71 protein-coding genes and 1 pseudogene are annotated in these 81566 nt (G+C 60.2%); 34 read left to right on the top strand and 38 right to left on the bottom strand.

The window, feature by feature from the left end:
• Window positions 1–201 precede the first annotated feature (201 nt).
• Together N8H71_RS25480 and gspG are read right to left on the bottom strand one after the other, a co-directional pair.
• Entirely contained in the window at window positions 202–1389 is a 1188-nt protein-coding gene (locus tag N8H71_RS25480; RefSeq protein WP_262196124.1) for a type II secretion system F family protein, read from the bottom strand.
• A 14-nt stretch (window positions 1390–1403) separates the two neighbouring features.
• Window positions 1404–1832 carry a type II secretion system major pseudopilin GspG gene (gspG, locus tag N8H71_RS25475; RefSeq protein ID WP_085689084.1) on the bottom strand — a complete coding sequence of 143 codons (429 nt, stop codon included), beginning with the start codon at window positions 1830–1832 and terminating at the stop codon, window positions 1404–1406.
• 203 nt (window positions 1833–2035) lie between these two features.
• Between gspG and N8H71_RS25470 the strand changes: the two genes are divergently transcribed.
• The 22 genes from N8H71_RS25470 to relB (N8H71_RS25365) all read left to right on the top strand — a co-directional run bounded on the left by N8H71_RS25470 (window position 2036) and on the right by relB (N8H71_RS25365) (window position 26051).
• Complete coding sequence (locus N8H71_RS25470; protein ID WP_279309714.1) at window positions 2036–2647, top strand: lytic transglycosylase domain-containing protein; 612 nt, start codon at window positions 2036–2038, stop codon at window positions 2645–2647.
• A 201-nt stretch (window positions 2648–2848) separates the two neighbouring features.
• The gene (gene mnxG, locus N8H71_RS25465) at window positions 2849–8695 is read left to right on the top strand and encodes a manganese-oxidizing multicopper oxidase MnxG (RefSeq protein WP_262196123.1); all 5847 of its coding nucleotides are present in this window, start codon (window positions 2849–2851) and stop codon (window positions 8693–8695) included.
• Window positions 8696–8869: 174 nt separating this feature from the next.
• The gene (locus N8H71_RS25460) at window positions 8870–10792 is read left to right on the top strand and encodes a YncE family protein (RefSeq protein WP_262196122.1); all 1923 of its coding nucleotides are present in this window, start codon (window positions 8870–8872) and stop codon (window positions 10790–10792) included.
• A 13-nt stretch (window positions 10793–10805) separates the two neighbouring features.
• Window positions 10806–11456, top strand: coding sequence for an SCO family protein (locus N8H71_RS25455; protein ID WP_262196121.1), 651 nt, complete (start codon window positions 10806–10808; stop codon window positions 11454–11456).
• Complete coding sequence (locus N8H71_RS25450) at window positions 11453–12079, top strand: SCO family protein (RefSeq protein ID WP_262196120.1); 627 nt, start codon at window positions 11453–11455, stop codon at window positions 12077–12079. Before N8H71_RS25455 ends, N8H71_RS25450 begins: the two co-directional genes overlap by 4 nt.
• A gap of 9 nt (window positions 12080–12088) precedes the next feature.
• Window positions 12089–13639, top strand: a complete 1551-nt coding sequence (locus N8H71_RS25445) for a cytochrome c/ABC transporter substrate-binding protein (protein ID WP_262196119.1) — start codon at window positions 12089–12091, stop codon at window positions 13637–13639.
• A 15-nt stretch (window positions 13640–13654) separates the two neighbouring features.
• Window positions 13655–14608, top strand: coding sequence for a peptidylprolyl isomerase (locus tag N8H71_RS25440; protein ID WP_262196118.1), 954 nt, complete (start codon window positions 13655–13657; stop codon window positions 14606–14608).
• Between the two features lie 236 nt (window positions 14609–14844).
• The gene (locus N8H71_RS25435; RefSeq protein WP_262196117.1) at window positions 14845–15378 is read left to right on the top strand and encodes a response regulator; all 534 of its coding nucleotides are present in this window, start codon (window positions 14845–14847) and stop codon (window positions 15376–15378) included.
• Between the two features lie 83 nt (window positions 15379–15461).
• Window positions 15462–17183: a GspE/PulE family protein gene (locus tag N8H71_RS25430; RefSeq protein WP_262196116.1), complete on the top strand. Its 1722-nt coding sequence runs from the start codon at window positions 15462–15464 to the stop codon at window positions 17181–17183.
• A complete protein-coding gene (locus N8H71_RS25425; protein WP_262196115.1) occupies window positions 17164–17967 on the top strand; it encodes a hypothetical protein in 804 nt (267 codons plus the stop codon). Before N8H71_RS25430 ends, N8H71_RS25425 begins: the two co-directional genes overlap by 20 nt.
• Window position 17968: 1 nt before the next feature.
• Window positions 17969–18514 carry a PilN domain-containing protein gene (locus N8H71_RS25420; RefSeq protein WP_262196114.1) on the top strand — a complete coding sequence of 182 codons (546 nt, stop codon included), beginning with the start codon at window positions 17969–17971 and terminating at the stop codon, window positions 18512–18514.
• Entirely contained in the window at window positions 18501–19049 is a 549-nt protein-coding gene (locus N8H71_RS25415; RefSeq protein ID WP_262196113.1) for a type II secretion system protein M, read from the top strand. The genes N8H71_RS25420 and N8H71_RS25415 overlap by 14 nt, the downstream gene beginning before the upstream one ends.
• A complete protein-coding gene (locus N8H71_RS25410; protein ID WP_262196112.1) occupies window positions 19049–19567 on the top strand; it encodes a hypothetical protein in 519 nt (172 codons plus the stop codon). Before N8H71_RS25415 ends, N8H71_RS25410 begins: the two co-directional genes overlap by 1 nt.
• Window positions 19564–21414, top strand: coding sequence for a secretin N-terminal domain-containing protein (locus N8H71_RS25405; protein WP_262196111.1), 1851 nt, complete (start codon window positions 19564–19566; stop codon window positions 21412–21414). The genes N8H71_RS25410 and N8H71_RS25405 overlap by 4 nt, the downstream gene beginning before the upstream one ends.
• A 2-nt stretch (window positions 21415–21416) precedes the next feature.
• A complete protein-coding gene (locus tag N8H71_RS25400; protein WP_262196110.1) occupies window positions 21417–21890 on the top strand; it encodes a type II secretion system protein in 474 nt (157 codons plus the stop codon).
• Window positions 21891–21895: 5 nt separating this feature from the next.
• Window positions 21896–22270, top strand: a complete 375-nt coding sequence (locus N8H71_RS25395) for a type II secretion system protein (protein WP_085689036.1) — start codon at window positions 21896–21898, stop codon at window positions 22268–22270.
• Window positions 22245–22784, top strand: a complete 540-nt coding sequence (locus N8H71_RS25390) for a type II secretion system protein (protein ID WP_262196109.1) — start codon at window positions 22245–22247, stop codon at window positions 22782–22784. Before N8H71_RS25395 ends, N8H71_RS25390 begins: the two co-directional genes overlap by 26 nt.
• Window positions 22781–23173, top strand: a complete 393-nt coding sequence (gene csgE / locus N8H71_RS25385; RefSeq protein WP_262196108.1) for a curli production assembly/transport protein CsgE — start codon at window positions 22781–22783, stop codon at window positions 23171–23173. The genes N8H71_RS25390 and csgE overlap by 4 nt, the downstream gene beginning before the upstream one ends.
• The gene (locus N8H71_RS25380) at window positions 23170–23601 is read left to right on the top strand and encodes a curli assembly protein CsgF (RefSeq protein WP_262196107.1); all 432 of its coding nucleotides are present in this window, start codon (window positions 23170–23172) and stop codon (window positions 23599–23601) included. Before csgE ends, N8H71_RS25380 begins: the two co-directional genes overlap by 4 nt.
• Window positions 23602–23630: 29 nt before the next feature.
• On the top strand, window positions 23631–24494 hold the full coding sequence (locus N8H71_RS25375; RefSeq protein WP_262196106.1) for a CsgG/HfaB family protein: 864 nt from the start codon (window positions 23631–23633) through the stop codon (window positions 24492–24494).
• Between the two features lie 882 nt (window positions 24495–25376).
• Entirely contained in the window at window positions 25377–25751 is a 375-nt protein-coding gene (locus N8H71_RS25370; protein ID WP_262196105.1) for a DUF6124 family protein, read from the top strand.
• Between the two features lie 72 nt (window positions 25752–25823).
• Complete coding sequence (relB, locus tag N8H71_RS25365) at window positions 25824–26051, top strand: type II toxin-antitoxin system RelB family antitoxin (RefSeq protein ID WP_262196104.1); 228 nt, start codon at window positions 25824–25826, stop codon at window positions 26049–26051.
• A 208-nt stretch (window positions 26052–26259) separates the two neighbouring features.
• Here relB (N8H71_RS25365) and N8H71_RS25360 read toward each other — a convergent pair whose 3' ends face one another.
• The 6 genes from N8H71_RS25360 to N8H71_RS25335 form a co-directional block, all read right to left on the bottom strand.
• Window positions 26260–26529 carry a type II toxin-antitoxin system RelE/ParE family toxin gene (locus N8H71_RS25360; protein ID WP_179695643.1) on the bottom strand — a complete coding sequence of 90 codons (270 nt, stop codon included), beginning with the start codon at window positions 26527–26529 and terminating at the stop codon, window positions 26260–26262.
• Window positions 26519–26725, bottom strand: a complete 207-nt coding sequence (gene relB, locus N8H71_RS25355; RefSeq protein ID WP_119429836.1) for a type II toxin-antitoxin system RelB family antitoxin — start codon at window positions 26723–26725, stop codon at window positions 26519–26521. The genes N8H71_RS25360 and relB (N8H71_RS25355) overlap by 11 nt, the downstream gene beginning before the upstream one ends.
• 271 nt (window positions 26726–26996) lie before the next feature.
• Window positions 26997–28448: a curlin gene (locus tag N8H71_RS25350; protein WP_262196103.1), complete on the bottom strand. Its 1452-nt coding sequence runs from the start codon at window positions 28446–28448 to the stop codon at window positions 26997–26999.
• A 26-nt stretch (window positions 28449–28474) separates the two neighbouring features.
• Window positions 28475–28936, bottom strand: coding sequence for a curlin (locus N8H71_RS25345; RefSeq protein ID WP_262196102.1), 462 nt, complete (start codon window positions 28934–28936; stop codon window positions 28475–28477).
• 93 nt (window positions 28937–29029) lie between these two features.
• The gene (locus N8H71_RS25340; RefSeq protein WP_262196101.1) at window positions 29030–31264 is read right to left on the bottom strand and encodes an Ig-like domain-containing protein; all 2235 of its coding nucleotides are present in this window, start codon (window positions 31262–31264) and stop codon (window positions 29030–29032) included.
• Window positions 31265–31299: 35 nt separating this feature from the next.
• Window positions 31300–32646, bottom strand: coding sequence for a hypothetical protein (locus N8H71_RS25335; RefSeq protein ID WP_262196100.1), 1347 nt, complete (start codon window positions 32644–32646; stop codon window positions 31300–31302).
• A gap of 403 nt (window positions 32647–33049) precedes the next feature.
• Here N8H71_RS25335 and N8H71_RS25330 point away from each other — a divergent pair, with 403 nt between their 5' ends.
• From N8H71_RS25330 to N8H71_RS25310, 5 genes are all read left to right on the top strand, one after another.
• Window positions 33050–34498, top strand: a complete 1449-nt coding sequence (locus N8H71_RS25330) for a sensor histidine kinase (protein WP_262196099.1) — start codon at window positions 33050–33052, stop codon at window positions 34496–34498.
• Window positions 34499–34657: 159 nt separating this feature from the next.
• Complete coding sequence (locus N8H71_RS25325; protein ID WP_262196098.1) at window positions 34658–37465, top strand: multicopper oxidase domain-containing protein; 2808 nt, start codon at window positions 34658–34660, stop codon at window positions 37463–37465.
• Window positions 37466–37482: 17 nt separating this feature from the next.
• Window positions 37483–38553 (top strand): SCO family protein, encoded by a 1071-nt coding sequence (locus N8H71_RS25320; RefSeq protein WP_262196097.1) that lies wholly within the window; start codon window positions 37483–37485, stop codon window positions 38551–38553.
• A 105-nt stretch (window positions 38554–38658) separates the two neighbouring features.
• The gene (locus tag N8H71_RS25315; protein ID WP_262196096.1) at window positions 38659–40152 is read left to right on the top strand and encodes a sensor histidine kinase; all 1494 of its coding nucleotides are present in this window, start codon (window positions 38659–38661) and stop codon (window positions 40150–40152) included.
• Window positions 40121–41551 carry a sigma-54-dependent transcriptional regulator gene (locus tag N8H71_RS25310; RefSeq protein WP_262196095.1) on the top strand — a complete coding sequence of 477 codons (1431 nt, stop codon included), beginning with the start codon at window positions 40121–40123 and terminating at the stop codon, window positions 41549–41551. The genes N8H71_RS25315 and N8H71_RS25310 overlap by 32 nt, the downstream gene beginning before the upstream one ends.
• Here the strand turns inward: N8H71_RS25310 and N8H71_RS25305 are convergent.
• Window positions 41542–41910 carry a hypothetical protein gene (locus N8H71_RS25305; protein ID WP_262196094.1) on the bottom strand — a complete coding sequence of 123 codons (369 nt, stop codon included), beginning with the start codon at window positions 41908–41910 and terminating at the stop codon, window positions 41542–41544. The genes N8H71_RS25310 and N8H71_RS25305 overlap by 10 nt on opposite strands.
• Window positions 41911–42084: 174 nt before the next feature.
• Here N8H71_RS25305 and N8H71_RS25300 point away from each other — a divergent pair, with 174 nt between their 5' ends.
• Window positions 42085–42891: a class I SAM-dependent methyltransferase gene (locus N8H71_RS25300; RefSeq protein WP_262196093.1), complete on the top strand. Its 807-nt coding sequence runs from the start codon at window positions 42085–42087 to the stop codon at window positions 42889–42891.
• Window positions 42892–43036: 145 nt separating this feature from the next.
• On the opposite strand, the gene N8H71_RS25295 is transcribed toward N8H71_RS25300, so the two are convergent.
• The 17 genes from N8H71_RS25295 to N8H71_RS25215 form a co-directional block, all read right to left on the bottom strand.
• On the bottom strand, window positions 43037–43729 hold the full coding sequence (locus N8H71_RS25295) for an N-acetyltransferase (RefSeq protein ID WP_179695632.1): 693 nt from the start codon (window positions 43727–43729) through the stop codon (window positions 43037–43039).
• Between the two features lie 117 nt (window positions 43730–43846).
• Window positions 43847–44635: a ChbG/HpnK family deacetylase gene (locus N8H71_RS25290; RefSeq protein ID WP_262196092.1), complete on the bottom strand. Its 789-nt coding sequence runs from the start codon at window positions 44633–44635 to the stop codon at window positions 43847–43849.
• Window positions 44607–45794, bottom strand: a complete 1188-nt coding sequence (locus N8H71_RS25285; protein WP_262196091.1) for a GNAT family N-acetyltransferase — start codon at window positions 45792–45794, stop codon at window positions 44607–44609. Before N8H71_RS25285 ends, N8H71_RS25290 begins: the two co-directional genes overlap by 29 nt.
• Window positions 45795–45798: 4 nt before the next feature.
• Window positions 45799–46488: a GNAT family N-acetyltransferase gene (locus N8H71_RS25280; RefSeq protein ID WP_262196090.1), complete on the bottom strand. Its 690-nt coding sequence runs from the start codon at window positions 46486–46488 to the stop codon at window positions 45799–45801.
• Window positions 46489–46556: 68 nt separating this feature from the next.
• Window positions 46557–48476 (bottom strand): hypothetical protein, encoded by a 1920-nt coding sequence (locus tag N8H71_RS25275; protein ID WP_262196089.1) that lies wholly within the window; start codon window positions 48474–48476, stop codon window positions 46557–46559.
• Window positions 48473–49792, bottom strand: coding sequence for a lipopolysaccharide biosynthesis protein (locus tag N8H71_RS25270; RefSeq protein WP_262196088.1), 1320 nt, complete (start codon window positions 49790–49792; stop codon window positions 48473–48475). The genes N8H71_RS25275 and N8H71_RS25270 overlap by 4 nt, the downstream gene beginning before the upstream one ends.
• The gene (locus N8H71_RS25265; RefSeq protein WP_262196087.1) at window positions 49789–50790 is read right to left on the bottom strand and encodes a polysaccharide deacetylase family protein; all 1002 of its coding nucleotides are present in this window, start codon (window positions 50788–50790) and stop codon (window positions 49789–49791) included. The genes N8H71_RS25270 and N8H71_RS25265 overlap by 4 nt, the downstream gene beginning before the upstream one ends.
• Window positions 50791–50803: 13 nt before the next feature.
• Window positions 50804–51940 carry a glycosyltransferase gene (locus N8H71_RS25260; protein ID WP_262196086.1) on the bottom strand — a complete coding sequence of 379 codons (1137 nt, stop codon included), beginning with the start codon at window positions 51938–51940 and terminating at the stop codon, window positions 50804–50806.
• On the bottom strand, window positions 51933–52901 hold the full coding sequence (locus N8H71_RS25255) for a glycosyltransferase (RefSeq protein ID WP_262196085.1): 969 nt from the start codon (window positions 52899–52901) through the stop codon (window positions 51933–51935). Before N8H71_RS25255 ends, N8H71_RS25260 begins: the two co-directional genes overlap by 8 nt.
• Window positions 52898–54268, bottom strand: a complete 1371-nt coding sequence (locus tag N8H71_RS25250) for an O-antigen ligase family protein (RefSeq protein WP_262196084.1) — start codon at window positions 54266–54268, stop codon at window positions 52898–52900. Before N8H71_RS25250 ends, N8H71_RS25255 begins: the two co-directional genes overlap by 4 nt.
• Window positions 54265–55317: a glycosyltransferase family 4 protein gene (locus N8H71_RS25245; RefSeq protein WP_431768323.1), complete on the bottom strand. Its 1053-nt coding sequence runs from the start codon at window positions 55315–55317 to the stop codon at window positions 54265–54267. Before N8H71_RS25245 ends, N8H71_RS25250 begins: the two co-directional genes overlap by 4 nt.
• A 35-nt stretch (window positions 55318–55352) precedes the next feature.
• Window positions 55353–56945, bottom strand: a complete 1593-nt coding sequence (locus N8H71_RS25240; protein WP_262196082.1) for a GumC family protein — start codon at window positions 56943–56945, stop codon at window positions 55353–55355.
• A gap of 17 nt (window positions 56946–56962) precedes the next feature.
• Window positions 56963–57988, bottom strand: a complete 1026-nt coding sequence (locus N8H71_RS25235; protein WP_085686217.1) for a polysaccharide biosynthesis/export family protein — start codon at window positions 57986–57988, stop codon at window positions 56963–56965.
• A 21-nt stretch (window positions 57989–58009) separates the two neighbouring features.
• The gene (locus tag N8H71_RS25230) at window positions 58010–58657 is read right to left on the bottom strand and encodes a CpsD/CapB family tyrosine-protein kinase (RefSeq protein WP_262196081.1); all 648 of its coding nucleotides are present in this window, start codon (window positions 58655–58657) and stop codon (window positions 58010–58012) included.
• On the bottom strand, window positions 58657–59403 hold the full coding sequence (locus tag N8H71_RS25225; protein ID WP_262196080.1) for a sugar transferase: 747 nt from the start codon (window positions 59401–59403) through the stop codon (window positions 58657–58659). Before N8H71_RS25225 ends, N8H71_RS25230 begins: the two co-directional genes overlap by 1 nt.
• Window positions 59404–59421: 18 nt before the next feature.
• Entirely contained in the window at window positions 59422–60459 is a 1038-nt protein-coding gene (locus tag N8H71_RS25220) for an NAD-dependent epimerase (protein ID WP_262196079.1), read from the bottom strand.
• Window positions 60456–61808: a UDP-glucose dehydrogenase family protein gene (locus N8H71_RS25215; protein ID WP_262196078.1), complete on the bottom strand. Its 1353-nt coding sequence runs from the start codon at window positions 61806–61808 to the stop codon at window positions 60456–60458. The genes N8H71_RS25220 and N8H71_RS25215 overlap by 4 nt, the downstream gene beginning before the upstream one ends.
• Window positions 61809–62201: 393 nt before the next feature.
• Here N8H71_RS25215 and N8H71_RS25210 point away from each other — a divergent pair, with 393 nt between their 5' ends.
• The 5 genes from N8H71_RS25210 (at window position 62202) to N8H71_RS25190 (ending at window position 68994) form a co-directional block, all read left to right on the top strand.
• Window positions 62202–63899, top strand: a complete 1698-nt coding sequence (locus N8H71_RS25210) for a sulfatase-like hydrolase/transferase (RefSeq protein ID WP_262196077.1) — start codon at window positions 62202–62204, stop codon at window positions 63897–63899.
• Window positions 63900–64072: 173 nt separating this feature from the next.
• Window positions 64073–64726 (top strand): ABC transporter ATP-binding protein, encoded by a 654-nt coding sequence (locus tag N8H71_RS25205; protein ID WP_262196076.1) that lies wholly within the window; start codon window positions 64073–64075, stop codon window positions 64724–64726.
• Window positions 64723–67194 carry an ABC transporter permease gene (locus tag N8H71_RS25200; RefSeq protein WP_262196075.1) on the top strand — a complete coding sequence of 824 codons (2472 nt, stop codon included), beginning with the start codon at window positions 64723–64725 and terminating at the stop codon, window positions 67192–67194. The genes N8H71_RS25205 and N8H71_RS25200 overlap by 4 nt, the downstream gene beginning before the upstream one ends.
• Window positions 67184–68251 (top strand): lipocalin-like domain-containing protein, encoded by a 1068-nt coding sequence (locus N8H71_RS25195; protein ID WP_262196074.1) that lies wholly within the window; start codon window positions 67184–67186, stop codon window positions 68249–68251. The genes N8H71_RS25200 and N8H71_RS25195 overlap by 11 nt, the downstream gene beginning before the upstream one ends.
• Window positions 68252–68418: 167 nt before the next feature.
• A complete protein-coding gene (locus N8H71_RS25190; protein ID WP_262196073.1) occupies window positions 68419–68994 on the top strand; it encodes a hypothetical protein in 576 nt (191 codons plus the stop codon).
• Between the two features lie 314 nt (window positions 68995–69308).
• Here N8H71_RS25190 and N8H71_RS25185 read toward each other — a convergent pair whose 3' ends face one another.
• The gene (locus tag N8H71_RS25185; RefSeq protein WP_262196072.1) at window positions 69309–70130 is read right to left on the bottom strand and encodes a glycosyltransferase family 2 protein; all 822 of its coding nucleotides are present in this window, start codon (window positions 70128–70130) and stop codon (window positions 69309–69311) included.
• A 244-nt stretch (window positions 70131–70374) separates the two neighbouring features.
• Between N8H71_RS25185 and N8H71_RS25180 the strand changes: the two genes are divergently transcribed.
• Window positions 70375–71193, top strand: coding sequence for a VanW family protein (locus N8H71_RS25180; protein WP_262196125.1), 819 nt, complete (start codon window positions 70375–70377; stop codon window positions 71191–71193).
• A 57-nt stretch (window positions 71194–71250) separates the two neighbouring features.
• Here the strand turns inward: N8H71_RS25180 and N8H71_RS25175 are convergent, their stop codons facing one another.
• From N8H71_RS25175 to N8H71_RS25125, 11 genes and pseudogenes are all read right to left on the bottom strand, one after another.
• Complete coding sequence (locus N8H71_RS25175; RefSeq protein ID WP_262196071.1) at window positions 71251–71556, bottom strand: hypothetical protein; 306 nt, start codon at window positions 71554–71556, stop codon at window positions 71251–71253.
• Between the two features lie 146 nt (window positions 71557–71702).
• Window positions 71703–72200 (bottom strand): hypothetical protein, encoded by a 498-nt coding sequence (locus tag N8H71_RS25170; protein WP_262196070.1) that lies wholly within the window; start codon window positions 72198–72200, stop codon window positions 71703–71705.
• 121 nt (window positions 72201–72321) lie between these two features.
• Window positions 72322–72792 (bottom strand): hypothetical protein, encoded by a 471-nt coding sequence (locus tag N8H71_RS25165; RefSeq protein ID WP_262196069.1) that lies wholly within the window; start codon window positions 72790–72792, stop codon window positions 72322–72324.
• An 88-nt stretch (window positions 72793–72880) separates the two neighbouring features.
• Window positions 72881–73318, bottom strand: a complete 438-nt coding sequence (locus N8H71_RS25160; protein ID WP_256579663.1) for an immunity 22 family protein — start codon at window positions 73316–73318, stop codon at window positions 72881–72883.
• Window positions 73319–73777: 459 nt separating this feature from the next.
• Window positions 73778–74398: a hypothetical protein gene (locus N8H71_RS25155; protein WP_262196068.1), complete on the bottom strand. Its 621-nt coding sequence runs from the start codon at window positions 74396–74398 to the stop codon at window positions 73778–73780.
• A complete protein-coding gene (locus N8H71_RS25150; protein WP_262196067.1) occupies window positions 74395–74598 on the bottom strand; it encodes a hypothetical protein in 204 nt (67 codons plus the stop codon). The genes N8H71_RS25155 and N8H71_RS25150 overlap by 4 nt, the downstream gene beginning before the upstream one ends.
• 174 nt (window positions 74599–74772) lie before the next feature.
• Window positions 74773–75093: a HEAT repeat domain-containing protein gene (locus tag N8H71_RS25145; protein ID WP_262196066.1), complete on the bottom strand. Its 321-nt coding sequence runs from the start codon at window positions 75091–75093 to the stop codon at window positions 74773–74775.
• Window positions 75094–75378: 285 nt separating this feature from the next.
• Window positions 75379–75765, bottom strand: a complete 387-nt coding sequence (locus N8H71_RS25140; RefSeq protein WP_262196065.1) for a hypothetical protein — start codon at window positions 75763–75765, stop codon at window positions 75379–75381.
• Window positions 75762–80573: an RHS repeat-associated core domain-containing protein gene (locus tag N8H71_RS25135; RefSeq protein ID WP_262196064.1), complete on the bottom strand. Its 4812-nt coding sequence runs from the start codon at window positions 80571–80573 to the stop codon at window positions 75762–75764. The genes N8H71_RS25140 and N8H71_RS25135 overlap by 4 nt, the downstream gene beginning before the upstream one ends.
• The gene (locus N8H71_RS25130) at window positions 80570–81313 is read right to left on the bottom strand and encodes a DUF4123 domain-containing protein (RefSeq protein ID WP_262196063.1); all 744 of its coding nucleotides are present in this window, start codon (window positions 81311–81313) and stop codon (window positions 80570–80572) included. The genes N8H71_RS25135 and N8H71_RS25130 overlap by 4 nt, the downstream gene beginning before the upstream one ends.
• Window positions 81303–81566: pseudogene (locus tag N8H71_RS25125) on the bottom strand (DUF2345 domain-containing protein); the annotation flags it as partial. The gene N8H71_RS25130 and the pseudogene N8H71_RS25125, both read right to left, overlap by 11 nt.

Raw genomic sequence — 81566 nt, 5'->3', positions numbered from 1 at the left:
AGATGTGTATAAGAGACAGGGCCTGTACGCTGGACACGCCTGACAGGTTGTCCGGGATCAGTACGGTAGACGCCGACAGGACTGCGCCGATGGCCATTGCGAGCATGAGCTTTTGAATGTGCATATCGTTCTCCGTCTTTGTTGTCTTGGTGGGGAACATGAATCTGCATTGCTGCGGTTGATCCGACCCGTTCCCCGAGGTCAGTGGATACTCGAAGCCAGTTCGAAGATCGGGATGTACATCAGGATCACGATTACCCCGATCAACAGGCCGATGAAGGTCATGAGCAGTGGTTCGAACAGACGCACGAACCACTCGATCCAGCGGCTGATTTCCTCGTCATAGAAATCGGCGCTGCGTTCCATCATTTGTCCCAGGTTGCCGGACTGTTCGCCAGCGCGCAGCAGGCGCAGGGACACCGGTGTCACCAGGCGGTTGAGCTCAAGCGCCGTGGACAGCGATTGTCCCTCGCGTACCCGCTCGCAGGCCTGGTCCAGCCGCGCCCGTGACGCCACGGTGAGCAGGCCGCGGACCATGCCCATCGCGGTCACCAGCGGAATCCCGCCTTGCAGCAGAATCCCCAGTGACCGGTAAAAGCGCGCCAGCTCGTACATGAAAATCCGCTGGTGCACGGCGGGCAGTTTTTCGACAAGCCGATCCAGTCCTCGGCGAAACGCCGGTTGTTTCTGCAGCACGGCGAGGGCGATGACGATCACCGCCAGTGCGCCGAAAAACTCACCCTGATGGGCATGCAGGAACATGCCGCTGCTCATCAATATCTGTGACAGCCACGGCAGGTTAGAGCCCAGTCCTTCGAACACCAGACTGAAGCGCGGCACCACGTAACCCATCAAAAACAGCACTACACCACCGCCGACCACCAGCAGCAGCAGCGGGTAGATCGAGGCGCTGACGATCTTCTGCCGCACCTCGTCCATGCGCTGGCGATAGCTCACGTAACGGCCCAGCGCATCGCCGACTGCGCCGGTTTTCTCGCTGGACTGTACCAGCGCCACGTACAAGGGCGGGAAAACCGCCGACAACTGGCCCAATGCCTGGGAGAACGACTTGCCTTCGTACAGAAGGCGAACCAGCTCACTCAAGGTCTTGCGGGCAGCGGGTGCGGTTTCCTTTTCTGCCAGACTTTCCAGCGCATCAATCAAGGGTAGACCGGCATTGAGCAACGTGGTCAGTTCCTGGCTGAACAGCACCAGATTGAAAGTCTCGCGCTTGCTCATGCGCAGCGAACGCCAATGCCGCTCGGCGTGCAGGCTGACCACGCGCAAGCCCTGGTCTTCAGCAATGCGTCGCGCCTCGCTTTGGCCCGGCGCCTCTACACTTAGCGACACCACGCCGGCCTTGCCGACGGCCTTCAGATGAAAACGCATGCGCTGTGCTCCGCTTATTGCCAGTTGGTGACTTCGGCGTTTTCACCTTCGCCGCCGGGCTGGCCGTCCTTGCCCATCGACAGCAGGTCGTATTCGCTGTTTTCGCCGGGATAGCGGTAGGTGTAGTTACGACCCCACGGATCTTGCGGCAGCTTTTTCTGCAAGTACGGGCCCGTCCATTTGGCTTCGTCACTGGGTGCTGTCACCAGTGCCTGCAAGCCTTGTTCGGTGGACGGGTAGTGGCCGACTTCCAGCCGGTACAGATCCAGCGCCTTGCTCAGCCCTTCGATCTGCGCCTTGGCGACTTTCACTTCGGATCGCCCCAACTGGGCGAAGTATTTGGGGGCGACGATCCCGGCCAGCAGACCGAGCACCACCAGCACCACCAGCAGTTCCAGCAGAGTGAAACCGCGCTGGGTACGCGGACGAAAATGCAGCTTCATGATGACCTCCCGTGAGTGGCAGCCGTGTCGCTACAAGGGCTTATGCAATTGCCATGCTCAGCCACCCGATAAATCCAGTGTATGGGCTGAAGCCCTTGTAATACGGGCTTTTCGGGAGTCGGCACAGTGCTTGCGTACGGCTGATTCACGACGGGTCAGTGGGGCATTTCCCCCAATTTTTCGGGCCTGTCAGGGGAGGCCCAATGATCCAATCATTCACTGCAGGACTGCTCGGTTGCCTGATGTCGGTCGGTGCCGCGCAAGCCGATGTCTTCGTCTCCGTGGACGCCAAGGGCAGCTACGTGCTGTCCAACGTCCACCGTCCCGGACGCACCTACGAACGGGTGATCCGCGAAGCCGATGCGCCGCTGGTCAGCCTTGACCGGCAACCGCAATTGATCGCCAACCAGCCCTACGCCGAGCTGGTGTCAGCCGCCGCCAACGCCAATCAGCTACCCGAAGCCTTGCTGCATGCGGTGATCAAGTCCGAATCCAATTACAACCCTGGCGCCACCTCGCCCAAAGGGGCCGGCGGACTGATGCAACTGATGCCCGACACCGCGCGTGAGTTGGGGGTGAAAGACGTTTACGACCCCAAGGCCAACATCCAGGGCGGCGCCAAGTACCTCAAACGCCTGATGACTCTGTTCGACAACGACATCGCCTTGGCGGTGGCGGCCTACAACGCCGGGCCCGATGCGGTGCTCAGTCGTGGCCGGGTGATCCCGCCGTTCGCCGAAACCCAGCGTTATGTGCCCAGCGTGCTGCGTCAGTACCGGCGTTTGCAGGGCCTGGCGGCGGACGCGCCGTTGTAACTCTAAGCCCGGTTTTCCCCACTATCGGGGCAAGACCGTCGGCCCGGAAAAGTGGGGAAACGGGTGGGGAATATCCCCCGGATTCTCAAGTGACTTGTGTAACTGGCTGAACTGGAAAGAATTTTTTTGTGGCACGCGGATTGCTCCAAGGGGTTTGTCGAGAATCATTCCCTGTGAGCACCCACTACGAGGTTTCCGATCATGGTTGGCATTCACCACGTACCGTCCCTGTTGAACTGGCTGCTGTTGCTGGCCTCTCTGCTCAGCGTCGAGCTCGCCAACGCGGCCGTGCGCTGCGAACGCAATCTGGTGGCCAACGTGGTCGCTTTCGATCAACCGCTGATGTTCAACCGCCTCGGCGCGCAGAATGCCAACGGCATGATGTACGCCCTGCGTCGCGATGTGGTTGATGACCATGATGTCTCGCTGGCCTATGGTGGCAGCGCGGTGCCGGGCAAAGTGTCGCTGCGTGCGGACAAACGTCCACGGCCGCTGGTGCTGCGGGTGGCCGCTGGTGACTGCCTGACGATCAACCTGCAGAACCTGCTCGATTATCAGGCCAACCCCAACAAGCATTTCGAAGGGCCGGAGGGCGAAGAGGAAGGCGAGGAGGGCATCGAGAACGCCGGCGGCGCTGAAGCCTTCAAGGTTGACGAGCAGGTCGCTGACCGCCATGTCGGTTTCCAGGTCAACGGCCTGCAAGCGGTGAACAGCATCGACGACATTTCCTCCTACACCGGGCGCAACGCCAACACCCTGGTGCCGCCGGGCGCGAGCCGTTCGTACGTCCTGTACGCCGAGCGCGAAGGGGCGTTTGCCGTCAGCAGCCGTGGCGCGACATTCGGCGGGGAGGGCGCGGCCGGCAACGTCGCCAATGGCCTGTTCGGCCAGGTCGTGGTGGTGCCGAAGTCGGGACGCACCTATCGCAACACCCTCACCGAAGAAGAAATGCGTCTGGCGACCACCGGCCGCACACCGGCCGGTCACCCCATCGTCGATTACCAGGCCCGTTATCCGCAGCGCGAACCGTGGGTGCGTGAAGGCAAGGCCGGCACGCCGATCATCAGCATGGTCGACGGCAACGAAATCATCTCCAGCGAAAGCGATGCGATTGTCATGGGCAGCAACGCCGATGGTAGTTTCCCATCCAGCACCTATCCGTTGGAATCGGTGGGCAAACGCAACCCGGCGATCCCCAACCGCCTCGAGCCGTTTCGCGATTTTGCCTCGCAGTTCCAGGACGAAACCGCCGCTACCCAGGCATTCCCCGCCTACTGGGCCGACCCGGTCATGGCCCATGTGCTGGAGCCGACCCGCGACTCGTTCATGATCAACTACGGTTCCGGCGGCATGGGCGCGGAAGTGGTCGCCAACCGCTTGGGCGTGGGGCCGATGCACGACTGTCTGTCGTGCGCCTACGAAGAATTCTTCCTCAGCTCGCACACCGTCGGTGACGTGGCGATGCTGGTGGACGTGCCGGCCAATACCGGGCTTGAGAACATCGCCCCCGGCCAGACACCGAGCGCCGATCAGGTCGGCGTCAAAGCCACCATGGCCCTCTATCCCTCGGAGCCTTCGAACGTCAACCACAGCTACATCGGTGACTTCGTCAAATTCCGCAACACCCACAACGGCCACGAGCAGCACATCTTCCACCTGCACGGCCATCAGTGGTTGTTCAACCCCAATGACGACAACTCCGATTACGTCGATGCCCAAGGCATTGGCCCCGGCGCCGGCTATACCTACGAAATCGCCAACGGCGGCTCCGGCAACCGCAACCGGGTGGCCGGCGATGCGATCTATCACTGTCACTTCTATCCGCACTTCGCCCAGGGCATGTGGGCCATGTGGCGGGTACACGATGTGTTCGAAGAAGGCACCCGGCTGGAGGTCTCACAACAAGGCGCTGATGGTTATCACAGCGAACCCTACGCACTGCGCAGCGGTAAACCGGCCGCGGGTGCCCGCGCCTTGCCGGATGGCGAGATCATTGCCGGCACGCCGATTCCGGCCGTCGTGCCGCTGCCCGGCAAAGCCATGGCCCCGATGCCGGGCAAAGTGGTGGTGGTGCCGAAAATCGGTGAAACCCTGGTCGCCGGTAACGATGACGACGATGAGGAAGAAGAGGGCGATGACGACGGCGAACATCACGGCGGCAACGGTGGATCGCAAGCCATCGGTTCCCTGGCACTGGTCGATCGCAGCGAAGCCAACCGCAACGCCGACGGCAGCCTGAAAAACCCTGGCTATCCATTCTGGATCGGCGGCATGGAAAGTTCGGTGGGACAGCGTCCGCCAACCCCACCGCTGGACATGCTCGACGCCGCCACCGCGCAATCCTTGAAAGCCAGCGGCAAAGCGCTGTGGGCCAACCTCGACCCGAATCAGTCCGGTGGCTGGGACGGCGGATTGCAGCGGCACGCCCTCGATGGGGTGTCGGCCGGAGGCGAGGCGCACACCGTGACCACGTCGCTGGACTTCTCCAAGGAAGTCACCCGCGCCAAACCGATTTACCTGCCCGAAGAGGGCACAGAAGTGGAACAGGCCGCGATGGCGTTCCACGCGAAAAAGGATCACCCAAGCTTTGCCTTGCTGCCTGGCAACCAGATCGTGGCCAAGGCCTTCCGCACCAATGGCGCCTTGCCGATCGCCGGCGCGCCGTACTACGAACCGTGCATGGACGACCGGCAAAAGCGCCTGACCAGCAGCGCCGGCACCGGTGAATTCGCCAGCGGCGATCGGCTGGACGGCATGTCCTTCGTCGGCGCCTCGACCTTCACCGCCGACCGCCCGCGCATCTACAAGGCTGCCAACATTCAGTTCGACGCGGTCTACAACAAGGTCGGTTATCACTTCCCGCAAGCCCGGATTCTGGCGCTGTGGGAAGACGCCTGGCCGGTGATCACCAAGCAGCGTCCGCCAGAGCCTCTGGTGATGCGCATGAACACCTTCGACTGCGTGCAATACCAGCAAACCAACCTGGTGCCGGCCACCTACGAGATGGATGACTATCAGGTGCGCACGCCGACCGACGTGATCGGCCAGCATATTCACCTGCCGAAGTGGGACCTGACGTCTGCCGACGGTTCCTCCAACGGCTGGAACTACGAGGACGGCGTGCTCTCCCCAGGCGCTGTTCAGGAACGCATTCACGCAATCCGTGAATTCAACCAGTGCGAAGGCACCGACCCGCGCGACGGCACCCAGGCGTGTCCGAAAGCCAAGGCGCATCCGTTCTTCGGCCAGTTCGGGCGCAGTGACTGGATGGGCGCGCGCACGGCCATGCAACGCTGGTTCGTCGACCCGGTGGTCAACGCCAAGGGCGTGGATCGGGGGCTGGGCACCATCTTCACCCACGACCACCTCGGCCCATCGACTCACCAGCAGATCGGGCTGTATGCCACGGTGCTGGCGGAACCGGCCGGTTCCACCTGGTTCCACGCCGAAACCGGCGAGCCTCTGTACAGCGGCGCGCGGCAGGACGGCGGGCCGACCTCGTGGCAGGCGGTGATCAACACCGGCGACCTCGACGGCGATGGCAAGAACGACAGCTTCCGTGAGTTCTTCCTCGAATACAGCGACTTCCAGCACGCCTATGAAGCCGGTGTGTACGTGGGCGCCGGTCCCAACGGCGTGCCTAACCCGCAAGCGTTCCCGGCCACGGCCGACAGCTTCCGCTACGCGATCAACCCGCCGGTGCGCAACAACGCCAGCAGCCTGCTCGAAGGCGTGCTGGAAGTGCAGGGCGGCCAAGTGCCGGGCTGCCCGAACCGACCTTGCCCGCAGGCGATTTCCGTGGATGATCCGGGCATGTTCGTCGTCAACTATCGCAACGAGCCGCTGGCCCTGCGGGTCTACGACCCGAACAAGGTCGGCCCGGACGGCAAGCGCGGCATGCAGGCCGACGGCCTCGGCGGTGATCTGGCGTACGCCATGCAAAGCCGTACCGACCGCGCGATCCCGGCGATGAACCTGGCGCCGAACCTGGTCACGGCAGCCACCGGCCCGACCGGCGGCACCACCCTGTTCCCGCCGCACATCAACAAGGGCGGCAGCGAGCCGGGCGATCCGTTCACCCCGATGCTGCGCACCTACACTGGCGACAACGTGCGTCTGCGGGTGCATGCCGGCGGCCACGAGGAAGAGCACAACGTCACCCTGCACGGCGTGAAATGGCTGCAGAGCGGTTCCGGTTTCGGCAACAGCTCCAACTCTGGCTGGCGCGCCTCGCAGATGATCGGCATCTCCGAACAGATGGGCTTCATCGCACCTGTATCGATGCTGTCCAGTTCTGCCGCGACCACCGGTGACTATCTGTACTCGATGGACGCTTCGATCGAAGGCTACTGGAGCGGGATCTGGGGCGTGATGCGCAACTACACGGCCAAACGCAATGACCTGTTCGCCATCCCCAACAACCCGAGTCCGGCCGGCATGCGCAACACCGTGGCATTCGACGGCAGTTGCCCACGGATCAGCGCCAACCCCAACGGCATCGGCACCCGGCCGACGGTGCAGCGCAACTATGAAGTGGTGGCGGCGCTGGCCAACGACATCCTCGGCAATTCGCTGGGCCTGAGCATCGGCGATTCGGCCGGCCTCGGTCAGCATGTCGGCGGGCCGCTGAATCCGGCGGGCGGCACCCTGGTGCTGAACTCGCGCACGGTAAGCATCCCGCAAGTCACGGTGACTGATCCTGAGGACGGCGAGACCATTACCATCGGTGGCCAGAGCGGGCCGCTGCATGATCCGACGGCGATCCTGTACGTGCGCAAATCCGACCTCGATCCGGTCAGCGGCAAGCTCAAACCCGGTATTCCGGTCGAACCGCTGGTGCTGCGCGCAGCCGCCGGGGACTGCATCAATATCACCCTGGAAAACCGTCTGCCGAGCGTGATGCCCGACCTGACGCAAACCGCCGTGATGCAAGGCATCGTCAAGCGCGACCGCAACAGCGGCCTGGGCTCGACCACCTTCAGCAACAACCTGATGCGGCCATCCAGCCACGTGGGGCTGCACGCCCAACTGCTGGCCTACGACATCACCAAATCCGACGGCACCAACGTCGGCGCCAACCCGACCCAGACCGTGCCACCACGGGTTGGCAGCAGCGGCGCCTACCCGACCCGTACCTATCAGTACTACGCCGGGCACCTGGAGCGTGAAGGCAAACCGGTCACGCAACTGGGCCGCAGTGTCGACAACATCAACGCCACGGCCGTGGAGTTCGGTGGCCTGAACTTCACCCCGGCGGATGTGATCAAGCAACCGCAAAAAGGCCTGGGTGGTGCGATGAGCATCCTGCCGATCGGCGCGACCTGGGTCGACGATGCGCGCAAGGTCAACGCCACGGTCACCGCACCGGGGCAGACGACTTACCGCGACTTCGCGATGGTCTGGCACAAGGCGTTGAACACTCGCTGGGCCAATGGCCGGCCGGTCGAAGGCATCGCTGCCGAGGGCTTCGGTGTGCCGACCGATCCGCAGGACAACTCGAGCATGGCGATCAACTACAAGACCGAACCGCTGTGGTACCGCTTCGGCCTCGCCCCGGATGCGCCGTTCGGCCATGCCGATGGCGCGGGTTACGGCGACATGACCAATGCGCACATGGCCTACAGCAATGCGCTGGTGGGGGGCGATCCGCAGACGCCGGTCTTGTATGCCAAACCGGGTCAGCCGTTCCGTACGCACATCCTGATGCCGAGTGGTGGCAGTCGCGGCACGACGTTCCAGCTCGACGGACACGTCTGGTCGCTCAACCCGTTCCAGGCCGAGAAGAGCGACACCGGCGGCTACCCGATGGGCACGCCGGGCGTGGGTTCGGTGCGCTTCGGCTACAACCCGATGTCGATGTACATCGGCGCTCACGAGAGCGTCCTGCCGGCGGCGCACTTCAGCTTCATGATCCCGAGCGCCGGGGGCAGCAACGCGATACCGGGGGACTACCTGTTCCGCGATTACGCCGCCTATGGCAACACCTCCGGGCTGTGGGGATTGCTGCGGGTGACCAATGAGCCGGAGCCGGCGCCGCCTGCTCAGTAGCTGGAATGCGATGGATCGGTGGATGCAAAAACTGTGGGAGCGAGCTTGCTCGCGAATGAAAGCAACTCGGTTTCGAGGGGTGAGGCGTCTGACGCCTTCGTCGGAACGCCGCCCGGACCAAGCTCGCTCCCACAGGGCGGTGGTGTTTCGGACAATGTGTCAGGGGAGAGCGACATGAACAGGATCATCAACATCATCGGCGTCTGCCTGCTGGCGATGGCCGGCGCGCTGCTCACGCTGAGCGAGATTGCCCTGGCGCAAACCGGCGCCGGGCAGGTGCTGACCCGCGACGGCGTGTCGATCGCCTTCGATCTGAAGCCGCTGGCCAGCGACGGCCAGTTGCGGGAGGGCGAGTTCGCCGACGTGCAGTTCCGCGTCACCGACGGCGCCTCCGGCCAGCCGTTGTCCGGCGTGGCGCCGGGGGCCTGGATCGATCCGGAGACCGTCGCTGCCGATCAGGCCCAGGGCCGCGATCAGAGCTGCAAGTCGCGGGTCGGCACGTTCCTCAAATCCAACATCGGCGCGCGGCCGCTGCTCGACCTCAACAGCTATTTCCTGTTGGTGATGAACCGCGATGCCAGCGTTTCGGTGGTTGATCCGTCAGTGTCGGTCGGCGGCATCACCAGCACGCTGGCGCGGATCGAACTCAAGCAATCGCCGATGGACTGGGTCACGCCCAAGGACAACAAAAAGGTCTTCGTGTCGATGCCGACGGCGGGGGAAGTGGCGGTGATCGACAGCGAGCAATTCAAGGTCATCGACTCGGTGGCCGCCGGCAGCCAACCGGTGCGTGTGGCGCTGCAACCGGATGAGCGCCTGCTGTGGGTCGGCAACAACGCGAGCAAGACTGAAGAATCCGGCGTCACGGTGATCGACACCCAGAGCCTCAAACCGCTGAAACACCTGGCGACCGGTCGCGGCCACCACGAAATCACCTTCAGCAAAGACAGCCGTTTCGCCTTCGTCAGCAACCGCGACGACGGCACCCTCAGCGTCATCGACATCGCCAGCCTGAGCCTGCTGCAACAGGTCAAGACCGGTTCCAGCCCGTTGTCGGTGGCGTACTCGCCGCTGTCCGGCGCGGTGTACGTGGCCGATGGCAAGGACGGCACCGTCACGGTGATCGACAGCAACAGCCGCGCCGTCCGCCGGGTGATCAAGCTGCAACAAGGCCTCGGCCCGATGGACTTCAGCGCCGACGGCCGTTTTGGCGTGGTGCTGAACACGCTGGAAAACCGCGCCACGGTCATCGACGCGGCCAACGATTCGGCGATCCATGATCTGGAAGTTTCAGCCGAACCCTATCAAGTGGTGTTCACCCAGGCCTACGCCTACGTGCGCGGACTGGCCTCGCCGAAAGTCACCATGATCAACCTGTCTTCGCTGGGCGAAGGGCGTCAGCCGATTACTCAAGGTTTTGAAGCCGGGCCGCAGCCGCCACGGCTGGCCGGGGATCTGCCGCTGGCGTCGAGCCTCGCCGTATCGCGCGATGACAACGCGGTGTTCGTGGTCAACCCGGTGGACAACACCACCTACTTCTACGCCGAAGGCATGAACGCGCCCATGTCCGGTTACCCCAACCGGGGGCAAATTGCCCGCGCCGCGCTGGTCATCGACCGCAGTCTGCGCGAAGTGTCGCCGGGGCTCTACAGCGCCCGTGTGAAGCTGCCGGCGGCGGGGCGCTTCGACGTGGCGTTCCTGCTCAACCAGCCGAACATCATTCATTGTTTCACCGCCCAGGTGGCGTCCGATGGCGCGCCTGAAAAACACGTGGGTGCGCCCAAAGTCGAGTTCCTGCTGGACAAGACCGCCGTGGCCCTCAACGACCCTTACGTGGTGCGCTTTCGCATCGTCCAGGGCAAGCAGAAGATCCAGCGCAGCGGCGTGACCGACGTGCAGTTGCGCTACTTCCTCGCGCCAACCTCCCGCCCCCGTGAGGTGGCGGCGCTGGAAGTTGCCGACGGCGTGTACGAAGCCCCGGTGACCCTCGACCGTAGCGGCGCCTGGTATCTGCATGTGCGCGCGGCCTCGCTGGGCGCCGGTTTCGACGACAAGACATTTGCCAGTGTCCGGGTGCTGCCCGGCCAGACTCAGTGACGAGGAAAAGAACATGAACCGATTTGCATCCCGTGGCGTGTTGACCCTGTGCCTGTTGGCCGTCGGCATCCATCAAGCCCAGGCCCATTCGGCGGACGAGCATGCCGGGCACAAGGCGCCCGCCGCCAGCACTCAAGAGCACGCCCAGGTCAAATTCGCCGACGTGCCGCTGCTCGACCAGAACGGCAAGACCGTGCGCCTGGAACAGGATCTGGTGCACAACAAAATCGTCGTCATGAGTTTCATCTACACCAGTTGCACCACAGTCTGCCCGGTGGTCTCGTCGATCATGGGCAAAGTGCAAAAACAGCTCGGCTCCCGCGTGGGCGGCGAAGTGCAACTGGTATCGATCAGCATCGACCCGCAGCGCGACGACCCGAAACGCCTGCAGGATTACGCCCGCACCTTCCAGAAAGGCCCGGGCTGGAGCTGGCTCACCGGTTCGCCGCAGTCGATCACGGCCACCCTCAAGGGCCTCGGCAGTTTCAGCGGCGACTTCAAGAGTCACCAGCCGCTGATCCTCGTCGGTGACGGCAACAGTCGCCACTGGACGCGCTATTACGGCTTCACCGACCCGGCATTGCTGGCCAAGGAAGTCGAGAAACTCAGCGGCCTGCGCACCCACGCCAAACACACCGCGATTGCCATGGAGCAACAACCATGAGAACCCTGGACTGGATCACCCTGACGGTTTGTTTCTGGATTTTCAGCGCCATGGCCTTTGCCCACGAAGGTCACGAACAGCCCGCACCGGCAACCGCCAGCGCGGCGACCGTACCGGCCAAAGGCACTCACGACGCGAAAACCTGGTTCACCGACACGCCGCTGCTGGATCAGAACGGCGATATCCAGCGTTTCTACAGTGATGCACTGCACAACCGCGTGGTGCTGCTCAACGTGATCTTCACCAGTTGCAACGACGCCTGTCCGCTGATCACCCGCAAACTCAAGGAAGTCCGCGAGCTGCTGGGCGACAAGGCTGACGGCATCACCTTCATTTCCCTTACCAGTGATCCGCTGCGCGACACGCCGGCGGTGCTCAAGGCTTACACCTTGAAGCAGGGCGCCGATGACCCTCACTGGCTTTTTCTCACCGGCGACAAGGCGCAGATGGACCTGGTGCTGGGCCGCATCGGGCAGATCGTGCCGACGCCCGAGCAGCACTCGACCCAGTTGATCGTCGGCGATGTGGCCAACAAACGCTGGAGCAAAATCCGTCCCGATGCCCCGGCCGCCGCCATTGCCCAGCGCTTGCAGTTGCTGACAATGCCTGTGGCCGGCCGCTGAGTCCGCGCCATGAACCTGCGTCGCGTCCTCGCCCTGATCCTGCTCACTGGCGTCAGCCTCGGCGCGGCCGCGTTGCCGCTGACCGATGAAGAAAGCGCCGGCAAGCGCCTGTACCGCGAAGGCCTGTCCGCCAGCGGCGAGCCGATCATGGCGCGGGTCGGCGCGGCGGATGTGTTGCTGCCGGCCACCAGCCTGCCGTGCGCCAACTGCCACGGCGCCGACGGCCTCGGCCGGCCCGAAGGCGGGGTGCGTCCGCCGGAACTGAACTGGTCGCGGCTGACCAGCCTCCACGGTCAGCAGCAGGTCAATGGTCGTAATTACCCGGCGTACACCGACAGCACGTTGGCGCGGGTGATCCAGCAGGGCCGCGACCCCGGCAACAATCGCCTCGACCCGAGCATGCCGCGCTTCCTGCTGTCGATGAAGGATCAGCGCAATCTCACGGCGTACCTCAAACGCCTGGCCGAAGATCGCGATCCTGGGCTCGATGACCAGACCTTGCATTTGGGCACCTTGCTGCCCAGCCAGGGGCCGCTGGCCGAGGAGGGCGCCACCATCGCGGCGGTACTCAACGGCAGTGTTGCGCGGATCAATCAGGCCGGTGGCATTCACGGTCGGCAGTTACGCCTGACCGTGGCCGATCCCGGCCCGGATCGCGCGAGTGCCGAGCAGGCTTTGCAACGGCTGATCGAGGAAGAGAAGGTCTTCGCCCTGATCGCACCGCTGGCCCCGGCGCTGGACAGCGAACTGGCGCCGCGTCTGGAACAGTCCGGCGTGCCGCTGATCGGGGCCATGTCGCTGCTCGGCCCGGTGCAGGCCAGCCCGCAGATTTTCGAACCGCTGCCGGGTCTGCGCGAACAGTTGATCGCGCTGGCGGACTACGCCGCCGCCAGTCTGCGGGTGCTGCAAGGACCGACGCTGATTGCTTATCCCGACGACCCCGCGCAGGTGCAGGCGGCGCAGGCGCTGGGCGGTTATCTAAAGGATCACGGCTGGCAAAAAATCCATCTGCAAACTTACGACTCTGCAACGGACAGCTTGCCGCTGGGCTCGCGATCGGTGTTCTACCTGGGTAGCGGCGGTGGTTTCAGTCGTCTGGCGACCGGTTTGCAGAACGCCGGTCAGGTGCCTTACCTGTTCGCTGCATCCAGCCAGGTGGCAGGGGACCTGCTGCAAGTGCCGGAAGGTTTTTCCCGACGAGTGTTTCTGGCTTATCCATTCGTGCCCAGCGACTGGACCCAGGCCGGGCGGATGGCGTTGACATTGTTGCGCGAACATCAGGGCCTCGGCGCCCAGCATGCGGTACTGCAAGTCGGCGCATACGCCTCGATGCTGTTGTTCAGCGAAGGCATGAAGCAGGCCGGTCGCGATGCCAGCCGGGAAAAACTGGTGGCGGCGCTCGAGGGTCTGCACGACTTCGACACCGGCCTGACCCCACGGCTCAGCTTCGGCCCCGGACGACGATTGGGTCTGAGCGGGGCGCATGTGGTCACCGTCGACTTGCCCGACCAGCACTTTTATCTGGTCGCGCCCTACAAACCTGTTGTCCCGAGTCCCTGACCGGAGGCCTTGATCATGAAGCTCAAAACCCTGTGCTGGCTGGTGGCTTGCTGGTTGCCGGTGACAATGGCGAACAATGAGCCGGTGGCGGCCCGCGTCAATGGCGAGGCAATTTCCGGGTTTCGCCTTGAACGCTATTTTGCCGAATACCTGGAGGACCAGGGCCGCGCCGTGGCGAGCATTCGCAACCCCAAGGCCTACAAGCAATTGCGTCAGGCTGCACTGGATGCGTTGATCGACAAGGAGTTGCTCTGGCAGGAATCGCTCAAGCGTGGCGTGAAGATCGATGAACAAGCGGTTCGCCAGCAAGTCGAGCAGACCCGCAGCGCCATTGGCGGCACCGACAAATTCCTGCAACGTTTGCAGGATGCCGGTTTCGACGAGGCCTCGTTCACCGAATACACCCGCCGCGAACTGGCGGCGCAGCAGATGTTCGCTGAACTGACCAAAACCGATGGGCCGAACGAGCAGCAAGTGCGCGCATTCTATGAAGAGCATCGGGCTGAGATGGGCACGCCAGAGCAGGTGCAGGCCCGGCACATCCTGATCAAGGTCGCGGCGGATGCCGACGCCGCCACGGTTGAGGCGGCGCGGCTACGCTTGATGGAGTTGCGTGCCGCTATCGCTGAGGGGCAAACCTTTGCTAGCGTCGCGAAATCGGGTTCGCAAGATGTCACCGCCAGCCAAGGCGGCGACCTGGGGTATTTCGCCCGTGGGCAAATGGTGCCGGCCTTCGAAACGGCGGCGTTTGCCCTGAAACCTGGCCAGGTCAGCGAGGCGGTACGATCACCGTTCGGCTGGCATTTGATTTTTGTCGAGAACCACAAGGAGGCGGCCGATGTCCCAGAGGAGCAAGGGCTGGAATCAGTCAGGGCGTACCTCGCCCGACAGCAACAGTCCGAGGCTCGTCGTCAGGTGCTCGCGCAATTGCGGGCGCAGAACAGGATCGAACGAATTGACGACGAATGAAGGTTCCCCCCCAAAAGTGGGGAATGGCTTCGATGCCCATTCAGGTGCTTCCCCGTTTCTGGGGAACGGGGGACCAGGACGAGCGGGCATTTCCAATCAATTCAAGGACATGAAGACGAAAATTTTCCGGCACTCAGCCTGGCATGAAGTGTGCGTTACCTCCTGCAAGGGGCACTTCAGCGGGTTCGGGTCATTGAATTTCAATTGCCGGCACTTGCGGTTTCAGGGAGTACACCTTGGTTAACAAAGTACTGGTTGTCGAAGACGAACTGCTGCTTGCACAGAACCTTCAGGATTATCTGTCGGCGCAAGGGCTGGACGTCCGGATTGCACATGACGGCGCAGAGGGAATCGGCCTGGCCGAGACTTTCGCCCCCGACGTGCTGGTGTTCGATTACCGCTTGCCCGATATGGAAGGGTTCGAGGTGCTCGACGCGGTCCGCCAGAACAGGACGTGTCATTTCGTGCTGATAACGGGTCACCCGACCGCTGAAGTGTGTGAGCGGGCGCGGCAACTGGGAGTCAGTCACATCCTGTTCAAACCGTTTCCACTGGCGGAACTGGCCCGAGCTGTCTGCGACCTTCTGGGGGTTCAGCGCGAAGCGAAACCCGGTGCGAGCCCTTCAGAGGGGTTTGTCGAACGACGCCAGAGCAGGACCGAGAGCTTCCCGTTGCAGTTGTACGATGGCAGTTGGGTGCTGGCGGATCGCCGACGTAACAGGTCGGAGGTCATGGCACCGGACGACGATCAAATGCTCACCGGGGAGTAATGGCGCGATAGACGTTCCGGCACTCGCCGAATTCGCCTCCCGCGCCGTCAGGGCCTCAAGCCCCGGGTGTTGGAGAGCAAGCCATGGATCGTCTGTCCGTTGTCGTCGAACCGCTGTCGGTCAGTTCCCTGTCGCAAGAGCAGGCCCCGCTGCGTTTTTCCAGTGAGCAACTGGCCCAGGCCCGGGCACGGGCCGGCACTTCCGGGGAACGGGTGCTGGATGCGCTGGCCGTGCTGTGTGAACTGGCGCCAATGCCGTTCATTGCCAGTCTCGGCGCCACCCTGCATTACCCGGTGCTCGACACCGACACGCTGTTTCAAGCGATCCCGGTGTTCGACCGGGTCACCCTCGCGCAATGCCTCAAACGTGAATTCATCCTGCTGCGGCACAACGATCAGGTCATCGGTGTGTTCGCCGACCCGTTCGACACGGCACGCCTGGCCTGGATCGACGAATGCCTGCACGGCGCGCCGCTGTATCTGGTGCATGCCGACGACCTCAAGGCCTATCTGGCCCGTCATGAAGAAAGCTTTCACGCCGTCGAATCGCTCAATGCCCAAGCTGATGCCGGCAGTGAGACCGACACCCTGCAAAGCCTGTCGCTGACCAGCATCAGTGAAGACTCGAGCGTGGTGGTGAAACTGGTCAACTCGACCCTGTACGACGCGCTGAAAATGCACGCCAGCGACATCCACCTCGGCACCACGGGCCAGGGCCTGGTAATCAAATACCGGATCGACGGCGTGCTGAACAACATCGGCAAGATCCAGGGCACCGAGTTCGCCGAACAAGTGATTTCCCGGGTCAAGGTCATGGCCGAACTGGACATCGGCGAAAAACGCGTGCCCCAGGACGGTCGCTTCAAGATCGGCATCAGTGGCCGGCAAATCGACTTTCGGGTGTCGATCATGCCGAGCATCTTCGGCGAAGACGCGGTGCTGCGGGTGCTGGACAAACAGGACCTGGCCGACAAGGTTTGCGGCGTGCAGCTGCAAGCGCTGGGCTTCGAAGACGAAACCCTGCGCCAGTTGCGGCGCCTGGCGGCCGAACCCTACGGCATGGTGCTGGTGACCGGCCCCACCGGTAGCGGCAAGACCACCACGCTGTACGCGATGATCACCGAGATCAACCATGGCGTGGACAAGATCATCACCATCGAAGACCCGGTGGAATATCAACTGCCCGGCGTGCTGCAAATCCCGGTCAACGAGAAAAAAGGCCTGACGTTTGCCCGTGGCCTGCGCTCGATCCTGCGCCACGACCCGGACAAGATCATGGTCGGCGAAATCCGCGACCCGGACACCGCGCAGATCGCCGTGCAATCGGCGCTCACCGGTCACCTGGTGTTCACCACCATCCACGCCAACAACGTGTTCGACGTGATCGGCCGCTTCACCCAGATGGAAATCGACCCCTACAGCCTGGTCTCGGCGCTCAACGCGATTCTCGCCCAGCGCCTGATCCGGCTGGTGTGCAGCAGTTGCAGCACGCCGGTCAACCCGAGCGATGAAGAGCTGCGCGCCTCGGGTCTCGATCCACAGAAAGTCGAGCACTACCACTTCGTCCACGGCAAGGGCTGCGGCCACTGCCGGGGCAGCGGCTATCGCGGGCGCACGGCGATTGCCGAGTTGCTGCACCTGGACGACGAACTGCGGCAGATGATCGTCGAGCGCCAACCCATTACCCAAATCAAAGCCCTGGCCTGCGCCCGTGGTTTGCGCCTGTTGCGCGAATCGGCGCTGGAGCTGGTGGAGCACGGTCGGACCACGCTGGAGGAGATCAATCGTGTCACTTTTATCGCGTGATCATTTTATTGCCGTGCTCGGCGCCAGCGGTGTCGGCCTCGGCCAGCGCCGGGGCAGCGACACCCTGTGGCTGGGCAGCGTCGGCTACATCGACGAAGGCTTCCAGAGCTACGCGGTGGCGCTGGACACCCTCGACCGCCTGCTCGGCGAACACACTCGTGCCGGCGCAGAGCTGAGCGTGGTGATTTCCGGGCACTTCAGCCGCTTCTGCCTGGTGCCGTGGAGCGAGCAGATCAGCAGCCCTGAAGAACTGCGCGGCTTCGCCCAACTGTGCTTCGAAGACCTGTTTGGCGCACCGACCCAACCATGGAGTCTGGTGTTGTCCGCCGAGCCGGCCGGTTACGACCGTGTCGCCAGTGCGCTGCCGCAGGACTTGCTCGAGCGCCTGCGCACATTGGCCAGCGGTCGCGGACTGCGCCTGCGTTCGGTGCAGCCGTACCTGATGACGGCGTTCAACCGCTTCGACAAAAGCCTGGACGCCGGAGACTTCCTGTTCGTGGTCGCCGAACCGCAACGCAGCGTCTTGCTGCTGGCGCGGGAAGGGCGCTGGGCGTCGGTGCGCTCGGTGGGCGGCAGTGACAGTGATGCGGCGTTGAGCGCGCTGATCGGTCGCGAACGGCAACTGCAAGCCTCCACCAGCGACCGCGCCTTCAACGTTTACTTGCACGCCCCGGCGCGCCTCGATGCACATCCGGACATTCCCGAAGTGCATCTGCGCACCCTCGAAGACGACTCGATGACCGTGCGTGACGGCTTGTACGTCATGTCCCGGGCGGTGGCCTGACATGCGCGCCTTGAACCTCGACTTCCAGCCTCGTCCACGTTCCGGCCCGCTGGGCTGGAGCCTGCTCGGCGGCGGTGTGTTGCTCGCGCTGGTGTGCTTCGGCGTTCAGCAGCACCTCGGCGATCAGGCCGAACAACAGCAGGGTCACTTGCAGCACACCCAGCGTCAGCTCACCGGCGACAGTGGCGCCAAGACCAGTCTGAGCCCGGCTGAAACCCGCGAACAGGCGCAAAACCTCGCCGAAATGCGCAAGGTCTCGCAGCAACTGCGTCGCCCCTGGGAGCGCCTGTTCGCTATGCTCGAAGCCATGCCGCGCGACGACATTGCCTTGCTGACCCTGACCCCGGATGCACGCAAGGGCCAGGTGCGGATCAGCGCCGAGGCGCGGGATCTGCAAGCGATGCTGGATTTTCACAAAGGGCTGGAAGCCAGCGACGAGCTCTCCGACGTATCGCTGCTGAGCCACGAGATCGTCGTCAAATCGCCGGAACAACCGGTGCAATTCACGCTGTCGGCGACCTGGGAGATGGGCGATGCGAATCCCTAGACTGATCGTTCACGAGTACCTGCAAGGTCTCGGTGTTCCTGGCCTGGCCGGGCTGGCACTGCTGATCGCGGCATTGGTCTGGGCACTGGGCGGTTTGTTGCCGGGTTGGCAATCGCTGCAGCAGCTGAGTCAGCAAACCCAGGAAGCTACCGAGTATCTGGCCAAGGTCGAGGACGGCAGCATTGCGCCGCCGGTAGTGCCACAGCGTCAGCTCGATGACTTTCGCAACAAGCTGCCGGCCCAGCCGCAAGCCACCGTCGCCATCGACCGCATCTACGCCTTGGCCGCGCAGGAACACATCACCCTGGCGCGTGGTGAATACGCCCTCGGCGTCGATCCCAAGACCCATCTGGCGCGTTACCAGATCCTGCTCCCGGTGCGCGGCAGCTATCCGCAACTGCGCCGCTTCCTCCACGCCTTGCTCGGCCAGTTGCCGGCCGTGGTGGTGGAAGACCTCGAATTGCAACGCAAGAAGATTGCCGACACCGACCTCAACGGCCGGATCCGTATGACCCTCTACCTGTCGAGGTCGTGATGAACACCAAGCGCGTAACCGGCTGGGTAGCGTTCTTCGGCGTGGCGGCGGCGCTGGCCTGGTTGCCGGAGTATTTCTCGCCGGGCGATGAGTCGGATTCGACCGAGGTCGCTGTCGTGAGCCCGTCGAAAGCCACCGCCCGTGGTGCCTTGCCGGCCAGCAGCGCTAAAACCAGTGCTGCGCCGATCAAGGACCTGAGCCCGGCCGGCGACCTGTTCGCAAGCAAATCCTGGAGGGCCGCGCCGACCCTGGCCACGGTCACCGAACAAGCTGTCAACCCGACCCCGGTGGTGCAAGCCCCGAGCCTGCCACCGGTGCCGTTCCAGTTCGTCGGCAGGCTGCATGACCGCAGCGACCTGCAAGTGTTTTTGCAGGACGGCGAGAAAATCTACGTCGTGCGCAACGGGGATGTAATCGACAACACCTGGAAGATCGCGGCGATTTCCGATGTGGAACTGAGCCTGGTCTACCTGCCTTTGCATTTGTCGCAGACCTTGTCTGTGGGGAGTACGCAATGAACAGATCCCGTTTGCTGATGAGCCTCGGCCTGTGCGCCGGGCTGGCCGCGTGCAGTTCCGCGCAGGTCGCCAACAAGGAGGCTTCCGACCTGATCGAGCAGGGGCAGTACGAGGCGGGCCTGGCCCGGATCGAAGAAGGCTTGCGGGAGAATCCTCGCGACACCGAGCTGCATCTTTTGCTTAACAGCGGCCGGGCCAAGGCCATTACCGCGCTGCTGACCTCCGGCGACACCGATCGCTCGCGGCGCGACTTTGCTTCGGCGCGTACCGCCTACAACCGCGTGCTGACCATCGAGCCCAACAACCGCCGCGCCCAGGACGCACTGCGCCAGCTCGAATACCTGCGCAGCATGGACGAAAAGATCGAACTGGCCCGTGGCGACCTGCGTCGGGGTGACATCTACGGCGCCGACCGTCAGGTGAAACAGGTACTCGAACTCGACCCGACCAACGAAGGCGCGCTGGAGCTGCAAGGCAATATTCGTCTGGTGCAGAGCCGTAACGTCATCCAGTACCCGCAACTGCGCACCCGGCTCGACCGCCCGGTGACCCTGGAGTTTCGCGACGCCAACCTCAAGACCATTTTCGAAGTGCTGTCGCAGGTCGCCGGCCTGAACTTCATCTTCGACAAGGACCTGCGCCCGGACATGAAAGCCACGATCTTCGTGCGCGATGTGCGCATCGAAGATGCCGTGCAACTGCTGCTGCAACAGAACCAGTTGCATCAGAAAGTGGTGAACGAAAACACCTTGCTGATCTACCCGGACTCGCCGCAGAAGCTCAAGGACTATCAAGAGCTGGTGATGCGCACGTTCTACCTGACCAGCATCGACGCCAACACCGCGCTGAACATGATCAAGACCATGCTCAAGACCCGCGATGTGTTCGTCGACGAACGCCTCAATACCCTGACCATGCGCGACACCGAAGACGCGATCCGCATGGCCGAAAAGCTTCTGCAATCGCAGGACCAATCCAATCCGGAAGTGGTGCTGGAAGTGGAAGTGATGGAGGTCGCCACCCAGCGCATTCTTGACCTGGGCCTGCAATGGCCGAACACCTTCGGCGTGGTCAACAGCGACGGTTCGGCGGTGACCATCCTCGATCAACTCAAGGGCATCGACTCCAGCCGCATCTCGATCTCGCCGTCGCCGCAAGCCAAGATCAATGCCCAGGACAACGACATCAACACCCTGGCCAGCCCGGTGATCCGTGTCAGCAACCGTGAACAGGCGCGCATCCACATCGGTCAGCGGGTGCCGATCATCAGTGCCACCTCGGTGCCGTCCACGCAAGGCCCGGTGATCACCGAAAGCGTCACCTACCTCGACGTCGGTCTGAAGCTCGAAGTGCAGCCGACCGTGCACCTGAACAACGAAGTGGCGATCAAGATTGCTCTGGAAGTGAGTAACGCCACGCCGCTGGAGCCTACCCGCCAGGGCACGATCCCGGTGCAGGTCGACACCCGCAACGCCCAGACCTCACTGCGCCTGCATGACGGCGAAACCCAGATCCTCGCCGGCCTGATGCGCAACGACCACGGCGCCACCGGCAACAAGATTCCGGGCCTCGGCGACATTCCGGGACTGGGCCGGTTGTTCGGCAGCAACAAGGACACCATCGGCAAATCGGAACTGGTGCTGTCGATCACCCCACGGATCGTACGCAACCTGCCTTATCAGAGTCCGTCGGACATGGAATTCCCGACCGGTACCGAAACCAGCATGCACATCCAGGCACCGAATCGTTCGCTGCAGTCTTCGTCGAGCCCGGCCCCGTCGGTACAGCCTCGCGCCGTCGGTGAAGCGGCTGTGGCAACCACACACGTCACCATCGAGAAGCCTTGATCATGAACGCCTCGCAACGCGGTTTTACCTTGATCGAAGTCGTGGTGACGCTGGCCCTGATCGGCCTGCTGGCCGGCATGGCCGCGCCGCTGACCGAGACCCTGGTACGGCGTGGCAAGGAGCAGGAACTGCGCACCGCGCTGTATCAGATTCGCGATGGCATCGACGCCTACAAGCGTGCCTTCGATGCCGGTTACATCGAGAAATCCCTGAACAGCACTGGTTATCCGCCGAACCTCAAAGTGCTGGTCGAAGGTGTACGCGATGTGCGCAGCGCCAAAGGTGCGAAGTTCTACTTTCTGCGCCGGATACCGCGGGATCCGCTGGTGCCGGCCAAACGCGACGACGACGGTGGCTGGGGGCTGCGCGCCTACAACAGTTCGGCCCAGAACCCGCGCGATGGCGAGGACGTATTCGACGTCTACTCCCACGCCAAGGGCCGTGGTCTCAACGGCATCGCTTACCGCGAGTGGTGACTCTCATGCGCCGGGAAAAAGGTTTTACCTTGCTGGAGCTGATGGTGGTGATGGCGATCATCGCGACCCTGATGACCATCGCCTTGCCGCGCTACTTCAACAGCCTCGAAACCTCGAAAGAGACCACGTTGCACCAGAGTCTGTCGGCCATGCGCGAGGCGCTGGACCATTACTACGGCGACACCGGGCGTTATCCCGATTCGATCGAGCAACTGGTCGAGATGCGTTATCTGCGCAATGCGCCAGTAGATCCGATCACCGAGCGCAGCGATCAATGGGTACTGATCGCACCGCCGGACGGCGTGGCGGGCGGCGTCGCGGACATCAAGAGCGGAGCTACCGGGAGGGCGCGTGATGGCAGCCAGTATTCCGAGTGGTAAGCGCGCGGAGCAGGGTGGGTTCACCTACCTGGGCGTGCTGTTCCTGATCGTGATCATGGGCATGGGCCTGGCGAGTGCCGGCGAGTTGTGGTCGACCGTGTCGCGGCGTGATCGCGAGAAGCAATTGCTCTGGGTCGGCACTCAATACGCCCAGGCCTTGCGCAGCTACTACCGCAGTTCGCCAGGGCTGGCGCAGTACCCGAAAGAACTGGTGGACCTGCTCGATGACGAGCGTTTCCCCGAGGCGCGTCACCATATCCGCCAGCTCTATCCGGACCCGATCGGTGGCGGTGAGTGGGCACTGCAACGCGGCTTCGACGGGCGCATCACCGGCATCAACAGTCCGTCGACCGAGTTGCCTTTGAAGCAGGCGGACTTCCCGGCGCAGTGGTCGGATTTCGAAGGCATGCAGCGTTATTCGGACTGGCAGTTCGTGGCCGAGAAAGCCTTCCTTGACGGCACCAATGGCCCGGCCAAAGGCCAGTCGGCCCTGCCGCAGGCATTGCAGCCATGAACGGAAAATGGTGGTGCGCGTTGATCCTCTCGCTGGCGGCGTCCTGCGCCATCGCCGGTGAGGAAGACGAAATGATGGGTTTCATCGTCGACGACACCATCTCGCACATCGGCCACGACTTTTACTACTCGTTCAGCGAACGGTTGCGCGACACCAGCCCGATGGATTTCAACCTGGTGGTGCGCGAGCGCCCCGATGCGCGCTGGGGGAGCCTTGTGACCGTGGAATATCAACAACGCCTGGTGTATCGGCGCTTCCTGCCGCCGAACACCGTGGAACTGAAGGACGAGGCTTACGAGGCCGCCGACTCGGTTCGACTGGAGGTCGTCCGGCGCAAGCTGGAAGCCTTGTTGCAGGACACCACCGACCTTGAGAAGGACGAACTATGAACACGACAACGTTCTCACGGCGCAGCGGATTCTGGATCTCGGGTTTTCTGATCGGGCTTGCCAGCGCTGCGGCCGTCCAGGCCACCGAACTGGTCTACACGCCGGTCAACCCGTCGTTCGGCGGTAACCCGCTCAACGGCACGTGGCTGCTCAACAACGCCCAGGCGCAAAACGATTACGACGATCCGGACCTGAAGAAGCGTACGACTGTGGCCGGCACTTCGGCGCTCGAACGTTTCACCAGCCAATTGCAGTCGCGGTTGCTAGGGCAACTGCTGGACAACATCTCCACCGGCAACACGGGGAGCCTGTCCACCGACGCTTTTATCGTCAACGTCGTCGACGACTCGGGGGCACTCACCATTGAAGTGACCGACCGAGCGAGCGGTGAAGTTTCTGAAATTCAGGTGAACGGCCTCAACCCATGACGGGATGACGGTTCCGGGGAGTGATGGATATGAAAAAAATAATAGCGCTAGGGCTGATGTTGGCAGCATTACAAGGGTGCAGTCTGCGCGAGCCGATGCCGGCCGAGCAGGACACCAAGACCCCGACCCTGACCCCCAGGGCCTCGACCTACTACGATTTGCTGAACATGCCACGACCCAAGGGCCGGTTGATGGCGGTGGTGTATGGCTTCCGTGACCAGACCGGGCAGTACAAGCCGACGCCGGCCAGCTCGTTTTCCACCAGTGTCACCCAGGGCGCGGCGTCGATGTTGATGGACGCGATGCAGGCCAGCGGCTGGTTTGTGGTGCTCGAACGTGAAGGGCTGCAGAACCTGTTGACCGAGCGCAAGATCATTCGTGCCTCGCAGAAGAAGCCGAATACGCCGGTGAATATCCAGGGTGAGCTGCCACCGTTGCAGGCGGCGAACATGATGCTTGAGGGCGGGATCATCGCTTACGACACCAACGTGCGTAGCGGTGGGGAAGGGGCGCGGTATCTGGGGATCGATATTTCCCGGGAGTACCGGGTTGACCAGGTGACCGTGAACCTGCGTGCGGTGGATGTGCGTAGCGGGCAGGTGCTGGCGAATGTGATGACCAGCAAGACGATTTATTCGGTGGCGCGCAGTGCGGGGATTTTCAAGTTTATCGAGTTCAAGAAGTTGCTCGAGGCTGAGGTGGGTTATACGACTAATGAGCCGGCGCAGTTGTGTGTGCTTTCGGCGATTGAGGCGGCGGTGGGGCATATGGTGGCGCAGGGGATCGAGCGGCGGTTGTGGCAGGTGGCGGGGGATAGTTCTACGCCTTCGCAGGATGATGTGTTGAATCGGTATTTGACTCAGAACAAGGTGGTGGATCCGGAGGCTGAGTGAACTTGGCGGCCTTTGGGCCGACCAGGTTCCTTTGGGGTTTTGGGTACATATCCGTTGCTGCGGTAACGGCTTCTTATGGTTTCGCCCTTACGGCGACTCCCTTTGGCAAACGCCCCAAAGGAAGCAAAGGTCTGGGCCCCGGCGTTCGGCCCCTCGCTGGGGCTCGGGGTTCCTTCGCTCCGGGATTCATCCGGGGGCATCGCCTCCGGTTTGCTTCGCTGCACCTCCTCTCGATGTGTTTGGCTTCGCCAAACGGTCGCTGCGCTCCCACCCCCGGATAAATCCCTCCACTCAGCCTTCCGAAGGGGCCGGCACGTCAAGAGCGGTACTCGAGCTAACGCTCATTGTGTTGAGTGGTGAGAAGCAAAAGCTGGAGCTTGGTTGTTTGGCTCCTGCTTTTCTGTGGGAGCGAGCTTGCTCGCGATGGCGGCCTGACAGCCGACCGATCACTTTCGGCTGTACGTGAGCCTTGTGCGGTAGCGAGCGTCCGCACCCGATTGATCGTTCCCACGCTCCGCGTGGGAATGCAGCCGGGGACGCTCCGCGTTCCATTCTCGAATGTTTAAAAGTTGTTTCGGTTTTGCCGATCCTTCCCACAAGGTTTTCAGGTTGTCCGTCGGAAGCGCGGGCTCTAGCCTGTTTCGGTCGCTGCCAATTCAGCGATCGGGATTGGAAACCCGACGAGAACCGAGCGCACAAGCGCTTTTCATAACGTATGCTTGCGCACCTTAAAAAGTGTGCACTCCGTTATGGCGGCTGTGCGCGGGAGACCTTCGGGTCAACCGGGTTCTCCGTTCCCCGGGTTTCCAGCCTGCGTACAGCTGCCACCCCTTCGTTCGGAAACCGAATGGGGCAGCTTCATTTCAGGATCGGAGATTCACCATGTTCAAACCAACGCCAAACCCACCCGAAGCCACTCTCGAAACCGACCCAACCTCCCCATACACCTCCGTCAACTCGAAGAAACTCCACGAAGCCGCCGAACGCGCCCTCGATCATTACCTCTGCCCCGGCGCTCACATCATGGGCAGCGTCAACGAACCCGCCCCGATGTACCTCGCCAACCCGGCCTACAACACCGAATGCCTGCTCGCCAACGCCAGCGAATCCCTGGGCTCGGCCAGCGAAATGCTCAACAACTTCGCCGCCACCCTCGATCCCGCCCACCGCAAAACCGCCCTGGGCATCGCACAGATCCTCATGCTGGGTGAACTGGCCGTAAATCAGGCCTTGGATCACGTTGAACTGAAGGACTGATCCAGCACATCCCCAATAAAAAACGCGGCCCAGCAATGGGGTCGCGTTTTTCACATTCCAACTGGAGCCACCATGGATCCCCAAATATCCCCAATCGTTTCAGACTTCGAAAGCGAAGATCAGGCCGCCAGCTACGACCGCTGGTTCCGTGCCGAAGTCCAAGCGTCAATCGATGACCCGCGTCCAAATATCCCGCATGAGCAAGTGATGGCTGAAATACAGGCATTGATGGAAGAGGTGCAACGCAAGTACGAGGCACTTCAGGCGTCGAACAAGGACTGCACCGCAGCACCAGATTGATCGTTCCTAGGCTCTGCGTGGGAATGCAGCCCCTGACGCTCAGCGTCAAATTCGCGAGCTGGAACGCGGTGCGTCCCTTGAGGCATTTCCAGAGTCGGTTCGACGTGGGAACGATCAACGACTCAAGCACCAGCGAAAAAAAACGCCCCCAAAAGGGAGCGCATTTTTTGCTTCAGTGGGGTTATTCATTCTGTGACCGAGCGCCACATCACGGATATTCCTGACGTGCGTGCACAACGCCCAGAATATTTATCCGGCCCACCGCTTGGTAAATAAGCAGGTAGTTGGGATGTACGACCATCTCACGAGTGCCGGGAGTTCGCCCCACTCGATAGAGGTGTGGATGTTTGGTAAGGGTAACCGTGGCGGCTTCGATAGCGTTTGAAAGCTTGTTAGCCGCTTTGAAATTCCGGTCACTGATGTAGTCAAGAATGTGCAGGAGTTCAGCCCGAGCTTCGGGCTGCCACTCAACCTGCATCGTATTTTTTACGCTTTGCTTCCATCAGGGCATGCATTTCGGCCATCACCTGATCATTAGGAATACTCGGACGTGGGTCATTCATGGAAGCTTGTATTTTGGCGATCAACCAACGGTCATAACTCGCAGCCTGTTCCTCAGGATCAAGATCCGAAACAACCGGGCACAGTGGGTCGATCAAAGACGGGTCGATCATGGAACCTCCGGGTTGGGTGCCTGGAAGTCTATTCGTTAACGGTATCGCTGTCGTCGCTGTCTGGATGAATTGCATGTAGGCCAAGCTCCATGGGGATCAAGTTGTCCCGGCAAATCCTAGAGCCTGCACTTCCGACGGCCAACCGCCAGAATTCGTCAGAAAACTCCCTGAATTTCTGAAAACGTTCCGTTTTCCGTAGGACGTCACTCAAGCGCCAGCGCAAAAAAAAACCGCGACCTTCACCAGGTCGCGGTTTTCCAACACCCAACGCTTACTGCTGCAAAACCGTCGCCTGGTTAGCCGACCCGAACTGTTGAATGTTCGCGGTCTGGGTCATCCCGCTCTGATCCACATTGGCAATGTTCCCCGTGCCGCCCTGGGTCACGTACGCCACGTTCATGGTGTCAGCCTGTTTCACGGTGATCATGTTGTCGTTGCCGTACAGCTGTGCGGTATACGCCTGGTTGCCGGTGCCCGATTGATCGAATTCGGCACTGTTGCCCGAGCCGTTCGACGAGCCCTGAATCAGGTTGGTAGTGCCGCGCTGATCGGCGATGAGGATGTTGTCGCTGCCGTTCTGGTCGAAGTACAGCTCGTTGTAGGAATCAGCCTGACTGACGGTGGTTTTGTTGCCGGTGCCGGTCTGGTTGGTGGTCATGATGTGGCCGATGCCGTCCTGTTTGAAGCTGGCGATGTTGCCGTTGCCGGCCTGGGTGACGGTGGCGCGCTGGTTGCTGCCGAACTGGCCGCCCAGTTGCGGGCCTTTCCAGTTGCTGGCGTAGACCTTGTTGTTGTCACCCGCCGAGGTGGCATTGAGCACGTGGCCGTCGCCGTTCTGGTAGGTGAAGTGCACGTTGCCGTTGCCGACTTGATACAGCGCAAGCGTCGAGTTGACCGATTCGAACTGGTCGGCGTAGATGGCGTTGGTGTTGCCGACCTGGGTGACGGCGGCGGTGTTGTTTTCGCCGAAGCTTTGGTCGACCACGGTTTCGTTGCTGTCGCCGTACTGGTTGACAGTGGCCTGGCTGGCCAGTTGCGAGTCTTGCCAGATTTCGGTGCCGTTGAGGTTGCCGAACTGGTTGATGGTGATGTTGCCGCCGGTGCCGTTGCGCTGGTCGCCGTAGGCGTAGTTGGTTGCGCCGGCCTGGTTGATGCCGATCTGGCCGCCGTTGTGCAGTACCTGTTCGGCGGTGCCGTAGTTGGCGGTGCCGTATTGGGTGATCACCGAACTGTTGCCAGTGCCTTCGTACAGTTGCTCGATGTTGGCTTCGTTGCTGTCGCCGAACTGGAAGGTCTTGCCTTCGCTGCCGTTCTGCGAGTCCTGGTAGACGAACGAGAAGTTGCCGGTGCCTTGCTGTTGTTGCAGGGCCTGGTTGCCGGCGCCGAAGCCGAGGGACTGGCTGGCGTGGGCGGTGTTGAAGGCGCCGGTCTGTTGCTGGGTGATGGTGCTGTTGTCTTCGAACAGCTGTTCGGCGTAACCGGCGTTGTAGTCGCCGACGGCGTCCTGGGTGATGACGCTGGTGGCGGTGTCCTGCACGGCGGCGGCGTTGTTGCCTTCCCCCAGTTGGGTCTGGGTGGCGGTGCTGAACGGGGCTTGGGTCTGTTTCACATCGGCGATGTTGGCAGTCCCGAACTGGTTCTGGGTTGAAACACTGTCATCGGCCATGGCCTGGGCACTGATCATGACCAGGATCGCGGCGGTGAGGGGCGTCAGTTTGAACATGATGAACTCTCCAAGGTTGCAGGGCTTTAGCGGTATTGCTTGACCGAGACGCTCATTCCGTTGCCCGACTGGGTCACGGCGCTCTGCAGCCCCGTGCCGGCCTGCTCGATGCTGGCGTCGTTGTTGTTGCCGTTTTGCGAAATCTGCGCGCGGTTGTGGCTGCCGTTTTGTGTGATGGATGCGGCGTTGCCGGAACCATTTTGCGTGATCAAGGCCATCAGGTCGCTGCCTTGTTGCAGGATGTACGCCTCCTGATTGCTGCCCGACTGCACGATCCGCCCGAGCAGCGACTGACCGTTTTGTTCAAGCAAGGCCACGTTGACCTGGCCGTTCTGGTCGATCAGCGCTTGCTGGCCCACCGGGGCCGGCAGTTCACCGAGGTCGGTGGAGGGCGCCAGGTCATCGTTTTCCATCAGGTCGTCGGCGCGCACGCCTGCACTGCCGCAAAAGGCGAGCAGGCAAAGCAGGGCGGCGGTCGGCGTGTTCATGGCGTTGTCCTGTGTTGTCCTGAATCCGAAATCCGGCCTGAGCGGGCCCCACCCACGCCGCATCGAACGGTGTGGGGTGAGTGGGGCGTGGGCTCAGAGGGTGGTTACCGACACCGTGCGCACGGTGCCTTGGGACGAACGGATGGTGGCGGTCGGATTAGCCGATGGCACTACCGTCGTGTTGTTCAGCGTCAGCCGCCAGCGCCCGGTGACCGGCACCGTGGTTGTACCCAGCGTGACCAGCCCGGTCGGGGTGGTGACTTGCACGGTGATGGTGTTGCCGGTAGTCACTGACGAGGTGCCGGTGAAGTCCCAGTTGAAGCGTCCACCCGAGCGCGCTTGCACCGTTGAAGCGGTAATGGTGAAGGTTTCCGCCGCTGGCCGTGGCGACACCTGCACCGTGACCGTCGCCGGCGCCGACTGGGCGTTGAAGCTGTCCCGGGCGATGTAGGTGAAGGTCGTGGTAAAGGCCGTGGTCACGGTGGCCGGTGGGGTGTAGGTGATCACCGTGCCGTCAGTGCTGACTGTGCCGCGTCCTGCCGGCGGTTGGGTCAGGCTGGCGACGCCCAGCGGTGTGTTGCCTTCCGGATCGGTGTCGTTGGCCAGCACGTTGATCGGGATCGCGACACCCAGGGTGGCGACGCTGTCGGCGACGGCGGTCGGTGGCCGGTTAGGCGCAACGCTGATCGTCACGGTCGCCGGGTTCACCGAGGCCAGACCTTTGCTGTCCTGGGCCTTGTAGGTGAAGGTTGTGGTCAGCGGCGCGTTCACTACGGCTGGCGGGGTGTAGACCACCGATGTGGTGCCGTTCAGGGCAACGGTGCCCTGGCCCGCAGCCGGTTGAGTCAGCGCAGTGATGGTCAGCGGTACGTTGCCGTCCGGGTCGCTGTCGTTGGTCAACAGACTGAGGGTGATCGGCACGCCGAAGCTGGTGCTGCCGGTGTCGGCGACGGACAACGGCGCCTGGTTTTCACCGGTGTCAGGCGCGGTGCCGACGACTACGACCGCCTCGGTATCGCTGCCGCCGGCAGCGGATTTCACTGTAACGGTGGCGGGTGGTTGGGTCAGGTCGGCGACGGTGATGCGTTGCAGGGTGCCGGATTTCGAAAGCCGTCCGTAGCCCTGCGCAACCATGTCTGGCACGGCGACCTCGTCGGTCGAGGTGGCCTCGATCAGCAGGCTGTGGTTGGCCCAGCTGTAGCGCGCGGTCTGGATTTTCACCACGTCGGTGAGCTTGGCCGAGACGGCCGTCGGACGGGTGGTGCCGGCCGGGTTGGTCGCGGTCACGACCACCACCGACGGCAGGGTTCCATTGCCCAGACGCTGGCCGAAGAACAACCCGTTGTTGTCACCCAGCAGACTGGTCTGGCAAGGCGTCGGTGGCGGGCCGGGCAGCAGCGCCAGGGTTTCGCGGAAGCACAGGGTCGAGCTGGTGTCGGCCTTGGCAAACACTTCGGCGCGTACCCCGGCCGAAGTCCGGCGATAGGTAGCACGGTCGATGGCGACATGGGTTTGCTGACGGTTGTCTAGCACCTTGCCGGCAACGGTGAACAGATTGGTCTGAATCGAGCCAACGCCGGAAGGACCATCGATCCGCACGAAGTTGGTGTTGAACGGGCTGCCAGTCACCGCTTCGGTGAGGTTCGGGTCGCCGACGAAGGTCTCGATACCGCCGGTGTCCGGGTTCACTTCGGTGTACGGGCCGTTGATGCTGCGCAGGAATGGCCCGATGGCGCCGTTGAGCGCACCGCTGAAGTTGCCCGGCGCGCCGATGCCGATGTCTTTGGTGATGTTGATCGCACGTCGGCCGGGGGTGGTGACATTCACCGTTTCCACACCATAGGGGTGGGTGATGGTGTAGGTGCCGGCCACGGGTACGTTCACCCGGATGCGGATCCGCGCGAAGCTTTGCTGATCGCCATCCACCGGGTTTTCCGAGGCGAACGCCGCTTCGATCCCGGCCACATAGGCGTCCATGCCGAATCCGGCGCCATTGTTGGCAATGTTGGTTTCAGCCAGGAACCAGAAGGCTTCCGGTGGCCAGTTGTCGGGGAACACCATCGGCAGGGTGTCATCGAAGATGCCCGGTTCCGGCAGCAGGGTGCACATGTACGCCGGCGGGGTGCTGACCGGTACTCGCGAGCTCGCGGCGCGCGACTGGCAGAGCTCCATCGACAGCTGGTTGTTGTCCTGATACCACATCGGGAATTTCCCGGTGGCGAAGGTGTAGGGACCGGGATCGACAGCGGCCAGTTGCGCGAACGCACTGCCGGTCAGCGAGATTGTCAGCCCGAGCGCGTTGAGCGCAAAGCGTGGCCACTTGTTCATGATGCCTCCTGATGCGGATCTGGGCATGTGAGCGTTCATTGCACGATGACCACTTCTTCGATATCGCTGCCGCCGTTGGACGACGTCACCCGAACCCTGGCCGGTGGAATCGGCGAGATGCCGGTCGTCAGGGTTTTCACCGCGCCGTCGCCGCCCAGGGCGCCGATGGCGGCGCCGCCGTCGGACGTGACGGTGAGCACCGGTGGCGAGGTTTCGTCACTGGTCGACGCGATCACGGTCAATTGCCCGGAGTTCAGGCTGTACTCGGCGCGCTGGATCACCACCAGGTCAGTCAGGTTCATGGGCAGTGTGGTCGGCGAGCTGGTGGCGATGGCCAGGTGGTTGTCGGCGGTCACTTGCAGCACGGTCGGCAAGGTCGGGTTGACCGACGATTGCGCATACCAGCTGCCGGTGCTGTCGGCTTCTTTCATGTTCACCACCGGGGTGCTGCTGGTGATGGCGGCTGTGCCGGGCGCTGGCGGTGCTTTGACGAATACGTCTTGTTGGGCAACCGGTGCGCTGTCGCCGGGTTTGCGCGAGTAGGTGCTGCGCTCGGTGATCAGTGGTGTTGGTCGAACCACGGTCGACAACTTGCCGGACACAGCGAACGTGGTGGTGCGCAGATCAATGCCGCCAGGGCCTTCGATACGCACGAAGTTTGTATTGAACGGGCTGCCGGTCACGGCCTCGTTGAGGTTCGGGTCGCCGACAAACTGCTCGGCCGCACCGGTCACCGGGTTGGTCTCGGTGTACGGGCCGTTGACGCTGCGCAGGAACGGGCCGATGTCACCCTTGAGCGCGCCGTCGTAGGTTTTCGGGGTGCCGATGCCGATGTCGCGGGTCATGTTGATCGCGCGCCGGCCGGGGGTGTCAATGTTGAACACGTCGACGCCGTACGGGTGGGTGATGACGTAGGTGCCGGCGGTGGGGACATCCACCCTGATCCGGATACGCGCGAAGCTGACCTGATCACCCTCGACCGGTTCCTCTGCGGCGAACGCGGCTTCGACGGCGCTGACGTAGGTCAGATCGATTCCGCGAGCGGCGTCGACGATGGTGGTTTCGCCGGTAAACCAGAACGCTTCATCGGGAAAGTTGGTCGGGAAGACGATCGGCTGCGCGTCGTCGAACACGCCGGGAGTCGGCAGCAGCGAGCACATGTACGACGGGGCGCCCGGTGTGCTTGGCACGCGGGAGCTGAGTGCTTTGGACAGGCACAGATCCAGCGTGCGACCGTGGGTGTCCTGATACCAGCTGGCGAAACCGCCGTTGGCCGGTGTGTAGGGACCTGGGTCGACGGCGAACAGAGCGGCCTGGGCAATGCCCTGGGCCAGAGCGCTCACGACCAGCACGGTCGCGGTTTTGGACAGTAAAGGGTGCATGAGTAAATCCCTCTATCGAAGTACCTGCCCCTTGGGGTTGGGTCAGTTGCAGCAGGCCTTTACAACTTCCATACCAACGACGTATCAACAGGCAGCAAAGGCCCGTGGCACAAGGGTTCGAGGCTGGGTGCGAGGGAAAGGACGAAGGTCCGGATAGGGCGACTGTCCCCAGCATTGGGGATTGTGGGGATCAATCCGCAAACCCGAACTGTGGGAGCGAGCCTGCTCGCGATGAGGTCGGCACACTTAACATTACCTGGGCAGACACACCGTCATCGCGAGCAGGCTCGCTCCCACAGGGTTTTGTGGATATCCGGGGGGGGGGCGGATGGGGCACCCGCATCCGGGCAAACCCCCAACCGTGGGCTATAACCCTATAGGGACGTATCGGGAAGTCGCCGCCATGAACATGCAGTCAGAATCGCTACCAATCGAGGAGGGCAGCCTGCGGCTGAACTCGCGCAAGCAGCCGTTCAATCTGTTGCGCTGGTTTTCATTGATCAGCATGGCGGTGATCGGCACTGTGGCTGTGGCGCTCGGCACCGTGTCGACCCGGTTCGTGATCGAGGAAAGTGTGCAGCGCGACGCGCTGCTGACCGCGCAGTTCATCCAGGCCATTGCGGCGGCAGAGGTGCGCCATGTGTCGATCCCCAATGTCCGCACCATGGGCGAGTTGCTCGATCCGCGCCAGGACAAGGACTTTCCCGACGTCGATCCGGCGGCCCGCGCCAGCGCCCGAGGCGAATTTCTCGATCACATCGAACATTTGCCCGACGTGATTCTCGCCAATATCTATGCGCCGGATCGTTTGGTGATCTGGTCGACCAACCCGGCGCTGACCGGCACCCGCATTCACGCCGATGATGACCTTGATCGTGCATTCAATGAAAAAATCCCGGTGTCGGCCAGCTACCACGACGTCGACAAAGGGCGCGAAGAACAGAAATTCGTGGTGCCACCCGAATACATTTTCATCGAGAACTACATCCCGCTGTTCGATGCCGAGGGCAAGAATGTCACGGCGATGGTCGAAATCTACAAAGAACCCAAAGACCTGATCACCCGGATGGAGCGGGGGCTGGCGCTGATCTGGCTGGCGACGGCGCTGGGTGGCGGACTGATTTATCTGGGGTTGTACTGGATCGTGCGGCGGGCGGCGATTTTGCTGGCGGCGCAGCAAAAACAGCTGATCGCCAACGAAACCTACGTAGCGCTCGGGGAAATGTCCTCGGCAGTCGCCCACAGCCTGCGCAATCCGCTGGCGACGATCCGCTCCAGCGCCGAGCTGGCGCTGGAGTTCGATGCAGGGCCGGCGCACAAGAACATCAATGACATCATCGGTCAGGTCGACCGCATGTCGAAGTGGGTGCGGGAGCTGCTGCAATCGCTGCGCCCGCTCAATGACGAGCCGGAACCGGTGAATCTGGTCGCGGCACTGCACGACAGCCTGATGGCGTTCGAACAACAGATTGCCAAAGCCGGCGTACACGTTGTGTTTCATCCCCAGCAGACGCCGATGGTGCTCAGCCAGCAGGTGCAACTTACCCAGATTCTCAACAGCTTGCTGGCCAATGCTCTGGAAGCCATGGACAAAGGAGGAACGTTGACGGTCAGCCTCGAACCACAGGACAACCGTCGTGTGAGTGTGATGCTCAGCGACACCGGCAAGGGCATGAATGAAGAGCAGCGCAGCATGGCCTTCCGGCCGTTCTTCACCACCAAACAGGGTGGACTTGGGGTTGGGCTGGTATTGGTCAAGCGGATCATGGAGCGCTTCGGAGGCGCCGTGACGCTGGACAGTCGGGAAGGACAGGGAACTACCGTTCGTCTGGCGTTTCAGCTCATTCAGTAAATTGGGGTGAACTTTCCCCCAGCACTGGGTGTCAGGCCCCGGTCACCGGGGAGTGGGGAAACCAACAGCACTCCCAAGTCCTTGTAACAACTGGAAATGATTTTTTGGCGAGGTAATTGCAAAACACCATCACCCCTTCCTTAGATGAGGCGGCTGGTGATGGACAGAACAACGCGTTACCCCAACAAGTTATTTCTGCTGACGCCTTTGAGCGTCTTTCTGGCTTTGACCCTCGGCACCATGACCGTGGTTCGAGCGAGCCCGATCGATGACGAAAGCCAGCCGGAAACTTCCGACCCCTCGGCGTACTACGACGAACCGGCCGATGAGCCGGCGGCACTCAATGCCATTCTGACGATGCCCGAGGCCAACGAAGATTCCTTCGATTTGCCCGACGGGGTCAAAGGTACGCGCAACACGACGCGCACGGAAAACATCCTGCCGCCAGCCGCGCAAACCAGTTTCAACTACCCCACCAACGGCAAGCCGAGCCCGCTGTTCGGAGCGCTGCCGTTCACCCAGCAACTGGTTCTGTTCGAAGAGTTCGGCCCGGAAAAACTCGACCCGACCACGCCGGCCGCTCCACTGAGCTTCCCGCCAGCGGCCATCGGCCCGGCCCCGGCCCAGGACCCCAACAATGTCGCCCGCAGCGCACCGCCCGGCACGGCGCTGGATGCGTTTTTGCGTCAACCGGGACTGACACCATTCCCCAGTCAGTTTGCCAACGTGGTCGACCGCAACCCGTGGCAGGCGCAGATCGAACTGTTCCTCAACCGCCATATCGGTTCCTCTGCAGAAGGCCGGCCACCGGGAAAAGGCTGGGCCCATCAGCGCTGGAACGAGTTCTACCCGCAAGTCGCCTACAAGACCGTGCAAACCGGCGCACGGCTGAACGGCGGTCTGCGTGACAGCCGGCAGATGCACGGCTACGCCGTCGGTGAGTTCGGCCCGGGCGGGCTGTATCACAACGTGGCCGGGATTCCGGCGACCGATGGCACGGCAAAAGGTGTCGATCCACGCTTCCACCCGGCGATGCCGCCACAAGACCACAATTCGGTGTGGACCTTCGACGGCACGCTGCCGCCAAAACTGCTGATGGTGCGTTACGGCCAACCGGTGCTGATGCGTCATTACAACGGCTTGCCGATCGATCCATCGGCCAACCGTGGTTTCGGTCTGCACACCATCACCACCCACGAACACAACGGTCACGCGCCGGCGGAAAGTGACGGCTATGCCAACGCGTTCTTCTTTCCCGGCCAGTTCTACGACTATCGCTGGCCGATCCAGCTTGCCGGTTACGACAGCATCAACACCAAGGCCGAGGACCCACGCGCGGCATTCCCTTGCGCGCCGGGGGAAACCCTCTGGGTCAACGACCTGCAGCCTGCGAAAAAGACCTGCGACCACGGCACCATCAAGATTCGCGGCGACTGGCGCGAAACCATGAGCACTCACTGGTTCCACGATCACATGCTCGATTTCACCGCGCAGAACGTCTACAAGGGCAACGCGGCGATGATGAACTACTACAGCGCCCTGGACCGTGGCAACGAATCGGTGAACGATGGCGTCAACCTGCGTTTCCCCAGTGGCAGCGGCTTGCCGTGGGGCAACCGTGACTACGACGTCAACCTGGTGTTCGCCGACAAAGCGTGGGATCAGCAAGGTCAGTTGTGGTTCAACCCGTTCAACACCGACGGCTTCATTGGCGATCAAGTGTTGGTCAACTGGCAATGGAAACCGACCCTCGACGTGCGGGCACGCAGTTATCGCTTCCGCATCCTCAACGGTTCGGTGTCGCGTTACTTCAAGCTCGCGCTGGTGCGGGAAGTCAAAGGCACGGGCGGCGAGTTTCAGGGGCCGAAAAACTCCGGTGTGTCCTACAGCCGTGTGCCATTCCACATGATTGCCAACGACGGCAACATCATGGAACACAGCGTGCCGTTCGACGGCTCGATGGATCTGGATGCCGACGGCGACAAGCAGAACCACAACGCGATCCTGCCAACCCAGGGCATCGCCGAGCGCTTCGACATCATCGTCAACTTCGCGAAAAACGGCATCAAGCCGGGGGACAAGCTGTTCTTCGTCAACCTCCAGGCGCAAGACGATGGCAAAGGCCCGAAAGAGGTGATTCCGCTGGCCGATGTGCTCTCGGAGAAATACCTGCCGGTGATCAAGCAGACCAGCAAGGGGCCGCAATGGGACAAGGGTGACCCGGTGGTGGGCAAGGTCCTGCAACTCAACGTCAAGGCGTTCACTGGCCAGGATCTGGCCATGGATCCGGCAGCCTACGAACCGGCCAAACCGGGCAAGGCTGAAGGCAAGGTGATGATCCCGCTGAAGATCCACCGCGACAACGCTGCCGACAAGGCGCTGCTGGCCAAGGCGCTGCACCGGACCTTCATCTTCGGCCGCTCCGACGGCACCGATGAAGCGCCGTGGACGATCAAGACCGATGGTGGTTTTGGCTTCCACATGGACCCACGCCGGTTGAATGCCTCGACCAAACTGGCAAGCGGCCCGACCGACGCCGGGGTCAGCGGCATCGGCACCTTGGAAGTGTGGAACATCAAGGCCGGCGGCAAAGGCTGGAGCCATCCGGTACACGTGCACTTCGAGGAAGGGATCATTCTCAGCCGTGGCGGCAAGGCACCACCAGAGTGGGAAAAATGGGCGCGCAAGGACGTCTATCGCATCGGTTCGGAAGCCGACGGGCTGGACAGCGTCGAGATGGCAATCAACTTCCGCGAGTTTGCCGGGACCTACATGGAGCATTGTCACAACACCCAGCATGAGGACAACTCGATGCTGCTGCGTTGGGACCTCGAGAAACCCGGGCAACTGCAGTTGATGCCGACACCGCTGCCGAGCTGGGATGGCGTGCGCTACGTGAACTCTGCCGCGCTGCCAACCTTCCGCACTGGCGATGGCTTTGGCCCGCAAGTGGTCGTGAAACCATGAGCAGGGAGGGAGCCGACATGACACAGCCAACGCCGCGCTCCCGCGCCCTGGGCATGCATTTGATCCTGGTGCTGGTCACCTGCCTGCTCGGCAGTCAGGTGCTCATCGCCCATCAGGCGCAGCCCGAAGGCGCCAGCGAATCCGCCACCCCGTGGGGTGGCGACTATTTCCCCAACACCCTGCTGACCGACCAGGACGGTCGGCAGGTGCGTTTTTTCGATGACCTGATCAAGGACAAGGTGGTGGTGATCAATTTCATCTTCACCTCGTGCAGCGATTCTTGCCCGCTGGAAACCGCGCGCCTGCGCCAGGTGCAGAAACTGCTGGGGGATCGGGTCGGGCAGGACATCTTTTTCTACTCGATCAGTATTGATCCGCTGAGCGATACCCCCGAAGTGCTCAAGGCCTACGCGCAACGCTTCAAGGTCGGTCCCGGCTGGAAATTCCTCACCGGCGAATTCGAAGACGTCACCGACTTGCGCAAGAAACTCGGGCTGTTCATTGAGGGCGTCGATAACGGTCGCACCAAGGATCACAACCTGAGCCTGATCGTCGGCAACCAGAGCACCGGGCGCTGGATGAAGGCCTCGCCGTTCGAGAACCCGTGGATCCTCGCCGATCAGCTAGCAAATACGCTGCAGAACTGGAAGCAGCCGAGCGTCGAAGAAAGCTATGCCAATGCCCCGGAAATTCGCCCGCCGAGCAACGGTGAGGAACTGTTTCGGACGCGTTGCGCCTCCTGCCACAGCCTCGGCCCGCAGGATGGCGAAGGTATCGGCATGCGCAACATCGGCCCGGATCTGATCGGTGTGACCCGACAGCGTGATCCGGCTTGGCTCAATCGCTGGATTCGCGAGCCTGATCGTGTGCTGGCGGAAAAGGATCCGATTGCGCTGCAACTGTTCGAGCAATACGAGCGGATTCCGATGCCCAATTTGCGTCTGGACGAGCAGTCGGCGCAGTCGATCATCGACTTTCTGAGTGCTGAAACCGAACGCCAGCGTCCGTCCGCGCAACCCTTGGCCGACGGGGCTTTGACGCCAGAAACAGCAGGTTCTGCGAGTGAAACAATCAGCCGGATGCAGTAGCGGCTAAATAGCATCATCGAGCCGTATGTCACGCCGAATGCCACCTACACTGTTTCGTGTAACGGCTGTAAGCGGCCCGATACAAAAAAACGCCAGGGCATACCCATGCAACCATTGGACGAACAAAAACTACCGGCGCCGAACGCAGCGTTGGCCGTTATCAAAAGCTGGGGTGGACAGTTCAATCTGCTGCGCTGGTTTTCCCTGGCGAGCTTTTTCATCATCGCGGCCGTGGCGCTGGGGCTGGGCTATATCTCTACACGCTTTGTGGTCACCGAAAGCGTTGAACGCGATGCATTGCTGACCGCGCAATTCGTCCAGGCCATCGGCGATGCAGAGATGCGCCACGCCGGCATCACGCCAGAACGCACCATGGGCGAGATGCTCGATCCGCGGCAGGACAACAACTATCCGGATGTCGATCCGTTGGCCCATGTCTCGGCCCGCGCCGAATTTCTCGATCATGTCGAACACTTGCCGGACATCCTGCTGGCGACGGTCTATGCGCTCGATCGCACGGTGATCTGGTCGACTAATCCGGAACTGATCGGCGCGAAGTTCGAGGACGACGATGAGCTGGATGAGTCATTCGAGCTGAAAGTGTCGGTGTCCTCCAGCTACCACAAAATCGATGACGAGAAACCTGAGCAGCAACTGTCGCGCGAACCCAAATACCTGTTCATCGAGAACTACATCCCGATGTTCAACGCCGATAAGAGCAAGGTCGTTGCGATGGTCGAGATCTACAAGGAACCGGCGGATCTGGTCGAGCGAATCGATCGCGGATTCGCTTCGATCTGGGCCGCGACGATTCTGGGTGGCGCGGCCATTTATCTGGGACTGTTCTGGATTGTGCGGCGCGCCTCGACGCTGCTGCAAAGCCAGCAACAACAGCTGATCAGCAACGAAACCTTTGTGGCTTTGGGTGAAATGTCCTCGGCGGTCGCGCACAGCCTGCGCAACCCGCTCGCGACCATCCGCTCCAGCGCCGAACTGGCCCAGGAAGTGGCCAATCAAGGCGCGCAACGCAATATCGGCGACATCATCAGTCAGGTCGATCGCATGTCGCGCTGGGTTCGTGAGTTGCTGGTGTCGCTGCGCCCGATGAACGATGACGGCGAGGCGGTCGATCTGTGTGCGGCAGTCGAAGACACGCTTGGCGCTTTCGACGCGCTGATTCGGCGCAACGGCGTCGAAGTACGATTTACCCCGCAAAATTGTCCGCCGGTCGTCAGTCAAAAGGTGCTGCTGACGCAAATACTCAATAGCCTGTTTGCCAATGCCCTGGAAGCGATGCCCAAGGGTGGTGTGCTGAGTGTCGACATTGAAACACCGCAGACCGGACAGGTGCGTGTGACCTTGGGTGACACCGGTAAAGGCATGAGCGCGCAGCAACAACAACTGGTGTTCAAACCGTTTTTCACCACCAAGCAGGGCGGTCTCGGCGTCGGCCTGGCGTTGGTCAAAAGAATCATGGAGCGTTTTCAGGGCTCGGTCGTGCTGACCAGCCGCGAGCAGGAAGGAACCCGCGTCAGTCTCAATTTTAGAGTGGCATCGGGAGGGGAATATGGAACACAGCATTCTGCTGGTCGAGGATGACGAACTGCTGGCCGAGAATATCCAGACCTACCTTGAGCGCAAAGACTTCGAGGTGACGGTCTGCCACTCGGCCGAGGACGCGTTGGAGCAATTGGGCCGCTTCAATCCGGACGTGGTACTGACCGACAACTCGCTGCCGGGCATGAGCGGTCACGACCTGATCCAGAAGCTGCGCATCAGCGCGCCGGATCTGAAAGTCATCATGATGACCGGCTACGGCAACGTTGAAGACGCGGTGGTCGCGATGAAAGAGGGCGCCTTTCATTACGTCACCAAACCGGTCGCATTGCCCGAGCTCAAGCTGTTGCTGGACAAAGCGTTGGCGACTGAAAAAATGGAGCGCACGCTGTCGTTCTATCAGGAGCGCGAGGCGCAGAAATCCGGCGTCCAGGCACTGATCGGCGAGTCGGCCCCGATGCAGTATCTGAAAAACACCATTGGCCAGTTGCTCGAAGCCGAGCGGCGCATGGCCAGCGGTGACCTTCCACCGGTGCTGGTGGAGGGCGAGACCGGTACCGGCAAGGAACTGGTGGCGCGTGCGCTGCACTTCGACGGCCCGCGCAGCAAAGGTCCGTTCATTGAATTCAACTGTGCGTCGATTCCCTCCAACCTGGTGGAGTCGGAGCTGTTCGGCCACGAGAAAGGCGCGTTCACCGACGCCAAGGATCGCCGGGTCGGTCTGGTGGAAGCCGCCGACGGCGGTACGTTGTTTCTCGACGAAATCGGTGAAATGGACCTGATCCTGCAGGCCAAGCTGCTCAAGCTGCTGGAGGATCGCACCATTCGCCGGGTCGGTTCGGTGAAGGAACGCAAGGTCAACCTGCGGGTGATCAGCGCCACCAATTGCAACCTTGAGCAGATGGTCCAGCAGGGCAAATTCCGCCGCGACCTGTTCTTCCGTCTGCGGATCATCTCGATCAAGGTTCCGCGCCTGTACGCCCGTGGCGATGACATCCTGCTGCTGGCCCGGCACTTCCTCGCCAGTCACGGCAAACGCTACGGCAAACCGAACCTGCATTTCAGCGATCAGGCCGAAGAACTACTGCTCAGCTACACCTGGCCGGGCAACGTGCGCGAGTTGCGCAACATGCTCGAACAGACTGTGCTGCTGGCGCCGGGCGACACCATCGCTGCGCACCAGTTGAACGTGTGCATGAGCCTGTGCGACGAGTTGCCACCGCAGCTTCAGCATGAAGTGCCGCACTTCGACAATCGCCCGGCGAGCAACACCGAGTCGATGAACCTGCCGGAGGTCGAGCGCGACATGGTGCGCAAGATGCTCGACAAGACCGACTGGAACGTCACCAAATCGGCGCGCCTGCTGGGCTTGAGCCGCGACATGCTGCGCTATCGCATCGAAAAACTCGGCCTGGCCCGCCCGGACAAACGTCAGTGGTAAACGGCGTTGCTGCGTGGATTCGGCTGGCTCAGGCATTCGAGCACGCACGTCGGGTCCAGCACTTCGTCGTTGACGTAGATGCCGCGCTCGGCATCGTAGGTGCGGATAAATACCCGGACCGTGGCGTCGGCTACGGTGGGCAGTTGCGAATCATGGAACACGTGGCGATCCGGGATCACGATGAAGTCCTGAGGCGGCGTGTCATCGAACGGCCGGGGCGGCTGGGCGGACAGCGACGGCGGAGCAGGGTGGGCAAAAGGCTGGTCCGACCCGTAGTAGTTGAAGTTGCTGTCCAGCGCTTGCGCTTGCGTGGCGGCGAGCAGGCAGGCGGACAACAGCAGTCGATTGAACATTCCCATGGCAGCACCTGTGGAAGCGGATTTCCCCAAGGCTATTAACTATAGCTGCCCGCGCTGCAGGCGTTGGTGCAGGCGCTGGTGCAAGTTTGCCGGCTTACAAGTTCGCAACAACCTGTAACGCGAGGCTGAACTAGACTCGGGCCGCTCAATCAAGAGCATCGCCCGGAGTGCGCCATGGAAGTGCCAAACAATAAAAATGCCGTCGAGAGCAATCGTCAGGCGTGGAACGATTCCGCCCGCCATCACCAGGACTCACCCGACTGGCAGGCTTTGCTGACCGAGGTCATGCAGGCTGACTTTTCCTGCCTCGACGACACCCTTCGCGGCTTGCTCGAAGAGGTCGGTGTCGATGGCAAAAACGTTGTGCAGCTGTGTTGCAACAATGGCCGCGAAAGCCTGTCACTGTTTGCTCTCGGCGCGCGGCAAGTGGTCGGTATCGATCAGTCGAGCGCGTTTCTCGAACAGGCCCGCGAACTGAACAAGCGTTCGCCGCACAACGCCGAATTTATCGAGGCCGATATTCATCATTTGCCTGAATCGCTGCGCGCCCGTTTCGACGTCGCGCTGATCACCATCGGTGTCTTTGGCTGGATGCCCGACATCGGCGAATTCTTGCGCCACGTCGCCTCGGTCCTCAAACCGGGCGGACAACTGGTGATTTACGAAACCCACCCGTTCCTGGAAATGGTCGACCCCGAGGCCGTGGACCCGTTTCGCCTCGCCACCTCATATTTCCGCGAAGAACCGTTCGTGCAGGAAGAACCGATCGTTTACGTCGGCAAGGTCGAACAGCCGGCGGCCAAGTCCTACTGGTTCGTGCACACCCTGGGTGCGATCTTCACCGCCGCCATCGAGGCCGGCCTGAACATCACGCACTTCAAGGAATACCCGCACTCGAACCGGGAAGACGTGTATGACCAGTACCAGAACCGCGAGGCGCAGATGCCGATGTGTTTTACGTTGATAGTCATTAAAAGCTGAAGTTCTGGCGAACCGGTGTGTTGAGCTTACGGGCCCCTTCGCGAGCAAGCTCGCTCCCACAGTGTTTTAGTTCACCGAAAATTACTGTGGGAGCGAGCTTGCTCGCGAAAGCGGTAAAGAGAACGCCGCAAATCTCAAAACTGGATCAAGCCTGCGCAGCCGCCGTCACTACCGGTCGTCCCGGTTTGCGCAGCGGGTCCAGGCGTGAGCCTTCGTAGCGGGTTTCGCGGAAGAAGCGCCATTTGCCGAACAGGCAATAGACGTGCATGACTCGGCCCTGTTCGTGGTAGCCCATGCGGATGTGCAGTTTCAGCGCCGGGATGTTGTGGGTTTCGCAGACGTCCACCACCTTGTTGCAACCTTGGGCGGCCATGGCTTCCCAGAGGGCGACCTGGACGTCCACCGACAGGCTGCTGCCGAAGTAGGCGCGGGTCATTTCGCCGCCGAACTCGAAGAACTCGCCGGGTTTGACCGGGAAGGTGCAGCCGTAATAGTGGCGGTCGTGGTAGTCGCGAATGCTGCCCCAGATAAACCCGACCGCATGGCCGTCGGCGTCCAGGTACATGTGCCCGGTGTGGCCCTCGTTGGCCAGCTCGGCCATGGTCTCCACGCGGTCACCGAAATGCTTGGCGAACGCGCCGGCATTCTCTGCGGTGATGTCGACTTTGCGCAGGCCGTCGTAGGGGCGCAGCTTGTGCGGCGGTACCGGGCTGACCAGGTCGCGCTCCATCCACAACAGCTCCCAATGGAAGAACACGTAGCGTTTCCACAACGTGCCGAAGGTGCGGCCCAGGCCTTTTTGCTTGATACGTTCGCGCAGCTTTTCAATGACGCTCATGATGCCCTCCGTGGCCGAAGCCCGGGTGTTGTGGATGACGCTTTTGTGGGTATAGATCACCCCTGCAAGTCCATGTCAAAGCGCCAGCTTTGAAAGTATTGCAAGTTGTGTAACGGTTCAGAGTGCCGCAGCACCGCGTAGAAAATCCTTGTTCAGATCGGCATAGCAAACCCGGGGAACGCCCGCCAGCCGCTGCTCTAGTACGCGGCTCAGGGACTCTCCGGGTTGCAGATAGGCATCACCGAAATCATCCCCGAGCTGGTTCGGATGGGCGACGATTTCCAGCACGCCGTCGGTCGGCGCGGGAGCGTTGCGCAGGTCGACCGGCGTGCAGACGTAATCCGCCGTGGCTCCGGCCAGATCTTGCAACCGACGGTTGAGCAAACCTTTGAACATGCGTTTGGGCAGGCTGAGGTTTTGCCCCAGGTTGCGCGCCAGGCGCACGGGCACTCCTTGATGGGCGGCGAAGCGGGCGACGATCTCGCCGATCGGCCAGATGTTGTGCACGTGCTGATGTGAATCCAGGTGGCTGGGACGCACGCCGTGATCGACGCAGCGCTGCCATTGCGCCTGCAATTCTTCCTGTACCGCCTCGCGATCTTCACGGCCCAGCCACAGGCTGTGGCGCGGCAGGTTTAGGTCGAACACACCGTGGCTGTCGCAGAAGGTGCGACGCTCGAGAATGGCCCGGCTCAAGGGCCTGCCGTAGGTCAGGTTGAAGTGCAGGCCGATCCGGTCCTTCAGCAACGGCAGCCGGGCCATGGCGCAGGCCGCTTCGAACGCCGGCATGTTGGCCATGGCGGTGGCGGAACTGATGACCCCGGCCTGGAACGCACCGAGGATCACCGCGTTTTCGTTCGGACTGAGGCCGAAATCGTCAGCGTTGACTATGACTTGGCGAGGCATGTTCGCCCTCCTTGGTGGGGTTGATCACAGGTGTCGCAATGACCGCCGCCTTGGCCGCCGCACGCTTCGCCCGCCACTGTTGCAAAGCAGGTTTGAGACGGTGCCAGACGCGCAGCCCGAGTCCCAGCAACAGACCGCTCGGGCGCCACGAGTAGAAGCTCCAGCGCCAGTGCTCCAGTTGCCCGGTCATGCGTTCGTGCAGTTGATGGCTGGAGTTTTCCAGGCTGACCCGCGAGGCATCGATCCAGCGCCAGTTGTCGTCCAGCCCCCAGCGAATCCATTCCTCCAGCAACACCCGACCGCTGCCCAGATCGGCGTATTGCGGCAGGAAGGCGAGGTTGTAATCGTAGAGCCGACCCTGTTCGAACAGGCCGAGCCGATAGCTGATGCAACGTCCGTCCAGCTCCAGCATCACGACGCGGACCCGGCCCGAAGCGGCGAGGGCGGTGAAGGCGTTTTCCATGCAGCGGCGGCTGCGCTCGCTGGCAAAGATCCCGACGCCTTCGTCACCTTTCCAGCTCACTGCTTCGACTTCGCTGATGGCCTGCAGCAACGGGCCCATGGTGACTGCATCGGGAATGATCCGCCGGACCTCGGCGCCACACGCGGCAATCCGTTTACGTGCCCGGCGCAGTTTGTAGCGCGGGTCACCCGAGACTTCCTGGCGGTCGGCGTCGCTGATCAGGTGCACCGGCACCCGACAGCTCAAGCGACGTTCGCCGGTGGAGCTGTGGGCCATCCATTCGGTGAGCACGCTTTCGTCGCCGACCGGCTCGTTGATTTCGTTGAGTTGCAGCAGGGCGTGGGGCACTCGCTGGCGAATCAGCCGCAGGGCCTGGCGCATACTTTCGGCGTCCAGAACCGATAACAACGCCAGGCGATCGGCCAGCGGATAACCCAGGTGATGCACCACTCGAAACGGCAAACCGAAAAACCGTTCACGGCTCGCCACCAGTGGCAGGCACAGGCGCAATTCGTCTGCTTCCCAACCCAGCAATACGTGCAGCCGCTCGTGCGCATCGAGCGCCTGCTCTGCCGCACACAGCCAGTCGAGGCTGTTGAACGGCGTGTGATCCGTCACCCGCAGGCGCAGCGCTTCATAGGCCGCCGCCGGGAAGTCAGGTGCGCACAACGAGGTGCGCCATTCGAATTGCGCCATAGGCTCAGGTCACCGCTGCTGTAACAGGTGGACGGGAAGGTTTGCGCAGCGCATCCAGGCGCGAGCCGCTGTAGCGGGTTTCGCGGTAGAAGCGCCAGCGGCCGAACAACTCATACACATTCATGATCCGGCCCTGTTCGGTATAGCCCATGCGCAGGTGCAGCTTGAGTGCCGGGATGTTGTGGAACTCGCAGACGTCCACGACTTTGTCGCAGCCCTGGGCGGCCATGGCTTTCCACAGTTCCAGTTGCAGGTCTACCGACAGTTCGGTGCCCCAATAGGCGCGGGTCAGTTCACCGCCGAACTCGAAGAACTCGCCGGGTTTCACCGGAAACTCGCAACCGTAGTAATGCCGGTCGAAATAGTTGTGCGGACAGCCCCAGATGAAGGCCACCGCGTCGCCTTGGTCGTCCAGATGCATGTGCCCGGTGTGATCTTCCCGGGCCAGTTCGGCCATGGTGACGACGCGGTCACCGAAGTAACGGGCGAAGGCGCTGGCGTTGTCCGGGGTGATTTTCACCACCCGCAGTGCCGGGTAGGGCTTGAGGCTGTGGGGCGGCACCGGACTGACCAGATCGCGCTCCATCCACAGCAGTTCCTGATGGGAAAAAATGTAGTGTTTCCACACCTTGGCCAGCGTGGCCCGCAGGCCTTTCTGCTTGATGTGGGCGCTGAGTTTTTGCAGGACATTCATGCTGTTCACTCCTGATGACGATGTATCGCGCGGCACGAAGACTGCGCGGCCAAACATCAAAAGGGCGGTCATGAAGCGCTCCAGCTCAGGGCAAACAGGGTCTGTCCCGGGAGTTCGAAACGCACTCGACCGTCCTGGCAGTGAAAAGGTGCGTCGCGGCTGCGATTGTCCGCGCCGAAGTAGCGCAGGGCGCCGTTGTTCAACGGGCATTTGGCGCCCGCCAGATCGACACGTTGCAAGCGCGTGCCTTTGTTTACACCGAGCAGCCCGCGCTGATCGTCGCTGGCCATCGCCAGCACATCGACTTCGAACGCGTCGTTCTCCAGCCACAGCACGTTGTGCAGCCAGTGCTGCTGGATGAACTGCTGGGCCAGGCCCACGGGTTTCAATTCGAAACGGTCATCGCCCAGCACCCGCAACATGCCTTTGGGATATTGCGGCTCATCGGCGGCCTGGAACCAGTTGAGCATGGTCAGCAAGCCGTCCTGGGAGGCGTTGATCACCACCGAGGCCCACCACAGCGAAGTGAAATGGGTTTCCTGATCGTACGGGCTCAGGCTCGAGCCGCTGGACAGGTTAGTCTGGTCCAGCAGCAAGGCCTTGCGCGGCTGGCCCTTGGCGTCGAGGCCGACCAGATCGGCAGCGCGGCGCACACTGTCGCGGTAGACGCGAGTGGCGAGCAGGTCGCGAATCATCCATTCGTGCCAGGCCAGCGCATCGACCTGATCGGGGGACTCATTCAGCAGGCGCCGGGCCCAGTCGATCCCCCGCTTGTTCGCTGCGTTGTCGGCGAACGGGCCGTTGACCAATCGCGAACTGGCCGGCATCGCGATGCGCACGCCGGCCCTGGCATTCGCGGGATCGTTGCGCACCTGCCGGGCCATGCTGGTGAAGATCGAACGATATTGCTCGTAACTCGAATAATTCAGGTTGGGCTCGTCAGCGAACCCGATGTAGTGCGTGCCTTTGCCGCCCAGCGCACGGGTGCCGGCCAGCCAGGCGTCGAGGCCGCTGTTGCTTTGCACGTCGGCGCGCAGATCGGCCTGACGCTGGCTGCCGGCGAGCAAGGTGATGTCCTGACGAATGCCGAAACGGTCCTGATAGACCTGACGAAACGCATCTTCGAAGTGGGGTTTTCTCGCCGTTACGTCGACAAAACTGTAGAAACTGGCGGCCGTCGGTTTTAGCGCATCGAGCAGCGGATGACTAGCCGGCGGCGGCATCACATAGGGCAGCGCGATGCCCAGATCCGGGGTGCGGCCGAGGACTTTGTCGTGCAGGGTCAGGCGCGTCTGGCCGTCGTCTTCGTGCAGCGGTTTGAGCTGTTGCGGGGTCTGTGCGAACAGATTGGCCGTGCCGTCGAGCCAGAACGCCGCTTTGCCGCTGCCTTGCAGTCGCAGGCGCCAGATCTGCTCGCGCTCGCTGACCGGCAACGCCACCTGATCGAACTGCCAATAGGCGTGATAGGGTTTCAGCGCCAATGTCAGGGGCTGTCCGTCACCGACCCGCTGCGCTTGCAGGGCGCTGACCCCGCCGTGGAACTTACCCGCCAATATCGCGTGCTCACCGGCGGCGACCTTGAAATACAGTTCATCGCCGTTACGGGTTTCCGCGCTGAAATGCACCTTGGCCGGGGCGAACAGGGCCACGATGTTTTCGTCGTGCTCGACCCGGTAACTGCGGAAGCTGTAGCCGGGGATTTCCAGCTGATAACTCGCGGCCCCCGGCGCCAATGGCCAGCTCTGACTGCCACGGGTTTCACTGGCCTTGATCAAGCGGTCGCCCTGCAATTGGCCCCGGCCGTCGAGCAGGAAAATGTGCTCTTCGTTGGCCTCTGCCTGCCACGCCGGCACCCAGCGCACGGTCACCGTGTCGGGGCGATCCGCCTGCAGGTACAGACTGCCGTCGCGAATGTCGCCCCAGCGCATCGACGCCGCGAAGACGTCCAGCGACAGGCCGAGACCGAACAGCAGGGCCAAGGCTTTCATGCGGATTTCCGTTGTAAAAAGCGGCGCTGCAACATCAGCCACATCGGCGTGAGGTCGCTGGGCACGATGATCAGGGTTTGCCAGAACGCCACGCCGCTCAACCGGCAGTACAACACCAGCATTGCCACGGTCACCGCCAGATAGGCAATCGACGAAGCCGCCGCCGCGCCGACGATGCCGTAGGCCGGGATCAGCAGTAGGTTCAGCGCAAGATTGAGCAGCGCGCCGATCCCCATCAGCAACGACACCGTGCCGGGGCGGTTCTTGCCGATCAGGTCCAGGCGCAGGATGCTTGCGTAACACAGGCCCAGCAGTCCCGGCAGCAACGCGAGCAGCGCCGGATACGCCGGTTGGTAGGCGACGCCGAACAGGGTGACGATCAGCCATTCGCCGATCACGGCCATGGTCAGGCAGGCACCGAGCATCACCGTAGCGGTCAGGCGCAGGGCCAGCGGCGTAACTTTGTCCATGCCTTCGTCCTGTTGCAGCAGGCGTTTCATCAGGGGTGTGGTCACCGCTTCCGGCACGATCAGCAGCAACTCGGCGGCGGCGCTGGCCATCGCGTAATGCCCGAGCGCAGTGCTGCCGAGCAGGGCGCCAATGAACAGGTAGTCGGAACGCAGGATCACCTGCTGGAACAGCAAGTCCGGGTGACTGCGCGCACTGAAGCGCAGCAGTTCGTTCTGGCTGGCGCGATCCCATTGCAGCTGCAACGGCTGCGCGCGTTTGAGCCACAGCCAGCCGACCAGCACCACCAGACTGATCCCGGCCAGCCAACTGATCAGTGCGGCTTCAAGCGCCGCTTCTTTCCACATCCAGAACAGTGCGAGAAACAGCAGCAGCGGCGCCAGGGATTCCACCAGCCGCAAGGCGTTGAACGCGACCACCCCGCCTGATGCATTGTGAAGGGTCAGCAGACCGCTTTTGAGAACGGTCAACGGCACCGCCAGCAACAACAGCCACGCCAGCAGACCGAGTTGCACGGTCACGTCCAGTTCACTGCCGAACTCGCGCACCAGCGCCACCACCAGCAAGGTCAACAAACTGGCGAGCAAGCAGCCGAACACCAGCACCTGAGCCAGCAACAACCCCATCGGCCGTTGCTTGGCCGCCTGATAACCGACCGCCGAATTCAAACCGCCGCTGGTGGCGGCGCTGATCAGATCGGGCAGAGTGCTGAGCAGGGCGAACAGGCCCCGTTCGCTGGGGCCGAGAATTCGCGCCAGCAGCACATTCCTCAGCAGGCGCAGGGCGATCATCGCCAGTTTGGTGCCCATGCTCAGCGCCAGATGCTTGAGGTAACTGCCTCGACTCATGGCCGCGCCCCGCGATAGATCCGCCACGACAGCAACTCCGGATTGCGCGCGGTGCGCTGGCTGACACCGAAGCGCGGCAGGTTCAGCGGATCACCGGTGCCGCGATAGATGCCGCTGCCAGTGCCGAGCGCGAAGGGGTAATCGTGATGGGCAATCTGTTCGCGCACGCGCTCATCGTTGTCACCGTTGGGGTAGCAATACACCGGCAGCGGGCGGTTGCAGCCATTGAACATGGCATCGCGGCTGCGGCTGATTTCTTCGCCCAGGCGCACATCGTCAAGGCCTGTGAGGATCGCGTGACTGGCGCCGTGGGGGCCGAAACGCACCAGGCCGGAAGACTCCATCGCCCGCACCTGATGCCAATCCAGTGCCTGAGGTTGCGACTCTTGCGGGCACTCGTCGGTCAGGCGTTCGAGCATCATCGGGTCAAGCGCTTTAAGCCCTTGCAGGTAATGCAACAGGGTCAGGCTGCGCCGATCCACGTCGATGTCGTCCAGCAACACCGGCACGGGATGGTGGATCGACTGCAAACATTCGATCAGGTGCATGCGCGGCTTTTCGCCGTGGCTGCCCCACAGGGTTTCACCGATGCTTTCCCACCAGAAACGCTGACGGCTGCCGATGAAATCGGTGGAGAGAAAAATGCTCGCCGGCACCTGATGTTTCTGTAGCAGCGGAAAGGCATTGGCGGCGTTGTCGCGCCAGCCGTCGTCGAACGTCAGCGCTACTTGTGGGCGCTCGGTGCGCAAGGCGTTGGGCTGGAGGATTTCCATCAGCGGCACGCAATCGAAATGCTTGCGCAGCCACACCAGCAGATGTTCGAAGGCCTTGGGGCCGACGCACAGTTCGTTGCGGTGCGGCAGGTCGGCGGCGCGGTCGTTGGACAGCACCCGGTGCAACATCAGGATCACGCCGGCGCCGTGTAACTGGTTTCGCCCCACGGACGAGTTGAGATAGAGCCAGCCGCTGGTGCGTTTTATCAGTTGTTTGATCGCCATGGCTCTGTCCCTCTCAACGGTTTTGGTCAGGGTTCCACTGGGCGTAACGCTGGCCGCGCAGGAACTGCCACAGGCCGATGCTCATGCCCGCCAGTGTCACCAGCAGGAATGCCGCAAGGCGGAACGGTTTGGGTAAGCGGTGTTGCGAATCCAGCAGGCCGGCAATCGCGATGGCGTAGCCGACCAATTGCGCGATCAGGCAAAGGCGATAGAAACCGTGGTCTTCCCACAGCCAGAAATTGCTCAGCAGCAGCGGTAGCAACAGGATCGGCGCCAGGCGGCGGATCAACTTGTGGCTGATCAACGCAATCGAGTACAGCCCATGCTTGAACGGATTGAGCAGTTCACTGCGCTGCGCCAGGCTTTGCAGCCCGCCGACGGTGACCCGCTGGCGACGGCGAAATTGCTTGTCCGCTTCGTCCACACCGTGGTCGATCACTTGCGCTTCGGGCACGTAGACAATGCGTTTGAATTTCACCGGGGCGCAGGTGCTGATGAAGAAATCGTCGTTGACCTCGGCCGGCACGTTCTCGAACAGTTCGCGGCGCAGGGCGAGCAGGGCGCCGTCGGCGGAGACCATGCAACCGGTGCGATTCTCGACCCGGCGCAACCAGCCTTCGTAGTGCCGATAAAGACTGTCGCCGATGCTCAAGCCGCCACCGGTGACCGGGATCACCATGTGCCCGGCGCAGGCGCCGACCTGCGGATCGCTCAGGGGCGCCAGCAGGTAGCCGAGGGTTTCGCGCGCCCATTGGTTGTCGGCATCGGTGAACACCAGAATGTCGCCCGTGGCCAAAGCCGCACCGGCGTTCAGCGTGGCAGCCTTGCCCTGGCGGGGCAGGTCGAGCACGGTGATGCGCGGGTCGACGACCTTGTGCGCGCAGGCCACCGTGTCGTCGGTGGAACCGTCGCTGGCCAGAATGATTTGCAGGGTCGCCGGCTGATAATCCTGGGACAGCAGCGAGCGCAGCTTGTGTTCGATATGCCGCGCTTCGTTGTGGGCGGCGATGACGACGCTGATGTTCAGCGGCGGTGCCGGGCTGTGGCGCCACGCCGGGAACAGCGGCGCGAGCAGCGTCAACAGCAGCGGGTAGCCGACATAGGCGTACACCGGCAGCAGCAGGCACATCCAGAAAATGAATTCAGCCACGGGCAGGCCTCCTGGCGTTCCAATGACACAGACTGAGAATGAACGCGGCACCGGCCAGGTGCAGACGCACCCAGTGCAGGCCCCACAATTGCAGGGTGAAGCCGAGGTCATGTTGGCGATGGCTCTGGCGCACACTGAGCACCAGCGCCGGGATCAGCGTCATGGTCACCATGATTGCCGCGTGGTGGGGGAAACCGTTGAGCAGCGCGGAAATCGCCAGCAGATCCAGGACCCACGCCACCAGCGACAGCAACGGGAAGCGCAGCAAGCGCAAGCTGAAACCGTGGGTGCGCAGCAATTGCAGGTGACTGCCCTGGCGCCACATTTCCTTGCCCATCCATTCGCGCCAGTTCATTTCATAGCCCCAGTGCAGCGCCACGCTTTCGTTGACCGCGAGCAACCGCGCACCCTGTTCACTCAGGCGCAGGGTGAATTCCTTGTCTTCGCCGGTGCGCAGGGTTTCATTGAAACCGCCGACCTTGTCGAACCAGCGCCGACGCAGCAGCAGGTTGGCGCTGGGCAGCCAGTCAACGATATGGGCGGCGTGGGTCGTCGGGCGCAACGTGCGGCGCTGCCACGCAGTGGCGTACCACGGCGCGGCGGCGGGGGTGTGCAGGTCGAGCCCGAACACATCGGCCTGGCCTTCGGCTTCGAGCGCGAACAATTGTGTGAGCCAGTCTTCGGGCATTTCGATGTCGGCGTCGATGAACGCCAGCCACTCCCCGGTGGCGATGGCCGTGCCGCGATTGCGCAGGGCGCCGATCAGCAGGCCCGGCATCACCAGCACGTGGGCGCCGAACTGCCGGGCGATCTGCGGGCCGTCGTCGCTGGAACCGTTGTCGACCACGATCAGCTCGCATTCGACATTCGCCGCGTGCGCGGCTTTCTGCGCGGCCAGCAGGGTGCGGCCAATGTGCCGGGCCTCATTGAACATCGGGATGACGATGCTGATCCGGCTCATGCTTTGGCCTCCGTCATTGGCGCCTGTTCGGCCTTCAGACGCAGGACGCTGGTCAGCGCGAGCATGATCCACAGGTACTTCTGGTTCGGTGCGCTGAGGAACATCAGGAACAGCGTCAGCGACAGGAAACTCACCCCGAGGTGGGTCATCAGATCCGCTTGTTGCCAGTTGCTCCGCAGCATCCACGCCTTGCGCGCACGCATCAGGTTGTACAGGCCCAGCGCGAGCATGCCGACGAACATCAGGCCGGCGGGAACCCCCAGTTCGCTGAAGATTTCCAGGTAGGTGTTGTGTGCCCGGCGATACAGGTCGCCGATCTTGCGGTTGGCGGAAAACGCCTTGGCGTAGCCGGTGGTGGCGTAGTGCAGCGGGAAGGTGCCGGGACCGGAGCCGAGCAGCGGGTTCTCGCGGATCATCTGACCGCCGACCACGATGTACGAGGCGCGACGGCCGAGGGATTCGTCATTGTGGCCTTTGGCGCCGGCGCTCAACACGCTGAGGGACTGGATACGGGCGATATAGCCCGCAGGCATCGCGTAGATCGCCAGCGGAATCACGATCGCCGCGCCGAGCATGGCAAAGCCGAGATGACGCGGACGAATCCGCGCCAGTTGCGCACGGTAGTGCCAGCAACCGATCACCAGACTCAAGGCCAGCACCACCAGCCCGGAGCGCGATTCGGTCTTGGTCATGCCGCCGAGCAACAGCAGGCAGCATCCGCCCCAGAACAGCCGATGCAGCAGGTTCGGGCTGCGAATTACCAGCAGCAGCCCCAGCGGAATGGCGAATGCGATCAGCAGGGCAAAGGCGTTGGGGTCTTCGAGCAGGCCGGCGGCGCGGCCCTGATCCTGGAATTTGGTGGAGAACATGGCCATGGCGCAGGTCGTGCTGACGGCCAGGGTCACCAGCCGGGCGAACAGGTCGAGGTTCAGCTCGCGGCCGATCAACAGGGTGATGACAAACAGAATCAGACCGACGCTGATTTCCCGCAGGTGACCGAGCGACATGCCCATGTCATCGGTGTTGAGCAGGCTCAGAAAGTACAGAGTCATAAAGGCGATCAGAAAGCGCCAGATATTGCTGCGCAGGCGATCCGAGGGAATCTGGTGCATCGCGAGTTGCAGCATCAGGATCACCGCCAGCGAAGCGCCGATCAGTTTGCTGCCCGACAACGAGCTGTCCTTGAAGAAACCCTCGAACGGCACCAGGGCGGCAATGCCGAGCAGGCCCCAGGTCGGTTTGCGGTACAACACCGCGAACCCCACCAGACCGAGTACTGCGCCCGGCGCGAGGTAGGGCCAGGGGCTGGCCAGCAGAGCGATGCAGACCAGGCCCAGCAGACTGACGATCGAGAGCGGGAAAATCATGCGCGTGCCTCCCGTGCCGTGCGGATGTACAGCTGCGACCAGCGTTCGGCCAGGGCCTTGAGGTCGTAGCGGTCCTGTTGCGTGCGTTTTGCGTTGTCGCGCAGTTGCCGCGCCAGGCCTGGCTCGGACAGCAACGTGTCGAGCTGGCGGGCGAGGGCGGCGCTATCGGTCGGGGCAGCGAGCAAACCGTTGTGGCGGTGCTCCAGCACATCGGGAATTCCGCCGACGCCGAATGCCACCACCGGCACCCCGGCCTGCATCGCTTCCAGCAGAATCATCGGTGTGCCTTCAGTGCGCGAGCTGATCACCAGCGCATCGAGTTGCTGCCACCAGTGACCCATGTCGGTCTGATAACCCGGCAAGCGGATGCGCTGCTGCAAACCGGCGGCGTCGATCCGTGCCTGCAAGTCTTCGCGTTCCGGGCCGTCGCCGAGCATCACCGCGTCGAGTTGCGGGTGTTGATGACACAGCGGAATCAGCGCGTCGAGAAACAGGTCCGGGCCTTTTTCACTGCTCAAACGCCCGACGTATCCGGCGAGCCAGCGTTGCCGGGGCGCATCGGAAAGCAGGGTGGCGACTGCCGGCAATCCGTTGGGGATCACCTGCAATTTTTCCGCGCGCACGCTGGCCTGACGGTGCAACACCGCGATGCTTTCAGCGACGCAGACCACCCGATCCACCGACGCCGTGCGGCACAGTTGCAGGCTCAGCCAGGTGTAGAACTTCTGCTTGCGGCTGCGCGGGGTAAAACCGTGTTGAGTGATCACCAGCGGCAGGCGCAACAGCGTGGCGCCGACCCAACCGAACAACAGCCCCTTGAAATTATGGGTGTTGATCAACGGACGTTCACCGCGCCGCTGACGCAAGTGCCGCAGCAGGGCAGCGAGCCCTGCGCAGCCTTGTGCATCGACGCCGGCCTCGCGAAAACGCGCAATCAGTTCCGGTGGCGCGTCGAGAAACAGCACCTGGTGCTGCCCCGGCGTCGCCAGGCAATGATCGAGCAACATCCGCTCGGCCCCGTAGAACCCGCCGCTGCTGAGCAAATGCATGATCGGCAGCGCGGCGTTCTGGGTAGAGGGCGTGTTCAATTGCGCACCCAGTGCACGAAGCTTGGTACGGTCCAGTTCTTGTGCGGATTGCTCGGCAGTGCATTTTGATCGTTGATCACCAGCAGCACCGGCAGGCCCAGCTCGTGGCTGATTTGCGCCGGGTGTTTGAAGCGGTGATCGAAGAACTCACGCACGTAGACCAGTGCAATCGCGAGTAACAGACCGGTGAACAGCCCGAACGGAATGATCAGCATCGGTTTCGGGAACGCCGCTTCAGTCGGCTCGAACGGTGGGCTCAATACCCGGGCGTTGGACAAGTCGTCGTTCAGCGAACGGGTGGTGCTGCTTTCGGCAAACCGCTGGGCGTAGGTCGAGAAAGCGGCGTGCAGCGCATCGATCTCGGTATCCATTTGCCGCAGCTTGCTCTGGGTCTGTTGCAGTTCGTGGATGCGTGCCTTGAACTCGGCGATGCGCGCGGTTTTCTGATCGATCACCTGCTGCACCACCGCCAGGTCGTTGGTGCGTTCCTGGATGCGGTTGCTCACCACTTTGAGGAACTGCTGGCGGGTACGGGCGATTTGTTCGCGGGTCAGCAGCATCGGCTCACTGCCGGGCTGGAACACGGCCAGATCGTTCATGTAGCGGCTGACCTGGGTGGTCAGTTGCTCGCCGAGCTGTTTGATTTCCCGGTCTTCAAACGCCACGTTGTCCACGGTGGTGGTGAAGGTGTAGGGAAAGGTGTAGTCATTGAGCTTGTTGTTGCTGGCGGCGGCCAGGCTGGTTTTCAGGTATTCCAGCCAGCGTTGGCTTTGCAGCAGGCGATCGCGATACAGGTTCAGTGCCTGCTCTTCGGTGTTGATCGCGTTGAGGCGGAAGGTGATTTCTTCTTTCGGATCGGACGCGCCGACACTTTCCAGCAAGGCTTGCCGGTTGCCTTCCAGTCCATCGAGGCGCACCTGGTACAGGTGTTTTTTCGATTCGTAGAACGACTGTGGCAAATCGATCGATTGCAGCGCCTGACGACTGACCAGATAGTTTTGCAGCAGGGCGGAAACGAAGGTCGTGCCTTGATGCGGATCGGGGAAGCTGTAGACGATCGAGATCACGTTGGAACCGGGCAGGGTCTCGATTTTCAGGCTGTCCATGGCTTGCTGGGTCAGTGCATCGAGCGCGGTGTCGCGCACCGGATCGGTCTCAAGCCCCAGCGTGTTGCGCACGGGGTTGATCACGTACTGACGCAGCGGCGAGCTGATGTAGCGCTTGAACGGCTCGCTCACCAGTTTGCTGAACATGCCGGGCGACGGAGTGTATTCGCCCTTGTCGCGCAGCTCGCTGATGGTCTGACGGATCAGCGCCGGCGAGCGCAGGATATTGCTCTCGGTTTCCATGTCCGCCAGCGACGGCGGAATGAAGGTGGCGTTATCCACGGTCAGCGACGTGGTGGCGTCGCCCTGGGAAAGTTTTTTCGACTGCACGATCACCTGGGCAGTGATATCGAAGCTCTGTTTGAGCAGCAGTGGCAGCACCAGCGCGATTACTGCAAAGATCAGGAAGACACGCTTCACCAGTTGCTTGTTGGCGAAGAAGATCCTGAAGAACTCATGCAGGTAGTTTTCCTTTGGATTCATGATCGGTCACCTGAGAGTCAGTTGTTGTTGCTGTCTTTGTTGTCGACGCGGTAGCCGAAGCTGAAACCCACACCCTGGAACAGCACCACGTCAGCCAGTTGCCGGGCGAGTTCGCCGGCGCTGGCCAGTTTGGTTTTCGGCACGTAGAGCATGTCGTCCGGTTGCAGGTAGGCGATTTGCGGCGCCTCGCCCGACAATGCTTTCTCGACGTCGTAACGCACGGCCTGCACCTGGTTGCCGTTACGGCGCATGATCACCACCGAATCCAGCCGTGCCTTGACGTTGGTGCCGCGCGCCAGAGTCAGCGCTTCAAGCACCGAGACCGGCCGGCGGATCGGGTAGGAGCCCGGCTGACCGACTTCGCCCAGCACATAGATTTCGTTGCCGGCGGTGGACTTGAGCAACACGTCTACGGTCATCCGCCCCGGCAGTTGCGCGTACTTCTTGTTGAGGAAGGTTTCCAGTTGGTTGACGGTCATGCCTTGCAGCGGCACGGCGCCGATTTCCGGGAAGCTCGCGTAGCCGTCGGTGCCGACAGTGATCTCGCGGCTCATGCCGGTGGCCGGATGGTTGAGGGCGTTTTTCAGGTTCTGCTCATTGGTCAGCGGGCTGATGATCTGCACCGTCAACTGATTGCGGTTGGGCTGGAACAGTTGTTTGCGCTGATAGGCGCGCTGGATTTCCTGGCGCGCTTCATCGCTGGTCAGCCCGGCGATCTTCACTGAGGTGTTGGCGCCCGGCAGCTCGATGGTGCCGTCCGGCAGCACCAGTTGATTGCCATTGAGCTGGCTGGCAGCGGTGAAGTTGAGACCGATCTGGTCACCCGACTGCACGCGGTAGGCGTCCGAGCCGCTGGTGCTGATGTGGAAGATCACATCCAGCACATCCTGCGGGCGCAGGGTCTGTTCGACCTTGGGCATGTCGGTGGCCTGAGCGTTGGCCGGGGTGGCGGTGAGGATATTCACCGGCATGTTTTGAGTGTCGGAGGTGCTTGAGCAACCTGCGAGCGGCAGCATCAGCAGAACCAGTATCTTGGCGTTCATGGCGTCATCCCTCGCGGTTGCTTACAGGTTTTTGTACAGCCATTTGGGCATGTAGTACTTGCGCCGGTTGAACACGCTGCCGACCACTTTCGCCCCGGCTTGGGTCAACCGCTGCACGGCCGCTTGCGCGACTTCCCAGCGGGTGTCTTCGGCCCGTACCACGAACACCACGCCATCGACCTGGGTGCTGATCACCAGCGTGTCGGCGGCCGAATACACCGCGTCGCCGTCGATCACCACGAAGCGGTACTGACTGCCCAACTGGTCGAGCAACGGGCTCAGGCGCTCGGCGGTCAGGTGTTCCATGGTGCGGATCGGCCGGCCGTTGGGCAGCACGTGGAATGGCAGGCTCGACACCTGCACCACGCAATCCTGCAACAGCGGCGGGTTGTCGGGGTTGAACAGCAGGTCGCGCAGGCCGCGCTCCTTGTTCAGGTTCAGTTGCTGCGTGAGGTTGGTCGCCGACTGGCTGGCGTCTACGTACAGCACCTGACCGCTGCTCATCTGCGCCAGTTGACTGGCCAGGGCCAGGGCGCTGGTGGTGGTGCCGGCGCCGGGGTTGGCGGCGGTCAGGAACAGGATCCGCAGATCCAGGTCCAGCACGGTCGAGGTCAGGTTCGACTCGCTGGGGCTGGCGATGCTCAGACTTTTGTTGGTTGAACCGTCCATTAGCTTGCTCCGTGGCCGCTGAATACTTTGAAAGGGGTTTTCAACAGGATCTTCAAATCAAGCAAAAGGCTCTGCTCGGCGATGTAGCTGAGGTCCAACTCAACGCGCTGGTCGAAGTCGATATTGCTGCGTCCGGAGATCTGCCACAGGCCGGTCATGCCGGGGTAGATCGCCAGGCGGGCGAGGTGACTGTCCTTGTAGCGGTAGGCGTTGAACGAGGTCGGGCGAGGGCCGACCAGGCGCATGTCGCCGGTCACTACGTTGATCAGATTGGGCAGTTCATCGAGGCTGGTACGCCGCAGGAATCCGCCGATCCCGGTGATCCTCGGATCCCGGTCGATCTTGAAGTCGATAGCGTCGGCACCGTGCTTGTTCAGGTGGCGCAACGACTCCTTGAGCTCTTCGGCGTTGGCGACCATGGTCCGGAACTTGTACATGCCGAATTTGCGCCCGCGATAACCGGTGCGTTTCTGCACGAACATCACCGGGCCTTTGCTGGTGAACTTGATGGCCAGCGCCAGACCGATCAGCAATGGTGAAAACACCAACAGAATCATCAGCGCGCCAAGGCAGGCCACCACCCGATTGGTGCGCGACAGTTGCCACGGGCGACCGCCGTCACGGCCGCTGAACCAGCCGCGACCCTGACGATGGATCGCCGCGTCGAGGCGCATTCGCTGTTCCGGATCCATGCGTTTATCACGCACCAATTGTTGGATCGGTACACCTTTCTCATGTCCAGTCATGGAGTCCTCCGCTGAGGTTCAGCCGCGAGCGGCGCGTGGGTGACAGGCAGTGGGGTAGTAGTCGCGGAACCAGGCGATGAATCGCCCCAGGCCCTCATCCAGCTCGATCCGGGGCTGGAACCCGGTGGCCTGGGCCAGGTCGCTGGCCTCGGCGCAGGTGTTGAGCACGTCGCCCGGTTGCAGCGGCAGCAACTCGACCACGGCTTTCTGGCCGAGGTGTTTTTCCAGCAGGGCGAGGTAGGTTTTCAGTTCCACCGGGTGCTGGCCGCCGATGTTGAACAAGCGCCACGGGGCCATGCTGCTGGCCGGGTCGGGCTGTTCGCGGTTCCACTGGGGATTGGCCCGTGGCGGTTGTTCGATCAGGCGCGCGATGCTTTCGATGATGTCGTCGATGTAGGTGAAGTCGCGCTGATGTTCGCCGTAGTTGAACAGTTTCAGTGGCGAGCCTTCGCTGATCGCCCGGGCGAACTGGATCGGCGACATGTCTGGCCGGCCCCAGGGCCCGTACACCGTGAAAAAGCGCAGGCCGGTGCAGGCGATGCCGAACAGGTGGCTGTAGCTGTGAGCCATCAGTTCGTTGGCTTTCTTGGTGGCGGCGTACAACGACAGTGGGTGATTGACGCCGTCCTGCACCGAATAGGGTGTGTGCTGGTTGGCGCCGTATACCGAACTCGATGAGGCGTAGATCAGGTGTTCGACCGGGTGCCGGCGGCAGCACTCCAGTACGTTCAGGAAACCGTCGAGATTACTGTCCAGATACGCCCGTGGATTCTCCAGCGAATAGCGCACGCCGGCCTGCGCCGCGAGGTGCACGACCACTTGTGGCCGTTCGCGCACGAACAGCGCTTGCAGAGCCGACGCGTCCGCCAGGTCAATCGTGGCGAGCTGGAAATCCCCCGTCTGTTCGCGCACCCAGTCCACGCGATCGCGCTTGAGTTGCGGATCGTAGTAGCCGTTGAAGTTGTCCAGGCCAATCACCTGATGCCCGTCGCGCACCAGTCGCAGCACGCAATGAGCACCAATGAACCCGGCTGCACCGGTGACGAGGATTTTCATGGCCGCAACCCGTCAGGCGCGATGTGGCGCAGACCGATGCCGCTGTAATGCAGGCCGGCGGCCGCCACTTGTTCCGGGTTGTAGAGATTGCGTCCGTCGATGATGACTTTCGAGCGCAGTTTGCTGGCCAGCAGCTCGAAATCCACCACGCGGAAATTCTTCCACTCGGTGCAGATCACCAGGGCGTCGGCGTCTTCCAGCGTGTCGTCGCGAGTGGCGCACAGGTGCAGGTCATTGCGGTAACCGTAAATGCGCCGGCATTCGGACATCGCTTCCGGATCGTAGGCTTGCACGCTGGCGCCTTCGGCCCACAGTGCATCCATCAAATAGCGGCTGGGGGCTTCGCGCATGTCATCAGTGTTGGGCTTGAACGCCAGGCCCCAGATCGCGATCGATTTGCCAGCCAGGCCTTGAGGGAACTGCGCCTTGAGCTTGCTGAACAGGATGTGCCGCTGGCTGTCGTTGACGTCGGTGACGCTGCGCAGCAGTTTCAGCGGCATGCCGTTGTGTTCGGCGGTGTGCAGCAGGGCGCGCAAATCTTTGGGAAAGCACGAACCACCGAAGCCGCAGCCGGGGTAGATAAAGTGATAGCCGATGCGCGGATCGGAGCCGATACCCTTGCGTACCGCTTCGATGTCGGCGCCGAGCAGTTCGGTGAGGTTGGCCAGCTCGTTCATGAAACTGATGCGGGTGGCGAGCATCGCGTTGGCCGCGTACTTGGTCAGCTCGGCGCTGCGGTTGTCCATGAACATCAGCTTTTCGTGGTTGCGGCAGAACGGCGCGTACAGCTCGCTCATCTGCTCGCGGGCCAGGTCGTCGCGGGTGCCGACGATGATCCGGTCCGGCCGCATGCAGTCGGCGAGGGCGCTGCCTTCCTTGAGAAATTCGGGGTTGGACACCAGACGCACCGCCAGGGCGCTTTTGCCGCGTCGCTGCAGTTCTTCTTCGGCGGTGTGCAGTACCTGATCCGCCGTGCCGACCGGCACCGTGGATTTGATGATCAGTGTGCGGTCGGCCTCCATGAAACTGGCGATCTGCCGGGCCACGTTGAGCACATGGCTGAGGTCGGCGGAGCCGTCTTCGTCGGCAGGCGTCCCCACGGCAATGAAGATCAGTTCGGCATGTTCCACCGCATCGCTCGCCTGGGTGCTGAATAACAAACGGCCCGATTTGATGTTCTCTTCCAAAGTTGCCGACAGGCCCGGTTCACTAATAGGTGGAACTGCCTGTTGTAATTGCTTGATCTTGTTTGGATCAATATCTACGCACATAACCCGATGTCCGACATCGGCAAGTGCTGCAGCTTGTATCAGGCCAACATAGCCCGTACCAAATACGCTCACGTCCATATTGGCGTGCCTCGTAAGACGGTGGTGGGAAGATCGAATTTGAACTGTCAAAAGGGGTATAGCGCAGAGTTGGAAAAGCATGTCAGCAAAATGACATGTTGCAGGTGTATAACACCCCCGTTTTTGGGGGCGAATGGCCATCAAGTGCTTGCTGTAGCTGGATTTGTCCCGTTCTTGACATGTTTTTCACATTAAAAAGAAAGCGACAAACGGTGGTAACCCTCGAAATCAAAGACTTCCGGTGATCAAGGTGTGTCAGGTTTGAGTCAATGTTTTTTTGACGCTTTTATGAAAAACCCGGCATTTCTTGCGCTTTGATGGCCCGATGCTAGTGTCAGAATTTGACCGACAAACTCTTGACCCTCCACGCTTCGCAAGCGTTCCGGAGTCGCCATGTTTCGATATCTGAAAGAACTGCTTTTAATTATTTATCTGCTGTTTTATTCCGATTATTACCTTGAGCGGTTAAATGCTATCGGGTTCGGTTTTTCTGTACTGCTTTTTGGCGCGATGTTTTTGGCGCTGACTTTCGCATTATTACTAACGGCTTATATACGTCAGACTTTCATTCGACACTTGTTCGCATTAGCGATGTTTATTTCGGCCGTGTTCTTCGATGTGTACACCAGAGTCACTGCCGATTATCTGACCTACAGCAGCTTCGTCTCGCTGGTGTATTCCGGCGGCTTCATCCAGGAGGCCGCGTATCAATACCGGGGAGCGATCATTCATGGACTGCTCAACGGGTTTTTGTTGCTGATCGGCATCGGCCTCAAACCCCGTCATTCGATTCCGGTGCCCAATGCCTTGCGCGTGGCGGCACCGTTTTGCGGCGTGCTGCTGCTCAGTGCCGTTTTGTTCGTGCGGGCCGGGGAGGGCGCGCGGGGTTTGCCGATCATGTACACGCCGCTGGCCTATCTGAACCTGTTCGGCTACGAAGCGCTGCACAACACCGTCGGCCCGCGTGAGCCGGTGACGCTGGCGCGCAACGGTCCGGCGGTCGGTCATGACATTGTGCTGATCATCGACGAGAGCATTTCCGGCAATTACCTGGACATCAATGCGCCGTTCGGCGTGCACAGCAACCTCAAACAAGCGCACCCAGGTGTCGAGATCTTCAACTACGGCTACGCGGCCTCCATCGCCAATTGCAGCGCCGACACCAATGTTACCTTGCGTTATGGCGGCACGCGCGCCGACTACATGCGCATCAACAGCACGCTGCCCTCGATCTGGCAGTACGCCAAAAAGGCCGGCATGCGCACGGTCTACATCGACGCCCAGCGCACCGGTGGCAACCTGCAGAACCTGATGAACGATGCCGAGAAAAAGGACATTGACGAATTCGTGCAATTCGACCAGACCAGCGTGCGCGACCGTGACATGGCCGCTGCCGCCAAGCTGATCGAACTGCTCAACGACGACAAGCCGGAGCTGGTGCTGATCAACAAGGTCGGCGCGCATTTTCCGGTGCACGACAAATACCCGGACGCTTTCATGGCCTACCGCCCGACCTTGCCGCGCGGGCAGTTCACGGAAGTTGCCGACACTGGCGAACGCACCGGTTTCAACGGCCAGCCGGATGACTGGATCCTGTATCGCAACGCCTACAAGAACACCGTGCTGTGGAATGTCGGCGAGTTCTTCTCCCGGGTATTTACCCAGGCCAATCTGAACAACGCGCTGCTGATCTACACCTCCGATCACGGCCAGGATTTGCACGAGCGTGGGAATCCGGGACTGAACACTCATTGTGGCGGCGATCCGGTGGAAGAAGAAGGGCTGGTGCCACTGGTGGTGATCCAGGGCGATCAGTTGCACACGCTCGACTGGTCGGCGCAACTGGCGGCGAACAAGGACCGCTCCAGTCACTACAACATCTTCCCGACCCTGTTGCAGTTGATGGGCTACGACCTGCCGGGAATCGAAGCGGTCTACGGCAAACCACTGAGCGTGGCGACGGCGGATGAGTTCACCTTCAACTACCGCTTCAATGCACGGCTGGGGGCCAAACCCGAATGGAAACACATCGACCTGAACAGTATCGTGACGCCGGGTGAAGCGCCGACGAGTGTGGCGGTGGGGCAGTGATTTATTGGTTGTCTTGGCTGGCCTCATCGCGAGCAGGCTCGCTCCCACATTTGGAATGCAGCTCCCTGTGGGAGCGAGCCTGCTCGCGATGAGGGTGGATCAAACACTGCAGAGTTCAGATCCATTCCTTGTATCCGCTATCCTTGGCCGACACGGATCGATCGGATGGCGGCATGCTCCAGGTTCAAAACGTCTTCAAAAGCTACCTCACCCCGCAAGGCCCGTTGCCGGTGCTGCAAGGCATCGACCTGACGCTCAAGCCCGGCAGCAGTCTGGCGCTGATGGGCGAGTCGGGCAGCGGCAAGAGCACGCTGCTGCACCTGATCGCCGGGCTCGACAAGGTCGACAGCGGCGCAATCAGCAGCGGCGAACATCGGCTGGACCGGATGAACGAGGCGCAACTGGCCAACTGGCGGCGCACCGAAATCGGTCTGGTGTTCCAGCAGTACAACCTGATCGGCAGCCTGCGGATCGAGGACAACCTGGCGTTTCAGGCGCGGCTGGCCGGGCGGCATGATCCGCGCTGGCAGCATCATCTGGTGCAGCGTCTGGGGCTGGGTGAATTGCTCAAGCGCTATCCCGAACAACTCTCCGGCGGCCAGCAACAGCGGGTCGCGCTCGGTCGTGCGCTGGCCTCGCAACCAAAATTGCTGCTGGCCGACGAGCCCACCGGCAGCCTCGACGAAGCCACCAGCGACGAAGTGCTGCGACTGTTGCTGGAATTGCTCGATGACACCCCGACCACCTTGCTGATGGTCACCCACAGTCAGCGCGTGGCAGCGCGGCTGGCGGAGCGCGTGGTGCTGTCCAGCGGTCGGTTGACGTGAGGGTTTTCCGCCACGCGTTGATGGCGCTGCTCAGTCACTGGCGGCGCCATCCGGTGCAGTTTTTCAGCGTGCTGACCGGGTTATGGCTGGCCACCAGTCTGTTGACCGGGGTCGAAGCGCTCAACAGTCAGGCGCGGGACAGTTACGCCCGGGCCAGCCAGTTGATCGGCGGCGAACCCCAGGCCAGCCTGAGCACGCCGAACGGCGCGACCTTCCCGCAACAATGGTTCGTTGACCTGCGACGTCTGGGCTGGCCGGTGTCGCCGGTGCTGCAAGGACGCCTGATTCTCAAGGGCCACGAAAATCAGCGTCTGCAATTGATGGGCATCGAGCCTGTGTCCTTGCCCGGCGACAGCGCGGTGGCCGGGCAGGCGATGCCGATCGAGCGAGTTGTCGAGTTCTTCAGCCCGCCGGGCAGCACCTGGATTTCTCCAGAGACCTTGCGGGTGCTGAATCTCGCCGAGGGCGCGACCCCGGCCACCGAGACCGGCCAGACGCTGCCACCGCTGCGAGCGCAAATCGACATGGCCCCCGGCATGCTGTTAGTGGATATTGGCGTCGCACAGCGCGTGCTCGAGCAACCTGATCAACTGTCACGTCTGTTGCTGCCGAAGGATTTCCACGGCGACGTCCCGGCCGCGTTCAAAGGCCAGTTGCAGCTCAAAAGCAGTGGCGAGGAAAACAACCTTGCGCGACTGACCGAAAGCTTCCACCTCAACCTCGATGCCCTCGGGTTTCTCTCGTTCATTGTCGGTTTGTTCATTGTCCACGCGGCCATCGGTCTGGCGCTGGAGCAGCGCCGGGGATTACTGCGCACCTTGAGGGCCTGCGGGGTCAGCGCACGGATGTTGATCGCTTGCCTGATCGTTGAACTCGGCGCGCTGGCGTTGATCGGCGGGTTGTTCGGCGTGGTCAGCGGTTACTGGCTGGCGAGCGTGCTGTTGCCGGACGTCGCCGCCAGCCTGCGCGGTCTGTACGGCGCGGAAGTGGCGGGGCAGTTGCGTCTGAGTCCGTGGTGGTGGTTCAGCGGCATCGGCTTGAGCCTGCTCGGCGCGTTGCTGGCCGGGGCCAACAGTCTGCTGCGGGCGGCGCGTCTGCCGTTGCTGGCGGTGGCGGATCCGCAGGCCTGGCATCAGCAACATGCGCGCTGGTTGCGGCGTCAGGGGGGGGTGGCCGGTGTATGTGCGTCGATTGCGTTGGCGGCGCTGGTGTGGGGCAACAGTCTCGCCAGCGGTTTTGTATTGATGGCGGGGCTGTTGCTCGGCGCCGCGCTGGCGCTGCCGGTGTTGCTCAGCGCGCTGCTCAACGGTTTGCTCGGGCGCAGCCGCTCGGTGCTCGGGCAATGGTTTCTCGCCGATTGCCGCCAGCAATTGCCGGCGCTGAGCCTGGCGTTGATGGCGCTGCTGCTGGCGATGGCGGCGAACATCGGCGCCGGCAGCATGACCGCCGGTTTCCGCCAGACTTTTAACGACTGGCTCGAACAACGGCTCACCGCCGAGCTCTACCTGAATCCGAGCAATCCGGCCCAGTCCCGCGAGCTGTACACCTGGCTCAAACAGCAACCAAACGTCACCGCAATCATGCCTAACTGGCAGGTTTCGGTGACGCTGCAAGGCTGGCCGGCGGACGTGTTCGGGATCATCGATCATCCGCACTATCGCCAGCACTGGCCGTTGCTCGAAGCGCGGGGCGACGACCCGTGGGCGGCGCTGGCGAGCGACGATGCGGTGATGCTCAGCGAACAACTCGCCCGCCGACTCAAGGTCCGGCCGGGCGATCACCTGACGATTCCCACACCGGGGCTGCCATGGTCGCCGCGCATCGTCGGCATCTACGCCGACTACGGCAATCCCAAAGGCCATGTGCTGGTTAACAGCAATCACCTGTTGCGCGGCTGGCCGCAACTGACGCCGAATCGCTTCAACCTGCGCATCGACCCGCCGAAGATCCCGGCGCTGCTCACGGCCTTGCAGGCCCGCTTCCAGCTTGATGACAGTCGCATCGTCGATCAGGCGCGGCTCAAGGGCTGGTCGGTTCAGGTGTTTGAACGCACCTTCGCCGCGACAGCCGCGCTCAACAGTCTGACCCTGGCGGTCGCCGGTGTGGCGCTGTTCATCAGCCTGCTGACCCAGAGCCAGAGCCGTCTCGGCCAGCTCGCACCATTGTGGGCGTTGGGCGTGACGCGGCGGCAGTTGATGCTGCTCAACCTCGGGCAGACGTGGCTTCTGGCGCTGCTGACGCTGGTGCTGGCCTTGCCGTTGGGCATCGGCCTGGCGTGGTGCCTGGACGCGGTGATCAACGTTCAGGCCTTTGGCTGGCGTCTGCCGTTGCGGGTGTTTCCATTGCAGTTACTGCAACTGATGGGGCTGGCGCTGCTGGCGACGTTGCTGGCTTCGGCGTGGCCGCTGTATTCGCTGTACCGCACGCAACCGGCGGATCTGTTGAGGACGTTTGCTCATGAAGATTAGGTTCGTCGCGATGATGTTGCTGTTGATGCTCGGTGGCTGCGATGACAAGGCGCCGGAGCAAAAAGGCTTCGCCGGAATGGGCAATCAGGCGCAGGCCTTCACGCCGGTGGTGCCGGGGCGGGTGTTCAGCTTTCCGGCAGATCACGGTGCCCATGACGGTTTTCGTATCGAATGGTGGTACGTGACGGCCAATCTCAAGGATGCGCAGGGCAACGATTTCGGCGTGCAGTGGACGTTGTTTCGTAGTGCTTTGAACGCTGCGCCGCAGCAGCCGGGCTGGGCCAACCAGACGATCTGGCTCGGGCATGCGGCGGTGACCTCGGCCAGCGTCCACCACGCCGCTGAGCGCTATGCCCGTGGCGGCGTAGGGCAGGCCGGGGTGCGTGCAGCGCCGTTCGAGGCGTGGATCGATGACTGGCGTTTCGTCAGTCAGGCGAGCGATCCGCTGGCAGACTTGCAGCTCAGCGCCCGGGATAAAAACTTCAGCTACCAACTGCGCCTTGCCTCCAGTCGCCCGTTGGTGCTGCAAGGCGACAAGGGTTTCAGCCAGAAATCCGAACAGGGCCAGGCGTCGTATTACTACAGTCAGCCGTTTTTCCAGGCCAGCGGCACTCTTCAGATCGACGGACAGACCTACACCGTCAACGGTCCGGCATGGCTCGACCGCGAATGGAGCAGCCAGCCGCTGACCGCCAACCAGACGGGGTGGGACTGGTTCTCCCTGCATCTTGATGGCGGCGAACACGTCATGCTTTACCGCATGCGTCAGAAGGAAGGGGCGCCGTATCTCACCGGCACGTGGATCGCCGCCGATGGCCAGACAGAAACGCTGCACGCCGAGCAGATCAAGCTGACTCCGCAGGACACTGCGAACGTCGCCGGCCGTTCGATGTCGGTGCGCTGGTCGATCGGGATTTCTGCAAAAAATCTGCAGATCACCCTCGATGCAGTCAACCCCGACGCCTGGATGAACCTGCGCATTCCGTATTGGGAAGGGCCGGTGCGGTTGAGTGGTAATCGGGGCGGGCAGGGGTATCTGGAGATGACGGGCTATTGAACGCTTGGTTTCTGGCGCTGGAACAGGTCTCGGTATGCCCCCTCTACTTCCCACTGCGCAGAGGACCGCGAAGAACCCCTGATCAGCGTCTACGCTGAATGGCACACACCGCGCTCGGCGCATTTCGGCGGGGTGTGCCGCCATCTCTCACAGGGAAGATTTCGCTTATGACGCTCAACGCACTGACGAAAGCCATCGCACTTGCCGTGACCCTCGGCGCCGCCAGTCTCAATGCAATGGCTGCTGAAATTCTGCTGGCCACAGACATTCAGGCCGACAAGTTGACGGCCACGGTGGTGAAGGTCGATCCGGCCAACCATCAGGTCGTACTGCAGGGCAATGAAGGAAAACAGGTGAATGTGCAGCTCACCGACAAGGCCAAAAATCTCGGAAAACTGAAAGCCGGCGACAAGGTCGATATCGAAGTCGTGCGTGCCGTCGCTGCGGTGCTTGATACCGAGGTCGATAAAAGTCCACCCGGCGTTGTCGAGCATACCGGCGAAGTGCGCAACGCACCGGGCAGTGCCAAACCCGGCGGAGAGGCGTTCCGTCAGGTTCGGGTCCAGTTGAAAATTACTAAAATTGATTTGGCCAAAAATCAGGTCACGCTGGAAAACCCGTCTGGCCAGTCGAAAACCCTCAACGTCGAAAAGCCTGAAATTCAGGCCAAACTGAAAAATCTCAAAGTCGGTCAGACGGTATTTGTCACTTACACCGATGTATTAAAAGTGACCACTCAGTAATAAAGTCGAGTATTAACTCTACAAGATGGTTGTTCTTGTACAAATAATTGTATGAGAACAATCATTTTAAGAGCCTTGTACAGATGTTGGGTCGATGAAAATCCGGTTAACTCATTCGTACATAAATTTCACATTTATCTGCTAGGACATATGTGCCAATTGATATTAAAATCCCACCCGTTCGCCCAGTGTCAGGGCTCTTTACCGGTGCATGGATTGCCAGGCCATTACACTGGGCGAACACCTCCTCGGAGTGGAGGCCAAAGAATTCAGATGCAAAAAGGGCGACTTTAAAGTCGCCCTTTTTATTTGTCTTACGATTTGGCAGGTCGCATGCCTTGTTGTAAATGCAGGCGCTTGAGCGTTTCCTGATACATGGTGGTGCGGCGGTGCTGTGTGCCGTATCCACCGATCGCGGCCACGGTGCCGGCCTGGATGTGATCGAGGTAGCGGAAGATCTTCCTTGGCGAGAGGCATTTGATGCCGTAGCCAAGGTTGCTTAAACGATCCTGCAGCGTGTATCCCGGAACCCGGTCGTCCATCGAAAAATGCAGCCCGTGAGCCTTGATCAGCCGTGCATTCCACAAGGTGCAGAAGCTTTTCAGATGAGTTTCCCGGTAGGGTTTTGGATCTCTGGAGGGCAACCCGAAGTGTTGTTTTGCCCGACGGAAATAGTGCTTGAAGTAACGCGAAGACAAACGCCAGGTGTCTCTAAGGACGCCGCGATCCAATTGCTCGACGCAACCTACCGCCGCTGTATCCAAAGATTGCATACACTCATTCATCATCATCGAAAAGACAGTACTGTCAAAAACGAAAGTGTCGGTGTGCAGCAAAAACAGGTAATCCGTTTCAACTTTCGCAAGTGCCAGATCAAGTGCCTTGCCATGAGCAATATGCCCCGCTTCCTTGCCGGGTGAAGGGCGCTCGATCAAGTTGATCCACTCCAGAGACCGCAAGTAGATCAGGCTTTCATCGGCGGAATCGTTATCCACCACCCACACCGGAATTTGATGCTCCTTGACGTACTGCTGGAGAAACTCCAGGCACATCCGGGTTATTTCCGGCGTCTTGTAATTGACCAATACAAGACTGAAGGCGGGCAGTTGTTTAGAGGTGGAATCGATCGCGCTCATGGTCTGGGCTCACTTCAAGTTGAAGGGTTCTGCTGACGGCAATCAGCACACAGAACCGCTGCTTTGTGGCCCGGATGGTAGGGACGCAACCTTAGTTGAAACTTAATTTTCGAGCGCCCGGGCCGGGCGACTTGTTACGGCTTGCGACACCGGCGAGGCGCTTGGCGATCAAGCGCGGTTCCACGGTAAGATGCGCCGCCATTTCAAGCTCAAGGAAGACAACGGCCCGCGCCGTTCGCCACGGATGAAACCACTTTCCCTCTACCACCCGGCCCTTTACGGGCTGCGTGTGTGGCAAAAAAGACTGTTCCGCCACATCGCCTGGCATTGCTCGAGCAAACGCTACGCGCGGCCTGCCACGACGTCAGAGCGCTTGCCTTACCGCTACCTCAAACACACCTCAAAACTGATCCGCAAACTCGGCGACTCCGACCTTGCGCTGCAACACAACAAAGTCATCAACCTCAAACTCGCCGTCGCTGCCATCGACGGCGTCATCATCGCCCCCGGCGAATATTTCTCCTTCTGCCGCCTCGTCGGCCGCCCGACCCGCCAACGCGGCTACGTCGAAGGCATGGAACTCTCATTCGGCGAAGCCCGCACCGGCATCGGCGGCGGCATCTGCCAACTCAGCAACCTCATCCACTGGATGGCCATTCACTCACCCCTGGTCGTCATCGAACGCGCCAACCACAGCTTCGACCCCTTCCCGGACCACGGCCGCGTCCTGCCATTCGGCTCCGGCGCGGCGATCTTCTACAACTACATCGACCTGGTACTGCACAACCCGACGGATCGCAGCTTTCAGCTGAAGCTGAAGGTGGGGGAGACGCAACTGGAGGGGGAGTTGTTGTGCGACCGGGAGCGGGCTTATCGGTATCACGTGTTTGAAGTGGGGCATCGGTTTGTGCGGGAGGGGGAGCGGGTGTATCGGGAGAATGAGATTTGGCGGGAGGTAAGGGAGAAGGGGCAGGTGGGGGCGTTGGTGGAGAGGGAGCGGTTGTATGGGAATCGGGTGGTGGTTAAGTATGAGGTTTTGGAGGGGATGATTGAGGGCGGATAGCGGGAATGTTGTTTTGGCCAGTTGTTTTAATCCAAATATCGAAAGTGTTTGTCGATTCTAGCTTTCCAGGTTTTTCAAAATGTTCTCTAGCGCGATTTTCAGCTCTGCCCAGTTTTTGGCTTTTTCACAATGAGTAGGATTTTGCCAGTCTTGATTGCGGATTAGAGAGATTACAAAGGAACCGTATGTGCTGAATTCTGGATACCATCCGATATCGAGTATTTGGCCGCATGGGAAAGTCGCTTGAAAAAGGTCTTCCTTCAAGTTTTCTATTTCGAGAGAGATGTCGAGTATTTGATCAAGCTGGGAAATGTCATCGAGAGTTATTTTGGCTCCGAGAGTGATGATTTTGCTTGTGTTCATTTAGTGATCTCCAAGGGGACAAAAGGGGACAGATTTGTTTTCAGTTTTAATCAGCAAAAAATAGATCTGTCCCCTTTGGATTCTTTGGATTCTTTGGATTAGAAAAATAAATAAGTTTCCTCTGGTTATAGGCCTCGTTGGTGAACTCAGTTGCGAAAGTAGAGCTCGTCGATCTGCCGTCGTCGAATCGATAAATACTCTTCCCAGATTTTCGGAAAGTCTTCGTCGCGGGTAAGGGGGAAGGTCAGGTAAATGTGTTTACCACTAACGCTAAAATACTGCCTCGTCCGTTTGAATGCGGGTTGCTCGTGAACTGATACACTCTCATCATAACCATCGTGGCGCTGCTGGATACTGATCCGGTGCGGAGCAATCATTCCTCGTGAAAAGTCGATGACCCAACTGCTGTCCACGGCAGTGGTGAGGTAACCGTACACGCCATTGTCGGATAAGCGAATACACGATCTAGCGTGTACGCCCTCATCATCGTTTACCAGTACGATTTGGTCGTTGAAATAATTGATGCGGCTTTGATTAGGACCTGTTAGCAGAAGACCCCAACCCTCTGCTCCCATATGGAACTCACCTGTATTGTTAAATTCTGCAATCCAGTCATTCGGTAGGATGATTTTGTGTCTGCTCATGTTGAGTACTTTAGTTGCTTTAGTTGGTTCAAAAAAGGCGATTTATTTCTTCAAAGGAAAATGAATCTGTCTTTTTAGTTATTTAGTTCTGTGAAGGATTGATTTGGTAACTTTGGTTGTGTTAGAGGTTGGTGATGTTGTCTGGGCCTCCACTGTTGATAAGTATTTTGATCCGACGATTGAAGAGTTCAAGCTCTTCAGGAATGTTGTGGGTCTTAACTGCTTTTTTGAGAAAGGACATTGTTGCCGAGACTATTTGTTTTTCATTATTGTCAGCGTCTCGGATTAGATCGAATCCATCCTTCGAAAGATGGGGGTGCTTGGTTCTTAAGTAGTAATAGCAGTCGATGTTCTCAAGAAGGTCGTGTGCATCGGCTATCGTAAGTTCTACAGTGCTTAGATACGAGCTAAATGCGTTTTTCAGTACATCTGTGGAGTTATTCAGTGATTTTAAAAATACGCTCGAATCCTGCCAGTTTCTGATATGTAGCTGAGTTCCCCAGTCGGGGTCTCTCGTGAAATACTCTCCTTTGCCCCTAAAATAATCTGGGAACTCGTGTTTGCTTAGCGCAATTTCAAAGTTGCTCGTCATTGTGCGTACTTGGTTTTTCATATGAAAAGGGGGAAGATTTATTTTTGCTAAAGAAAATAAATCTATTCCCTTTGGATTAGGTTTGTCGCTACTCTTTGTATGTGAATGTGCCTCTGAAAGTGATTTCTTTGCCTCGGATTACGCGGGCTGGTGGATTGCCTTGAAAAGTGAAGTCGTATATTGCAATAAGGGTGTCTATTGTTTGATTGGTAGGCTGAATATTCTTTGATTTTATGTCTGAGGATATATCGGAATCGTAAGAAAAGCCTTTAATTGCGCTCTCAAGAGAGTTGGTGTTTTCGACTTTGTCGGCTTCGATAAAATCATTATCTATAAAGCCAAGTGAAAACGCATTTGTGAACTCGCATCCAAGCGAGTCTCCATCTTCTGAATATGCCGGCAACATTATTTCCTGGAGTGTTGACGGCTCCCAACCAGTTTTTGCAGTCCAGATTGAGACTGTTTTTGTTTCTACCATTTTTTGTGCCTTAATTTTTGAGACCTGAAGGAAGGGAGTCAACGCCACCGTCTAGTCTTCTGCCAGCCCATTCATTGAGTCCTTGGCGGAACTCGCCATAATCTTTCGAATTGTCAATTACTTTAAGTATTTCATTGTGTGCTTTTGTAGACCCTTTGCCTCCATGATGACCAGTAGGGTTTACAAATTTCACGTCACTAATTGCGGTCCGTAGCTCATATATCTGTTCAGCACTCACGCCCCAGCGCTTGAATGTGTCAGCTCTCGAAACCATGTGCCACTCATGCATTCCTCCCGGGTATCTCAGCCGATCTTTAATGGCGTTTTTATAAGCTTCATTGGACCAAACAGTGTCGAACTCATCAGGTGTAAGCTCGTTGAATCATTTGTTGAACGCTCCATCTTTAACACTGGGGACGCTGCCTCCAGAGTGAAAAGGGGACAGATTTATTTTCTTTAACGAAAAATAAATCTGTCCCCTTTGGCTGCCTTTGGCTGTCCTGGTAATTATTTATTGTAAATTCGATAGCCAGCGTCAAAGTTGCTAATTGTATGGGTGTTGCTATATGTGGCGTCGAATAGGCCTGTGAGAGGTGGTTGAGTAGGTTTTTCTCTTGAATTTAGTTTTTCTAAAGATTTTTGAAGCTCGGGGTAGCTTTCTATGTATGTGTAGTCTGATGAGTTAAATTCAAGTGTTATAGTGCTGGGTGAAATGAATGCGAAGTTAATTAAAAGCTCCGGGTTCGAAAAGAGCCTTCCGCTGATGTCGTAGATCTTGTCTCCGGAGTTCAATTTTTGGCCGTGGCGTTCGTGGGTCAAATATCCGTAGTCTTGGTTTAACAGTCGTAATAATTTTTCGTAGCCTTTTATTGCCTCAAAGGAAATACTGGCTTGTCTTATTACAAGGAAGCCGTCTTCGGTCATGTTCTCCAAAAAATTTGAGTTCTGCCTGTTGATCGAGGCGATGACGGGCTCGTCGATTAAGTTAAGTACGAAGTTTGATAGATTAAGGTGAAATTTTTCCCGAGGGTTTTCGATGGGGGGGATATTGATATAGCTTATGATCCCGCCTGCGTTATCGGAGTCGATCGCGCCGAAGCACTCTGTGATATCAATTGAAAAAATCATTTTGCTCTCTCGATAATGAACCGATCAAGTGATTTGGATCCGATCTGCTCGCCTTCGATGGTCTTGAACCCCTTTGGATCAACTTTCGCTTGTGAAACGATTTTAAGCCCGAGCTCTTCAATTCTTTTGAGTGATTTTTTTATATATTTGTTGGCGTAAGCACTGCCGGTGATGGTTATCTGTCCATTTTCAGATAGCACTCTTAGGATCTCCGTATTGAAAAGGGGACAGATTTATTTTTGGGGCGCTTTTCTTGCCCGTTGTTACTTTGTTAGGTTGATTCGGCTTTGATCAGCAGATTATTGAGTTCAGGCTCAATTTCTTCATGGGGGGTGTTTTTTATAACCTCTTTGATGAAAGGTACATATTTTTTTCTATAGGGCTTCTGCCCAGTCGAGTTCATATATTGCAACTGTTTTTACATCTTTGTAGTTTGATTCGGAAAGTAAAAGTTTCAGTATTTCTATTGAGCGTTCAGTACGGTCCTCACCCAATGAGACCGCGCAACGTTGTTGCCAATATTCTGGCTTGGAAAGTATCTCTGTTGTTAAACGGTCCCATTGTTTTTTTGTAAAGTCTATCAGGACGGTTTTTGCAACAAGCTCGGTGGTGTATTCTGTCCAGTTTGAATCTTCTGAATCACCAATCCAGGTACAAAGCTTTCCATAAATCTCATCTTTTTCAAAGTTGCTCATTGAGTCGCTCCTGTCGGATATGATGAAGTAACGGCATCGTTTTCTTTGATAACCTGCCATTCAACGCCATCAACAATTTTTGTATGTTCGGTGACGAGAGCTACAGGTTCATTTCCTAAAAACTTTCTAGGTTCTGCTGCTACTTCATCATTAACTTTCAGTATTTTTGCGCCAGTCCAACTCTTAGGTGCGAAGGTATGATTGAAAAGGGGGCAGATTTATTTTCTTCAGATAATATATCCGTCCCCTTTGGATTTTTTGCTTTTTCTTTTTTCGATTTGGTGGTTATAGCGGATATTCACAGCGCCATGGTGTAGTGAAAAGCTCTGGATTGATATCGAGTTTTTCAAGTAGAGCGTTGATCTCATCCTCGGAGTTCATGGTTTCTATTTTTTCGATAGTAATATCGCGGTCATCTATGCCGTCGCTTGTTTCAAGTGTTTCGGTAGGAATTGTAAATATTACAATCGCGTATCGGAAGTTTTTTGAATGGTGGATGAAATCGTAGTATTGGTTTGGGTCGTTGGTGAAGGAGTACTTGTAAATGGCATAAACTGAAATCCATTTTCTTAATGATGGTTCATCGGATTTTAGCTCTTGCGCAATGTTGTCGTAGCCTGTCCCGTCAAGCCCATACCATACACTTCGTGGGATATATTTTTGCGCTGTCATTTTTGCCCCTCGAACGGATTCGGCCAATAAATTCGGATGACTTTTCCATCTTTTGGATGTAGCTGCAAATGAGGCATAGCGGCATGTGGGTCTGTTGGGCTGTGGTTCGCCATATAAACTTTTCGCGTTTCAATATTGGAGACAGGCGTGTCGTCCCAGTGGTAGTAGGATTCTTTGCCCTGAGGCGTTTGAAAATAATCCTTAGCTGTCACTGAGTTGAATTCCTCTGCGTTTCTATAGCCTTGACCTACATATTTCCCTCTAAATATTTCTTCTGCTTCCGCTCGGCTGCTTACAGTTACGTCCTTTGCACCTTGATCAAGCTGAGCTGACGCCCTTTTAACGGTAGGACTTGACCACTCTACATCTGGTGCTGATGGTTCTTTAGTATCGACTTTGGCATTTTTTGCCGGTGTTGTTGCGTTTCCTTGACCATCTCCATCTGGTGGGCATCCATTCAAACCCAACGGGTCCACCCACCCCGTAGGGTTAGGCACGTACTGGTAGTTATTCAACCCACCCGCAAGCTTGATCGGATCCGGTGTCAGAAACCGCCCAGTCCCCGGATTGTAGTAGCGGTGCCGGTTGTAATGTAACCCTGTCTCCGCATCGAAATACTGACCTTGGAACCGCAAAGGATTGTCGATTTCGCTGACGTCCAACGCCGCGAGGTTGCCGTACGCACGGTACTTCGCCGACCACATGATCTCGCCACTGTAGTCAGTGAGTTCCTGCGGTGTGCCCAGATGATCGAGCTGGTAGTAGAACGGCGTCGCCTTGCGCGGGCCTTCACCGTCGAGCATCGCCAGCGGTCGGAAGCTGCCCGGTTCGTAGATGTAGGTGCGATAACGGTTGTCACCGCTTTCGGCGATCAGACGTTCACCTTGCCACAAGAATTCGGTGGTATGACCATCGACAGTTTTCTCGATGCGGCGACCGAAGGCGTCGTACTTATAGGATGCAGTGCTGCCGCCCGGTAGGCTGGCGCCAATCAAGCGATGCTGGCAGTCGTAGCGGTATTCGGTGACGAGCTTCTGCCCGGTGCCACGGCGTTCGCGGATCAGGTTGCCATAGGCGTCGTAGTCGTAGTGGCGGTCGCCCTGCATCAACAGGCGGTTGCCTTTGATGTTTGCGAGGTTGGCTGTGCCTTCGTTGTTCTGGCCGAGCAGGTTGCCGGCCGGGTCGTGGGCGAAGGTTTCCGGTGTCGCGCCACGCACGCTGGTCAAGCGGTCCAGCGGGTCGTAGTGGAAGCTGCGGTTGCCCTTGCGGCTGTCATCGATGCCGGCGAGGTTGCCGTTGGCGTCGTAGTTATAGCGACGCTGGAACAGGTTTTTCTCGCGCTGGCTGACGCTGTGCGCTTGCAGGCGACCTTGTTCGTCGTACTGGTATTGGCTGAGCAGCAGTCCTTGTTGGCGTTGCTGTTCGCGACCGGCGCTGAATTGGTGGCTGGTCAGGCGTGAGCCGTTGAGGTCGATGCTGCTCAGACGTCCGCCGGACAAATGGCGGTAGTCGAGTGTGCTGCCGTCGGGGAGGCGGCAGTGACTCAGTTGCCCGACGCTGTCGTATTCGTAACGTGTGGTGCCCCAACCCTGGTGTTCGGTGATCAGGCGATCCTGCACGTCGTATTCGTAGGCCAGCGGCCAGTGACCGTCGTCGACATTCACCAAACGGCCAAGGGCATCGTAGCTGTAGTGAATTTCTTCGCCATCGGCGAGGGTTTTCACCAGCAGCCGCCCGGCAGCATCACGCTGATATTCGGTGATCAGTTCGCTGCCGTCGTCGCCGAATTCGGTTTTCTTCAGCAACTGGCCGTTGAGGTCGTATTCGTACGCGGTGCGGCGGCCGTCGAAACCGGTTTCCTGCTGGATCAGGCCGTTGGCGTAGTAGTCGAGCTTGTAGTGCTCGCCGCGTTCGTTTTCGATTTCAGTGAGTAGCAGACCGGCGTTGTCGTAGCGATAGCGCAATTGGCTGCCGTCGGAATTGATGCGGCGGCTGACCAGATGCAGGTTGTCGGCGTATTCGTAGCGGGTGATGCGGCCGAGCTCATCGCGCTCGGCGGTGACGCGTCCGTACGGGTTGTAAGTGAAAGCACGGGTGGCGCCGCCGGGGAGGGTGACCTGAGTCAGGCGGTCGACGGCGTCCCATTGGTAATGGGTGATGGCGCCGAATTCGTCCTGGCGGGTGATCTGCCGTCCAAGTGCATCGTAGCGATACTTGCGCTGACCACCGTCCGGAAGACGTTCCTCCAACAATTGACCGAGATTGTTCCAGCCCAGTTGATGGCGACTGCCATCAGGGTGATGAATTTCCAGCAGCCGGCCCTGACCGTCGTAGTTGTAGCGGGTTTCGTTGCCCTGTGGGTCGATTTGCTGGGTGATGTCGCCTTGACGGTTACGGCTGTATTGCCAACGTGCATTACCTCGTTGGACGTCGATGAGTTGGCCATTGAAGTAGTTGTACTGAGTGGGTTCGCCTTCTGGAGGAATTACCGCTATCAGACGGCCGGCTTCACTGTATTGATACTCAATGACCGCACCCAGTGGGTCCTTAATCGCAACTAGTCGCCCTTCATCGTCATAGGCCTTCTGTGTTTCACCGCCATCGGGTGCAGTTTCGCTGACCAGGCGTGCATTGTCGTCATGCACATAGATTTGCTCGCTGCCATCGGCGTTATAGACGGTGACTGAACCTTTATCGTCCCACTCGTAACGTGTTTCGAGTGACGAGTAGTTCGCCCAATGGCGGACACAACGAGAATGCTTGCCCTCGTGCTCCCATTCCCAAAAGAAGCTGGCGCCACCCGCCAATTGCCGCTCAAGGATGACGTGCTGGTCGTTGTAGCGGTAATGCTCGGTTTCGCCGGCGGCATTGGTCGCGGATACCAGTTGGTTCTGCGTGTTGTAGCGATAGCTGACCAGCGTCTGAATGGTCAACCATGGATCCTGGCGTTCGCCCCGCTCGTTGTACTCAGGACGCTGTTGTTGGTAGTCCAATGCGACGATGTGTCGGTTGTCGTAACGTAGCAGCAAGGAGCGACCCGCGCCGTTATCGATACGCTGGACGCGGTCCACCAAGTCATAGCTGATGTGTAACTGGTTGTCGTAGGCATCGCTGATCGTTATCAAGCGTCCAGCACGGAAGTGATAGAAGCGTGAGCTCGATCCGGCTTGAGTCAGGATCAACTCGCCGGGTGCATCACCCAGGAAGATTGCCGCCTGAGCCAGGCTGTTAGTAATGGCCGGACGTTGTGCGGTTGGTATCGGGAAGCGTGTCTGGCGGTTTTCATTGTCAGTCCACAGCACGCCCTCATCATCGAGTTGCAAGCTGTGGGAGAGCGAATGACTCCAGCCATGACCCAGACGACTGTCTATTTCGACTGCACTGCTACGGTACAGGCGCGTCCATTCGAAGGGCAGCAGGCCAGCCAATTTGCCATCGGTGAGTGTCAGCAACTCTTCACCGGTCACCATGGATACCGGATCACCGTTCTTGCAGGTATTGGCTGCACATTCGCTGGGCTTGTCCGCCGGGTTCTTTGATTGTTCCGGAGCGTTTTGAATAGACTCTTTTTGTTCCAGACGCGTTTCGTTCTGAGTCTTGCGTCGCGTGTGGATCTGAGAGTCCGGTTCAACCTTGGCACCCGCAGCCGGTGTGGGATGTTTGGGCTGAACGGCCGATTGGGCGGGCGTGTGAGGTGCGATCTCTGCCGCGACTTTTCTGCTTGAGTTGGTCACTCCAACGCCGGAAAGCCTCAACGGTGCGGCCGCCTCCGCGTGTGCTTTTGAGCGAATGCGGCTGATTTCAATCAGCTTGGCTGTGAGCTTCTCTACCAGTTTGAGAGCTTTTTCAGCCTGCAACGTTGATGTGACAGTTTTGGCGCCAGCACGTAATGCAACACCAAGGCCGGCAGTGAAGATAATCCCGAGAATAATATAAACAATTTCAGTTTTGAGTCTGGCGACAACTTGTGCCCGCGTTTGCGGTGGCAGCATAGTGACCCAGGCCCATACCGCAGAGATATAAACCCATAGAAGTGGCTCATCACATGCAATCAAGAATGCGGTTCGTAGTGACTCCTTCGATGAGTTATATATCTTTTTGATTGCCTCTTCGGTGAAGTACTTCTTGAGCTTTTCATAGTTTTTTCGAGGGTTGGTAACCAACTCGTAGAGCGACTTGATGTCGCCCCAAATGCTCATTATGAAGCTCCAGAAACCATCCCAGTCTGCTTGCATTTTCTGCCAGAGTTTTTCTGACAAGGATGCGTTGCTGTGCTCTTTCCAGAGGGGCAGGCATGTTGTGCTCCACTCACTTTCAAGCCATTTGGTCAAATCACCCATAACGCCATCATAGGATTTGAACAGGCGTTCGAGGTCAGCAGGAGTCGGATTCGGAAAGAAGGAGACCCGATACCGTTGGTGTGGCGTGAGGTCGGAAATAATCTCAATTCCGCTAGGGCCGATTTTCTTCTTTAGGGCGTCCCCCATCGGTTTGTTTTCTTTATCGACGGGTACTAGCTCGACTGGTGTGTTTCCAATCGGAACAAACCTTGCGGACTCGAAGCTATGAATGAGCGTTAGCTTTCCATTTTCAGGACAGGTTGCATAGTTTACGGCCCTTTCTTTACTGTCTTTAGGTGCAGGTTTTAATACCTCGTCACCGACCTGAAACTGTTGCTCCAGGTCAAGGCCAGGTAAGTATCTGGCCTTGGAACGATAATCTGAAAGGCAGCTTTTGAACTCGGCAATTATTTTTTTGGGGTCTGGTTGTTTCTCGGTGAGATAAATAAAAGTTTCGCCCAGGCTCATACATCTACCTCACTTTCCAGATGGGCCTTCAGCAGGCCGGTAAAATTTTCTTCCGTGAGTGGCGTGCGTTTTACGAAGCGCGCCACTTTCTTTTGCAGGTTCGATTCCGGGAACGAGAAGTACAGGTCGGCATGTTCGTCCAGCAGCCACTGCATCATGTTGCCGATCACGGTCGACGGATTTTCGGCCATCAAGCTGTCCAGCAGGTCTTTCGGCACCTCCCACCACGGCCAATCCCTCGCCTTCGGCACCACCCTCGGCCCGACTTCCAGGCTCCGCCCATTAATCAGATACCGCTCAAACACCGGCAACACTTCCCCAGCCGTCTCACCCAGCCCATCAAGAATCGGATAGATATGCCGCCCATCCCAGAACCGGAAAAACACTTCGGTCCCGTCCGGCATCTTCACTTGGGTCAAACTGCGCAGGTGTTCGAAAACTTCGTTGGGCTCCGAGCGGGAGACCGCCAGCCAGCCCCAGTCGAGGGCGTCGGTTTCGGTGATCCAGGGCAGGAAGGCTGAGTTGGCCTTGAGTTCGGCGACGTATGGCATCACCGGTTGCCAGGTGGAGTAGGGCGTTCCGCCCCAGACGGGAATGGCCTGCACGGACGGTTCGCTCTGATACAAGGCCTTGAGCGCTTCGGCATCGCTCGCGGCGCTGATAACCAGATACAGACGTTCGTCTTTCTGCAACGGCTGTTGTGCCAGCCAATCCTTGGGTGTCAGTCGATTAGATGGCACAGGCACCTGCCTTGCATTTTTCACACTCTTCACAAAACGGCGCATTACGCTTGAGGGTGTTGATTTGCGCCGGGGTCAGCACGGCACCTGCCTTATCGGCATCCGCCTGCTTCAGCACGCCTGGCATCAACGGCGCCGCCCCCGTGCCACTCCCCGGCCCACCGCCCGAGTTCACGTTGATCGCCGGCCCGCTCATGGTCACGCCGCCGCCATCGATCTTGATGAAGCTGCCACCGCCGACCAGTGTCAGTTC

The sequence above is a fragment of the Pseudomonas koreensis genome (genome assembly GCF_025447595.1).
Taxonomy (GTDB): Bacteria; Pseudomonadota; Gammaproteobacteria; order Pseudomonadales; family Pseudomonadaceae; genus Aquipseudomonas; species Aquipseudomonas koreensis_H.
Note: the sequence above shows the minus strand (reverse complement) of the source record. Positions and strands in the feature narration are given on the sequence as shown.

Excerpts from the sequence above, each read along its gene's own strand:
- N8H71_RS25480 (WP_262196124.1), bottom strand. The coding sequence starts at position 1,389 with ATGCGTTTTCATCTGAAGGCCGTCGGCAAGGCCGGCGTGGTGTCGCTA.
- gspG (WP_085689084.1), bottom strand. The coding sequence starts at position 1,832 with ATGAAGCTGCATTTTCGTCCGCGTACCCAGCGCGGTTTCACTCTGCTG.
- N8H71_RS25470 (WP_279309714.1), top strand. The coding sequence starts at position 2,036 with ATGATCCAATCATTCACTGCAGGACTGCTCGGTTGCCTGATGTCGGTC.
- mnxG (WP_262196123.1), top strand. The coding sequence starts at position 2,849 with ATGGTTGGCATTCACCACGTACCGTCCCTGTTGAACTGGCTGCTGTTG.
- N8H71_RS25460 (WP_262196122.1), top strand. The coding sequence starts at position 8,870 with ATGAACAGGATCATCAACATCATCGGCGTCTGCCTGCTGGCGATGGCC.
- N8H71_RS25455 (WP_262196121.1), top strand. The coding sequence starts at position 10,806 with ATGAACCGATTTGCATCCCGTGGCGTGTTGACCCTGTGCCTGTTGGCC.
- N8H71_RS25450 (WP_262196120.1), top strand. The coding sequence starts at position 11,453 with ATGAGAACCCTGGACTGGATCACCCTGACGGTTTGTTTCTGGATTTTC.
- N8H71_RS25445 (WP_262196119.1), top strand. The coding sequence starts at position 12,089 with ATGAACCTGCGTCGCGTCCTCGCCCTGATCCTGCTCACTGGCGTCAGC.
- N8H71_RS25440 (WP_262196118.1), top strand. The coding sequence starts at position 13,655 with ATGAAGCTCAAAACCCTGTGCTGGCTGGTGGCTTGCTGGTTGCCGGTG.
- N8H71_RS25430 (WP_262196116.1), top strand. The coding sequence starts at position 15,462 with ATGGATCGTCTGTCCGTTGTCGTCGAACCGCTGTCGGTCAGTTCCCTG.
- N8H71_RS25420 (WP_262196114.1), top strand. The coding sequence starts at position 17,969 with ATGCGCGCCTTGAACCTCGACTTCCAGCCTCGTCCACGTTCCGGCCCG.
- N8H71_RS25415 (WP_262196113.1), top strand. The coding sequence starts at position 18,501 with ATGCGAATCCCTAGACTGATCGTTCACGAGTACCTGCAAGGTCTCGGT.
- N8H71_RS25410 (WP_262196112.1), top strand. The coding sequence starts at position 19,049 with ATGAACACCAAGCGCGTAACCGGCTGGGTAGCGTTCTTCGGCGTGGCG.
- N8H71_RS25405 (WP_262196111.1), top strand. The coding sequence starts at position 19,564 with ATGAACAGATCCCGTTTGCTGATGAGCCTCGGCCTGTGCGCCGGGCTG.
- N8H71_RS25400 (WP_262196110.1), top strand. The coding sequence starts at position 21,417 with ATGAACGCCTCGCAACGCGGTTTTACCTTGATCGAAGTCGTGGTGACG.
- N8H71_RS25395 (WP_085689036.1), top strand. The coding sequence starts at position 21,896 with ATGCGCCGGGAAAAAGGTTTTACCTTGCTGGAGCTGATGGTGGTGATG.
- N8H71_RS25390 (WP_262196109.1), top strand. The coding sequence starts at position 22,245 with ATGGCAGCCAGTATTCCGAGTGGTAAGCGCGCGGAGCAGGGTGGGTTC.
- csgE (WP_262196108.1), top strand. The coding sequence starts at position 22,781 with ATGAACGGAAAATGGTGGTGCGCGTTGATCCTCTCGCTGGCGGCGTCC.
- N8H71_RS25380 (WP_262196107.1), top strand. The coding sequence starts at position 23,170 with ATGAACACGACAACGTTCTCACGGCGCAGCGGATTCTGGATCTCGGGT.
- N8H71_RS25375 (WP_262196106.1), top strand. The coding sequence starts at position 23,631 with ATGAAAAAAATAATAGCGCTAGGGCTGATGTTGGCAGCATTACAAGGG.
- N8H71_RS25370 (WP_262196105.1), top strand. The coding sequence starts at position 25,377 with ATGTTCAAACCAACGCCAAACCCACCCGAAGCCACTCTCGAAACCGAC.
- relB (WP_262196104.1), top strand. The coding sequence starts at position 25,824 with ATGGATCCCCAAATATCCCCAATCGTTTCAGACTTCGAAAGCGAAGAT.
- N8H71_RS25360 (WP_179695643.1), bottom strand. The coding sequence starts at position 26,529 with ATGCAGGTTGAGTGGCAGCCCGAAGCTCGGGCTGAACTCCTGCACATT.
- relB (WP_119429836.1), bottom strand. The coding sequence starts at position 26,725 with ATGATCGACCCGTCTTTGATCGACCCACTGTGCCCGGTTGTTTCGGAT.
- N8H71_RS25350 (WP_262196103.1), bottom strand. The coding sequence starts at position 28,448 with ATGTTCAAACTGACGCCCCTCACCGCCGCGATCCTGGTCATGATCAGT.
- N8H71_RS25345 (WP_262196102.1), bottom strand. The coding sequence starts at position 28,936 with ATGAACACGCCGACCGCCGCCCTGCTTTGCCTGCTCGCCTTTTGCGGC.
- N8H71_RS25340 (WP_262196101.1), bottom strand. The coding sequence starts at position 31,264 with ATGAACAAGTGGCCACGCTTTGCGCTCAACGCGCTCGGGCTGACAATC.
- N8H71_RS25335 (WP_262196100.1), bottom strand. The coding sequence starts at position 32,646 with ATGCACCCTTTACTGTCCAAAACCGCGACCGTGCTGGTCGTGAGCGCT.
- N8H71_RS25330 (WP_262196099.1), top strand. The coding sequence starts at position 33,050 with ATGAACATGCAGTCAGAATCGCTACCAATCGAGGAGGGCAGCCTGCGG.
- N8H71_RS25325 (WP_262196098.1), top strand. The coding sequence starts at position 34,658 with ATGGACAGAACAACGCGTTACCCCAACAAGTTATTTCTGCTGACGCCT.
- N8H71_RS25320 (WP_262196097.1), top strand. The coding sequence starts at position 37,483 with ATGACACAGCCAACGCCGCGCTCCCGCGCCCTGGGCATGCATTTGATC.
- N8H71_RS25315 (WP_262196096.1), top strand. The coding sequence starts at position 38,659 with ATGCAACCATTGGACGAACAAAAACTACCGGCGCCGAACGCAGCGTTG.
- N8H71_RS25310 (WP_262196095.1), top strand. The coding sequence starts at position 40,121 with ATGGAACACAGCATTCTGCTGGTCGAGGATGACGAACTGCTGGCCGAG.
- N8H71_RS25305 (WP_262196094.1), bottom strand. The coding sequence starts at position 41,910 with ATGGGAATGTTCAATCGACTGCTGTTGTCCGCCTGCCTGCTCGCCGCC.
- N8H71_RS25300 (WP_262196093.1), top strand. The coding sequence starts at position 42,085 with ATGGAAGTGCCAAACAATAAAAATGCCGTCGAGAGCAATCGTCAGGCG.
- N8H71_RS25295 (WP_179695632.1), bottom strand. The coding sequence starts at position 43,729 with ATGAGCGTCATTGAAAAGCTGCGCGAACGTATCAAGCAAAAAGGCCTG.
- N8H71_RS25290 (WP_262196092.1), bottom strand. The coding sequence starts at position 44,635 with ATGCCTCGCCAAGTCATAGTCAACGCTGACGATTTCGGCCTCAGTCCG.
- N8H71_RS25285 (WP_262196091.1), bottom strand. The coding sequence starts at position 45,794 with ATGGCGCAATTCGAATGGCGCACCTCGTTGTGCGCACCTGACTTCCCG.
- N8H71_RS25280 (WP_262196090.1), bottom strand. The coding sequence starts at position 46,488 with ATGAATGTCCTGCAAAAACTCAGCGCCCACATCAAGCAGAAAGGCCTG.
- N8H71_RS25275 (WP_262196089.1), bottom strand. The coding sequence starts at position 48,476 with ATGAAAGCCTTGGCCCTGCTGTTCGGTCTCGGCCTGTCGCTGGACGTC.
- N8H71_RS25270 (WP_262196088.1), bottom strand. The coding sequence starts at position 49,792 with ATGAGTCGAGGCAGTTACCTCAAGCATCTGGCGCTGAGCATGGGCACC.
- N8H71_RS25265 (WP_262196087.1), bottom strand. The coding sequence starts at position 50,790 with ATGGCGATCAAACAACTGATAAAACGCACCAGCGGCTGGCTCTATCTC.
- N8H71_RS25255 (WP_262196085.1), bottom strand. The coding sequence starts at position 52,901 with ATGAGCCGGATCAGCATCGTCATCCCGATGTTCAATGAGGCCCGGCAC.
- N8H71_RS25250 (WP_262196084.1), bottom strand. The coding sequence starts at position 54,268 with ATGATTTTCCCGCTCTCGATCGTCAGTCTGCTGGGCCTGGTCTGCATC.
- N8H71_RS25245 (WP_431768323.1), bottom strand. The coding sequence starts at position 55,317 with ATGCATTTGCTCAGCAGCGGCGGGTTCTACGGGGCCGAGCGGATGTTG.
- N8H71_RS25240 (WP_262196082.1), bottom strand. The coding sequence starts at position 56,945 with ATGAATCCAAAGGAAAACTACCTGCATGAGTTCTTCAGGATCTTCTTC.
- N8H71_RS25235 (WP_085686217.1), bottom strand. The coding sequence starts at position 57,988 with ATGAACGCCAAGATACTGGTTCTGCTGATGCTGCCGCTCGCAGGTTGC.
- N8H71_RS25230 (WP_262196081.1), bottom strand. The coding sequence starts at position 58,657 with ATGGACGGTTCAACCAACAAAAGTCTGAGCATCGCCAGCCCCAGCGAG.
- N8H71_RS25225 (WP_262196080.1), bottom strand. The coding sequence starts at position 59,403 with ATGACTGGACATGAGAAAGGTGTACCGATCCAACAATTGGTGCGTGAT.
- N8H71_RS25220 (WP_262196079.1), bottom strand. The coding sequence starts at position 60,459 with ATGAAAATCCTCGTCACCGGTGCAGCCGGGTTCATTGGTGCTCATTGC.
- N8H71_RS25215 (WP_262196078.1), bottom strand. The coding sequence starts at position 61,808 with ATGGACGTGAGCGTATTTGGTACGGGCTATGTTGGCCTGATACAAGCT.
- N8H71_RS25210 (WP_262196077.1), top strand. The coding sequence starts at position 62,202 with ATGTTTCGATATCTGAAAGAACTGCTTTTAATTATTTATCTGCTGTTT.
- N8H71_RS25205 (WP_262196076.1), top strand. The coding sequence starts at position 64,073 with ATGCTCCAGGTTCAAAACGTCTTCAAAAGCTACCTCACCCCGCAAGGC.
- N8H71_RS25195 (WP_262196074.1), top strand. The coding sequence starts at position 67,184 with ATGAAGATTAGGTTCGTCGCGATGATGTTGCTGTTGATGCTCGGTGGC.
- N8H71_RS25190 (WP_262196073.1), top strand. The coding sequence starts at position 68,419 with ATGACGCTCAACGCACTGACGAAAGCCATCGCACTTGCCGTGACCCTC.
- N8H71_RS25185 (WP_262196072.1), bottom strand. The coding sequence starts at position 70,130 with ATGAGCGCGATCGATTCCACCTCTAAACAACTGCCCGCCTTCAGTCTT.
- N8H71_RS25180 (WP_262196125.1), top strand. The coding sequence starts at position 70,375 with ATGAAACCACTTTCCCTCTACCACCCGGCCCTTTACGGGCTGCGTGTG.
- N8H71_RS25175 (WP_262196071.1), bottom strand. The coding sequence starts at position 71,556 with ATGAACACAAGCAAAATCATCACTCTCGGAGCCAAAATAACTCTCGAT.
- N8H71_RS25170 (WP_262196070.1), bottom strand. The coding sequence starts at position 72,200 with ATGAGCAGACACAAAATCATCCTACCGAATGACTGGATTGCAGAATTT.
- N8H71_RS25165 (WP_262196069.1), bottom strand. The coding sequence starts at position 72,792 with ATGACGAGCAACTTTGAAATTGCGCTAAGCAAACACGAGTTCCCAGAT.
- N8H71_RS25155 (WP_262196068.1), bottom strand. The coding sequence starts at position 74,398 with ATGATTTTTTCAATTGATATCACAGAGTGCTTCGGCGCGATCGACTCC.
- N8H71_RS25145 (WP_262196066.1), bottom strand. The coding sequence starts at position 75,093 with ATGAGCAACTTTGAAAAAGATGAGATTTATGGAAAGCTTTGTACCTGG.
- N8H71_RS25140 (WP_262196065.1), bottom strand. The coding sequence starts at position 75,765 with ATGACAGCGCAAAAATATATCCCACGAAGTGTATGGTATGGGCTTGAC.
- N8H71_RS25135 (WP_262196064.1), bottom strand. The coding sequence starts at position 80,573 with ATGAGCCTGGGCGAAACTTTTATTTATCTCACCGAGAAACAACCAGAC.